Annotated in this window: 104 protein-coding genes and 1 tRNA gene (2 of these 105 cut by a window edge); 31 read left to right on the plus strand and 74 right to left on the minus strand. The window is 66.3% G+C overall.

Annotation, left to right across the window (positions count from 1 at the left end):
* The 3 genes from U9J39_RS19020 to U9J39_RS19030 form a co-directional block, all read right to left on the minus strand.
* On the minus strand, positions 1–1,369 hold the start of the coding sequence (locus tag U9J39_RS19020; RefSeq protein ID WP_116313158.1) for an efflux RND transporter permease subunit. It extends 1,820 nt beyond the left edge of the window; 1,369 of the gene's 3,189 nt are visible here — the first part of the coding sequence; the start codon lies at positions 1,367–1,369; the stop codon falls past the left edge of the window.
* Positions 1,366–2,589 (minus strand): efflux RND transporter periplasmic adaptor subunit, encoded by a 1,224-nt coding sequence (locus U9J39_RS19025; protein ID WP_326347769.1) that lies wholly within the window; start codon positions 2,587–2,589, stop codon positions 1,366–1,368. Before U9J39_RS19025 ends, U9J39_RS19020 begins: the two co-directional genes overlap by 4 nt.
* A 250-nt stretch (positions 2,590–2,839) precedes the next feature.
* Complete coding sequence (locus tag U9J39_RS19030; RefSeq protein ID WP_326347770.1) at positions 2,840–5,254, minus strand: carbohydrate-binding family V/XII; 2,415 nt, start codon at positions 5,252–5,254, stop codon at positions 2,840–2,842.
* A gap of 270 nt (positions 5,255–5,524) precedes the next feature.
* Here U9J39_RS19030 and U9J39_RS19035 point away from each other — a divergent pair, with 270 nt between their 5' ends.
* Positions 5,525–6,670, plus strand: a complete 1,146-nt coding sequence (locus U9J39_RS19035; RefSeq protein WP_326347771.1) for a metallophosphoesterase — start codon at positions 5,525–5,527, stop codon at positions 6,668–6,670.
* A gap of 34 nt (positions 6,671–6,704) precedes the next feature.
* Here U9J39_RS19035 and U9J39_RS19040 read toward each other — a convergent pair whose 3' ends face one another.
* Both U9J39_RS19040 and ettA read right to left on the minus strand, forming a co-directional pair.
* Positions 6,705–7,619: a phosphoribosyltransferase gene (locus tag U9J39_RS19040; protein ID WP_326347772.1), complete on the minus strand. Its 915-nt coding sequence runs from the start codon at positions 7,617–7,619 to the stop codon at positions 6,705–6,707.
* Positions 7,620–7,753: 134 nt separating this feature from the next.
* Positions 7,754–9,421, minus strand: a complete 1,668-nt coding sequence (ettA, locus tag U9J39_RS19045) for an energy-dependent translational throttle protein EttA (RefSeq protein WP_018005229.1) — start codon at positions 9,419–9,421, stop codon at positions 7,754–7,756.
* A 149-nt stretch (positions 9,422–9,570) separates the two neighbouring features.
* On the opposite strand from ettA, the gene U9J39_RS19050 reads away from it, so the two are divergent.
* Together U9J39_RS19050 and U9J39_RS19055 are read left to right on the plus strand one after the other, a co-directional pair.
* Entirely contained in the window at positions 9,571–9,795 is a 225-nt protein-coding gene (locus U9J39_RS19050; RefSeq protein ID WP_010812270.1) for a hypothetical protein, read from the plus strand.
* A 49-nt stretch (positions 9,796–9,844) separates the two neighbouring features.
* Positions 9,845–10,378, plus strand: coding sequence for a M48 family metallopeptidase (locus U9J39_RS19055; RefSeq protein ID WP_326347828.1), 534 nt, complete (start codon positions 9,845–9,847; stop codon positions 10,376–10,378).
* On the opposite strand, the gene U9J39_RS19060 is transcribed toward U9J39_RS19055, so the two are convergent.
* Entirely contained in the window at positions 10,360–11,244 is an 885-nt protein-coding gene (locus tag U9J39_RS19060) for an endo alpha-1,4 polygalactosaminidase (RefSeq protein WP_115711030.1), read from the minus strand. The genes U9J39_RS19055 and U9J39_RS19060 overlap by 19 nt on opposite strands.
* A 417-nt stretch (positions 11,245–11,661) precedes the next feature.
* Between U9J39_RS19060 and U9J39_RS19065 the strand changes: the two genes are divergently transcribed.
* The 4 genes from U9J39_RS19065 (at position 11,662) to U9J39_RS19080 (ending at position 16,696) form a co-directional block, all read left to right on the plus strand.
* On the plus strand, positions 11,662–12,564 hold the full coding sequence (locus tag U9J39_RS19065) for an amidohydrolase family protein (RefSeq protein ID WP_115711032.1): 903 nt from the start codon (positions 11,662–11,664) through the stop codon (positions 12,562–12,564).
* A 43-nt stretch (positions 12,565–12,607) separates the two neighbouring features.
* The gene (locus U9J39_RS19070; RefSeq protein WP_326347775.1) at positions 12,608–13,522 is read left to right on the plus strand and encodes an amidohydrolase family protein; all 915 of its coding nucleotides are present in this window, start codon (positions 12,608–12,610) and stop codon (positions 13,520–13,522) included.
* Between the two features lie 102 nt (positions 13,523–13,624).
* Positions 13,625–15,067 carry a UbiD family decarboxylase gene (locus U9J39_RS19075; protein WP_115711034.1) on the plus strand — a complete coding sequence of 481 codons (1,443 nt, stop codon included), beginning with the start codon at positions 13,625–13,627 and terminating at the stop codon, positions 15,065–15,067.
* Between the two features lie 237 nt (positions 15,068–15,304).
* Entirely contained in the window at positions 15,305–16,696 is a 1,392-nt protein-coding gene (locus U9J39_RS19080) for a nucleobase:cation symporter-2 family protein (protein ID WP_115711035.1), read from the plus strand.
* A gap of 16 nt (positions 16,697–16,712) precedes the next feature.
* On the opposite strand, the gene U9J39_RS19085 is transcribed toward U9J39_RS19080, so the two are convergent.
* A complete protein-coding gene (locus tag U9J39_RS19085; protein ID WP_115711037.1) occupies positions 16,713–17,618 on the minus strand; it encodes a LysR family transcriptional regulator in 906 nt (301 codons plus the stop codon).
* A gap of 227 nt (positions 17,619–17,845) precedes the next feature.
* Between U9J39_RS19085 and U9J39_RS19090 the strand changes: the two genes are divergently transcribed.
* Genes U9J39_RS19090 through U9J39_RS19110 form a run of 5 tightly spaced genes read left to right on the plus strand, consistent with a single transcriptional unit; the run spans position 17,846 to position 23,303 of the window.
* Positions 17,846–18,730 (plus strand): FAD binding domain-containing protein, encoded by an 885-nt coding sequence (locus tag U9J39_RS19090; protein ID WP_116313165.1) that lies wholly within the window; start codon positions 17,846–17,848, stop codon positions 18,728–18,730.
* Entirely contained in the window at positions 18,718–19,230 is a 513-nt protein-coding gene (locus U9J39_RS19095; RefSeq protein ID WP_326347777.1) for a (2Fe-2S)-binding protein, read from the plus strand. Before U9J39_RS19090 ends, U9J39_RS19095 begins: the two co-directional genes overlap by 13 nt.
* On the plus strand, positions 19,230–21,518 hold the full coding sequence (locus U9J39_RS19100; protein WP_326347829.1) for a xanthine dehydrogenase family protein molybdopterin-binding subunit: 2,289 nt from the start codon (positions 19,230–19,232) through the stop codon (positions 21,516–21,518). Before U9J39_RS19095 ends, U9J39_RS19100 begins: the two co-directional genes overlap by 1 nt.
* Positions 21,515–22,111 (plus strand): UbiX family flavin prenyltransferase, encoded by a 597-nt coding sequence (locus tag U9J39_RS19105; protein ID WP_240072803.1) that lies wholly within the window; start codon positions 21,515–21,517, stop codon positions 22,109–22,111. Before U9J39_RS19100 ends, U9J39_RS19105 begins: the two co-directional genes overlap by 4 nt.
* 55 nt (positions 22,112–22,166) lie before the next feature.
* Positions 22,167–23,303: a CobW family GTP-binding protein gene (locus U9J39_RS19110; RefSeq protein ID WP_326347778.1), complete on the plus strand. Its 1,137-nt coding sequence runs from the start codon at positions 22,167–22,169 to the stop codon at positions 23,301–23,303.
* Between the two features lie 31 nt (positions 23,304–23,334).
* On the opposite strand, the gene U9J39_RS19115 is transcribed toward U9J39_RS19110, so the two are convergent.
* A complete protein-coding gene (locus U9J39_RS19115) occupies positions 23,335–24,339 on the minus strand; it encodes an AraC family transcriptional regulator (RefSeq protein ID WP_116313303.1) in 1,005 nt (334 codons plus the stop codon).
* Between the two features lie 369 nt (positions 24,340–24,708).
* Between U9J39_RS19115 and U9J39_RS19120 the strand changes: the two genes are divergently transcribed.
* Complete coding sequence (locus tag U9J39_RS19120; protein ID WP_116313169.1) at positions 24,709–26,058, plus strand: nucleobase:cation symporter-2 family protein; 1,350 nt, start codon at positions 24,709–24,711, stop codon at positions 26,056–26,058.
* A 4-nt stretch (positions 26,059–26,062) separates the two neighbouring features.
* Positions 26,063–27,475 carry an amidohydrolase family protein gene (locus tag U9J39_RS19125; protein WP_326347779.1) on the plus strand — a complete coding sequence of 471 codons (1,413 nt, stop codon included), beginning with the start codon at positions 26,063–26,065 and terminating at the stop codon, positions 27,473–27,475.
* 3 nt (positions 27,476–27,478) lie between these two features.
* Here U9J39_RS19125 and U9J39_RS19130 read toward each other — a convergent pair whose 3' ends face one another.
* Genes U9J39_RS19130 through U9J39_RS19140 form a run of 3 tightly spaced genes read right to left on the minus strand, consistent with a single transcriptional unit; the run spans position 27,479 to position 33,283 of the window.
* Positions 27,479–28,144 carry a hypothetical protein gene (locus U9J39_RS19130; RefSeq protein ID WP_326347780.1) on the minus strand — a complete coding sequence of 222 codons (666 nt, stop codon included), beginning with the start codon at positions 28,142–28,144 and terminating at the stop codon, positions 27,479–27,481.
* Positions 28,132–30,384, minus strand: a complete 2,253-nt coding sequence (locus tag U9J39_RS19135; RefSeq protein ID WP_326347781.1) for a M23 family metallopeptidase — start codon at positions 30,382–30,384, stop codon at positions 28,132–28,134. Before U9J39_RS19135 ends, U9J39_RS19130 begins: the two co-directional genes overlap by 13 nt.
* Before the next feature lie 13 nt (positions 30,385–30,397).
* On the minus strand, positions 30,398–33,283 hold the full coding sequence (locus tag U9J39_RS19140) for a type VI secretion system Vgr family protein (protein WP_326347782.1): 2,886 nt from the start codon (positions 33,281–33,283) through the stop codon (positions 30,398–30,400).
* 530 nt (positions 33,284–33,813) lie between these two features.
* Between U9J39_RS19140 and U9J39_RS19145 the strand changes: the two genes are divergently transcribed.
* The 3 genes from U9J39_RS19145 (at position 33,814) to U9J39_RS19155 (ending at position 35,002) form a co-directional block, all read left to right on the plus strand.
* Entirely contained in the window at positions 33,814–34,002 is a 189-nt protein-coding gene (locus U9J39_RS19145; protein WP_326347784.1) for a hypothetical protein, read from the plus strand.
* A gap of 267 nt (positions 34,003–34,269) precedes the next feature.
* Positions 34,270–34,527 (plus strand): DUF4258 domain-containing protein, encoded by a 258-nt coding sequence (locus U9J39_RS19150; RefSeq protein WP_115681279.1) that lies wholly within the window; start codon positions 34,270–34,272, stop codon positions 34,525–34,527.
* Between the two features lie 4 nt (positions 34,528–34,531).
* Positions 34,532–35,002, plus strand: a complete 471-nt coding sequence (locus U9J39_RS19155) for a hypothetical protein (protein ID WP_115681280.1) — start codon at positions 34,532–34,534, stop codon at positions 35,000–35,002.
* A gap of 312 nt (positions 35,003–35,314) precedes the next feature.
* Here the strand turns inward: U9J39_RS19155 and U9J39_RS19160 are convergent, their stop codons facing one another.
* Genes U9J39_RS19160 through U9J39_RS19170 form a run of 3 tightly spaced genes read right to left on the minus strand, consistent with a single transcriptional unit; the run spans position 35,315 to position 39,729 of the window.
* Positions 35,315–37,189: a TRAP transporter large permease gene (locus U9J39_RS19160; RefSeq protein WP_326347786.1), complete on the minus strand. Its 1,875-nt coding sequence runs from the start codon at positions 37,187–37,189 to the stop codon at positions 35,315–35,317.
* A 38-nt stretch (positions 37,190–37,227) separates the two neighbouring features.
* Positions 37,228–38,247, minus strand: a complete 1,020-nt coding sequence (locus U9J39_RS19165) for a TRAP transporter substrate-binding protein (protein WP_326347787.1) — start codon at positions 38,245–38,247, stop codon at positions 37,228–37,230.
* A gap of 36 nt (positions 38,248–38,283) precedes the next feature.
* Positions 38,284–39,729 carry a mannitol dehydrogenase family protein gene (locus U9J39_RS19170; RefSeq protein ID WP_326347788.1) on the minus strand — a complete coding sequence of 482 codons (1,446 nt, stop codon included), beginning with the start codon at positions 39,727–39,729 and terminating at the stop codon, positions 38,284–38,286.
* A gap of 269 nt (positions 39,730–39,998) precedes the next feature.
* Here U9J39_RS19170 and manD point away from each other — a divergent pair, with 269 nt between their 5' ends.
* The 3 genes from manD to U9J39_RS19185 are packed head-to-tail and all read left to right on the plus strand — an operon-like array spanning position 39,999 to position 43,231.
* Complete coding sequence (manD, locus tag U9J39_RS19175; RefSeq protein WP_326347791.1) at positions 39,999–41,207, plus strand: D-mannonate dehydratase ManD; 1,209 nt, start codon at positions 39,999–40,001, stop codon at positions 41,205–41,207.
* A gap of 34 nt (positions 41,208–41,241) precedes the next feature.
* The gene (locus tag U9J39_RS19180; protein WP_115711067.1) at positions 41,242–42,276 is read left to right on the plus strand and encodes a Zn-dependent oxidoreductase; all 1,035 of its coding nucleotides are present in this window, start codon (positions 41,242–41,244) and stop codon (positions 42,274–42,276) included.
* A gap of 1 nt (position 42,277) precedes the next feature.
* Positions 42,278–43,231: a sugar kinase gene (locus tag U9J39_RS19185; RefSeq protein ID WP_116313176.1), complete on the plus strand. Its 954-nt coding sequence runs from the start codon at positions 42,278–42,280 to the stop codon at positions 43,229–43,231.
* A 58-nt stretch (positions 43,232–43,289) separates the two neighbouring features.
* Here the strand turns inward: U9J39_RS19185 and U9J39_RS19190 are convergent, their stop codons facing one another.
* From U9J39_RS19190 to U9J39_RS19200, 3 genes are all read right to left on the minus strand, one after another.
* On the minus strand, positions 43,290–44,294 hold the full coding sequence (locus tag U9J39_RS19190; RefSeq protein WP_116313177.1) for a Bug family tripartite tricarboxylate transporter substrate binding protein: 1,005 nt from the start codon (positions 44,292–44,294) through the stop codon (positions 43,290–43,292).
* A gap of 15 nt (positions 44,295–44,309) precedes the next feature.
* On the minus strand, positions 44,310–45,731 hold the full coding sequence (locus tag U9J39_RS19195) for an amidase family protein (protein ID WP_326347792.1): 1,422 nt from the start codon (positions 45,729–45,731) through the stop codon (positions 44,310–44,312).
* Between the two features lie 108 nt (positions 45,732–45,839).
* Positions 45,840–46,574 (minus strand): FadR/GntR family transcriptional regulator, encoded by a 735-nt coding sequence (locus U9J39_RS19200; RefSeq protein WP_240987694.1) that lies wholly within the window; start codon positions 46,572–46,574, stop codon positions 45,840–45,842.
* Positions 46,575–46,878: 304 nt separating this feature from the next.
* Here U9J39_RS19200 and U9J39_RS19205 point away from each other — a divergent pair, with 304 nt between their 5' ends.
* Entirely contained in the window at positions 46,879–47,199 is a 321-nt protein-coding gene (locus U9J39_RS19205) for a 2TM domain-containing protein (protein ID WP_111521372.1), read from the plus strand.
* A gap of 37 nt (positions 47,200–47,236) precedes the next feature.
* Here U9J39_RS19205 and U9J39_RS19210 read toward each other — a convergent pair whose 3' ends face one another.
* Both U9J39_RS19210 and U9J39_RS19215 read right to left on the minus strand, forming a co-directional pair.
* Positions 47,237–47,998, minus strand: coding sequence for a LytR/AlgR family response regulator transcription factor (locus U9J39_RS19210; RefSeq protein ID WP_115711077.1), 762 nt, complete (start codon positions 47,996–47,998; stop codon positions 47,237–47,239).
* A 14-nt stretch (positions 47,999–48,012) separates the two neighbouring features.
* Positions 48,013–48,927: a sensor histidine kinase gene (locus U9J39_RS19215; protein ID WP_115711079.1), complete on the minus strand. Its 915-nt coding sequence runs from the start codon at positions 48,925–48,927 to the stop codon at positions 48,013–48,015.
* 322 nt (positions 48,928–49,249) lie between these two features.
* Here U9J39_RS19215 and U9J39_RS19220 point away from each other — a divergent pair, with 322 nt between their 5' ends.
* Complete coding sequence (locus tag U9J39_RS19220) at positions 49,250–51,085, plus strand: DEAD/DEAH box helicase (protein ID WP_326347794.1); 1,836 nt, start codon at positions 49,250–49,252, stop codon at positions 51,083–51,085.
* Between the two features lie 61 nt (positions 51,086–51,146).
* Here the strand turns inward: U9J39_RS19220 and U9J39_RS19225 are convergent.
* The 6 genes from U9J39_RS19225 to petA all read right to left on the minus strand — a co-directional run bounded on the left by U9J39_RS19225 (position 51,147) and on the right by petA (position 55,450).
* Positions 51,147–51,222: transfer RNA gene (locus U9J39_RS19225), tRNA-Thr, on the minus strand.
* A 51-nt stretch (positions 51,223–51,273) separates the two neighbouring features.
* The gene (locus tag U9J39_RS19230; protein ID WP_111521356.1) at positions 51,274–51,762 is read right to left on the minus strand and encodes a ClpXP protease specificity-enhancing factor; all 489 of its coding nucleotides are present in this window, start codon (positions 51,760–51,762) and stop codon (positions 51,274–51,276) included.
* Between the two features lie 58 nt (positions 51,763–51,820).
* A complete protein-coding gene (locus U9J39_RS19235) occupies positions 51,821–52,432 on the minus strand; it encodes a glutathione S-transferase N-terminal domain-containing protein (protein ID WP_010812311.1) in 612 nt (203 codons plus the stop codon).
* Between the two features lie 214 nt (positions 52,433–52,646).
* Complete coding sequence (locus tag U9J39_RS19240) at positions 52,647–53,390, minus strand: cytochrome c1 (RefSeq protein WP_012354072.1); 744 nt, start codon at positions 53,388–53,390, stop codon at positions 52,647–52,649.
* A gap of 36 nt (positions 53,391–53,426) precedes the next feature.
* The gene (locus U9J39_RS19245) at positions 53,427–54,830 is read right to left on the minus strand and encodes a cytochrome b (RefSeq protein WP_115711082.1); all 1,404 of its coding nucleotides are present in this window, start codon (positions 54,828–54,830) and stop codon (positions 53,427–53,429) included.
* 2 nt (positions 54,831–54,832) lie between these two features.
* Positions 54,833–55,450, minus strand: coding sequence for a ubiquinol-cytochrome c reductase iron-sulfur subunit (gene petA / locus U9J39_RS19250; protein WP_018004948.1), 618 nt, complete (start codon positions 55,448–55,450; stop codon positions 54,833–54,835).
* Positions 55,451–55,664: 214 nt separating this feature from the next.
* On the opposite strand from petA, the gene mscL reads away from it, so the two are divergent.
* Positions 55,665–56,090, plus strand: coding sequence for a large conductance mechanosensitive channel protein MscL (gene mscL, locus U9J39_RS19255; protein WP_111521354.1), 426 nt, complete (start codon positions 55,665–55,667; stop codon positions 56,088–56,090).
* Positions 56,091–56,146: 56 nt separating this feature from the next.
* Here mscL and U9J39_RS19260 read toward each other — a convergent pair whose 3' ends face one another.
* Positions 56,147–56,893, minus strand: a complete 747-nt coding sequence (locus tag U9J39_RS19260) for a Nif3-like dinuclear metal center hexameric protein (protein ID WP_115681294.1) — start codon at positions 56,891–56,893, stop codon at positions 56,147–56,149.
* A 20-nt stretch (positions 56,894–56,913) separates the two neighbouring features.
* Between U9J39_RS19260 and U9J39_RS19265 the strand changes: the two genes are divergently transcribed.
* Complete coding sequence (locus tag U9J39_RS19265; RefSeq protein ID WP_018004945.1) at positions 56,914–58,107, plus strand: Do family serine endopeptidase; 1,194 nt, start codon at positions 56,914–56,916, stop codon at positions 58,105–58,107.
* Between the two features lie 417 nt (positions 58,108–58,524).
* On the opposite strand, the gene U9J39_RS19270 is transcribed toward U9J39_RS19265, so the two are convergent.
* From U9J39_RS19270 to U9J39_RS19400, 27 genes are all read right to left on the minus strand, one after another.
* Positions 58,525–59,619, minus strand: coding sequence for a porin (locus U9J39_RS19270; protein ID WP_115711084.1), 1,095 nt, complete (start codon positions 59,617–59,619; stop codon positions 58,525–58,527).
* 233 nt (positions 59,620–59,852) lie between these two features.
* Positions 59,853–60,659: a twin-arginine translocase subunit TatC gene (gene tatC, locus U9J39_RS19275; RefSeq protein ID WP_115681296.1), complete on the minus strand. Its 807-nt coding sequence runs from the start codon at positions 60,657–60,659 to the stop codon at positions 59,853–59,855.
* A 124-nt stretch (positions 60,660–60,783) separates the two neighbouring features.
* Complete coding sequence (gene tatB, locus U9J39_RS19280; protein ID WP_115711086.1) at positions 60,784–61,305, minus strand: Sec-independent protein translocase protein TatB; 522 nt, start codon at positions 61,303–61,305, stop codon at positions 60,784–60,786.
* 93 nt (positions 61,306–61,398) lie between these two features.
* Entirely contained in the window at positions 61,399–61,629 is a 231-nt protein-coding gene (gene tatA / locus U9J39_RS19285) for a Sec-independent protein translocase subunit TatA (protein ID WP_018004941.1), read from the minus strand.
* Positions 61,630–61,776: 147 nt separating this feature from the next.
* A complete protein-coding gene (locus U9J39_RS19290) occupies positions 61,777–62,133 on the minus strand; it encodes a histidine triad nucleotide-binding protein (protein WP_018004940.1) in 357 nt (118 codons plus the stop codon).
* Between the two features lie 62 nt (positions 62,134–62,195).
* Positions 62,196–62,585: a DUF4870 family protein gene (locus U9J39_RS19295; protein WP_326347795.1), complete on the minus strand. Its 390-nt coding sequence runs from the start codon at positions 62,583–62,585 to the stop codon at positions 62,196–62,198.
* 61 nt (positions 62,586–62,646) lie between these two features.
* The gene (locus U9J39_RS19300) at positions 62,647–63,018 is read right to left on the minus strand and encodes a phosphoribosyl-ATP diphosphatase (protein WP_012354084.1); all 372 of its coding nucleotides are present in this window, start codon (positions 63,016–63,018) and stop codon (positions 62,647–62,649) included.
* Positions 63,015–63,419, minus strand: a complete 405-nt coding sequence (hisI, locus tag U9J39_RS19305) for a phosphoribosyl-AMP cyclohydrolase (protein WP_092317504.1) — start codon at positions 63,417–63,419, stop codon at positions 63,015–63,017. The genes U9J39_RS19300 and hisI overlap by 4 nt, the downstream gene beginning before the upstream one ends.
* Before the next feature lie 2 nt (positions 63,420–63,421).
* Positions 63,422–64,192, minus strand: coding sequence for an imidazole glycerol phosphate synthase subunit HisF (gene hisF / locus U9J39_RS19310; protein ID WP_115711087.1), 771 nt, complete (start codon positions 64,190–64,192; stop codon positions 63,422–63,424).
* A gap of 70 nt (positions 64,193–64,262) precedes the next feature.
* Entirely contained in the window at positions 64,263–65,009 is a 747-nt protein-coding gene (gene hisA, locus U9J39_RS19315) for a 1-(5-phosphoribosyl)-5-[(5-phosphoribosylamino)methylideneamino]imidazole-4-carboxamide isomerase (protein WP_092317507.1), read from the minus strand.
* Positions 65,010–65,175: 166 nt separating this feature from the next.
* A complete protein-coding gene (gene hisH, locus U9J39_RS19320) occupies positions 65,176–65,829 on the minus strand; it encodes an imidazole glycerol phosphate synthase subunit HisH (protein WP_172581761.1) in 654 nt (217 codons plus the stop codon).
* Positions 65,826–66,449 carry a YchE family NAAT transporter gene (locus U9J39_RS19325; RefSeq protein WP_115681300.1) on the minus strand — a complete coding sequence of 208 codons (624 nt, stop codon included), beginning with the start codon at positions 66,447–66,449 and terminating at the stop codon, positions 65,826–65,828. The genes hisH and U9J39_RS19325 overlap by 4 nt, the downstream gene beginning before the upstream one ends.
* Before the next feature lie 89 nt (positions 66,450–66,538).
* Positions 66,539–67,126, minus strand: a complete 588-nt coding sequence (gene hisB / locus U9J39_RS19330; protein ID WP_010812330.1) for an imidazoleglycerol-phosphate dehydratase HisB — start codon at positions 67,124–67,126, stop codon at positions 66,539–66,541.
* A 4-nt stretch (positions 67,127–67,130) separates the two neighbouring features.
* A complete protein-coding gene (hisC, locus tag U9J39_RS19335; RefSeq protein WP_116313182.1) occupies positions 67,131–68,231 on the minus strand; it encodes a histidinol-phosphate transaminase in 1,101 nt (366 codons plus the stop codon).
* Between the two features lie 29 nt (positions 68,232–68,260).
* Positions 68,261–69,598, minus strand: coding sequence for a histidinol dehydrogenase (hisD, locus tag U9J39_RS19340; protein WP_116313183.1), 1,338 nt, complete (start codon positions 69,596–69,598; stop codon positions 68,261–68,263).
* A gap of 32 nt (positions 69,599–69,630) precedes the next feature.
* Positions 69,631–70,305 carry an ATP phosphoribosyltransferase gene (gene hisG / locus U9J39_RS19345; protein ID WP_062801929.1) on the minus strand — a complete coding sequence of 225 codons (675 nt, stop codon included), beginning with the start codon at positions 70,303–70,305 and terminating at the stop codon, positions 69,631–69,633.
* A 20-nt stretch (positions 70,306–70,325) separates the two neighbouring features.
* Entirely contained in the window at positions 70,326–71,576 is a 1,251-nt protein-coding gene (gene murA, locus U9J39_RS19350) for a UDP-N-acetylglucosamine 1-carboxyvinyltransferase (RefSeq protein WP_115711093.1), read from the minus strand.
* Between the two features lie 85 nt (positions 71,577–71,661).
* Positions 71,662–71,910 (minus strand): BolA family protein, encoded by a 249-nt coding sequence (locus U9J39_RS19355; RefSeq protein WP_018004929.1) that lies wholly within the window; start codon positions 71,908–71,910, stop codon positions 71,662–71,664.
* Positions 71,911–71,960: 50 nt separating this feature from the next.
* Positions 71,961–72,782: an ABC transporter permease gene (locus U9J39_RS19360; RefSeq protein ID WP_111521342.1), complete on the minus strand. Its 822-nt coding sequence runs from the start codon at positions 72,780–72,782 to the stop codon at positions 71,961–71,963.
* Positions 72,779–73,729 carry an ABC transporter ATP-binding protein gene (locus U9J39_RS19365; RefSeq protein WP_116313184.1) on the minus strand — a complete coding sequence of 317 codons (951 nt, stop codon included), beginning with the start codon at positions 73,727–73,729 and terminating at the stop codon, positions 72,779–72,781. Before U9J39_RS19365 ends, U9J39_RS19360 begins: the two co-directional genes overlap by 4 nt.
* 260 nt (positions 73,730–73,989) lie before the next feature.
* Positions 73,990–74,298 carry an STAS domain-containing protein gene (locus U9J39_RS19370; protein ID WP_326347797.1) on the minus strand — a complete coding sequence of 103 codons (309 nt, stop codon included), beginning with the start codon at positions 74,296–74,298 and terminating at the stop codon, positions 73,990–73,992.
* A 148-nt stretch (positions 74,299–74,446) separates the two neighbouring features.
* Positions 74,447–75,076, minus strand: coding sequence for an MlaC/ttg2D family ABC transporter substrate-binding protein (locus U9J39_RS19375; RefSeq protein ID WP_115711097.1), 630 nt, complete (start codon positions 75,074–75,076; stop codon positions 74,447–74,449).
* A 198-nt stretch (positions 75,077–75,274) separates the two neighbouring features.
* Positions 75,275–76,186, minus strand: a complete 912-nt coding sequence (locus tag U9J39_RS19380) for an MlaA family lipoprotein (protein ID WP_442784908.1) — start codon at positions 76,184–76,186, stop codon at positions 75,275–75,277.
* Positions 76,183–76,695 carry an outer membrane lipid asymmetry maintenance protein MlaD gene (gene mlaD / locus U9J39_RS19385; protein ID WP_092317537.1) on the minus strand — a complete coding sequence of 171 codons (513 nt, stop codon included), beginning with the start codon at positions 76,693–76,695 and terminating at the stop codon, positions 76,183–76,185. Before mlaD ends, U9J39_RS19380 begins: the two co-directional genes overlap by 4 nt.
* A gap of 84 nt (positions 76,696–76,779) precedes the next feature.
* Entirely contained in the window at positions 76,780–77,559 is a 780-nt protein-coding gene (gene mlaE / locus U9J39_RS19390; protein ID WP_326347832.1) for a lipid asymmetry maintenance ABC transporter permease subunit MlaE, read from the minus strand.
* Positions 77,560–77,567: 8 nt separating this feature from the next.
* A complete protein-coding gene (locus tag U9J39_RS19395; protein ID WP_326347799.1) occupies positions 77,568–78,386 on the minus strand; it encodes an ABC transporter ATP-binding protein in 819 nt (272 codons plus the stop codon).
* A 176-nt stretch (positions 78,387–78,562) separates the two neighbouring features.
* A complete protein-coding gene (locus U9J39_RS19400; protein ID WP_115711101.1) occupies positions 78,563–79,654 on the minus strand; it encodes a tripartite tricarboxylate transporter substrate binding protein in 1,092 nt (363 codons plus the stop codon).
* Between the two features lie 221 nt (positions 79,655–79,875).
* On the opposite strand from U9J39_RS19400, the gene U9J39_RS19405 reads away from it, so the two are divergent.
* On the plus strand, positions 79,876–80,415 hold the full coding sequence (locus U9J39_RS19405; protein ID WP_115711103.1) for a GNAT family N-acetyltransferase: 540 nt from the start codon (positions 79,876–79,878) through the stop codon (positions 80,413–80,415).
* A 76-nt stretch (positions 80,416–80,491) separates the two neighbouring features.
* Here the strand turns inward: U9J39_RS19405 and U9J39_RS19410 are convergent, their stop codons facing one another.
* The 11 genes from U9J39_RS19410 to pilM all read right to left on the minus strand — a co-directional run bounded on the left by U9J39_RS19410 (position 80,492) and on the right by pilM (position 96,259).
* Complete coding sequence (locus U9J39_RS19410) at positions 80,492–81,955, minus strand: glutamate synthase subunit beta (protein WP_115711104.1); 1,464 nt, start codon at positions 81,953–81,955, stop codon at positions 80,492–80,494.
* A 128-nt stretch (positions 81,956–82,083) separates the two neighbouring features.
* Positions 82,084–86,880, minus strand: a complete 4,797-nt coding sequence (locus U9J39_RS19415) for a glutamate synthase-related protein (protein WP_442784909.1) — start codon at positions 86,878–86,880, stop codon at positions 82,084–82,086.
* A gap of 291 nt (positions 86,881–87,171) precedes the next feature.
* Positions 87,172–87,891, minus strand: a complete 720-nt coding sequence (locus U9J39_RS19420) for a transposase (RefSeq protein ID WP_326347800.1) — start codon at positions 87,889–87,891, stop codon at positions 87,172–87,174.
* 55 nt (positions 87,892–87,946) lie between these two features.
* The gene (locus U9J39_RS19425; protein WP_092317552.1) at positions 87,947–89,089 is read right to left on the minus strand and encodes a deoxyguanosinetriphosphate triphosphohydrolase; all 1,143 of its coding nucleotides are present in this window, start codon (positions 89,087–89,089) and stop codon (positions 87,947–87,949) included.
* Between the two features lie 48 nt (positions 89,090–89,137).
* The gene (aroB, locus tag U9J39_RS19430; protein ID WP_326347801.1) at positions 89,138–90,244 is read right to left on the minus strand and encodes a 3-dehydroquinate synthase; all 1,107 of its coding nucleotides are present in this window, start codon (positions 90,242–90,244) and stop codon (positions 89,138–89,140) included.
* Positions 90,241–90,921: a shikimate kinase gene (locus U9J39_RS19435; RefSeq protein WP_373429525.1), complete on the minus strand. Its 681-nt coding sequence runs from the start codon at positions 90,919–90,921 to the stop codon at positions 90,241–90,243. Before U9J39_RS19435 ends, aroB begins: the two co-directional genes overlap by 4 nt.
* 233 nt (positions 90,922–91,154) lie before the next feature.
* Positions 91,155–93,290 carry a type IV pilus secretin PilQ gene (gene pilQ, locus U9J39_RS19440; RefSeq protein WP_326347802.1) on the minus strand — a complete coding sequence of 712 codons (2,136 nt, stop codon included), beginning with the start codon at positions 93,288–93,290 and terminating at the stop codon, positions 91,155–91,157.
* Positions 93,287–93,835: a pilus assembly protein PilP gene (locus tag U9J39_RS19445; protein WP_115681313.1), complete on the minus strand. Its 549-nt coding sequence runs from the start codon at positions 93,833–93,835 to the stop codon at positions 93,287–93,289. The genes pilQ and U9J39_RS19445 overlap by 4 nt, the downstream gene beginning before the upstream one ends.
* Entirely contained in the window at positions 93,832–94,503 is a 672-nt protein-coding gene (locus U9J39_RS19450; protein ID WP_115711115.1) for a type 4a pilus biogenesis protein PilO, read from the minus strand. The genes U9J39_RS19445 and U9J39_RS19450 overlap by 4 nt, the downstream gene beginning before the upstream one ends.
* Positions 94,504–94,505: 2 nt before the next feature.
* Positions 94,506–95,171 carry a PilN domain-containing protein gene (locus U9J39_RS19455; protein WP_115711117.1) on the minus strand — a complete coding sequence of 222 codons (666 nt, stop codon included), beginning with the start codon at positions 95,169–95,171 and terminating at the stop codon, positions 94,506–94,508.
* 17 nt (positions 95,172–95,188) lie between these two features.
* Entirely contained in the window at positions 95,189–96,259 is a 1,071-nt protein-coding gene (gene pilM, locus U9J39_RS19460) for a type IV pilus assembly protein PilM (RefSeq protein ID WP_172581788.1), read from the minus strand.
* A gap of 399 nt (positions 96,260–96,658) precedes the next feature.
* Between pilM and U9J39_RS19465 the strand changes: the two genes are divergently transcribed.
* Positions 96,659–99,034 (plus strand): penicillin-binding protein 1A, encoded by a 2,376-nt coding sequence (locus U9J39_RS19465; RefSeq protein ID WP_116313188.1) that lies wholly within the window; start codon positions 96,659–96,661, stop codon positions 99,032–99,034.
* Positions 99,035–99,118: 84 nt separating this feature from the next.
* On the opposite strand, the gene cyaY is transcribed toward U9J39_RS19465, so the two are convergent.
* Positions 99,119–99,454, minus strand: coding sequence for an iron donor protein CyaY (cyaY, locus tag U9J39_RS19470; protein WP_062801950.1), 336 nt, complete (start codon positions 99,452–99,454; stop codon positions 99,119–99,121).
* A gap of 145 nt (positions 99,455–99,599) precedes the next feature.
* Here cyaY and U9J39_RS19475 point away from each other — a divergent pair, with 145 nt between their 5' ends.
* On the plus strand, positions 99,600–99,821 hold the full coding sequence (locus U9J39_RS19475; RefSeq protein WP_115681510.1) for a hypothetical protein: 222 nt from the start codon (positions 99,600–99,602) through the stop codon (positions 99,819–99,821).
* Between the two features lie 2 nt (positions 99,822–99,823).
* The gene (gene lysA / locus U9J39_RS19480) at positions 99,824–101,083 is read left to right on the plus strand and encodes a diaminopimelate decarboxylase (RefSeq protein WP_326347803.1); all 1,260 of its coding nucleotides are present in this window, start codon (positions 99,824–99,826) and stop codon (positions 101,081–101,083) included.
* 26 nt (positions 101,084–101,109) lie between these two features.
* Here lysA and msrQ read toward each other — a convergent pair whose 3' ends face one another.
* The 8 genes from msrQ to U9J39_RS19520 all read right to left on the minus strand — a co-directional run bounded on the left by msrQ (position 101,110) and on the right by U9J39_RS19520 (position 109,307).
* Positions 101,110–101,808, minus strand: a complete 699-nt coding sequence (gene msrQ, locus U9J39_RS19485) for a protein-methionine-sulfoxide reductase heme-binding subunit MsrQ (protein WP_326347804.1) — start codon at positions 101,806–101,808, stop codon at positions 101,110–101,112.
* Positions 101,808–102,809 (minus strand): protein-methionine-sulfoxide reductase catalytic subunit MsrP, encoded by a 1,002-nt coding sequence (gene msrP, locus U9J39_RS19490; RefSeq protein WP_326347805.1) that lies wholly within the window; start codon positions 102,807–102,809, stop codon positions 101,808–101,810. Before msrP ends, msrQ begins: the two co-directional genes overlap by 1 nt.
* A gap of 171 nt (positions 102,810–102,980) precedes the next feature.
* Complete coding sequence (locus U9J39_RS19495; protein ID WP_326347806.1) at positions 102,981–103,844, minus strand: anti-sigma factor family protein; 864 nt, start codon at positions 103,842–103,844, stop codon at positions 102,981–102,983.
* Positions 103,841–104,380, minus strand: coding sequence for an RNA polymerase sigma factor (locus U9J39_RS19500; protein ID WP_111521322.1), 540 nt, complete (start codon positions 104,378–104,380; stop codon positions 103,841–103,843). The genes U9J39_RS19495 and U9J39_RS19500 overlap by 4 nt, the downstream gene beginning before the upstream one ends.
* A 48-nt stretch (positions 104,381–104,428) precedes the next feature.
* Entirely contained in the window at positions 104,429–104,866 is a 438-nt protein-coding gene (locus U9J39_RS19505) for a COG4315 family predicted lipoprotein (protein ID WP_115681511.1), read from the minus strand.
* Between the two features lie 158 nt (positions 104,867–105,024).
* Positions 105,025–106,191 (minus strand): c-type cytochrome biogenesis protein CcsB, encoded by a 1,167-nt coding sequence (gene ccsB, locus U9J39_RS19510; protein ID WP_326347835.1) that lies wholly within the window; start codon positions 106,189–106,191, stop codon positions 105,025–105,027.
* A gap of 48 nt (positions 106,192–106,239) precedes the next feature.
* Positions 106,240–108,459: a cytochrome c biogenesis protein ResB gene (locus U9J39_RS19515; RefSeq protein ID WP_326347808.1), complete on the minus strand. Its 2,220-nt coding sequence runs from the start codon at positions 108,457–108,459 to the stop codon at positions 106,240–106,242.
* A 188-nt stretch (positions 108,460–108,647) separates the two neighbouring features.
* Entirely contained in the window at positions 108,648–109,307 is a 660-nt protein-coding gene (locus U9J39_RS19520; RefSeq protein ID WP_092317600.1) for a c-type cytochrome, read from the minus strand.
* Positions 109,308–109,807: 500 nt separating this feature from the next.
* On the opposite strand from U9J39_RS19520, the gene yihA reads away from it, so the two are divergent.
* The 3 genes from yihA to U9J39_RS19535 all read left to right on the plus strand — a co-directional run bounded on the left by yihA (position 109,808) and on the right by U9J39_RS19535 (position 113,001).
* A complete protein-coding gene (gene yihA / locus U9J39_RS19525) occupies positions 109,808–110,521 on the plus strand; it encodes a ribosome biogenesis GTP-binding protein YihA/YsxC (RefSeq protein WP_116313193.1) in 714 nt (237 codons plus the stop codon).
* Positions 110,522–110,770: 249 nt separating this feature from the next.
* Positions 110,771–111,763: a porphobilinogen synthase gene (gene hemB, locus U9J39_RS19530; protein WP_165835224.1), complete on the plus strand. Its 993-nt coding sequence runs from the start codon at positions 110,771–110,773 to the stop codon at positions 111,761–111,763.
* 17 nt (positions 111,764–111,780) lie between these two features.
* Positions 111,781–113,001, plus strand: a complete 1,221-nt coding sequence (locus U9J39_RS19535; protein WP_326347809.1) for a magnesium transporter CorA family protein — start codon at positions 111,781–111,783, stop codon at positions 112,999–113,001.
* A 30-nt stretch (positions 113,002–113,031) separates the two neighbouring features.
* Here the strand turns inward: U9J39_RS19535 and dsbD are convergent, their stop codons facing one another.
* A protein-coding gene (dsbD, locus tag U9J39_RS19540) for a protein-disulfide reductase DsbD (RefSeq protein WP_326347810.1) crosses the window boundary here: on the minus strand, positions 113,032–113,651 show its final stretch. It continues 1,297 nt past the right edge of the window; the window shows 620 of its 1,917 coding nt (coding positions 1,298–1,917); the start codon falls outside the window, past its right edge; it ends in the stop codon at positions 113,032–113,034.

Genomic DNA, 113,651 nt, shown 5'->3' on the forward strand with positions numbered 1-113,651 from the left:
ACACGGCCAGCAGCACCAGCACGATGGCGACCACCGGGCCGCTGACTTCGTCCATGGCCTTCTTGGCAGCCTCCTTGGGTGGCAGCTTGAACTCGACCATGTTGCGCTCGACGTTCTCGATCACCACGATGGCATCGTCCACGACGATGCCGATCGCTAACACCATGCCGAACAAAGTGAGCATGTTCACCGAGAAGCCGAATGCGCTCATGCCGACAAAGGCGCCGATAATCGACACCGGCACCGCAAGGATCGGTACCAGGGTGGCGCGAAAACTCTGCAGGAACAGGTAGACCACCAGGATCACCAGGATCACGGCGTCGCGCAGCGTATGCACCACCTCGTCGATCGACTCCTGCACGAAGGTGGTGGTGTCCAGCGCGATGTCGTATTCCAGCCCGGGCGGGAAACTCTTCTTCAGTTCCGCCAGCGTGGCGCGCACCTGCTTGGAAACATCCAGCGCGTTGGCGCCCGGCTGCTGGTAGACCGCCATCAGCGTGGCCGTCTTGCCCTTGTAGCGGCTGCGCAGCGAGTAATCCTTGGAGCCAAGTTCGGCGTGCCCGATGTCCTTGAGGCGCACCAGCGCGACGTCGCCGGACTGCGCGCGCAGGATCATGTTGTCGAACTCGGCCGGCTCCGTCATGCGGCCCTTGGTGGCAATCGGAAAGGTCAGCTGGACCGCGCCGTCGGTGGGCGACTGGCCGATGCGGCCGGCCGAGAACTGCTGGTTCTGGTTGGCCACCGCGTTCTTCACATCCTCGGTGGTGATGCCCAGCGACGCCATGCGGTCCGGCTTCAGCCAGATGCGCATGGCGTAGTCCGGGCTGCCGAAGATGGAGGACTGGTTGGCGCCCGGAATGCGCTTGAGCGCGTCCAGCACGTAGATGTTGGCGTAGTTACCGACGAAAGTCTGGTCATAGCTGGCGTCCGGCGAATAGATGGCGATCACCATCATGAACGCCGACGAACGCTTCTGCACCGATACGCCCTGCGAGGTCACGGCCTCCGGCAGCGTGGGCAGCGCCAGGTTGACGCGGTTCTGCACGTCGACCTGGGCCAGTTCCGGATCGGTGCCGATCTCGAAGTACGTGGTCAGCGTCAGGTCACCCGTCGATGAACTGGTCGAGTTCATGTACATCATCCGGTCCGCGCCGTTGACCTGCTGCTCGATCGGCGCGGCGACGTTCTGCGCCACCACTTCCGCGCTGGCGCCCGGGTACCTGGTGGTGACGGTGATCGACGGCGGCGTGATGTCCGGGAACTGGGCGATCGGCAGCTTGGTCAGCGCCACCAGCCCGCCCACGGTGATGACAATGGAGACGACCGACGCAAAGATCGGCCGGTCAATAAAAAAATGGGCAAGCTTCATGGCTTGCCTCCCGCCGTGGCGACGCCGGACGCCGGCGTCGGCGCCGGTGCGGGTGCGGCCGCCACGCCGCTGGCCGCGGCGGGCGCGGCAGCTGGCCCGGCCTGCACCGCCTTGACAGGCGCCCCTGGCGCCAGCCGCAGCGTGCCGCTCACCGCGACCCGTTCACCCGGTTTCAGCCCGGATCGCACCACCCAGTTGTCGCCGGTCCACTCGCCCACGTCCACCACCCGCTGCTGCGCCTTGTTGTCAGGACCGATCACCCAGACCGCCTGGCCGCGCTGGGTCTGCACGATCGCGTCCTGGGGCACGGCGATGGCCTTGGCGCGCTTGGCGCCATGCACCTTCACGCGCACGAACTGGCCGGGCCGCAGGACGCCTTCCGGGTTGGACACCTCGGCGCGGACCAGGTAGGTGCCGGTATCCGCGCTGAACGACGCGTCGGCAAAGGCGATGCGCCCGTGGTTGGGGAATGACTTGCCGTCCGCCAGCACGATCACGACATCGAACGCATCCTGCTCCGGGAACTTGATGGCGCCCGATTCGCGCTCGGTGCGCATCTTCAGGACTTCGTTCTCGGACAGGCTGAAATTGACCCACATCGGATCCAGCTTGGCCACATAGGTAAGCAGGCTGTTGGTGGCGTCGATATAGGAGCCGGCCTGCCGCTTGGCAAAGCTGGACAGCCCCGCCACCGGCGACTTGATCGTCGTATAGCTCAGGTTGAGCCTCGCACTGATCACGTTGGCACGTGCCCCTTCCACGGCGGCGGCCGCGGCCTGGGCCTTGCCGGTGGCGTCATCGAGGTCGCGCTGGCTGAGGGCGTTGCGCTCGGCCAGCGGGCGCACGCGCTTGAGGTCGGCCTGGGCCGTCACCAGGCGCGCCTGCTGCTGCGCCAGCTCTGCCTCAGCGGCCTGCAGGGTCGCCTCGAACGGCTTGCGATCCATCAGAAACAGGGTCTCGCCGGCCTTGACCAGTGCGCCTTCGGTATAGACGCGCTTGTCCAGGAAGCCATTCACCCGGGCCCGGATTTCCACCTGCTGCGAGCTCTGCGTCTGCCCGACAAAGTCGAACACGATCGGCACATCGCGCAGCGCCACTGTCATGACTCCGACCTCGGCTGCGGGCGGCGCGGCCGGCGCGGCTTTCTCCTTGCCGCATCCGGCCAGTGCCAGGACAGGAAGCAGCCATAGCGCGCCGCGCCAGTTGAACACGCTTTTCACAGGACCCCCCAACCAGAAATTTGTTGCGTTGCCGTAGCGCGGCCGAAGCGACCGGCGTTGCAGTTGCCCGGCCCACCGGGTGCACCTTTGCCCACCCCTTTCCTCCGGCAGAGTAAGGCCGGGCCCAGTCAGCGCCAATTCAATCTTTCTTGCGCACGTATTAAGTCCTTTCGAGCCGCGTCACGCGCGCGCCATCCCTTTGTTCTGCGCCCGCCGTGCCGTGTCCGGACAACTATCGCCGCCGCGGCGATCAGCGCCGGAACCCGCCATGAAAGCCACCACCGCGCAAACCCCGGCCGCCGAATCCGCCCCCCATGCCGCCACCCATGCCGCCGCGCCCTTGCCACTGCTGCGCGGCTGCGCTGAAGCGCCGCTGCCCCAGCTCGCGCGCCTGGCGCTGCTGGTCCAGCCGGCCGGTGACATCGTTGCCGGGCTGTACCGGCTCCCAGCCGCCGGGGGTGTGCTTTTGCCAGCCGTTGTCGGTGTGCTGGTACACGGAGCCGTCGTGGCCGGCATATACGTTGCCGTTGTTCCACACCACCGCGTTGTTCTTGTCCGGGTTGGCGACGAAGCCGCGGCTGCCGGCTGTGTGCTGGCCGGTCTGCGTATTGCCGGCAATGCCCGCCTCGGCGGCGCCGACGCGGCCGGTCTGGGCGTTGTAGCCCGCCGCCTGCCGCCCCGCCGCATAGTCGCCGGTGTAGGTGTTGCCGGCCACGCCGCCGCGCGCCGCGCCTTCGCGCCCGGTCGACGGGTTGGCGAAGGCGCCCTGGCGGCCGGCCGCATAGTTGCCGGAATAGGGATTGAACGCGGCGCCGCGGCTGCCCTGGTAGCGCGCGCCGGTGGCGGGGTTGTAGCCGGCGCCCGCGGTGCCGCGCCATTCGGTGCCGGTCCAGGCGTTCCAGCCCTGCGCGTGCGTCACCGTACCCTGGCCCCAGCGGCCGTAGAAGTTGGCCTGGTTCACGTTGACGTAGTTCCAGTTGTACGGGCCGCCCCACCAGTATGGGCCCCAGTACGGCGAGGCCGCGCCCCAGAACGCGCCCGCGGTGAAGCCGAAGGCAAAGCCCTCGGCCAGGCCGATGCCGAAGCCGGCGCCGTAGCCATAGGTAACCGGATAGCCGTAGTAGACCGCGCCCACGTAGGGGGGATAGACATAGCCCGTGCCGTAGACCACGGTGCCGTCGGCACTCACCACCACCCCCATGTAGCCGGGCGTGTAGCCCACCACCACGGTCTGCGGCGTGACGGCATAGATACGCACGTAGGTGACGTAGTACACCGGCGAGGTCGGCGGGATGGTATAGATCGCCGACGGCACCTCGGTGGCCACCTGCCACGGGCCGGCGGGCGCCGGCGCCGTGAACCAGACGCCGTTGGCCACCGCGTAGTAGTGGCTGCCATCGACCTCGATCACCGGCGTGCCGGTATTGACTGCGTAGCTGAGCGAAGTGCCGGTGATCGGCACGAAACGCGGCGCGCCGTCATACGCCACCGTCAGGCTGGCCTTGCTGCGCGACACCGTGGCGGTCTGCGGGATGGTGGCGGCGATCTCGGCCTCGCGCGCCTGCGGCGTGCCGGGCACGGAGACCAGCACATTGGCCTTGGGATCGGTGGGCGGGATGCGGGCAAAGTCGGGCGGCAGCCGGCTGCCCGGCACGTACTGCCACGGCCCGGTCAGCATCGGCGCGCGGAACCAGCGCCCCGAGACCAGCACGTAATACTGGTTGGCGGCCGGATCGACGAAGACCGCGTGGTCGGCGTTGGCCATGGTCAGCAGGCTGACGCCGCTGACCGGCGCCATCTGCGGCGCGCCGCTGGTCACCACCAGCTCGGTCGGCTGGGTGGCAAAGAGGATGGCCGGGGCGCGAGCGGGGCGCTTGCCGTCGGCGGGCAGCATCGTGTCGGGCTTCATGCTGGCGGCCGCCTTGCCGGCCGCGCTCTCCAGCGCCTTGGGCACGGTCGTCATCACTTCCCAGGCGCCGCCGGCGGATTCCGAGCGATACCAGTAGCCGGCCACCTTCAGCCATAGCTCGCCGTCAGCCGCGCGCAGCAGCAGCGCGCGGCTGTTCAGCGCGCGCTCGTACGAGGTTCCCGGCACGGTACGCCAGGCGGGCTCGCCATCGACCAGCACCAGCAGCGTCGGCGTGGTGGCGAACAGGATCTGCGGCGCGTCATTGCGCACCGCGACGCGGCCGGCTTTCGCGATTTGCTGCGACACCGCGTAGCTGGCCTGCAGCTGGTCCAGCGGCACCGTCAGCCCGTTGGCCGGCAGACGCGACACCAGCGACTGGCGCACGCGGTCGGCGGCGTCGGGCTGCGTGGGCACTTCGACGCTGTCGACCGTGATGCGGCTCAGCTGCACCAGCCCGGAGGGCTTGTCGATATCGCCGGTGGCCGAGAAATGGACCACGCCGTAGGCCGGCGAGCCCGTCTTGTCGCCCACCGCCACCGCGGCGCGTCCGGACAGGCGGTTGCCGTCCCAGGTCTCGATCTGGGGCTGGTACAGCTCGACATGGTCGGGGGCCGCATCAAAGTTGCGCGGCCAGGTCAGGGGTGCCGTGGCCACCGCCGACGACTTGGCCGGCGTGGCGGCCTGCGCGGCGAGCGGGGCCAGCGCCAGCCAGGCCGCCGCAACCAGCGCGCTGGTCTGGTTTATCCGAAACGACATGGGGTTTCTCCGGGAGGGCGCCGCCTGCCGGCTGCCGGCACGCGCGGGCAGGATGCTGCACAACAGGCGGCCCATTGCGCGAATCTAGAGTAGCCTGCCAGCGCGAACAATCCGATTTGAAAACATTCAGGATCCGCCAGAAAAAAGACAGATCAGCGGCGGGCGTCGGCCCAGCGGGTGCGCATCTTGCATCGCCTGCGCCCTCCGCCGCGGCCCTTGAAGCGGTCCGTCGCGGCCTCATCTCTTAGCACTCCACCCCGGCCCACGCCCATGCCTCCACGCACCACCATCCTCACCGCTGCGTTCGTCACGGCCCTGCTGCACGGCTATATCGGGCTGCGCCTGCTGCCGGCGATGCCGGTACCGATGGCGGTCAAGGCGCTGGCGGTAGCCTGGCTGGCCCTATCCTGCGCACTGCTGCCGGCCGGACTGCTGGCGCGGCGCGTCAGCCAGCCCTGGTCGGACCTGGTGTCCTGGATCGGCATGCTCGCCATGGGATTCTTCTCATCGCTGCTGGTGCTGACGCTGGTACGCGACGTGGCCCTCGCCGCCGCCTGGCTGGCGGGGCAACTGCTGGGGTGGCGCGCGCCCGGCCTGGCCGCCGGCAGCGCCGTGGCAGTGCCGCTGCTGGCATTGCTGGTCACGCTGGCCGGTTATGTCAATGCGCGCCGCCTGGCGCGCGTGGTCGAGGTCGACGTGCCGGTGCAGGGCCTGCCCGATGCGCTGCACGGCTTCACCATCGCCCAGATCAGCGACATCCATGTCGGCCCCACGATCAAGCGGCCCTACCTGGACCGCATCGTCGACCGCGTCAACAGCCTGCAAGCGGACGCCGTCGCCATCACGGGCGACCTGGTCGACGGCACCGTGCGCGAACTGTCGGCCCACACCGCGCCGCTGGCCCGGCTGCAGGCGCGTCATGGCACCTACTTCGTCACCGGCAACCACGAGTACTATTCCGGCGCACAGCCGTGGATCGACGAGCTGCGCCGCCTGGGCGTGCGCGTGCTGATGAACGAGCACGTGGTGCTGCACCATGACGGCGACGCGCTGGTGCTGGGCGGCGTGACCGACTACTCCGCCGGCCGCTTCCACGAAAGCCACCGCAGCGACCCGCAGCGCGCCATCGCCGGCGCCCCCGCCGATGCCGGCGTACGCGTGCTGCTGGCCCACCAGCCACGCACCGCGCCCGCGGCGGCGCAAGCGGGTTTCGACCTGCAGCTGTCGGGACATACCCACGGCGGCCAGTTCTGGCCGTGGAACCTGTTCGTGCCGATGCAGCAGCCCTACACCGCGGGCCTGGTGCGGCATGGCTCGCTGTGGATCTATATCAGCCGTGGTACTGGATATTGGGGCCCGCCGAAGCGGTTCGGGGCGCCGTCGGAGATTACGCGGGTGAGGTTGGTGCGGGGCTAGGCCATTGCTGCTTCACGCAACCCAATGTCCTTGCTCACTTGTGAAGACGAGGCTTTGGTTTAAGTCGCGAAATCCACTTGCGGACCTTATGGCGCTGTTGTCTGCCGTCGCGATGTCGGTCTATTTGTTCTTGCGGCTCAACGAGGAAAATGCCTTTTGACCCAAGTCTGTGAGTCGTCTCTTCCCTTGCCTTAGCGAGGCGACCTCGGATTTCGTCAACCGAGCGGAAACCGATGAGGTACCCCGCTTCATCAGCGGTGAGGGCGTGGGTGGCAATGCCGAAGATCTCCCGGATTTCATTACCGTACCTCCTTTCCAGTTCCAGAATCGTCCTGCTGGGCGCAACCAGTCTACCAGAGCGGCCGGCGTTCACCAGTACGACTGCGCCAACCACCTCGGCGCGGCGGCCTCGGATGTAGTTGGCCAATTCCGCAAGGGTGCCTCCCATTGTCGTAACGTCGTCTACCAGCACATAGTGCCCGCCGGGTTCTACATATCCGGTGAATTCAGCCCGCGAGTTCATCCGTTCCATAGGATCCGCGCCTGTGTGAAAGACCCGGGTTATCTGCACGATCGACTTGTCGATCATCCCGCCGAGTTCACTGTGCAGATACACGGCCAACATATGCGGAATGGCATTGTCACCCGTTGCCTCTCGTGCGTGAGGTGCCACAAAGATGCGTGGACGGGGAGAACATCTGACTCGCAGCTCAGCGAGCAAGGACGGCGCAAGGTCTGCCACCAGCTGAACCGCGGCCTTGCCGTTGCCCGCCTTGGCAGCCTTATAGCTCGGATGAGCCTTTAGCTCGCGATCGGTACGGTAGAGAAAATGTACCGTCTCAACCGATTTTGGAAAGGCATGCTCGCGAACGCTCGGAGACGGCAGCGCAGGCTTGTGCCGCCGCCAGAATCGTTGACTTTTGCGAGCTGGACGCTTTGACTTTCGCATCCACCAAACCTATCCGGCATCACACTAATGCCAAAGGTCTGGCGACGTGTTTCAGAATTTTCGACAGCGCATACAGCCAGCACCATAAAAAACCAGGCCCACAGGCCTGGCTCTCTTGCTTGTTCGGCAGTGCCTCACCGCACAATCGGCTTGTACCGGATCCGCTTCGGCTTGGCCCCTTCTTCACCCAGCCGCTTCTTCTTGTCCGCCTCGTACTCCTGGTAGTTGCCGGGGAAGAACTCCACATGCGAGTCGCCCTCGAACGCCAGGATGTGCGTGGCGATCCGGTCCAGGAACCAGCGGTCGTGCGAGATCACCATCACGCAGCCGGCGAACTCCAGCAGCGCGTCTTCCAGCGCGCGCAGCGTTTCCACGTCGAGGTCGTTGGACGGTTCGTCCAGCAGCAGCACGTTGCCGCCGGCGATCAGCGTCTTGGCCATGTGCAGGCGGCCGCGTTCGCCGCCCGACAGCGTGCCGACCTGCTTCTGCTGGTCGCCGCCCTTGAAGTTGAAGCGGCCGATATAGGCGCGCGACGGGGTTTCGTAGCGGCCCACGGTCAGCACGTCGGCGCCGCCCGAGATCTCCTCGAACACGGTCTTGGTGCCGTCCAGCGCGTCGCGGCTCTGGTCGACAAAGGCCATCTTCACGGTCGGCCCGATCTTGATCTCGCCGCTGTCCGGCTGTTCCTTGCCCGTGAGCATCTTGAAGAAGGTCGACTTGCCGGCGCCGTTCGGGCCGATGATGCCGACGATGGCGCCCGGCGGCACCTTGAAGCTCAGGTTCTCGATCAGCATGCGGTCGCCGAAGCCCTTGCTGACGTTGTCGAACTCGATCACTTCGTTGCCCAGGCGCTCGCCCACCGGGATGAAGATTTCCTGGGTTTCGTTGCGCTTCTGGTATTCCTGGCTGTTCAGTTCATCGAAGCGGGCCAGGCGCGCCTTGGACTTGGCCTGGCGGCCCTTGGGGTTCTGGCGCACCCACTCCAGTTCCTTGTGCAGCGCCTTCTGGCGCGCCGATTCGCTGGCCTCTTCCTGCTTCAGGCGCGCTTCCTTCTGGTCCAGCCACGAGCTGTAGTTGCCCTTCCAGGGGATGCCGTGGCCGCGGTCGAGTTCCAGGATCCACTCGGCGGCGTTGTCGAGGAAGTAGCGGTCATGGGTCACGGCCACCACGGTGCCGGGGAAGCGCGTCAGGAACTGCTCCAGCCAGTCCACCGACTCGGCATCCAGGTGGTTGGTCGGCTCGTCGAGCAGCAGCATGTCGGGGCGCGACAGCAGCAGGCGGCACAGCGCCACGCGGCGCTTTTCACCGCCGGAAAGATGTTCGATCTTTGCATCCCACGGCGGCAGGCGCAGCGCGTCGGCAGCGATTTCCAGCTGCAGTTCGACGTTGTTACCGTCGCTGGCGGCGAGGATGGCTTCGTACTTGGCCTGGTCGGCGGCGAGCGCGTCGAAGTCGGCGTCCGGCTCGGCATACGCGGCGTAGATTTCATCGAGCTTCTTGCGCGCCTCGAACACGCCGCCCAGCGCTTCCTCGACTGACTCGCGCACGGTCTGCTCGGGGTTGAGTTGCGGCTCCTGCGGCAGGTAGCCGATGTTCAGGTTCGGCATCGGCGTGGCCTCGCCCTCGATTTCCTTGTCGAGGCCGGCCATGATCTTGAGCAGCGTGGACTTGCCCGAGCCGTTCAGGCCGAGCACGCCGATCTTGGCGCCCGGGAAGAACGACAGCGAGATGTCCTTCAGGATGTGACGCTTGGGCGGAACGATCTTGCCCACGCGGTTCATGGTGAAAACGTACTGTGCCATGGGTGCGTGTTGGTGATGGTGCTGGAGTAGGTGCGGGAATGGCGGAGTGTATCAGGCACGCCGCTGCGCGCAGCCCGGGCCCGGCCAGCTTTGGCCTGCGCCGGTACAATCACAGGTTCGTCTTTCCGCTGATTTTTCAAGCCATCGCCATGAGCAAACCCGCCCTGACCCTGAAGTTCAAGTGCAAGAAGTGCACCAAACCCGTCACGCTGTACCTGCAGAAGACGTCGGCGTGCTCGCACATCACCCCGTACCAGGGTTTCTGCAAGTGCGGCGAAATGATGCGCCACGCCACCGGCGACAAGGACGCGGTCGAGTCCTTCGTCAATTCGCTGGACAACAGCTGGATGCACCACCATCACCACCACCACTGAGCCGGCCACCGTGGTGAACCAGACCTGGCGTCCCGCCGGCAAGGACCCGATGCGCTTCCTGGGCGGCTATCCGCCCGGCGTGCTGGAGCAGGTGCGCGAGGTGGTCGCCGCCGGCCGGCTCGGGGACCATCTGGCCCGCCGCTACCCGGGGCGCCACACCGTGCAGACCGACCGCGCGCTGTACGAATACACCACCGACCTCAAGCAGGAATACCTGCGCAGCGCGCCGCCGCTGCACAAGGTGGGATTCGATGCGCGCCTGGATTCCGCCCAGCGCGCGCTCGGCCTGCATACCGCGATCTCGCGCGTGCAGGGCGGCAAGCTCAAGGCCAAGAAAGAAATCCGCGTGGCTTCGCTGTTCAAGGAGGCACCGCCGGAGTTCCTGCGCATGATCGTCGTGCACGAGCTTGCCCACCTGAAGGAAAGCGAGCACGACAAGGCCTTCTACCGGCTCTGCGAATACATGGAGCCGCGCTACCACCAGCTCGAGTTCGATACGCGGCTCTACCTGGCGTGGCGGGAGCTGGAACGCGCCGCCCCCGCCGCCAGCATCGACCCGCCCCCTCAGGCGTCGCAGGCGTAGCGGAACGACCCGTTCAGCGTCCTGGGCAGCACCAGCGTGCGCAGGTTGGCCGCCTGGGCCTTGGCGCACAGCCCGGCGCGCGTGGCGGCGTCCCGGTACTTGGTGGCGTATTCGATCTGGAATACCGGCTTGCCCTGCCCCGTGAACGCGGTATAGGCACCGCACTCGCGGTACTGGAAGCACTGTTCGTTGATGGCGAAGTCAAAGCTCGCGGCCAGCTCGGCCACCTGTCCCACGTCGTTCTTCAAGCCCACCGCCAGCCCGCGCGCATGCGCCTGCGCCGCCAGGAAGCGGTTGTAGTCGAGCTGGGTCTCGGCCGTCAGCGGCAGGCCGGGGCTGTTGGTATAGCCATCGACATTGTCCGGATCGACCGCATCGCAGCCTTTGCTGACCGCCAGGTCCATGCGCGCCTGCATGATGCGACGCACGTTGGCCGAGCGCGTATCCAGCCAGCGCTCGCCGGCCCAGCCCGACAGCGGGGCGCCCTGGTCCGCCTCGGTGAACTGGTTGAAGTCGGGACGCCAGTCCTCGGAACTGCCCGCCGAGAAGTAGCAGATCACGCGCCGGCCCTGCGCCTTGAGCGCGTCGATGGTGGCCTGCGGCGTATCGAACAGGTCGAAGTCATAGGCGGTCACCGCATAGCTGGTATTGAGCCTGCCGGTCAGCTGGATCTGCCAGGTGTCGGTAAGCGCCGGGGCCCAGCGCGTGGTGGCGCTGGTGGTAGTTTCGGCGATGGACCGCGTCGTGGCCGCGGCCGTGGGCGACACCATCTCGGTCTGTCCGCCGTCGCCACCGCAGCCCCCCAGTGCCAGGCTCAGCGCAACCGACAGCATCGCCGCGGCCTTCTTCGCATCGTTGCCGTGCATATTCTTCCCCCTTCCCTGTGATGAACCCCGTTCGAAGCGAGCGGCCCTGTTGTCGATATGCCGCGGCGGCCGGGCCTGCCGCTGCGGTCCCCACAATGTAGCGGATTCAGGGCCTGGTCCGGAATGCAGGCCGGCCCCACTGTTCGTGCGGCGCAACACATGATGCGCTTGACCCATGCCGAGGCGCTATGTATAAAGAGCGCGTGGGTAGAAGCGGTCGATTGGACAGCAGCGGTGCAATGCCGCGACGTCCAACTGGAGATTGCTCACTGACGGAGTGTTTCGTCGGTGGCGCAGTGGTCCAGACGCTCCCCTGACAAAGACTCCCGATCGCAGCATGCAAGGCCGGCCCCGCGGCGTTGTTCGCGCGCGCCCGCCGCATGCGTGTCCAACCTAGTCATTGTTAGGGGATCTCCCATGATCATCGACACCAGCTGTTATCCGACGAACCTGGTGGACCTGGCCTGGCGCCACGACGGCGACCCGTTCACCGGCGAGCGCCTGATCCAGATGATGGACGGCCCATTCACCATCAACGGCAAGCCGCGCCGCATCGACAAGGCCTTTATCCAGCCGCCGCAGGGCAACACCATCTACACCTACACCGACGGCGTGAAATCGGGCAGCGAATCGATCGACGCGTACATGGCCTATACCGTCGAGATGGTGAAGAAGTATCCCGACCGCTTTATCGGCTGCTTCGTCTACAACCCGCGCTGCGGCGTGCAGAACGGCGTCAACGCGATCGAGCACTACGTGAAGAAGCTGGGCTTCAAGATGGTCCAGTTCCAGGCCAACATGCACGCCTACCGCCCCGACCGCGCGCTCGACTGGCTGCGCCCGGCGCTGCAGAAATGCGCCGAGCTGGGCGTGCTGGTCAAGCTGCATACCGGCGACGGCCCCTACAGCATCCCCACCGAATGGGTGCCGATGATGAAGGAATTCCCGACGGTGAACTTCATCATGGCCCACTTCGGCGTGCAGACCGGCGGCGTGTACTGCTTCGAGCCGTTCCAGATGGCGATGGACATGCCCAACGTCTACTGCGAATCGGGCTGGTGCCTGCAGTCGCGCATCGTCGAGTTCGCCAAGGTGCTGCCCAAGCACAAGATACTGTTCGGTTCCGACACCCCGCCCAACGAGCCCGGCATGTGGCTGCGCCTGCTGGAAGTGCTGTGCTTCGAGCCGCCCCAGGGCCTGAACCTGGATGAAGACACGCTCGAGGACTACCTCGGCAACAACGTCGCCCGGATGATCGGCCTGGCGCCGACGCCGGTGCCGCGCACGCTGGAAGAAGCGAAAGCGCGCCTGGCCGCCTGAGCGCAATGCCCGCGCCAATGACAACGGACTCCGGAGCACCCACATGATTATCGACACCCATCTGCACCCGACCAACCTGGTCGACGAAGCCTGGCGCCACACCGGCGAGCCTTTCAACGGCGAGCGCATGCTCAAGATGATGGACGGCCCCTACATGATCAACGGCAAGCCGCGCCGCATCGACATGGGCTTTATCCAGCCGCCGCCGGGCAACACCGGCTACCGCGACGGCAACCGCCGCGGCCGCGAAGGCATCCGCGACTACATGGCGTATATCGCCGAGCTGTGCCAGAAGTACCCTGACCGCTTTATCGGCAACTTCACCTTCAACCCGCGCTGGGGCCCGGAGGAAGGCGCGCTGGAGCTGGAATTCCACGTCAAGGAGTACGGCTTCAAGATGCTGAAGCTGCATGCCAACATGCACGGCTACCGTCCCGACCGCGCGCTCGACTGGCTGCGCCCGGCGATGAAGGTCTGCGCCAAGTACAACGTGGTGGTGCTGATCCACACCGGCGACGGCCCGTACACGATCCCGACCATGTTCTATCCGATCATCCGCGAATTCCCGATGGTCAATTTCATCATCGGGCATTTCGGCATCCAGACCGGCGGCAACTATTCGTTCGAGGCGTTCTGGATGGCGATGGACACGCCCAACGTGTATTGCGAATCGGGCTGGTGCTTCCAGTCGCGCATCGTCGAGTTCGCGCGCCAGCTGCCGCGCGACAAGATCGTGTTCGGCACCGACACGCCGCCCAACGAGCCCGGCATGTGGCTGCGCGAGCTGGAAATGCTGTGCGGCCCCGCGCCGCAGGGCATGGACCTGGACGAGGACGGGCTCGAGAACTACATGGGCAACAACATCGCCCGGCTGGTCGGCATCGAGCCGACCGCGCCGCCCAGGACGCAGCAAGAGGCCCTGGCGCGGCTGAAGGATACCTACGCCAGCACCCGGTAGTCGCTAGCTGTTCGGCAGGCAGGCACGGCACGGCGGCCGGGACCATTCCCGGCCGCCGGGGCAGCCTTCGCCCTGGCCCACCCTGACCCCAGGAGCCGATCCATGAACTCACCCTCAGCGCCCTTCGCCACCGCGACGCCGGCGCGCCAGCCTTTCCACGATACCTCGCAGGACTTCCACCAGTTCCTGGCCGCCTACCGCGAGGCCTTTCCCGACGACGTGCTGCATATCCGCGCGCCGGTCGGCGCCGACCAGGACCCCACCGCGCTGGTGTGGGCACTGGCCGCGCAGGGCCGCCATCCGGCCCTGCTGTTCGACCATGTCGAAGGCCTGGGCACGTCGCTGGCCACCAACCTGTTTGCCTCGCGCGAGCGCGTCGGGCGCATGCTTGGCGGCGTGCCGCCCGCCGGCATCCATGCCGAATACCAGGCCCGCAGCCGCCGCATGGTGGCGCCGCGCGTGCTGGACAGCGGCGCCGTCACCGGCCACGTCGAGACGCAACACATCGACCTGCGCACGATTCCGGCGATCCGGCATTTCGCCACCGACCGCGGCCCCTATATCACCAACGCCATCCTGATCGCGGAAGATCCCGACAGCGGCATCGGCAACGCCAGCTACCACCGCTCGATGCTGCATTCGCCCACCGAGATCGCCACCAGCCTGCATTCGCGCGGCCACCTGTGGCGCATGCAGCAGCGCGCGGCCGAACTGGGCCGCCCGTTGCCGGTGGCGATGGTGATCGGGGCGCATCCGCTGTTCATGCTGGCCGGCGCCGCGCGGCTGCCGTTCGGCGTGGACGAGCGCCATGTGGCCGGCGGCCTGTTCGGCGCGCCGCTGGAAGTGGTACGCACGCCGCGTCACGGCATCCTGGTGCCGGCGCATGCCGAGATCGTGCTGGAAGGCGTGATCGATCCCGAGGCCCGCGTCGACGAAGGCCCGTTCGGCGAGTTCACCGGCTACTCGTCGGACCGCTCGACCAACAACCTGCTGCGCGTGCAGAGCGTGATGCGGCGCACGGACGCGTGGCTGGTCGACGTGGTCGGCGGCAATTCGGCCGAGCACCTGAACCTGGGCCGGATCCCGCGCGAGTCCGAGATGGTGGAGAAGCTGCGCGAGCGCTTTCCCGGCGTCACCGCGGTGCACTACCCCAGCTCCGGCACGCATTTCCACGCCTACGTGGCGCTGCGCCAGAGCCGCCCCGGCGAGGCCCGCCAGGTGATGCTGGGCCTGCTCGGCTGGGACCCGTACCTGAAGACGGTGGTGGCGGTGGACGAGGACGTCGACATCACCCGCGACGAGGAAGTGCTGTGGGCCATGGCCACGCACCTGCAGCCGCACCTGGACGTGGTGGTGGTGGACGGCCTGCCCGGCAGCGCGCTCGATCCGTCCGCCTCCGGCGTCGGCACCACTTCACGCATGGGGCTGGATGCGACGCGCGGGCCGGGCTTCGACGGCATCCGCGCGCGCATCGATCCTGCCGCGATGGCGCGCGCGGCCGCGCTGCTGGCGCGGCTGGAGCGTGCGGCATCGCACGTGCCGTGAGGCGCGGCTCAGGGATAACCCGTTGAAAACGGCGGATTCATCGTTTCACCCGATCGATAAATCCGCCGCGAACGTTGTACCTTCCCTGCGCCGCTGTCATGCTGGATTGACAAGACAGGACAGGCGCGGGCTTCGCACGAGAGGATGGCAGCACCATCCCGCAAGAGGAAGCGCCGGCACCTTGGCGACACGTTAGCGCAATGCGCAACCGGCGTGATACCGACCAAAGGAGACAGCATGAACCCCACCCTGCCTACGCAAGGGAATGCCGCCGTGCATCCCGTCGACGAGGTCCTGCCCCCGCCGCGCCTGCTGGCCCTGGGCCTGCAGCATGTGCTGGTGATGTATGCCGGCGCCATCGCCGTGCCGATGATCATCGGCGGCGCCCTCAAGCTGCCCAAGGACCAGGTCGCCTTCCTGATCGCCGCCGACCTGTTCTGCTGCGGCCTGGTGACGATGATCCAGAGCATCGGCATCTGGAAGGTCGGCATCCGCCTGCCGGTGATGATGGGCGTCACCTTCACCGCGATCGCGCCGATCATCGCCACCGGCTCCAATCCGTCGCTGGGGCTGCCGGCGGTGTTCGGCGCGGTGATGGTGGCGGGCGTCTTCACTTACTTTGCCGCGCCTTATGTCGGCAAGATGGTGCGCTGGTTCCCGCCGGTGGTGACCGGCACCGTGGTGCTGGTGATCGGGATCTCGCTGATGCGGGTGGGGATCAACTGGGCGGCGGGCGGCAATCCCACCCTCAATACCGCGGCAGGCCCGGTGCCCAATCCCAATTTCGGCCTGCCGGTGAACATTGCCATCGCCACCGCGGTGCTGTGCACGGTGCTGGCGCTGGTGGCGTTCGCGCGCGGCTTCCTGTGCAATGTGGCGGTGCTGATCGGCATTGCGGTGGGCTTCGGCATCGCGCTGGCGCTGGGCAAGGTCAGCTTTGACGGCCTGCGCGGCGCGCACTGGGTCGAGTTCATCACGCCCTTCCACTTCGGCTGGCCGACCTTCGACGCCATGACCTCGGTCACGCTGTGCGTGGTCATGATCGTGATCATGATCGAAGGCGTGGGGCAGTTCCTGGCGCTGGGCGAGATCGTCGGGCGCCCGGTCGACTCCGAAGACCTGGCGCGCGGCCTGCGTGCCGACGGTGTCGGCGCGCTGGTGGGGGCGGTGTTCAACACCTTCACCTACACCTCCTACGCGCAGAACGTGGGGCTGGTGCAGGTCACCGGCGTGCGCAGCCGCTGGGTCTGCGCCACCGCCGGCGGCATCCTGATCGTGCTGGGCTGCCTGCCCAAGCTGGCCTTCTTCGCGGCCTCGATCCCGCAATACGTGCTGGGCGGCGCGGCGCTGGTGATGTTCGGCATGGTGGCGGCCACGGGCATACGCATCCTCGGCCATGTCGACTTTGTCGACAACAAGAAGAACGCCTACATCGTCGCCGTCAGCGTGGCGCTGGGCATGATCCCGCTGGTGTCCGACAAGTTCTTCGCGCAGATGCCGGAGCTGCTGGCCAAGTTCTGCCAGAACGGCATCCTGCTGGGCACGCTTGCCGCGGTGCTGCTGAACCTGCTGTTCAACGCGCGTTCGCCGGCCCCCCAGCCCCACGGCCTGGCCAAGGAACCGGCATGACGAAGTTGGCCGGCAGTCAGCTGGCCTCGGCCAGCCTGGCGCGGTAGCGCATCAGCAGGTCGCGGAAGGCCTGCGCCGGCGGCGACAGCGACCGGTCCGCGTGCCCCAGCAGCGAGATCTCGCGGTGGATCACCGGATCGGTCGGCATCACCGTGGCCAGCCCCAGCGCGCCGGTAAGACGCGTGACTGCCGCGCTCATCACGGCGATGCCCAGCCCGGCGTCGACCATGCCGACCATGGTCAGCGGCAGGAACACCTCGTGCACCCGCTGCAGCGTGATGCCGCGCGCGGCCAGCGCGGTATCGAGGCAGTCGCGGATCGGGTTGCCCTTGTGCGGCCCGATCACCGGCAGCCCGGCCACATCCTCCCAGCGCAGCGTCTTGCGCCGGCGCAGCGGATGGTGCGCGGGCATCACGATCACGAAGGCGTCGTCCAGCAGCCGGTGCGCGCTCAGGTCGGGCTGGCCCGCGGGAATGGTGCCGATGCCGAAGTCGACCTCGCCCGAACTGACCATCCTGGTCACTTCATGCTCGGACACATCGTGCAGCTCCACCTTCACGCCCGGATGGCTGACGCAGAACTCGCGGATCACGCGCGGCAGCATCAGCGCCGCCTGGATCGACGATGCCGCGATCGACACGCGCCCGCGTCCCAGCGTGCGCAGCTCGCTGGAGTTCTCGATCACGCTGTCGATATCGGCCACGGCCTTCTTCACCAGGGGCAGCAGTTCCGCGCCCGCCTGCGTGATATGCAGCTGGCGCGTGTGCCGGTCGAACAGCTTCAGGCCGAGGTTGGCCTCCAGCTCGTGGATCAGCGCGCTGACCGACGACTGCGACAGGTCCAGCTTTTCTGCCGCGCGGGTGAAGTGGCGCTCTTGCGCCACGGCGATGAACGCGCGCAGCTGGCGCAGCGACACGTTCATGTTGCTGAGGTTGGGCACGTTGTCTACCTCCGGAGGTTCGGGGTGCGCGCTTGCTGTGGCCTGGGTCCGGCTGGCGCGTCTGATTCAGAGGGTAACACGATCAATTAATCCGTTTCCGGGTCTTTACCGATGAAGACCGGCCGCCCATGATGGATTCGACGGCGCGCGCCCCGCATGACCTCGGCAGGACCGGCAGCCGCCGCCGATGGCACAGACCAGGAGGAGCAATGAGAGCGTTTGAGTATTTCGAACCGGCGACGCTGGCCGAAGCCTCGGCCATGCTGCACCGGTGCGGCGGCAAGGCCAGCGTGCTGGCCGGCGGCACCGATCTGCTGGTGCAGATCAAGGAGTCCGTGCGCAAGCCCGAGCAAGTCATCAACATCAAGAGAATCCCGGGCATGGACGTACTGACCTTCGATCCGGTCAACGGCCTGCGCATCGGTGCGCTGGTGACCACGCGCGCGGTCGAGACTTCCGGCTTCGTGCAGCGCCATTACGCCGGCCTGGCAAAGGCGGTGACGGATTTCGCCTCGATCCAGGTGCGCCATCGCGCCACCGTGGTCGGCAATGTCTGCCGCGCGTCGCCGTCGGCGGATTCGATCGCGCCGCTGGTCGCCGACGGCGCCTCGGTGCACCTGTACGGCATGTCCGGCTCGCGCGAGCTACGCGTCGAGGACTTTGTCACCGGCGTCGGCAAGACCGCCATCGCGCCGGACGAGATCGTCACCCGCATCACCGTGCCGGCGCCTCGCGCCAACACCGGCAAGGTCTACCTGAAGCATGGCCGCCGCGTGCAGATGGAGCTGGCCACGGTCGGCGTGGCGGTATCGCTGACGGTGGAGGGCGGCCACTGCGCCGATGCGGCGATCGTGCTGGCGGCGGTCGGCCCCACGCCCGTGCGCGCGCTGCGCGCCGAGCACGTGCTGCGCGGCCAGCGCGTGACCGACGCCCTGATCCTGCAAGCCGCGCACGCCGCCATGGATGAAGCCCGTCCGATCAGCGACGTGCGCGCCAGCGAAGCCTACCGGCGGCAGATGGTCAGCGTGCTGACCCGCCGCGCCCTCGAACAAGCCCTGGAGGCCGCCCTGCGCGGAGCATCATGCGAAAAATGATCGAACTCGTCATCAACGGCGAGCCGCGCGAACTGGCGGTGGCACCGCACAGCACGCTGCTCGACGCCCTGCGCCACGACGCCGGCCTGACCGGCACCAAGAAGGGCTGCGACGTGGGCGAATGCGGCTCGTGCACCGTCATCATCGACGGCCGGCCGATGAACAGCTGCCTGGTGCTGGCGCCCGAGGCGCACGGCTGCCACATCACCACCATCGAAGGCGTCCAGCCCGCGCCCGACACCGTGCATCCGCTGCAGGAGCAGTTCATGCGCTGCGGCGCCGCGCAGTGCGGCTTCTGCACGCCGGGCTTCGTGGTGATGGCCAAGGCGCTGCTGGACGAGAACCCGCATCCCACGCGCGACGAGATCCGCTTTGCCATTGCCGGCAACATCTGCCGCTGCACCGGCTACACCAAGATCATCGAGGCCATCGAGCAGACCGCCGCGGCCATGGACCCCGCCGGGTGCGCACACCGTACCCGCGCCAGCGAGGAGGCATGATGACCCACGCCGTGATCGGACACAGCGTCAAGCGCACCGACCTGCTCGACAAGGTCACCGGCAACGCCAAGTACGTTGCCGACATGCCCTTCCCCGGCCTGCTGTACGGCAAGATCAAGCGCAGCAATGTCGCCCACGCCCGCATCCGCCGCATCGACACCTCGCGCGCGCTGGCGTTGCCCGGGGTCAAGGCCGTGCTGACGCACGAGAACGTGCCGCGCGTGCTGCACGCCGGCTCGCCGCATCCGCGCTCGGCGTCGGTGACCTGCGACCAGTACATCCTGGACGACAAGGTGCGCTACTGGGGCGAGGGTGTGGCCGCGGTGGCGGCGGTCAGCGAAGAGATCGCCGAGCGCGCGCTCGAGCTGATCGAGGTCGAGTACGACACGCTGCCCGCGGTCTTCACCACCGAAGACGCGGAGCGCTCCGACGCACCGCGCATCCATGAGCGCGAGCCCGGCGGCAACCTGGTGCTGCCGCCGGTGATCGTCAGGCGCGGCGACGTGGAAGCCGGCTTTGCCGAGGCTGACTTCATCCTCGAAGGCGTCTACGAGGGCGGCCGCCCCACCCCCGCCTACATGGAGCCCAACGTGCTCACCTGCAGCTGGGACGGCAACGGCAACCTGACGGTGTGGATCTCGACCCAGACCGCCTTCATGGTGCGCGGCATCATGGCCGAGGTGCTGGGGCTGCCGCTGCACAAGGTGCGCGTGCTGGTCGACCACATGGGCGGCGGCTTCGGCGCCAAGCAGGACCTGTTCCAGCATGAGTTCCTGTGCGCGCTGCTGGCGCGCGAGACGCGCCGGCCGGTGCGCATGGAATACACGCGCGAGGAGACTTTCGTTGGCGGCCGCACGCGCCATCCGGCCAGGATCTGGCTGAAGCAGGGCTTTCGCAACGACGGCACCATCACCGCGCGCCAGGCCAGGGTGGTGTTCAATTCCGGCGCGTACGGCTCGCACGGTCCGGGCGTGACCAATGTCGGCACCGCCGCGCTGGTATCGCTGTACCGCTGCGACAACGTGCTGCTCGAAGGCCGCTGCGTCTACACCAACAGCCCCATCGCCGGCGCCTTTCGCGGCTACGGCGTGGTGCAGACCTACTATGCGCTCGACGTGCAGATGGACGAGGCGGCCGCGCACCTGGGGATGGATCCCGCCGAACTCAAGCTCAAAAACGCCGTGCGCGAAGGCGATATCGCGCCGTCGAACCATCCGCTGATCGGGCACGGCCTGGAGGCCTGCATCGAGCAAGGCATGGCACTGCTCGACTGGCCCGCGCTGCGCCGCCGCCCGCGCGACACCACCGGCCCGGTCCGCACCGGCTGGGGCCTCGGTTGCGAGATGCACGGCAGCAGCGCCTATCCCGGCATCAAGGAGCAGGGCAACGCGATCATCAAGATGAACGAGGACGGCACCGTGGTGCTGCTGACCGGCGCGGCCGGACTGGGTACCGGTGCGCATACCGCGCTTGCGCAGATCGTTGCCGAGGAACTGACGTTGCCGTTCGAGGCGGTATCGGTCGTGCACGGCGACACCGACGTGGTGCCCTGGGACATCGGCGCCTTTGCCAGCCACACCACCTACATGGTCGGCAAGGCCGCGCAGATGGCGGCCGGCGAAATCAAGCGGCAGCTGTTCGAGCGCGTCGCGAAGCTGATGGAGTGCGAGCCCGAGGCCCTGACGCTGGCCGGCGGCATCATCGCCGTGCGCGACCGCGACGGCCCCACGCTGACGGTGCGCGAGGCGGTGATGCCGCGCAAGGGCATTCCCGCCGCGCAGCTGGTGGGCACTGCCACCTACCACCCGACCAAGTCTTATTCGTTTGCCGCGCATTTTGTCGAAGTCGCGGTCGATACCGAGACCGGATTCATCACCGTGCGCCAGGTAGTGCCGGTGCACGACGTCGGCAAGGTGATCCACCCCGTCGCGGCCGCGGGCCAGATCGAAGGCGGCATCCAGCAGGGCATCGGCCATACGCTGTACGAGGACTACCAGATCGACGTGCGCACCGGCCGCTCGCTCAACGCCAACTTCGTCGACTACAAGATGCCGCTGGCGATGGATATGCCCGAGATCCGCACCGTGATCCTAGAAGCCGCGCCGGATCCCGGCGGCCCGTTCGGCGCCAAGGGCGTCGGCGAAGACCCGATCGTCGCGATCGGGCCGGCGATTGCCAACGCGGTGTTCGATGCCATCGGCGTGCGCTTCCGCCACTACCCGATCAAGCCCGAGCAGGTGCTGCAGGCGCTGGCGGAGAAGGCGGCGCGGGAAGGCGGGCGCGCATGAGCCGCAAGCAACGCCTGGTGGTCGCCATCACCGGCGCCAGCGGCGCGGTGTACGGCGTGCGCATGCTGCAGGCGCTGGCGGCGCTGGACGGCTGGGAGACCCACCTGGTCTGCTCGCCGTCCGGCCTGCTGACCGCGCATCATGAGCTGGGCCTGCAGCGCCCGCAGATCGAGGCCATGGCCGACGTGGTGCACAACGTGCGCGATATCGGCGCCACCATCGCCAGCGGCTCGTTCCGCTGCGACGGCATGGTGGTGGCGCCCTGCTCCATGCGCACGCTGGCGGCCATCGCCACCGGGCTGGCCGACAACCTCGTCACCCGCGCCGCCGACGTGATGCTCAAGGAGCGCCGCCGGCTGGTGCTGCTGGCGCGCGAGACCCCCTTCCATCTGGTGCACCTGCGCAACATGACCACGGTGACCGAGATGGGCGCCATCGTGCTGCCGCCGGTGCCGGCCTTCTACGCGCATCCGCAATCGGTGGACGACATCGTCGACCACACCGTGGGGCGCGTGCTGGACTTGTTCGACGTGCCGCACGACGGACTGGTGGCGCGCTGGCAAGGCCTGCGCCCCAGCGTCGCCACCGCTTGAAGAGACTTTCCGCCTCGCGCTCGCGGGGAACGCAGCACCTTAATCAGGAGACAACATGAATGCACCTGCCGTCGCACAACAGCCGCCCGTCCCGGTCACCATCCTTACCGGCTTCCTCGGCTCGGGCAAGACGACGCTGCTCAACCATATCCTGACGCAGAAGCACGGCCACCGCATCGCCGTGATCGAGAACGAGTTCGGCGAGGTCGACGTCGACTCCGACCTCGTGATGACCTCGGACGAGGAGATCTACCAGATGACCAACGGCTGCATCTGCTGCGTGGTCGATGTGCGCACGGACCTGGTGCGCATCCTGCAGAAGCTGCTGGAGCGCCCCGAGCGCTTCGACCATATCCTGGTCGAGACCAGCGGCCTGGCCGACCCGACCCCGGTGGCCGCCACCTTCTTCATGGATAACGAAGTCGCCAGGCAGGTCACGCTCGACGGCATCCTGACGCTGGTCGACGCGGTGCATATCGAAAGCCATCTCGACGACCCCCTGCTGACCGGCTTCGACAACCAGGCCGTCGACCAGATCGTCGCCGCCGACCGGGTGATCCTCAACAAGACCGACCTGGCCGACGCCGCGCAGCTCGACCGGCTGGAAGCCCGCATCCACCGCCTGAACGAGGGCGCGCAGATCCTGCGTTCCAACTTCGCGCAGGTGGACCTGGGCAAGATCCTGGGCATCGGCGGATTCACGCCGGGCACGATCCAGGCGCAGGCGCACGACGATCACGATGCGCGCGATGCGCGCGATGCGCACGATGCGCACGGGCACGCCGGCCACGCGCACGATCGGCACGACGCGCAGCACGACCACGTATGCGACGAGCACTGCGACCACGCGCACGATGACGACAGCCACGGCCACCGCCACGATCCGTCGGTGACCTCGGTTTCGCTGGTGTTCGACCAGCCGTTCGACCGCCAGCGCCTCGAGCATGGCCTGAAGGCACTGCTGGCCGCACAGGGCGACGATGTGTTCCGCATGAAGGGTATCGTCGCGGTGGAGGGCGATGAGCGCCGCTACGTGCTGCAGGCGGTGCACCGGCTGATGGACCTGCACCCCGCCGAGGCGTGGGGTACGGAACCGGCGCAAAGCAAGTTCGTGTTCATCGGCCGCCATCTCGACAAGCTGCGGCTGCAGACGCTGCTGAAGGTGTGCCTGCCGGTGGCGCACGCGGCCTGACTGCCCTGGCGGCAGCGGGACTGGCTTGGCGTCAGTCCCGCTGCAGCGCTGCCGTGCGCAAGGTCTGCGACGGCAGCTCGCCGAACTCGCGCCGGTACTCGCGCGAGAACAGGCTCAGGTGGCTAAAGCCGTGCCGCAGCGCGATCGCGCCGACCATGCCCTTCTCGGGCCGTGCGCGCTGCAGGTCGGCGCGCGCGCCATGCAGGCGCAGCAGCCGCAGGTACTCCATCGGCGTGGTGTCCTTGCTCTTGCGAAAGCCCAGCTGCAGCGTGCGCGCCGACACGCCGCAATGCGCGGCGATCTGCTCCAGCGTCAGCGGCTGGTCCAGGTTGGCGCGCAGATAGGCAATGGCGTGGCGCACGTAGTCAGGCAGCACCGCTTCGAAGCGGCGCGGCAGCATATTGCCGTCGGCGGCAAAGCGGTCGAGCAGCAGCGTCGACAGCACGATGCGCTCGATGCTGGCATCGACCGCCGGCACGCCGCCGCCTTCGCGCCGCACCCGGGTTTCCGCGCGCAGGTAGCCCACCAGCGCCTGCCAGCGCTCGGCACGCCCATCGTCCGCCACTGGCTGCATGTCGAATTCGATCGGCGCCGGCGGCTCGAAGCTGAACTGGTGGCGAAACGCCTCTTCGATCAGCTGGCGGCGGATCACCACGCTGAAGCGCTCGCAGCCCGGATCCAGCGACAGCGTGGTCGGCACGGTGGGCGAGAACACAAAGGTCGCCCCGGGCGGCATCAGCATCGCGCCACGCGGCGTTTCCACGCGGCAGGTGCCGGCCAGCACGGTCTGGATCACGAACTCGTCCTTGTTCGGCTGCGGCTCGATCTGCACCGCCTGGTTGTAGGCGATGGTCACCAGCGTGAGCCGGCCGATGGTGCTGGTATCGATGCGCGCATCGAGCGCCGCATCGTCCTGCGCCGCGCGCAGCCGCGTGGGGCCGAATACGCGGCCGGACAGCGACTGGATGCGATCGAGGTCCCCGTGGCTGAACGGCGAGCGGCAGGCTGCGGCAGACCATGCGGCGGTGGGTGACATGGCATCGAATAAGGAAGGGAACGGGATCACGACGACCGACGCCCCAACGTCCGACGTCTTTTTCCCTCTCCCGCCACGCGGAAGAGGGAGCAAACCAGCGCATCCATCCTATGGCCACCCCCGCCCTCGCGCAACCCAAGGGAAACCCCTGATCCCCCCGGCGCGCATTTTGCAAGCCCGCTTGCGGCCCCGTGCCACGGCCTTCGCAATAACGCTATGACGGCATGCGGCGCATCACTACTGTGCAAGGCATGCGTGGGCCATGCGCCGCGCATGGCACCGTGACGGACCGAGCCCGGCAACCACAGACCGGGCCAGCCGCCGCCGGCATGGCGCACTTTTCCCCAGTACGCGGCAGGAGACCACATCATGCAAGCAGCGGTTCACCCCGTCGACCAGATCCTGCCGGCACGCGCCATGGCGTCGCTCGGTTTCCAGCACATGCTGGTCAGCTACCTCGGTGCCATCGCGGTGCCGATGATCGTCGCCGGCGCGCTCAAGATGACGCCGGCGCAGACCACCATGCTGATCAGCACCGCGCTGTTCACCTCCGGCATCGCCACGCTGCTGCAGACCGTGGGCTTCTGGAAGTTCGGCGTGCGCCTGCCGCTGATGCAGGGCGTGGCGTTCAGTTCCGTGGGCCCGGTCATCGCCATCGGCACCGATCCGACGCTCGGCTTCAACGGCGTTTGCGGCGCCATCATCGCCGCCGGCGTGATCGCGATGTTGCTGGCGCCGGTGATCGGCAAGCTCAAGCGCTTCTTCCCGCCGGTGGTGAGCGGCTGCACCATCACCGCGGTCGGCCTGTCGCTGTTCCCGGTTTCGTTTCACTGGTTTGGAGGCGGAAGGGGCGCGCCGGATTTCGGCGCGCCCATCTTTTTCCTGGTCGCCTTCGGCGTGGTGGCACTGATCCTGCTGATCAACCGGCACGGCGGCGAACTGGTGCGCAACCTGTCGGTGGTGATCGGCCTGCTGGCCGGCGGCGCAGTGGCGTGGATGCTGGGCATGGGCAGCTTCGATGAGGTCGCGCGCGCGCCGTGGTTCACCATGGTGACGCCGTTCGCGTTCGGCATGCCCACCTTCAACATCGGCGCCATCACCACCATGGTGATCGTGATGGTGGTGCAGATGGTCGAGTCGATGGGCCTGTTCGTTGCCGTCGGCGACATCGTCAAGCGCCCGCTGACCGAGCGCGACGCCACCCGCGGCCTGCGCGCCAACGGCCTGGCCAGCGCCATCGGCGGCATGTTCGCGGCGTTCCCGTACATCGCCTTCATGGAGAACGTGGGGCTGGTGATCGTCACCGGCGTGCGCAGCCGCTGGGTTGTCGCCACCTGCGGCGCGATGCTGTGCGCGGTGGCGCTGGTGCCCAAGATCGGCGCGCTGTTTGCATCGATTCCGGCCGCGGCGCTGGGCGGGGCCACCATGGTGATGTTCGGCGTGGTCGTCGCCGCCGGCATCAAGACGCTGGGCGAGGTGGAGTACGAGCGCAATCCCAACAACCTCTCCATCGTCTCCATCACGCTGGGCTGCGCAATGATGCCGGTGATGCTGCCCGGCATGCTGGAGAAGCTGCCCGGCTTCCTGCAGCCCTTCGTCCATAGCAGCGTGATCATCGCCTGCGTGGTTTCCGTGGTCCTCAACCTGATTCTCAACGGCCTGCCAGCCCGTGAAGCCGACGAGCTGCCCGCCAGTGCCGACAACGTCCAAGGGGTCTGACAACATGGTGCACAACACCAACGCCACCACCGCCACCAACGCGCCGGCCGGCGCGCTGCTGATCCGCAACGCCGCCGCCGTGATGACCGGCCGCGCGGGCGCCGCCGCGCGCGCCGGCGCCGCCGACATCCGCATCCGCGACGGCCGCATCGCCGAGATAGGCACCGGCCTGCCCCGCCACGACGGGGAAGCCCTGCTCGACGCCAGCGGCTGCGTGGTCTACCCCGGCTGGGTCAACACCCACCATCATTTGTTCCAGAACCTGCTCAAGGCCGTGCCCAGCGGCATGAACGCCGGACTCGAGCAATGGCTCGCGGCCGTCGCCTACCCGCGCCTGGCGCGCTTCAGCCCGGAGATCTTCCGCACCGCGGTGCGCCTGGGCATGGCGGAGCTGCTGCTGTCCGGCACCACCACGTGCGCCGACCACCACTACCTGTATCACCACGGCCACGGCGCGGAGACCGGCGACGTGCTGTTCGAGGTAGCCGAAGAACTCGGCATGCGCCTGGTGCTGTGCCGCGGCGGCGCGATCCAGTCCGCCTCCGATCATCCCGGCATGCGCGCCACCGCGCTGGTGCCCGAGACGTTGGACGAAATGCTGACCGATATCGAACGGCTGAAATCACGCTACCACGACCCCGCCGCCGACGGCCTGCGCCGCGTGGTGGTGGCCCCGACCACACCGACCTTCTCCCTGCCGCCCGCCCTGCTGCGCGAACTGGCCGCCTTTGGCCGCGGCATGGACCTGCGCCTGCATTCGCACCTGTCCGAGACCGACAACTACGTCAGGTTCTGCCGCGAGAAATACCAGTGCACGCCGGTCCAGTTCGTCGCCGACCACGACTGGCTGGGACCCGACGTCTGGTTCGCGCACCTCGTCACCGTCAACCCGGAAGAAATCCGCATGCTGGCCGTGACCAACACCGGCATGGCGCACTGCCCCGTCAGCAATGCGCGGCTCGGCAGCGGTATCGCGCCGGTGCGGGCGATGGCGGATGCGGGGGTGCCGATTTCACTGGGCGTCGATGGGGTCGCGTCCAATGAATCGGGCAGCATGGTGCATGAGGCCAACTTCGCCTGGCTGGTGCATCGCGCCCTCGGCGGCGCCGCACAAACGCGTGTGGAGGAGGTAATTCATTGGGGCACTGCCGGTGGCGCGCAGGTTCTGGGGCTGCCCGGTATCGGCACGCTTGCGCCGGGGCAATCGGCGGACCTGGCGATTTATGACGTCAGCGGATTGCGGTTCCATGGGTTCCATGACATCGGTACCGCGCCGGTCGCGGCTGGGGAGCCGACGCCTGTGCGTGATGTGCTGGTGCGGGGACGGCAGGTGGTGCGGGATGGGGCGGTGGTGGGGCTGGATTTGGAGAAGTTGAGGCGGGAGGCGCGGGAGGCGTTGGTGTCGCTTGTGGATTAAGGCCTACCGACTGTCTTGTCTGGGTGCCGGATCAGGTACGAACCGCATCGATCGGATGATGGCTAGGACGTCGGGCAGTGCATGCTCCGACTGCTTCAAGACAGGCTTGCCCCGCGTTTCTACAATTTCCCGTGGGTCATAGCCCACGTTGATGCCGCCGTTCTCGGTAAGAATCGCCTTCGTTTCATTTCCGATACAGAGATCCAGGTCGCGCCTGCGTGGAGTCGGAACACCGCTATCTGATGCTATATACGCCTCCCCATAGTACCTGGGGTTCAAGCTTGTCAAATGGCGAAGCTGGATATCACGTGCTTGTAGTTGATCGAGATTGCGATAATCAGCCAGTAATTGTGGGCATAGGTCTCTCGCATTGCCGGCATGGCAGCTGAACGAGAATGACAGCGACCTCGAGTAGCGGTCCGTCGGATAGTAATTCTCGTGGTGAAACCAGCCAGCCGGAACCGAAGCGGTCTTGTCCGCGGCCGTCCAGCCTCCTGCCTTCGCCACGAACTCCACTGCACAGCCCTCAATTGGAATAACGTAGCGCTGCATCCCCTTGATCACATGCGCATCGGCGTCCGCGTACGCACTCAAGCTGAGCCCGAGTAACGCAAGTGCCGTCCAACGACCGGCCAGTGCTGACCGTCTTTGTTGGCCTACTTCTTCCATTCGTAGTCCTCTGGTTTGAATTGCAGCACCCCGGTCGCGTTGGGAAAAGTTGGGTGATCGAACAGCAGCACCTGTGCATACCCATACGCATGGTATCGATCCACAAGGCCATTTAGCGAAGGCGTTTTCCTCTCCAGGTGCCCAGGCAGGTTCACGATGCAGGCCACGCGTCGGAATGGAACGTTCTCATAAAATGTGAACAGGGCTCCTCTCTTTAGCTGACTGCTATGGTGAATATTGAACGCTTGGCGTGTACTTTGTGCGATCTCGTCGGCTTCCTTGTGGGCCTGGTTCTTGAGCCAATAGTAGCCGGCGCTGTCTGCCGCATCGTAAGTCATACTGGCAACGTCCAGGCGCCATTGGCGTATGACGGACGGCAGCGATTCTTCAATGCTAAGCAAGGGCACGTTACTACGCAGTTCATCTGCTCTTGCATGGGCCCTTACAAGCTTTGCGCTCACAGTGGAATCGATGCTGCGCCCCCGAAACTTCCAATAGTTGAGGTAGTTGCCCGGATGGGTTAATTGAAGGAAGCCACGCCCGTACCAAGGGGCATACCATTTGCCATCCGGCTCATCCTCAGACGTGCTCCGCAGCCAGCCGGTTTCTTGCACCGAATTTCCCAAAAATGCTGCGAGCCGCGCGCGGTTTGTTATCCCGTACTTGCGCCAGGAGGCATTCAAAGTGTTCTTATTAGCCATGACCAAGCGAGCGGCAGATGGTCGAGCGTTTTCATAAACGATCTTCTTCGGAATGCCGGCCCCAACGCCCCGCAAGGCCCTCGCCGGCACTGCTTGCTTTAACTCGTTAACACTGAGCCACAGCGCCCGACGCATATGATGGATGAACTGCAGCGGGTGAAAATGCCATACCGCACGAGGCAGTCCCGTGTTCTGCCAGAATGCGAGCTTCCGCGCCTGGTCCTTAAATCGCTGCCAACTGTCCTCCGACACCAACGACATGCCCGGCTTGCGCAGCCGCGCAAACCTGGCGTCCAAGTCCGAGATATCCCATTCGGTCGGATGCTTGACTACCAGATGACGCAGCGCCGCCTTAGCCGCGTCGCCGTTGCCGCTCAGCATCTGTAGCGTCGCCGGGTCGTCGACGATGGCATCGGCCGGACTCAGCATCGCGCCTTCTTCGACCTTCCTCCAGCCAAGCCAATGCGGGAAGTCCGCGTCAGATAGCCGCACGATGCCAGCTTGCGACAGGTCTATATAGCCAACCGAGCCGGGCGCATACGGCACCAATTGCCAATTGTCGGTGTGGCGGCTGCGCTCTTCGCTCAGCACACGCCCGAAGGTAAGCCACTCCAGGCCGGCGCTTGGGTTGTCTGGATACAGCGACTCCGCGAGAGCCAGCATGGCGTAGCCATAACCCGGCTGTTCGACCCGGCCGAGTTCGCGGTACTGCCCCTGCGCGGTACGTATGCGTGTGATCGTTATACGCTTGTCCTTGTCGAGGCGGACGCTGACGTAGAGCTGTTGCCCCGTATTGCTCCCGGCTGTGCCAGCCGGAAACATCAGGTTGCCATCCTTGTCCGCTGTCCGCCATACCCCGTTGCCATTGGGCAAGCGCGGATGCGCCGCTACAAATGACTTGCCTTCCGGGATCACGAAGTGAACATCGCCGTAGACATCGGCGCTGCCCTTTTCCGTGATGCGGCTGCTGTCGCGGAAGAAGCCCGCCAGTGCCTCGTCGGTGCAGAAGATCTCGAAATGGAAGCCACTGCGCCCTGTCTGGTGCTGGCTTCCCGGATAGCCCAATATGTCGCGCCGGTAGACTTTGGCCTGCTTGGGATCGTCCGGCACCCGCGCCTCCGGGCTGGTACGGGTTCGACAGCACGCCGGCAGCGTGTCGATGCGGCCCTGCAAATGCTCGGCGGCGGCAAGGTTCATGTACAGCGAATAGAACACCACTGGAGTGGCGGCGCCTGTCTCGGTCTCATGGCGCAGCAGTACGAAACTGGTGTCATAGGGCTGGCCTTCATAGGTTTCTGTCTTCGGCGCCAGCCGGTAGGCCGCGACGGTGCCATCTGCAATAGCGCGAACCGGCGTGGCCGAATTGGCGCCGACATGCAGTCCACCGTGCCAGCAGTACGTGTTGCCCACCATGCGCGCCGGATACGCGCCCTTCGGGTCGTCTGACTCGGCCAGCAGCCGCGCCAACCAGGCGTCCTCCGATTCCTCCATGGCGTTGCCTGCCGGCGGCATTGTAAGAACGGGATAGCTGATGATCATGGCGCGATTCGGCTCAGGAGTATGGGAAGGAACCGGGTATCTCCCATGGAGTCGCCGGGGCCATTGGGAGTGGATAGTCATGGCGGACGCCTGCCTCGAACTTCCTCTGCTCCGCCTTATAGGTAATCGGCCCCGGACATTCGAAGGTGATATTGCCGCCCTCGATTGTGATGGCCGCCCCACCAGCCGTCGCAATGCGAATGCGCTTGGCCGCAGCAAAGTCCACATTCATATTCGCCGACACAATGGTCAGGTCCTCCCGCGCTGCCAGCTTCAGCAGATCATGCTGCGCCTGGATATCGACATCACCCTGACCTGCCGTCAGTTGCAGACCGACGTTGCCGTCGCCGGCCGAAGACAATCCGGCCGCCACGCCAATCGCCTGTCCCGCATGCACGCGCGCCTGCCCAGCGACGGCGACATTGTTGTCCTGGCCGCTGGCGAGCACGACGCTTTCCCCGCTGGCGATTTGCAGGTCCTGGCCCGCCACCATCGCCACGCCAGCCCTGCCGTTGAGGTGGGCCATCGGCTCGCCCTGGTGCGGCACCTTGTCCGGCGTGCTGGTATTGCCGCCGGCCGCATCCGCCTTTGCCGCTTCGAGCGAATGCCCATCGACCATGCCCGCTGCGGCCTTGGCTTGCTTCGCCAGCGGCGACCCGTCATCCTTTGCGGTCGACAGGGCTCGAGTCTGGTGCGTAGTCGCGCCCTCGCTCAGCGTCCGGACCAGATCGCCCGCCTGCCGCAGCAGCGCGATGCCGGCAGCGTTGTCACCGGTCGGCAGTACGTGGCCGGTGACGGCATCGCGATAGGTCGTCACCAGCAGCCCGGCTTGGCCGCGCACCGCGGCGTAGCCATCGGTGCGCAACTCGAACCCCTGGCCGCGGAAGCTGCCCCGGCGGTTGTCCTGCTGGTGAATCACATGGCCGAGATTTAGCTGCGTAGCCTGTTCCGTCGTGGCGAGTTGGGCGCGCAGCTGATCATCGGAGTCGTCGAACACCAGTTGGTTGTAGCCCTTGCCGCCGTGTTCCTGACTCTTGAAGCCGGTCAGCGCGGCGTCGTTGCGATGGCCGTCCGGGTCCGCACCCATGCCGTGCCACGCCGGGCTGTTGCCGCCTGCCAGGTTGCCCTGTGCGCTCGGGTGGCTGTCGGAGCCCAATGCGTAGATGCCACTGGCGTCATAAGGCTGGGAGAAGGTGGCCGCGGCCATCGACTTGCCGCCTGGCGTGGGAGCGATGCCGGCTTCGCCCTGGCCGTTGTACAGCGCGCCGATCACGAATGGCTGGTCGATATCGTTGTCCGTGAACTTGACCAGTACCTCCTGGCCGATACGTGGCAGCCATTGCCAGCCCACGCCGGCGCCGGCTTGCCGTTGCGCGACGCGGATCCAGCGGCTGCTGCGGTCGTCGGCGCGCTCGCCGCGCTGCCATGGGAAGCGCACGCGGATCTGACCGCGCGGGCTGGCGTGGTGTTCGGCATGGCCGTCCGGCTGCGTCTGACCGTTGGGGCCGACCACGATCGCGGTATGGACGCCAAGAGGGATAGATTGGCTATAGAGCCGCGGACAATCGCCCTCCAGCACGGCGGCGCGCCATGGGCGGCGCACATCGAAGGCACGAAAGAGCGCCGCATGGCCATGTTCCCGTGCGGCTGTCCGCAGGGATTCGGTCGGAATCAGGCGCTTGGCTGCGTCGTCGAAGACGCTGCTCATCAGGCCGGCGGTGATGGTCACGGCATCTGGAGCCGCCGGCGGCGTGTCGAAGCACAATGCCGCTTCCAACGGTCCGATCCGGTCCGCGAGCGCGGCACGTGTTTCTACAGCGAGGTTGTTGACGCCACAGTACTCCACCGCATCGAGCAGCAGCGGATACCCCGCCGTATCGTCCGGTTGGGGCGGCAGGTGTGGGCAATCGGTAACGACCAAGCGAGTGCCGCTGCGCAGCGTGCGTACAGATGCACTGCCGGTGAATACCAGCGCGCGGGCTTCGATGGCTTCCATTACCTGCTCGGCGACGCGCTGCGCGCTGGCCCTGTCCGGCGCCAGCGACAGGCTGACCGACAAGTAAGGATCGGGACTGACGGCACGGCCTGAAAATACGCCGAAGCGCGCCGGCGCATGGCCACGGATCGCGCGCTTGGCTTCGGGGTCCCAGGCGCTCACTGCCACGCCGCCGACCGCGGCACGCGTCTCACAGATCAACTTCTGGATGGCGTCAGCCGATGCCTGGCTATGGGCGCGGTGGTAGCGGATACCGCCGCCGGCCGCAGATTCAGGGTCTTCCGGTAGTTTCTCGCTGTCGGCAAAGATCACCACGGCATGGCCGAAGGCCGCTTCGTCGTCTTCCACCACGGTATATCCGAGACCGGCTTCGGCCAGCAGGCGCGACAGGAACTGGTAGTCGGTCTCGCGGAATTGCGCGATGTAGTCGCGTTCGCCGAACGCGGCGATGCGGGCTTCGGCTCCAGCCGCATAGCGCCAGTGCGCATACGGCGCGTAATCCTGCAGAACGGTTTCGATGATGCGGTCGAGCGTGCAGTTCTGGAACACCTGGCTATGACGCTGCTGCGTGGTCAGCCACAGCCAAGGCACCACGGTCAGGCGGTAGCGCGCGAGGCTGCCGTCGGCACCAAGCTTCTCGGCCTGGCGGACCAGGCCGGTGCGGCGTGACTGGCCACCGCCGGCGAGCGTGGTCAGCAGCGTGACACGCTGGCCCAGCAAACTGTCCAGCGCGATCTCGGCATTGGCGCTGACCGTAACGATGCGCCATTCGAACAGCGCCGAGATGGCCTCGCGGCCGATCCAGGCTTCGACGGCCAATTCGCCCAGTGCGCCATCACCCTCCACGGCATACAGGCGATGGGTAGAGGAAAGGAGATGTTGGTAGAGGCGTGCAGGATCCATTTACCGATGCGTCAAACCGCCTTGTTGTTCAGACGTGCCATGTCGATCTCGCGCATAGGAATCGGCTATTTGTGCGCCTGCGTCTAACGGAAATCAACGGAGAAATGCCGATTCGAAGCGCGACCTTCATCTCGATCAAATACCCCGGAGTTTTTCCCTTCAACGGGACGAGCTTTCGCTTCGGATGCACTCTTAGGCATTCGGCTATTTGCTGACGGGCGAGGCTCGGGCAGCATGCGGCGTCCGTATCGGAATGCGAACTGTCTTATCGCGCCGCGTGCCGTGGCGCGAGAGACTGGGGCTGTCATCGAACAACGGTGACCGAGTGTGGAAACTCGATGTCTCAACCGAACGGTCGTCCATGACGACCGTTCTCGCCTATACGTGCAAGCCATCCATGGCGGGCCGGACGAGGCAGCCGCAAGGCTGACCGGGCAATGGTTGTGACACCGGTTTCCACCCTCGTCGTCAGGCCCGCCGCCCTCCTCTTGCGTCGCGCGGCGGACCTTCATGCAACGATTGGAGGTCCTATGTCGGAAATCGATCTATCTACGGCGCGGTACGGTCTCTTGGCGGTGGCAGCAAGCATTGATGGGGTACTTGCCTTGCTGGAGCAGCAGAGTGAATGGTGGGAAGGCGGCTTTGCGGCGTTTTGCCTGTTGGGATTGGTGAAGGCGCAGTTGGAGCGGGTGCTGGAGGACGATCTGCCGGCCTCTTGATGCAGACCGCTTGCCGGCACGAATAGTTGGCATTGCGGTTAAGCACGTCCCCTTGCGCTTGTTTGCCCCCCTCTTCCGACTGACTACGGGAGAGGGGCGGACTAGCTGATCAGGCTTACACGAAGTCAGGCCGAATGCGAAGTGTCCTATCGCTTTGAGCGCCGGGAAGCGTGAAACTGGGATACACTTCAACCTATCAAAATAATAGGTGACCCAGTGAGGCACCCGTCGACACGTCAGTTGGAAAAGCACATTCACGCATGTGCTATGGAAACGTCGAACATTGTGTTCGCGGCTCATGCGCGAGACCGAATGCGGCTGCGGATGATCAACGACCCGATGGTTCTCGAAGCGCTTCGTAAAGGCCTGATTTCGCGCGAACCGGAGCCTGACATGCGGACACCCGGCCTTCGCTGCGTGATGGAGCGTTATGTTTCGGGGATCAACGTTGGCGTCGTTGTCCTGGTCGATTACCCAGCGTCCGACTTGACTGTCATTACGGTGATGGATGTGACCAAGAGGTAAGAAGATGTACCACTACACAGACGGCGGCCTCAAGAACGTGTGGCTGGTCAATGGCTACAAGGTTCATAACACGCCCTATGGCGAAGGCGTGTCTATCGAGAATCTGGATGGTCTCTGCGTCGCCATTTGCCTGGCCCTGGCCAAAAAACCCTCCCCTCTCACCGGTACGGAATTCCGCTATATCCGCAGCGCAGGCTTGATGCAGTCGCAAGCCGGTCTGGCGAAATTGCTCGGCAACAATGAGCAGGCCGTAGCGCGTTGGGAGAAGACCGGCAAGTTGCCTAGCTGGGCCGACAAACTGGTGCGCCTGCTTTACCTGGCCCGCGCGGAAGGCAATGCACCGATTGCCTCAGTGATTGAGCGCATCAACGCAATCGAGCGCGCGGAGAAGCAGAAGATCGTGCTACGCACTGTAAAGTCAGGATGGGCATCCAAGTTGGAGCCGCAAAGCAGTGGCGGAAGCGTTGCTGCATAAGACTCCTGCATGCCCCACTACCGGACAGCGGTCGATGCAGACCGTAGAGCGCCTTAGGATTTCGTACCATCGTCGTGCCGTCGGTCCCTGAGGCCGCTATCCAGATAGTGGTACACCTTCGATGTTCGTTGCGTTGGTGACTTCGTTGATGCGCCGGCCTTCTCCCCCGCCCCTCTCCCTCAAGCGGAGAGGGGCGCAAGCAAGCGGGAGGGAAAAATTCTATGTGCTCCTCCGCTACAGCGGCGCGCTCACCGATGCCCCCTGCGGGGCGCTAAGGCCCGCCCCCTGAGTGCCCAGCCAAGTAAAGCGCAATTACAAAAACCCAATCGAAAACCAAGGCACCAACGTCAACAAAACCAGCGCCACAAACAGCGCCGCCATATGCGGCCACACCTTTGGCATCGCCACGTCCGGCGACACGCGCCCGATCGCGCAGGCAGCATAGAACCCCACGCCGAACGGCGGCGCGAACAACCCCAGCCCCATCGCAAAGATCACCACCATGGCGTAATGCACCTCATGCACGCCGACCAGCTTCGCAATCGGGAACAGCAAGGGCCCGAACAGCACGATGGCGGGGATGCCTTCGAGCAGGCTGCCCAGGATCACGAACGCCAGCGCCGACACCAGCAGAAAGCCGGTCTTGCCGCCGGGAACGGCCGACAGAATTTCCACCAGGTCTTGCGCGAAGCCGGACTGCGTCAGCGCCCAGGCCATCGCGGTGGCACAGCCCACGATCAGCAGGATCGCCCCCGACAGTGTCGCCGTGTCCAACAGCATCGGGTAAATCCGGCGCCAGTTGAACTGGCGGTACACCAGGACCCCTGCCACCACCGCATAGAAGATGCCGATGGTGGATACCTCGGTGGCAGTGGCCACGCCCTCCACCACGGCCGTGCGAATGATGACGGGCAGCGCCAGCGCCGGCAGCGCAACCAGCAGCGCCTTCACGATCGCCGGGCGCGCCGGCCGCGGTACGCGGCTCATGTCTTCCTTGCGGGTCTGGAACCAGACCACTAGGGACATCATCACCAACCCCACCGCCGCTGGCATCAGGCCACCGATGAACAGCGAGGTGATCGACACCCCCGTTACCGACCCAACCGTGATCAGCACGATGCTGGGCGGGATGGTTTCGGACATCGCGCCCGAGGCCGACAGCAGCCCGATCAGGTCGCCGTCCTTGGCACCGCGCCGCTTCATTTCGGGAAACAGGCTTGGCGCCACGGCGGCCATGTCGGCGGCCTTTGCGCCCGAGATGCCGGAGACGATATACATCGCGCCGAGCAGCACATACTGCAAGCCACCGCGTAGATGGCCGATCAGGCTGACCAGGAAGTGGATCATCGCTCGCGCCAGGCCGGTCATCTCGATCAGCGCGCCCAGGAAGACAAAGAGCGGCACCGCCAGCAGGATCAGGTGCGACATGCCCTCCTGCATGCGGTTCGGAATGATGGACAGCGGCGTGGCGGTCGACAGCGACAGGTAGCACAGCGTGGCCAGGCCGAAGGCGAAGGCGATCGGTACGCCGATTGCGACGCATGCGACCAGCATCAGCAGGAAGAAGATCACCAGGTTGATATTGCCCAGCGTCATCAGGGTGGGCGACAGCAGCCACAGCAGGCCGCCGCACAATGCCACCATCAGGCCGGTCGTCGCCACCGGCTTCCAGTGCGCCGCAAGCAGGCGCAAGATTGCCGCCACCAGCATCAGCACGACGCCGGCCAGCACCGCGGCGGCGCGGTAGCCTTCACTGATCTCCAGCGTCGGCGTCGACACCTCGAGGTGCTCGGTCAGATGCTCCCACGCCGGCCGCAGCAACAGCGACAGGAATGCCACCACGAGCCACATGCCGAGCGCATCCACCCAGGCGCGCCTGGCCGGCGGCAGGGCCTTGATAAAGGTGGTCAGCTGCATGTGCGAGCCGCGGTCCAGCGCGATGATGGCGCCGAGCATTGCCAGCCACAGGAACAGGATGCTGGCCAGTTCATCCGTCCAGGGCACCGGCTGGTGCAGGGCGTAGCGCGCGAACGCGCCGCCGCCCAGCAACAGGATCTCTGCCAGCACGATCAGCGCAGCCGGCACCTCCACCACGCAGGCCATCAGGCGGCGCCAGCACGCCGCGGCGGCTGACGGCGTTGACCGCGCCAATGGCGCCGGCGCAATGGCTTCAGCGGTGTGCTCCATCGATGTCTCCTTTCCTTCTTTATCGTTAGTGCCAGCCGTCATGCGAGACGGCCCGCGTATTTCTCCAGCCGGGACCACGCTTCGTCGCCGTACTTCTTCTTCCATTCGGCATAGAAGCCGGCGCCTTGCAGCAAGGCACGGAACGGCGCGGGATCGGGCTGGTTGAAGACGATGCCGAGGCGGCTCAGCTCGGCTTGCGCATCGGTATTCAGCCGCGCGATGTCCTCGCGCTGCTTCAGCGCCGCCGCGGTGAAGTGTGTCGTGATGGCGGTCTGCACTTCCGCCGGCAGCGCCCGAAATTTCTTCGCGTTGCCGAAGATGAAGTGACCATCCCAGGTGTGTCCGGTGAGCGCGCAGAACTTCTGCACTTCATAGAGCTTGGCGCTGCGGATCAGCGCCAGCGGATTCTCCTGTCCGTCGACGACACGGGTCTGCAGCGCCGAATAGAGCTCGCCGAACGGGATGGCCGTGGGCGACGCGCCGAGTGCCTTGAACATCGAAATCCACAGCGGGATGCCCGGCACGCGCACCTTGAAGCCCTTCAGGTCCGCCGGCGAGTTGATCGGCCGGCTTGCCGAGGTGATGTTGCGATAACCGTTGTCCAGGCATTTGTCGAAGACGTGCAGATTCACCTTGCCCAGGGCAGCACGCACATAGGCGCCGACGTCGCCGTCCATCGCGGCCCAGACCGTGGCGTAGTCCTTGAAGGCAAAGGCCACGCCGTTGATGCCGGCGGTCGGCACCAGGGTCTGCAGGTTGGTGCCGGCCGTCGACATGAAATCCATTGCACCGGTTCGCACCTGCGCGATCATGTCGGGCTCGCTGCCCAGCTGGCTGTTGGGATAGACCTGCAGGTCGACCTTGCCGCCGGTGTCCTGGCGGATCGCCACCGCCGCCTGCTGGATCCGCAGCGTGCCCGGATGGTCGGCGGGAAAGGCGGTACCGTACTTGAGGCGGATGGGGGCGGCCTGCGCCAGTACATGTGCGGCCGGCAGTGTCATTGCCAGCGTGCCGGCGGCAAGCGCGCCAAAGCGGCGGCGGGTTAGCGGAACAGCCATGGTGCGGTGGTCTCCTTGTTGTCGGGTGGGGATGGTTCAGGACGACAGCAGTGCGGCGGCGCCGCCAAGGCGCAGAACCGACAGATGCGATGCCAGGCGGTCCGCAAGCGGCGCCGGCCACGGCTCGCTGCCAAATACTGGCGTGTGCGCGAGCGCCCTGCCAACGGCGTCGGCATCGCTGTGCGCGCCCCGCAGGCACGCTGCCAGCGCAGGCGCACCCGGGTCGTCGAACGCAAGCGCCTGGCCGCTATCGCTGCGTCCACTGCGCAGGCAATGCAGCCAGGCGGAGAGCGCGCGTTCCAGCCACGGCCGCTCGGTCCCGGCGCTGGCGCGCAAGGCGGGCAGCCAGCGCATCGGCACCTTCTGCGTGCCGTCGGCCGCAATCTGCGCGGTGCGATGGTCGAGCGCGGCATTGCGCAAGCGCTGCAGCAAGGCCTCGCTGTAAGCGGCGACGTCATACCCCGGCGGCGCTTGTACGGTGGCGCGCAGATCAGCCATCACACCGCGGGCGAAGGCGCCGACCAGCGGATCGTCCACGGCCTCGGCAACGGTCGGCAACCCGCGCAGTTGCCCGGCATAGGCGATGGCGGAATGCGTGCCGTTGAGCAGCTGCAGCTTCATCGCCTGGAACGGCCGGACATCGCCGGTCATCAGCGCGCCGCCCGCCTCCCATGCCGGCCTGGGCCCGGCAAAGCTATCCTCGATCACCCACTGCGTGAAGGCTTCGCAGACGATCGCGGCCTCGTCGCGCAAACCCAGGCGGCGCTGCGCGTCGCGGCGAGATGCCGGCGTGGCGGCGGGCACGATGCGGTCCACCATGGTGTTGGGGAACGCCACGTCGTCGCGCACGCGGCGGGCCAGCGCGGGCTGCGTCAGCGCTGCGTACTGCGCCAGCAGCTTGCGCAGCGTGTCGCCGTTGGTTGGCATGTTGTCGCAGCAGACGATGCTCAGCGGCGCCCCGGCGGGCCGACGGCGCAGTCCGGCAGCCAGTACGCCGAGCGTGCTTCTGGGCGCGTTGGGATGCGCCAGGTCGTGTCGAATATCGGGGTGTTGCGTGTCCAGGTCGGCGCTGGACGGATGCTGGCAGTAGCCCTTTTCTGTCACGGTGCAGGTCACCACGGCGATGCCGGGATCAGCCAGCGCGCCGAGCACCTCCTCCAGCGCATGCGGGGCATACCACGCCTGCACCACGGCGCCGACGATGCGCGTCGTGACCGCCGCGCCTTCGCACTCGGTCACCGAATACAGGAAGTCCTGTGCCGCCAGCGTGCGCGGTGTGCGGGGCTCGCGCAGGCTGACGCCGACAATGCCCCAGCGGCGGTCCCCGGCGCGGATCGCGGCCTCGGTGTACAGCGCCTGGTGCGCGCGATGGAACGCACCGAGGCCCACATGCAGCACGCCGCGCGACAAGCCGCTGCGATCGTAGCCGGGCTGTTGCACTTCAGGGTTGGCGCGGCAACAGTTGCGTTGCGTGAGCCTCATCGGCGGTACCTCGGCAAGTCAGTTGTCAGCAGCATCGTGCGTGCATCCGGCGTTGTCTTCGATGCGAGGAAGTTTGCACGCAGCCGTGGTGTCCAACGTGCGGTGCTTTCGCGATTCACTACGGCAAAGGCTGCATTTGATTGCGGAATCGGCCGTACTCCGCCGCATTCGGCCCGAAGTACTCTGGCCGCATCCACACCGATGCTGGCGTTCCGCAAACAGGCGGCGCCATCGGGCTAAGACAACGACGACCCGGCCGGAGACACCCTTTGAAAATCGAACAGATAAAGACCATCGTCACCTGCCCGGGGCGCAACTTCGTGACGGTCAAGGTGGTCACCGATGCAGGCGTGTACGGACTGGGCGACGCCACGCTCAACGGCCGCGAGCTGGCCGTACGGGCGTACCTGGACGAGCATGTGATTCCGTGCCTGATCGGCCGCGATCCGCGCAGGATCGAGGACATCTGGCAGTACCTCTACCGCGGCGCTTACTGGCGGCGCGGTCCGGTCACGATGACCGCCATCGCGGCCATCGACATGGCGCTGTGGGACATCCTGGGCAAGGTGGCCGGCATGCCGGTGTACCAGTTGCTGGGCGGGCGCAGCCGCCATGGCTTGATGGTGTACGGCCACGCCACCGGGCGCGACCACGCCGAGGCTATCGACGCGGTGCACCGCCATATCGAACAGGGCTACAAGGCGATTCGCGTGCAGTCGGGCGTGCCGGGCTTGTCCAAGGTGTATGGCGTCGGCACCCAACCCGGCCACTATGAACCGGCGCAGAAGGGCCTGCCGCCGGAGGAACCCTGGGACACCTCGCTGTACCTGCGCCACACGCCTGAACTGTTTCGCAAGGTGCGCGAGGCCGTCGGCTTCGGCCCGCATCTGCTGCACGATGCGCACCACCGTCTGACGCCGATCGAAGCGGCCAGCCTCGGCAAGGCGCTGGAGCCTTTCAGCCTGTTCTGGCTGGAAGATCCAACGCCAGCGGAAAACCAGGAGGCATTCCGGCTGATCCGCCAGCACACCACCACGCCGCTGGCGGCCGGCGAGATCTTCAATTCCCTGTGGGACTGCAAGGAGCTGATCGGCCATCAGCTGATCGACTACATCCGCACCACCATCGTCCACGCCGGCGGCATCACGCATGTGCGCCGCATCGCGGACTTCGCCGCAATCCACCAGGTGCGCACCGGCTTCCACGGCGCCACCGACTTGTCACCGGTATGCCTGGCGGCGGCGGTCAACTTCGGGCTGTGGGCGCCGAACTTCGGCATCCAGGAACTGATGCCGCACGGCGCGCTGATCGACGAGGTGTTTCCGCACAACTACCGGCTGGAGGACGGCTACCTGGTGATGGACGACGTGCCCGGCCTTGGCGTCGATATCGACGAGGCGCTGGCGGCCCGCTATCCGTACGAGCGCGCCTACCTGCCGGTGGCGCGGCTGCGCGACGGTGCGATGTGGAACTGGTAGCCGCCGCATCAGTTGACCGGAACAAGGAGCAAGCATGTTGAGCATCGTCGTCGAGCAACCGCATCGCATGGCCGTGCGCGAGCGGCCCAACCCATGCCCTGCCGAAGGCGAGGTGCGCGTGCGCGTCCGCCTCGCCGGCATCTGCGGTTCGGACCTGCACATCTTCCATGGCAAGAATCCGTTCGCGACGTATCCGCGCGTGATCGGTCATGAGTTCGTCGGTCATATCGATGCGGTCGGCGCTGGCGTCGGCAACAACCGCATCGGCGAGCGGGTGGTGGTGGATCCGGTGGTCAGTTGCGGCCAGTGCCATGCCTGCCGCATCGGTCGGCACAATGTCTGCCAGCGGCTCCAGGTGATCGGCGTGCACCGCGATGGCGGCTTCAGCCAGTTCGCATGCGTGCCGGCACGTAACGCCTACACGGTACCCGACAGCATGCCCACCGCCAGTGCCGCGGTGATCGAGCCGTTTGCCGTGGCGGCCAACGCCACCCACCGCACCGGCGTGCTGCCCTCCGACGTAGCGCTGATCTACGGTGCCGGGCCGGTCGGCCTTAACCTGCTGCAGGTGTTGAAGCGCGTATATGGCGTCCGCACCTTCATCACCGACCATGTCGATGAACGGCTGGCCCTGGCGCGCGGCTGCGGCGCGGAAGAGGACGAAATCATTAACACCGCGCGCGAGCCGCTTGCCCGCGCCCTCGAACTGCGCGGCGTGGCGGGGGGGCCGACACTGATCTACGACGCGGTCTGCCATCCCGCCATCCTCGAGGAAGCCGTGGCCCTGGTCGCGCCGGCGGGCCGCATCGGCGTGCTTGGGTTTTCCGCCACGCCGTCGGCCGTGCCGCAGCAGGCGCTGACCAGCAAGGAACTGACCTTGTACGCCTCGCGCCTGAACTGCGCGATGTTTCCCACGGTGATCGACTGGATCACGCGGGGGTTGGTAGATCCGGGCCGGATCGTCACACACCAGATCAACTTCCGCGACGTGGCCGGCGCCTTCGACCTCGCCGAAAGCCACCCGCGTGCCTGCTGCAAGGTGCTGCTCGACCTGGGCGAGGACGCCTGAGATGCGGGCGACCTTCGACATCGTCGCGCTCGGCGAGCCCATGGTGGAGTTCAATCACGCCGGCCCGCGCGATTCGCGCACCTATGTGCAGGGCTTTGGCGGCGATACCTCCAACGCCATCATCGCCGCGGCACGCCAGGGGGCGCGGTGCGCCTACCTGACCAGGCTGGGCGACGATGAATTCGGCCGCATGTGCCTGTACCTGTTGCGCACCGAGCGCGTCGACACCAGCGCCGTCGTCATCGACGCTTCGGCACCTACCGGCCTCTACTTCGTCCATCACGGGCCTGAAGGCCACGCCTTCACCTATCGGCGCGCGGGTTCCGCCGCGAGCCGGCTGCAGCCCTCGGACCTGCCGGTCGCAATGATTGAAAGGGCCACGTGGTTCCATGTCTCGGGAATCAGCCAGGCCATCAGCAACTCCGCCGCGCGTACCGTGCGCGAGGCCGTCCGCATTGCGCGCCAGGCTGGCACCAAGGTGTCCTACGACCCCAACCTGCGGCTGGCGCTCTGGACCCTGGAGCGCGCCCGGGAAGTGATCGTCGCCACTCTTCCCCTGTGCGACCTGTTCCTGCCAAGCCTTGACGACGTGCGTCTGCTTGCAGGCATCGACGATCCCGCCGGCATCGTGGCGTGGTGCCACCGGATGGGCGCACGGCAGGTGGTGCTAAAGCTGGGCAAACAGGGCTGCCTGGTATCCGACGGCGTGCAGCTGACCGTCGTGGCGCCGTACCGCGTCGACGCGGTCGATGCCACCGGTGCAGGCGATTGCTTCGACGGGACTTATCTCGCGCGTCTGGTGGCCGGCGATGACCCTGTGTCCGCCGCGCGATGGGCCGGCGTGGCGGCGGCGCTGGCCACCACGGGCTACGGCGCCGTGGCACCGCTGCCGCGGGGGCAAGCGGTCCGGCGTGCGCTGTCAGGGCAAGACCGGGCAGCCAGCCCGGCTGCCTGAGCGGCTGCCTGAGCGGCTGCGGCTGCGCCTGCTGCCTGCCACATGCCGTGCGCGCCGATCAATCCCCCTTGAAGCCAGACGCCTTGATCACCGGCGTCCAGCGTGCGGACAGTGCGCCGGCATACCTGGCGACTTCTTCGGTGGTGCCGCCGGGCAGGATGTCATAGCCGGCGCGCGCCAGCTTGTCGCGCACGTCCGGCATTGCTAGGACCTTGCGCACGGCCTGATACCACTGCGTCGCCACCTCGGGCGGCGTGCCGGCGCGGACATAGAGCAGGTAGCGCGACGAGGTCACGAGGTTGGGAAAGCCGGATTCCGCAAAGGTCGGCACATCGGGCAAGGCATCGGCACGCTTTTCGCCTGCCACGGCTAGCACGCGCAGCTTGCCGCCGCGATGCAGTTCGGTAAAGGTGGTGATGGCGTCCATGCCTGCCGCGATCTGGTTGCCCATCATTTCCGTCGCCATCGCCGCGCCACCGCGATATGGCACCAGCGTGCTGCCGGTGCGGGACTGGCTGACAAACTCGACGGCAAGGAAGTGCAGCAGGGTGCCGACCGTGCTGATGCCGATCGCATACTCGGCCGGTCTGGCCCGGGCGGCCTTGACGAAGTCCGCCAGCGTCCTGATCGAAGAGCTGGCGCTGACCGCTATGCCGAACTGGACGCCGGTCACATCGGTGATCGCCGTGAAATCGGTGGCGGGGTTGAAACGCATATTGCTGTAGATCAGCGGCCCGATGAACATCGGATCGACCGGTGCGAGCAGAACGGTGTTGCCGTCGGCGGGCGCGTTCTTCAGGAATTCCGCCGCCACGCGCGTGCCGGCACCGGGGCGGTTTTCAACGATGACAGTACGGCCCATGGCGTCTCTCAGCTTCTCGGACAGCAGGCGGCCCATGTAGTCGGCCGGCCCGCCCGGCGGAAACGGCACGATGATGCGCGATACGGTCTGCCCCCATGCGGCCCTGGAAAGCAAGCCACCGGTGCAAAGTGCTGCAGCGGTGGCCGCCAGCATGGCGCGGCGGGAAAGCTGTGGGGCGTAAGCACGACTGCGATCGTTCATGGCAAGCTCCTGGGTCTAGATGCCGGGTTGCACGTCGGTGAAAGGGGTAAAGCGCGCCGCGTGTTCCACTATCTCGCCGGCGTGCAGCAACAGGTCCTCCCGGTAGCGCCATGCCATCAGCTGCACGCCGACGGGCACGCCACCGGCCATGCCTGTCGGCACGGACAGTCCCGGCATGCCCAGCATCGCCGTTGCCAGCAGTGGGCTCTGGGCGTCGAGCAAGGCCCGGCTTTCTTCGGGCGTGCGGATATCCGCGTCCTGCACGCTGGGGCGCTGCCACGACACCGGCATCAACACCAGCGGATACGTTTGCATGAACATCGACCAGTTTCGGGCGATCGCCTGGCGCCGTGCCAGCGCATCGAGAAAGCCATCGCGATCGGTTTGCTGCATCCCGTCCAGCATATTGCGCTGGCTTTGCCGCATCGCTGCATCGCCATGCTGGTCCACACCTGCGATGATGTTGCGGCGGCTGTCGTCGACCGTAAGCGTGCGCCACAGCGCCGCCGCTTCCAGGAAGTCGGGCAGGCGGGCTTCCTCGACGGCGTAGCCCGCTTGCTGCAGCCAGTGCGCGGCACGGTCCAGCGCTGCGCTGACCGCGGGATCGATGGGGATGCCCGGACAGCGGCTGAACAACGCCACGCGGATCGGCCCTTGTGGGAGCGGCAATTCCAGCGGCACCGGCACCCAGGCAGGGTCGCGCGCGTCGTATCGGGCCATGGCGTGGTAGCCGAGCCGCAGGTCGGCAATGCTGCGCGCAAGCGGGCCCTGCACGGACATCAGTTGTGGCGTGATGCTGCGCTCGGCGGTGGCCGACGGGTTGTACGCCGGCACCCGCCCTGCCGTTGGCCGCAGGCCGTGCACGCCGCAGGCATAGGCCGGATAGCGAATCGAGCCACCGATGTCATTGCCATGCGCCAGCGCCCCCATGCCGGCGGCGACGGCGGACGCGGCCCCGCCGCTGGAGCCACCCGGGGTGATATCCGCATTCCACGGGTTCAGCGTGCGCCCATGCAGGCCGTTTTCCGTAAACCACCGCGATGAATAGGTTGCCGTATTGCTGCGCCCGACGATGATGGCCCCGGCACTGCGCCAGTTCGCCACCACGGGTGCGTCCTCGCGCGCGACGTTGTGCTTCAGCGGAATCACGCCATTGGTGGTGGCATGGCCGGCCTGGTCGACATTGATCTTGATCGTGACTGGCACGCCATGGAGCGGCCCCAGTTCGGCGCCCTCGGCCACCTTTCGGTCAGCGGCATCGGCACTGGCCAGCGCCTCTTCCGCCAGCACTTCCGGCAGCGCGTTGAGTCTTGGGTTAAGGGCTTCGATGCGCTCCAGCACGCTGGACGTGACCTCGCGGCAGGAGATCTCGCGCCGCCGCACGGCATCGGCAATGTCGACAGCGCTCCAGCGCCAAAGCGATTCAACAGGTTTCACGTCAGGGCTCCCAGGATTCAGGCAATAGGAATCCCACCCGCCGTGTCGGCTGCGACGCTGGCGGTCGGGTGTGCAGAAAAAGGGGGGGGACGCTGGCGCGTCAGGGAATCAGTCGCCCGGGCTCATCAGCAAGCTCCCGCGATCCACCCGGGATTCGGCTTCCAGGGCCAGCGCTTCCGCATGCGCCATGTGCTCTTGCATCAGGGCACGCGCACGTTCCGGGTCGCGCGACCGGAAGGCTTCGATCAGCGCGCTGTGGCTGTGGAAGATCTCTTCATCGAAGTCGCCGAAATCGTCTTGCGCGTTTCGTACCACGATGACACGGCGGATGATGTCATTGAGCAGGCGGCAGAATAGCGCCAGCATCGGACTGCTGCAGGCGTCGGCGAGGCGATCGTGAAACAGCAGGTCGGCCTCGCGCCGCTCGTTCCAGTCCGCGCTGCCGCCATGTTCCGGGTGGCTCAATCCGACCAGGGCTTCGAGATCGTCGATGTCGGCATCGGTCAGGCGCAAGGCGGCGTTGGCGGCCAGTTCCGGTTCCACCGCGCGGCGCAGCGCATAGAGCGTGACAATGTCGACGGACTGGAAGTACAGGAAGTTGGAAACCGCCTCCAGGCATCGCTCATACGGCGGCTGCGTCAGCGTGGCGCCGCCGTTCGGCCCCGTACTGACCTTGACCAGCCCCTGCGCTTGCAACGAGGCAAGCGCCTCGCGCACCGTGCCGCGCGCCACGCCCATCTGTTCGATCAGGGCCGCTTCCTGCGGCAGCTTGTTTCCGACCTTCTGGTGCGTCTGCACGATCCAGCGCTTGATATCGCTGACCACCTGGTCCGAACGCTTCACGCGTTTGCTGCCCTCTATCTGTGGCGCAGGCTTGGAACTCATGGTTGCCTATTTATGATCATAATTATCATGATTATGAGCGACGAGTCAGCTTTTCCTATGCGGGTATTCCCCGGCAGCAGGCGGGGAGGGCTGGACCCAAGCACAGGAAGTCGGGGCAAGGCAGGGCCAAAGCGGCCGACATTCACGCAGTCCGCGTGCCCGATTACGAACGAAATCCGTCGATTCAGCCCATGGGCCTGGAACGGCGCCTGGCGGTGGCCTATACCTGTCGCATCCAACCTTCCTGACGACGAGGTATCCGATGCACCACGCCTTCCCTCCGAACGACCCCAATGCCATGGCCTACTGGCGCGCGCGCCGCATGGTGCGCGCCCTGCGCGGCTGGTATATCCACCTGCTGGTCTACGCCGTGGTCAATGCGTGGTTGTGGTTCCGCTTCTTCTACTTCCCGTCGCCGCCCTGGTCGCATTACGCCACCACCGGCTGGCCCTGGCCGCTGACCACCACGCTGGCCTGGGGCCTGGGGCTGGCCTTGCACGGCTTGCTGGTCTGGAGCCGGCTGTCGCGCCGCGGCCGAGACTGGGAACAGCGCAAGATCCAGGAATTCATGGATCGGCACTAGCCGGCCCTGTGGCCGGCGCCCCACGACACCGGCCGGCTTACATCTGCCGGAACCGATGCATGTAGGCGCGCGACACCGGCAGTTCGGCATCGCTGGCGCGCATCCTGACAAAGAGCCGGCCCGACTCGTCGCGCCGCGTGCCGGCCACGTATTCCATATTGACGATGGACGAGCGGTGGATCTGCCAGAACACCTCCGGGTCCAGGCCGGCCATCAGTTCCGCCAGCGGCGTGCGGATCAGGTGCTCGCCATCCCGGGTATGCACCACCACATACTTGTCGTCGCTCTGGAAGTACATCACCTCCTGGATCGGCACGTGGCTGGTGGTATTGCCGCGGCTGGCCCGGACCCACCGCAGTTGGCCGCCACCTTCCGCGCGCGGCTGGGCGCGTGTCAGCTGGTTCAGCAGCTGCGCCAGTTCGGGCAGGGGCGCCGCCTCCTGCAACGCCTTGCGCAAGCGCTCGATGGTGCGGCCGAGCCGTTCCTCGCTGACCGGCTTGACCAGATAGTCCACCGCCGCGCGCTCGAACGCATCGAGCGCAAATTCGTCATAGGCCGTGACGAACACCAGCCGCGTATCGGATTCGATGCCCTGCGCCACTTCCAGCCCGGACAGGCCGGGCATCTTGATATCGAGGAAGGCCACGCTCGGCGACAACCGTGCAATGGCGTCGGCGGCCTCGATGCCGTTGATCGCCTCGGCAACGATCTGCAACTCCGGCCACAGGCGCTGCAGCTTGCCACGCAGGTACGCACGCAGGTGCTCTTCGTCATCGGCAATCAGGGCGGTTGGCGTCATCGGGCGTCTCCGGTTCAGGATGCAGTCGGCAGCGGGAGATCGATCAGTACGGCAGTGCCGGGCGAGCGCTCTTCAATCCTGACGTGCGCGTCGCCGTCATACAGCACTGCCAGCCGTTCGCGCAGGTTCGACAGCCCAACGCCTGCACCAGCCGATGGCCGAAAACCCATGCCATCGTCCTCGATCGTCGCCAGCATGCGCGCGCCGCGCCGCTCCAGCCGGACCAGCAGCCGCCCGCCTTCGATCTTCGGCTCCAGGCCATGCTTGATCGCATTCTCGACCACCGGCTGCAGCAACATCGGCGCCAGCGGCATCGGTTCGAGTTGCGGGTCGACATCGACCGTGTAATGCAGCCGCTCACCCATGCGAATGCGGATCAGCGCCAGATAGTCGCGCAGCAGCTTCGCCTCCTGCGCCACCGTGCCTTGCGTCGCGCGGCTGGCGGCAAGCGACGCGCGCAGGTAGGCGATGAAATGCTCCAGCATCATCGTCGCCTTCTGCGGCGCGGGCTCGATCAGGCTGACCACGTTGGCCAGCGTGTTGAACAGGAAGTGCGGCTCGATCTGCGCCTGCAGCAGCTTCATGCGCGCCTCGACCAACTGCTTCTCCGTCGACAGCGTGCGCACCTGTTCCTGCGCCATGTATTCGGCAATCTTGCGCTCTTCCCACCGCCGCCCCAGCAGGCCCACACGTCCCCAGGTCATGATCCCGTGCACTGCCAGGCCGATCCCCCACCCCATCAGCGGACCACCGGCCCAGGGCCGATGCGACGATCCCATCAGATGGAAGCCGATCAGCATCGCGTTCACCACCACGTAGACCAGGGCGTGCAGATAGAAGAAGCGCAACGCGCGCACGCGGTGGCGGGCTTCTTCATAGGCACGTTGCTCGGGGGCTGCGCGCCAGAGGCGGTAGTGGGGGAAAGGCACGGGTGGGTGGTTGGGGCGGCGATTGGGCGCAGGTTACCACTGGCTTCAGCGTTCTGACATGACGGTGCCGCAAACCGACAGGTTGACGGTGTGAATCGACGGAGAACAGGTGCCGATGGCCGGCCGTCTTGCTACCCCGCTAGGCGGGTCCGTCGATACAAAGCCAAGAGCGAATCACCAAATTTGCCGAAATGACCACTGCCCTGGTTTTGTGCATACAATGGCCGCATAACAAGCCTGCCTGACCGCCGTCGCACTGGGTCCGCGACAACAAGCGGCGGCCAGCGCAGTTCCTAACGGGCAATAAGAAGAGCAACAAGACATGGCCACGCTGATTCCCGCGCTGAGTTCGGTCACTTCACGCATGACCAGTGGAGAGAGACGCTTCGCCGAGCGTCTGGAGACCAAGCTGGAGGACGATTACCTGTGTTGGTATGACGTCGCCATCGGCGAGAAGACCAGACATCCCGATTTCATCGTCTTCCATCCGAGCCGCGGCTTACTGGTGCTGGAGGTCAAGGACTGGCGGCTGGATACCATCCGGGAGATCGACAAGCGCGGGGTCGCGCTGCTGACGGATCGTGGCCTGGTACGAGAGTCGAATCCACTCGAGCAGGCCAGGCAGTACATGTTCTATGTTACCGACCTGCTGCAGCGCGATCCACTTCTGGTCTGGCCCAGCGGTTCACTGAAGGGCAAACCCTTTTTCCCGTACGGCTGCGGCGCCGTGCTCTCCAACATCACGCGAGCCCAGTTCGACAAGACCAACCTCGGCGACGTCCTGCCACCGCATTTGGTGATCTGCCAGGATGAAATGTACGAGACGGTCGATGCAGAGCGCTTCCAGCAGCGCTTGTGGGAAATGTTCCCGGTCAAGTTCACCTTCAAGCTTTCTCTGCCGCAAATCGAACGGATCCGCTGGCACCTGTTCCCGCAAATCCGCATGCCGGAACAGCGCACGCTGTTTCCCGAAAACGCTGCCGCGCCGCTGGAAATGCCCGACATACTGCGCGTCATGGATCTCCAGCAGGAGCAACTCGCGCGCAGTCTCGGCGAGGGGCACCGGGTCATTCATGGTGTCGCCGGCTCCGGCAAGACCATGATTCTTGGCTACCGGGCTGAACATTTGGCCAAAATTGTCACCCGGCCTGTCCTCGTGCTCTGTTACAACAAGACCCTGGCGGCCAATCTGGCTGCGACCATGGCCGAAAAAGGCATCGAAGGGAAGATCCACGTCTACAACTTCCACGCTTGGTGCGCCCGGCAGCTCGAAACCTACAACATTGACCGGCCAAAGGGACGCCCAAGCGATGCGCTGTTTGAGGAAATGGTGAATCGGGTTATCCAAGGCGTAGACCGCAAGGCCATCCCGGCAGGCCAGTACGACGCGGTATTGATCGACGAAGGCCATGACTTCAGGCCGGAGTGGTTCAAGCTCGTCGTCCAGATGGTCAATCCGGAGAGCAATTCGCTGCTGGTGCTGTATGACGATGCCCAGTCCATTTACGGCGGCGCTACGAAGCGGGGGATGACCTTCGCCAGCGTAGGCATTCAGGCGCGCGGGCGCACCACCGTTCTTAAGCTTAACTATCGCAATACCCAGGAAATATTGGCCGTTGCGCGCAGTTTTGCGGACGACTTGCTGCGGCCGACAGAGGCTGCGGAAGACGAAGCACCAACGGTTCAGCCGGTCGGCGCTGGCCGGCGCGGGCACAAGCCGCTGTTGATCGAATTGCCAACTGTCGAGGCCGAAGCGGAACGCATTGCACAGATTCTGGCTGACGAAAATCGGGCCGGCACGCCGTGGTCAGACATGGCGGTGCTCTATCGTCATCGCGACACTGAAAGCCACGTCGTCGACGCGCTGACCCGCAAAGGTATTCCTTTCGATTCTCCACAGGTCAGCAACAAGCGATTTAAGCCCGGCGCGGACAGCGTCAAGGTCATCACCATGCATAGCAGCAAGGGACTAGAGTTTCCGCTGGTGTGTATTCCGGCCATCGGCATGCCGCATAAGCATGACGAGGCGGAAGTAGATGAGGCGCGACTGATGTACGTCGCCATGACGCGGGCTACCCGACAACTGGTACTGACCCATGGCGCAACGTCCCGGTTTTCGGGGAAGCTCCGGGCTGCCGTGGCCCTGTTGTCCTCGTGACAACGCTCGGACACCGCCAAAGCAAAACGGGCTACGCAATGCGTAGCCCGTCTTTCAATTCTGGTGCCGGCTGCAGGACTCGAACCCGCCACCTGATGATTACAAATCAACTGCTCTACCTGATGAGCTAAGCCGGCATATTGATGCAGACCGCGATTCTACTGCATTGCGGTCGGCTTTGGGATGGCTTACTTCACCACTTTCAGTGCGGGCTTCTTGCCGCCGATGCGGGGCACCGGGGGCGGCGTGTCGTCGTCGCCCGGGCCGGTGTCGCTGGTGGTTGCCGGGGTCTCGGCTTCGACCGGGGCGAGCTTGGGCGGCGGGTTGTTTTCACGCTCGGTGGCGGCCTGGGTTTCCGGCACGCTGCGTTCGACCGGGAAGGCCATGCCCTGTCCGTTCTCTCGGGCGTAGATCGCCAGCACGTTCTCGACGGGCACGTCGATCTTGCGCGAGACACCGCCGAAGCGTGCGCTGAAGGTGATCCACTCGTTGCCCATGTCCAGGCCGCTGGTGGCGTCGAAGCTGACGTTCAGCACGATCTCGTTGTTCTTGACGAACTCGCGCGGCACGTTGGTGTTGGCGTCGACGAAGACGGCGATGTACGGCGTGAAGCCGTTGTCCGTGCACCATTCGTAGATGGCGCGGATCAGGTAGGGCTTGGTGGAGGTTTCAGGCATTGTGCTTCCAATGGCGCCGGCAATGGCCCGAGGGCGGTTGCCGTCGGGCCGGTGCCGGTTAGCGGCGCATCACCTTTTCGGACGGGGTCAGCGCTTCGATGTACGCGGGACGGCTGAAAATGCGTTCAGCATACTTCAGCAGCGGCGCGGCGTTCTTCGACAGCTCGATGCCGTAGTGGTCCAGGCGCCACAGCAGCGGGGCGATGGCGACGTCGAGCATCGAGAACTCTTCGCCCAGCATGTACTTGTTCTTGACGAAGATCGGCGCCAGCTGCGTCAGCCGGTCGCGGATCGCGGCGCGGGCGCGTTCGTGGTTCTTTTCCGCGGCCTTGCCCTTTTCGTTCTCCAGCGTGTAGACGTGGGTGAACAGTTCCTTTTCGAAGTTGAACAGGAACAGGCGGGCGCGGGCGCGCTGCACCGGGTCGGCCGGCATCAGCTGCGGGTGCGGGAAGCGCTCGTCGATGTATTCGTTGATGATGTTCGACTCATACAGGATGAGGTCGCGCTCGACCAGGATGGGCACCTGGCCGTACGGGTTCATCACCGAAATATCTTCGGGCTTGTTGAACAGGTCGACGTCGCGGATTTCAAAATCCATGCCTTTTTCGAACAGGACAAGGCGGCAACGTTGGGAAAACGGGCAAGTCGTACCCGAATACAACACCATCATGGTTGGATTCCTTGGGCTTAGCCGGAGCTGGGTCGGACAGTAAGGTCTGCCATTCTGCCAAAGTCGGCTAGCGAAAAGCAAATAAGTGGCAAATGCGGCGCTTTTTCTCGGACTTCTAACTGCTGCAAGTTAGAAAGGCCAGGGGCGGCGCTGCTTTCGCAGCAACCGCCCCTGGCCTGTCTGGATCAGGGCCTGAAGCAGACCCTGGCACAACTTACTTCACATCTTTCCAGTACGCCGCGTTCAGGCGCCAGGCGAACACGGTGAACACGCCCAGGAACAGCAGCACCCAGACGCCCAGGCGCTTGCGGTGGTTCTGCGCAGGCTCGGCCATCCAGTCGAGGAAGCTGACGAGGTCGGCGGTCATCTGGTCGTACTCGACCTTGCTCAGCTTGCCCGGGCTCAGTTGCTCGAAGCCGGCGAACTTGTGCACCTTCTCGCCATGCTCTTCCACTTCAGTGAACTTGGCGGCGCGCTGGCCCTGCAGTTCCCACAGCACGTGCGGCATGCCGACGCTCGGGAACACCAGGTTGTTCCAGCCGGTGGCGCGGCTGTCGTCGCGGTAGAACGTGCGCAGGTAGGTGTAGAGCCAGTCGTCGCCACGGGCGCGCGCGATCACCGACAGGTCCGGCGGCTGCGCGCCGAAGAACGCCTTGGCTTCCTTCGGCTGCATGGCGATGTTCATGGTCTCGCCCACCTTGTCCGCGGTGAACAGCAGGTTCTCGCGGATCTGGTCGTCGGTCAGGCCGATGTCCTTGAGCCGGTTGTAGCGCATCATCGATGCGCCGTGGCAGTTCAGGCAGTAGTTGACGAACACCTTGGCGCCGCGCTGCAGCGACGACAGGTCGGCGGTGTTCACCGGCGCCGGCTCGAGGGGGAAGCCCCCCTCGGATGCCATGGCGGGCGCGCCGGCAATGCAGGCGCCGGCCAGCGCGAGGATCGAAAGCAGCTTTTTCATCTTGTGTCCTTGTGCTCTTGTCGGGGTTCGCTTCGCTCAGTGCGGGTGGAACGTGACACGCTCCGGGACCGGCTTGAACTCGCCGACACGGCTCCACAGCGGCATGGTCAGGAAGAAGGCGAAGTACAGCAGCGTACCCAGCTGCGACACCTTCTCACCAACCGGCGACGGCGGTTGCACGCCGAGATAGCCGAGCACCAGGAACACCACCACGAAGACGATCAGGATGGTCTTGTGGAAAGCGGGACGATAGCGGATGGACTTGACCGGCGAGCAGTCGAGCCACGGCAGGAAGAACAGGATCACCACCGAGCCGCCCATCACCAGCACGCCCCAGAACTTGGCGTCGATGAAGTAGAAGCCCACGGCCAGGATCACCGCGACGGCGACGGCACCGATCTTCACGCGCGCATCCTTGCTGCGCAGGAACAACATGCCGAGCAGCAGCGCGAAGAACACCCACAGGATCGGCAGGAAGTTCGACGTGGTGGCGCGCAGCATCGAGTAGTACGGCGTGAAGTACCAGACCGGCGCGATATGCGGCGGGGTCTTCAGCGGATCGGCCGGGAAGAAGTTGTTATGTTCCAGGAAATAGCCGCCCACTTCCGGGAAGAAGAAGATCACGGCCGAGAACAGGATCAGGAATCCGGCCACGCCCAGGGTGTCATGCACCGAGTAGTACGGGTGGAACGGGATGCCGTCCAGGGGGACGCCATTCTCATCCTTCTTGGCCTTGATCTCGACGCCGTCCGGGTTGTTCGAACCCACTTCGTGCAGCGCAATGATGTGGGCAATGACCAGGGCCAGCAGCACCAGCGGCACGGCGATGACGTGGAACGAGAAGAAGCGGTTCAGCGTGGCATCGCTCACCACGTAGTCGCCGCGGATGAACAGCGACAGGTCCTGGCCGATCACGGGGATCGCCGAGAACAGGTTCACGATCACCTGGGCACCCCAGTACGACATCTGGCCCCACGGCAGCAGGTAGCCCATGAAGGCTTCGGCCATCAGGCACAGGAAGATCAGGCAGCCGAAGATCCAGACCAGCTCGCGCGGCTTGCGGTACGAACCGTACAGCAGCCCGCGGAACATATGCAGGTAGACCACGACAAAGAAGGCCGAGGCGCCGGTCGAGTGCATGTAGCGCACCAGCCAGCCCCAGGGGACTTCGCGCATGATGTATTCCACGCTGGCGAAGGCCACGGGAATGCCGGCGGCATTCAGCGTGGCGTCCGGCTTGTAGTTCATCACCAGGAAGATGCCGGTGACGATCTGGATCACCAGCACCAGCAGCGCCAGCGAACCGAAGAAGTACCAGAAGTTGAAGTTCTTCGGCGCGTAGTAGCGGGACAGGTGGTCTTCCCACAGCTGGGTCGCGGGAAAGCGGGCGTCGATCCAGCCCAGCAGGCCGGTCGTCTTGACTTGTTTTTCGGCCGCCATGATCAGGCTTCTCCTTTCTCGTCCTTGCCGATCACGATCTTGCTTTCGGACAGGAACTGGTAGGGGGGAACATCGAGATTCTGCGGAGCCGGCTTGTTCTTGAAGACGCGCCCGGCCAGATCGAAGGTCGATCCGTGGCAGGGGCAGAGGAAACCGGGATCAGTGCCGAGCTGAGGATTGGCACCCGGGGCGAAGGGGCCCGAGGGGGAACAGCCGAGATGGGAACAGATGCCCACTACCACCAGTACGTCCTTGTGTTCCGGACGCGAACGGGTTTCGTTCTTGCAGTACTCGGGCGTCTGCATGGTGAACGGGATATCGGAATTGGGATCGGCCACTTCGCCGTCCGTCTTCTTCAGCGACGCCAGTTGCTCCTCCGTGCGCCGCATGATCCAGACCGGTTTGCCGCGCCACTCGACGGTCATCATCTCGCCCGGCTTCAGGGCGCCGATATCCGCCTCGACTGGGGCACCCGCGGCCTTGGCCTTCTCCGATGGTGCAAAGGTACTGACGAAAGGAACCGCTACCGCTACGCCTCCGACGCCGCCAGCGACGGATGTCGCGATCAACCAATTGCGGCGACCTTTATCCACGCTCTTCACGTCTTGCTGGTCACTCATTCCAAACCCCAGGGGAAGTCAATTTAGATTTTGCGTCAACCATAAAGTGTACCTTAGACACCTGCGCACTAGATAGGCAGAAAATGCCACGGCCTCGCGCGATTATCGGACATGCATCCCGGAAATCCGCCTGCGTGCTTGATTTCCGGTGAGTGATGCGGCAGGCTTCCAGCTTGTAACCGTTCACCCATCGCCACAAGAAGGAGAACCCCCCATGGGCATGATCTCGGAATTCAGAACCTTCGCCGTACGCGGCAACGTCATCGACCTGGCTGTCGGTGTGATCATTGGCGCGGCGTTCGGCAAGATCGTGGATTCGGTGGTCAACGACCTGATCATGCCGTTGGTAGGACGTGTGGTGGGCAAGCTGGATTTCTCCAGCATGTTCATTGTTCTGGCCGATCCCCCTCCCGGGACCCCGCTCACGCTCGATGCCCTGAAGAAGGCCGGCGTACCGGTGTTTGCCTATGGCAATTTCCTGACCATCGTTGTCAATTTCATCATCCTCGCCTTCATCATCTTCCTGATGGTGCGCGCCTTCAACCGGATGCGCGCGGCAGAACCGGCGCCGCCGCCCGCTGCCCCGCCCGAGGAAGTGGCGCTGCTGCGTGAAATCCGTGACAGCCTGAAGGCCCGCTGATTTCGAAGCCAGAACGATAAAACGGCCCCGCTGGGGCCGTTTTGTTTTTTGTCAGATCAGACCGGATTCGGAATATCGATAAAGGTATGGCGCAGGCCGAAGCGTTCGGCCACATGCTGGCCCAGCGAGCGGATGCCATAGCGCTCGGTCGCGTGATGGCCCGCCGCCAGATACGCCACGCCGCTCTCGCGCGCCAGGTGCGTGGTCTGTTCCGAGACTTCGCCGCTCAGATAGGCGTCGACGCCGGCGGCCACCGCGGCATCGAAATACCCTTGCGCCCCACCCGTGCACCAGCCAACGGTGCGGATCATCTGCTCCGGCGCGCCGATCGCCAGCGGTTCCCGCCCCAGCACGCCGCCGACATGCGCAGCCAGCGCGGCAAGCGGCATCGGCGCGGGTAGCGTGCCGGTCCAGCCCAGCTGGTCGTCACTGAAGCGGCCGGTGGGCGTGAAACCGAGCTGCAGGCCAAGTTGCGCGTTATTGCCGAATTCCGGGTGATTATCCAGCGGCAGGTGGTAGGCGAACAGATTGATATCGGCGCCGAGTAGGCGCTTCAGGCGCGCATGCTTCTGCCCCACCACGCGCGCATCCTCGTTTTTCCAGAAATAGCCGTGGTGCACGAGGATGGCGTCGGCGCCCGCCTCGACCGCGGCATCGACCAGCGCCAGGCTTGCCGTCACCCCGGTCACCACGTGTGTGATCTCCGAGCGACCTTGCACTTGCAGCCCATTGGGACAATAGTCCTTGTAGCGGGAAACTTCCAACAGGTCGTTCAAGTACAATTCAAGCTCTTTTGTTTTCATTTTCTGCTCAAAACTCCAATATGTTGCGGCGCTTTTGGCTGTTCTTTGCCCAGGCTGTCACCGTCGTGCTGGCGGTCTGGTTCGTCGTGGCAACGCTCAAGCCTGAATGGCTGCAGAGGGGGCGCGTCGCGGTCCAATCCGGCTCGCCCATCGTGGCGCTCAAGGAGGTCGTGCCCAACGTGTCCGGTCCTGCGGCCGAAGGGTCATACAGCGAAGCCGCCCAGCTGGCCATGCCGGCGGTGGTCAATATCTTTACCAGCAAGAACGGCAACAAGCGCTCGCCCAACCCGCAGGCCGAGGATCCGTGGTTCCGCTTCTTCTTCGGCGACCGCCTGCCGGAGCGGCAGGAGCCGGTTTCCAGCCTGGGGTCGGGCGTCATTGTCAGCGCCGAGGGTTACATTCTAACCAACCACCACGTGGTCGACGGCGCCGACGAGATCGAGATCGCGCTGACCGATGGCCGCAAGGCCAACGCCAAGGTGGTCGGCTCCGATCCGGAAACCGACCTGGCCGTGCTGAAGGTGACGCTCAAGGATCTGCCCGCGATCACGCTGGGCCGGCTCGAGAACGTGAAGGTCGGCGATGTGGTGCTGGCCATCGGCAACCCGTTCGGCGTGGGCCAGACCGTGACCATGGGCATCGTGTCCGCGCTGGGCCGCAGCCACCTGGGTATCAACACCTTCGAGAACTTCATCCAGACCGATGCCGCGATCAACCCCGGCAACTCGGGCGGCGCGCTGGTCGACGCGCAGGGCAACCTGCTGGGCATCAATACGGCGATCTATTCGCGCTCGGGCGGCTCGCTGGGCATCGGCTTCGCCATTCCGGTATCGACGGCCAAGCAGGTAATGGAGTCGATTATCTCGACCGGCAGCGTGACGCGCGGCTGGATCGGCGTCGAGCCGCAGGACATGACGCCGGAGATTGCCGAATCGTTCGGACTCGATGCCAAGGAAGGCGCACTGATTGCCGCCGTGGTCCAGGGCGGTCCGGCCGACAAGGCGGGCGTGCGGCCAGGCGATGTGCTGACCAAGGTGGATGGCTTGTCGATCACGGACACCACGGCGCTTCTCAATGCCATTGCGCAGCTCAAGCCAGGCGTGGACATCAAGATGACCGTGATCCGGCGCGGCAAGCCGACGGACCTGACGGTGACCATCGGCAAGCGGCCACCGCCGCCGCGCCGCTCGCTGCCGTTCGAAGAGGAAGAATAAGCCGGGCCGTGCCTTTGCCGGAGTCAGCAAACCCGCCAGCGATGGCGGGTTTTTTCATGCCCGCATCGATTCCGGGATGGGGCGGTAGCGGGGAGACGGGTCGGCCTGTGTCCGATTTTGGCAGAGCCGCAGCGTCCTGCCTTACAACGCCAGTTGTCCTGGCGATGACAGCCCGTCTGACTGGGTCTGCCACCGTGCCTTGCCTGGCCGCCACTATCCGCGTGGTTTGAATGGGCAAATGCAGACCGGCCCGTCCCAATGGGAATTCGCACGGTCTGACGGCAAGCGGACGCAGTACAAGGCGCCAGCCATTCTATCGATTGCCTCGCCTTGGATTGCGCAAAAGAAAACGCCGGCATCCTTGCGGATGCCGGCGTTTTTCAAGTCAACCGTCAGCGGGCGGAGGCCCGCGTCAGATTAGAACTTGTGGCGCAGGCCGACCACAGCACCGAACTGGTCCTTGCCAGCTTGGACGGTGTTGAAGCCGTTCACGCCCAGCAGCGAACCGTTGTCGTTCAGAGCGTACGACAGCGAGGTGTACACGTCGGTACGCTTCGACAGCGCGTAGTCGGCGGTCACGACGAATTGCCACGGATCGGCGTCGGTCTTGCGGAAGTCTTGGTAGTAAGCAGCGCCCGACAGCGAGAACGCCGGGGTCAGCTGGTAGCCCAGACCCAGCCAGTACAGGTTGGAGGTACCGTTGATGCCCAGCGGGTTAGCGGCAGTCGCGACTTGGCCCGGCAGGGCGGCGCCGTCAGCAGCCTTGGCCCAACGGTAGCCAGCGTACACCTTGGCCGGGCCGAAGGCGTAGTTGGCACCAACGGTGGCGCGGCGGATACGTTGACCGCTTGCGTCGACCGGAGCAGTGGCGGGACCGGTGGTCGTGCCGTGCACTTCGTCATACGCAGCACCAACCGAGAACGGGCCAGCTGCGTAGTTCAGCATGGCGCCGTACTCTTGGCCGCGGCGGAAGGCGCCGGCGGTTTCCTGGCCGTTGTTGTTGAAGCTGTAGAAGGCCGAAGCGGTCAGGCCACCGAACTTGCCGATGTACTTGACGGTGTTGTCAGCGCGCGAAGCGAAAGCGGCGTCCTGAGCCAGGATACCGTAGCGCGACGAGATGGCCATCGGGTCATAGATCAGACCGAAGTCGTAGAAGGCGGTCTGTTGACGGCCCAGCAGCAGCGAACCGAAGTTGCTTTGCAGACCGACGTAGGCTTGACGACCGAACAGACGACCGCCTTGGGCCGAACGACCGTCATCCAGGTCGAAGCCGCTTTCCAGGACGAACACGCCCTTCAGACCGCCACCCAGGTCTTCCACGCCACGCAGGCCCCAGCGCGAACCGGACTGGTTACCCGACGACATGCGGAACAGATCGTCGCCGGCAGCGTTGGCCTTGCTGACGTATTCGAGGCCGACGTCAGCCACGCCGTACAGGGTCACGCTCGACTGGGCATACGCGCCACCAGCGGCCAGAGCGGCGACGGCAGCAGCAAACAGTTTCATCTTCATATCGACACTTTCCTTGTCAACTGATTGGGAAATCTTGGTTGCCCAAGTGCTTGGGCGACGCATTTACATTCACGTCTGCTGCGTATTATGTGCCAGCCCCCCCGGCCGTCAGAAGGCTTTTTCGGCGTAAACCATGCTTACCGGCGGTTTTTGTTGTCGGAGAGCAACAGGAATGCGGGCAAAAATCCCCATTTTGGTGCAAACGAACAACACAGCCGGCGAAAAAGCCTGCCTCAGCGCGATTCGTCCGGCTGCGTTTCTGCGGAAGTGGCCTCCTCGGCTGCCGGGCGGCCGATGAAACGGGCCAGGATCAGGCCAAGTTCATAGAGGGCCACGAGAGGAACCGCCAGCAGCAGTTGCGACAGCACGTCCGGCGGCGTGACGATGGCGGCGATGATGAAGGCCCCGACGATCACATAGGGGCGGATCTGCTTGAGCTTTTCCAGTTCGACCACGCCGAACCGCACCAGCACGATCACCACCACCGGCACTTCGAAGGTAATGCCGAAGGCCAGGAACGTGGTCATGGCGAAGCTGAGGTATTTGTCGATGTCGGTGGACATCTCCGCCCCCAGCGGCGCGTTGTAGTGCGCCATGAAATGGAACACCGTGGGGAACACCAGAAAATACGCAAACGCCACGCCGCACAGGAACAGGAAATAACTGCTCGAAACCAGCGGCAGGATCAGGCGCTTCTCATGCTGGTACAGGCCGGGCGCGACAAACTGCCAGACCTGGTACAGCACCCATGGCAGCGCGATCAGGAATGCCACCAGCAAGGTCACCTTCATCGGCACGAAGAACGAGCCGGTCACGTCCGTGACGATCATCTTGCCGCCCTTGGGCAGCGATTCCATCAGCGGCGCGGAGAACAGGTTGAAGATGACCGGCGCCCAGTAGACCAGCGAGACGAACACCAGGATGATGCCGGCCACCGCCTTGACCAGTCGCTGGCGCAACTCGATCAGGTGGGAGATGAAGGTTTCCTGCTGCGACTCGTCTTGCGGGTCTTGGGGATCGGAGGACCGGGTGTCGCTCATGGCGTGAACCGCTCAGCCGCGAGGGCTGGCAAGTGGATCGATGAAACCGCAACGTGGCGGCGTGGGGAGGCGGACACAACGACAGCGGCCACGGCGGCCGGCAGGAGTTCGCCGCGCGCCATGCTTATTCGAAGAAGGACCGGGAGGGCCGGCTCACCGGCCGGTGCCGCTTGACGCGCGCCGCGCCGGACTGCACCCAGACGCGGACATTGTGCTGGCGCTTGAACCACAACGGCCGCGCGCCCTGCTTGACACGCCAGCTCTTGCGCCCGTTGTGCGCCTTGTGCGCCGCGTCCCAGCTGGGCACGAAGCCGCCACCGGCGTCGCTGCTGCCGCCGGCGCCGCTGGCTGCGCCGGTTTCGGCGCCGCCCAGCGCTTCGTTGAGCGCCTGGGTCTGCTCGCTGACTTCCTTATGGATGGTGCGCTCGACATCGCGCGCGGCGTCCTCGAATTCCGTGCGCATCTTGCGCAGTTCTTCCAGTTCCACCTCGCGGCTGACTTCGGCCTTGACGTCGTTGATGTAGCGCTGCGCACGGCCCACCAGCGCGCCTACCGTGCGCGCGACCTTGGGCAGCCGTTCGGGACCGATCACGATCAGTGCCACGGCGCCGATCAGCGCCAGCTTGGAAATGCCGAGATCAATCATGCGGACACATCATGCGGACAACATGCGGAATAGCGCAGGCGTGCAACGACACGCGCAGCGAGGTTTGCGTGGAAGGGAGGGCACACCGCCGGCTTATTGCTGGCGGGACTTTTCCTTGGCGTCGACGTCGATGGTGGTGGAATCGCGCAGTTCCTTGGACGCGCCCGGCTGGGCGCCCTTGTCCTCGCCGTCCTTCATGCCGTCCTTGAAGCCCTTGACCGCGCCGCCCAGGTCCTGGCCGATATTGCGCAGCTTCTTGGTGCCGAATACCAGCATGACGATCACCAGCACGATCAGCCAGTGCCAAATGCTAAACGAACCCATCTCTTGCTCCTGATGCAGCCGCGGGCGCAATCATAGATGCCCGGACCCGTTGTTCCGTCCCGTGATGGCCGCGCCGGGCGACGGTTGCCGGCACAGCTTCTGCCCGGGCGTTGCCGCCGCGGACACTCCCCTGCCAAGGCTGCCCGGTCAGGGCAGCGGTCCCTTCCAGGCGTGGCGCGGTCCACCGAGCACATGCAGGTGCAGGTGGTAGACCTCCTGTCCGCCGTCCGGGCCGGTGTTGATCACCGTCCGGAAGCCGTTGGAACAGCCGGCCGCGCGCGCCAGTTCTGGCACCTTCAGCATCATTCTAGCAAGCACCTCTCCTTCGCCGGCGCCGCAATCGGCCAGCGAGTCGACATGTGCCTTGGGAATGACCAGCAAGTGTACCGGGGCCTTGGGATGGATATCGTGGAAAGCCAGCATGTCGTCGTCTTCATAGACTTTGTTCGACGGCAGCTGGCCGGCCACGATCTTGCAGAAGATGCAATTATCCTGAGCGTTCATGAAAATTTCATTGCGACGGCCACGACGCCGGTGACCACCTCGTGCATCGGTCTGCCCGACCCTCAGAATTGCTGATCCGGGTACATCGGCTTGCTGTCGTTCAGATACAGCCAGCCCTTGACGATACGATACAGCATCCACAGCGACAGCACGCCCCAGACGGCAAAGGCCAGCGGCATCAGCACAACTGTCGCGAACAGCACCCCGCCCAGCACGCCCCAGGCCACCGACCACCAGAACGAGCGGATCTGCCAGGCGAAGTGCGAGGCATACAGCGAGCCGCGCGCGTCATCGCGCTTGACATAGCCGATCACGATGGCGATCAGCGCGGTGATGCCGCCGGTGAGCCAGAAGATGGCATACAGCGCGTAAAGGATGTGCAGCAGCTTGCGCAGGCTGCCAAGCTGTTCGCCGCTGGGAGTAGTGACCTGCCCGGTGTAGTCGTTCGCCATATTCGCCCTCGGTTGGAAGCCTGCCTGCGGCAGGCGGGAGACCGGCCGGCACCCGCGCCGGCTAGTCCTTGCGCCGGGCCTTCTCTTCCAGGCCGGACAGCCCTTCGCGCCGCGCCAGCTCGTTGACCACATCCGCCGGCGTCAGGCCGAAGTTTGCCAGCAGCACCATGCTGTGGAACCACAGGTCGGCCACTTCATAGACTACCTTGCCGGCCGCGGCGCCGCTTTCACCGGCGGCGCGCGCATCCTTGGCGGCCATCACGGTCTCGGTGGCTTCCTCGCCGATCTTCTTCAGGATGGCGTCGTCGCCCTTGCTAAAAAGGCGCGCCACGTAGGACTTGTCGGGGTCGCCGCCGTTGGCGGGCTTGCGCGATTCCAGCACCTCGGCCAGGCGCGCCAGGACATCGTTGCTGCTGAGTGCGTTGTCGCTCATGGCTTGGTGTAGATCTGGGCAGGGTCCTTCAGCACCGGCTCGACCGTCTGCCAGTCGCCGGCGTCCGCATCGCCCTCGAATTTCTGGAAGAAGCAGGAATGGCGCCCGGTATGGCAGGCGATGCTGTCGATTTGCGTCACCTTCAGCAGCACCACGTCTTCATCGCAGTCCAGACGGATCTCGTGCACCTTCTGCACGTGGCCCGACTCTTCGCCCTTGTGCCACAGGCGCTTGCGCGAGCGCGACCAGAACACGGCCTCGCCGAGCTCCACGGTGCGCAGCAGCGCCTCGCGGTTCATGAACGCGAACATCAGCACGTCGTTCGAGCCGACTTCCTGCACGATCACCGGCACCAGGCCGTTGTCGTCCCATTTCACCTTGTTGAGCCACTTCTTCGGCATGATCAGATCCGCACGGGTATGCCCTCGCGGGCCATGAATGCCTTGGCTTCGCCCACGGTATGCTGGCCGTAGTGGAAGATGCTGGCGGCCAGCACCGCGTCGGCGCGGCCCTTGGTTATGCCGTCGGCCAGGTCCTGCAGGCCGCCGACGCCGCCCGAGGCGATCACCGGCACGGGCACCGCATCGCTGACCGCGCGGGTCAGCTCCAGGTCGAAGCCGCTCTTGGTGCCGTCTCGGTCCATGCTGGTGAGCAGGATTTCGCCGGCGCCGCGGGTCGCCATCTCACGCGCCCATTGCACCGCGTCCAGCCCGGTTGCCTTGCGCCCGCCGTGGGTAAAGACTTCCCAACGCGGCGCTTCGCCCGGGGCGGAGCTGCGCTTGGCGTCGATCGCCACCACGATGCACTGCGAGCCATAGCGCGCGGTGGCGTCCGACACCAGTTGCGGGTTGGCGATCGCCGACGAATTGACGCTGATCTTGTCGGCGCCGGCATTGAGCAGCCGGCGCACGTCTTCGACGGTGCGCACGCCGCCGCCCACCGTCAGCGGGATGAATACCTGCGAGGCGACGTCCTCGATGATATGCAGCATCAGGTCGCGCCCGTCGCTGGTCGCGGTGATGTCCAGGAATGTGATTTCGTCGGCGCCCTGCTCGTCATAGCGGCGGGCGATTTCGACGGGATCGCCCGCGTCGCGCAGCTCGACAAAGTTGACGCCCTTGACCACCCGCCCGTTGGTCACGTCCAGGCAGGGGATGATACGTTTGGCTAGCATGAGATTCCTTGTCCGCCACCGCTGCCGTGCCGGCAGCGGCCGGGCGGCCGCGCCCCGCGGCGCCGTTGCCTTATTGCCCGTTGCGCAACTTGTCGGCGCGCGCCTGCGCGTCGGCAAAGTTGAGGTCGCCGGAGTAGATCGCGCGGCCGCAGATGACCCCTTCCACGCCCTCGCCCTCCACCGCGCACAGGTTGTCGATATCGGCCAGGTTGGACAGCCCGCCGCTGGCGATCACCGGGATCGACATCGACTGCGCCAGCTTGACGGTGGCATCGATATTGATCCCCTGCAGCATGCCGTCGCGGCCGATGTCGGTATAGATGATGGCCTCGACGCCGTAGTCTTCGTACTTGCGCGCCAGGTCCGCCACCTCGTGGCCGGTCAGCTTGCTCCAGCCGTCGGTGGCGACCTTGCCGTCCTTGGCATCGAGCCCGACGATGATATGGCCGCCGAAGGCCGAGCAGGCGTCTTTCAGGAAGCCGGGGTTCTTCACCGCCGCGGTGCCGATGATGACGTACGAGAGCCCGTCGTCCAGCCAGCGCTCGATGGTGTTGAGGTCGCGGATGCCGCCGCCCAGCTGCACCGGGATCTCGTCGCCGACCTCGGCGATGATGGCCTTGATGGCGGCCTCGTTGCGGGGCTTGCCCACGAACGCGCCGTTCAGGTCCACCAGGTGCAGGCGGCGGGCGCCCTGCTCCACCCAGTGGCGTGCCATGGCGGCGGGATCTTCGGAAAAGACGGTGGCCTGGTCCATGTCGCCTTGTTTGAGGCGTACACACTGACCGTCCTTCAGGTCGATGGCCGGAATGAGCAACATATGCGTGACGAGCGTGGTTGAGTGAGTGAGATTGAGCGAGACCGGCGCATGCCGGTCAGGTCGGGTCGATAGTCGATCGGATACGGGTCAGGTGCCGGGTCGGTCAGCGGTCGAGCATCGGGTCAACAAGCGAAAACAAGCGAATCGCGAATCGGCAAGCTGCGCTTCAGGGATTCCAGTGGACGAAGTTCCGGTACAGCTGCAGGCCCATGGCCGCGCTTTTCTCGGGGTGGAACTGCGTCGCGAAAATATTATCGCGCGCTACCGCGCTGGTAAACACGACTCCGTATTCCGTTTCGCCGGCAATATGGGCCGGATCCTGCGCCTGCACATAGTAGCTGTGGACGAAATAGAACCAGCTGTCGTCCGGGATACCGTCCCACAGCGGGTGCGGCCTGGCCTGGCGCACCCGGTTCCAGCCCATCTGCGGCACCTTGAAGCGCGAGCCGTCGGGTTGCGTCATGCCATCCAGCGCAAACCGTACGACCTGCCCTGGCATCAGCCCCAGCGCCGGGGTGCGATCCGTGCCGGCGCGGCTTTCAGTGCTGAATTCGAACAGCATCTGCTCGCCCACGCACACGCCCAGCATCGGCTTGCTCGCGGCGGCCTCGACCACCGCTTGCTGCAGCCCGGACGCGCCCAGCGCCGACATGCAGTCGGGCATCGCGCCCTGGCCCGGCAGCACCACGCGGTCCGCCGAGCGGATGCCTTCGGGCGCATCCACCACCCGGACATCGGCTTCCGGTGCCGCGGCGCGCAGCGCCTGCGCCACCGAGCGCAGGTTGCCCATGCCGTAATCCACAATTGCTATGGTAGTCATGATTTCAAAACAGGCAACAATGTCTTCAGCCCGTCCACGATGAATTCAACGGCCAGCGCCGACAGGATCAAGCCCATCAGGCGCGTGCCGATATTGATGCCGGTGCGCCCGATCACCCGGGCGATCGGGTCCGCCGCGCGGAATACCAGGTACACCACCGAGCCCAGCAGCGCACCGATGCCGACCAGGATGAGCAGCTGGTACCAGTGCTGGGTCTTGCCGGCATAGACGATCACCGTGCTGATCGAACCCGGCCCGGTCAGCAGCGGCAGCGCCAGCGGCACCACCGCAATGCTGGACTTTACCTCGGCCTCGTCCTCTTCTTCCGGGGTGGCCTTGGTGCGGCTGGTTTGCGCATTCAGCATGTTCATGGCCATCATGATCATGATGAGCCCGCCGCCCACCTGCAGCGATGCCACCGAGATATTGAAGAACTCGATGATCTGCTGGCCCAGCAGCGCGGACACCGCCACCACGATCGCCACCGAGATCGATGCGATCTTGATGGTACGCAGCTTTTCCGCTTCGGTCTGCAGGCTGGTCAGGCTGATGAAGAACGGGATCGCCCCGATCGGGTTGATCAGCGCCAGCAGCGAGATAAACGACTTGAGCGTATCCATCGGTTGCGGTTGCCAGCAGCGCTGGCCGTATTGGCTAGAGAGGTGGGCGGGCGCCGCAACCAGCCGGCACGCCTACGGATTCAGGATGCTCAGAGCGTACCCTTGGTCGACGGGATCGTGTTGGCCGCGCGCGGATCGAGTTCCACCGCCATGCGCAGTGCCCGGCCAAAGGCCTTGAACACGGTTTCGCACTGGTGATGGGCGTTGATGCCGCGCAGGTTGTCGATATGCAGGGTGACGCCCGCATGGTTGACGAAGCCGCGGAAGAACTCGATGGTCAGGTCCACGTCGAAGCTGCCCACGCGCGCACGCGTGAAGGGAACATGGAACTCCAGGCCCGGGCGGCCGGAGAAATCGATCACCACGCGCGACAGGCATTCATCCAGCGGCACGTAGCTGTGCCCGTAACGGGTGATGCCCTTCTTGTCGCCGATGGCCCTGGCCACCGCCTGCCCGAGCGTGATGCCCACGTCTTCGACCGTATGGTGGTCGTCGATATGCGTGTCGCCGGTGGCTTCGACCTCCAGGTCGAACATGCCATGCCGGGCGATCTGGTCCAGCATGTGGTCGAGGAACGGCACGCCCGACGCCAGTTTCTGGCGGCCGCTGCCGTCGAGATTCAGGGAAACGCGAATCTGCGTTTCCGAAGTATTGCGGGTGACCTCTGCAACACGCATGGTGTTAATCCTGCAGCGACGCTGCGAATGCCTCAAGGAACTGCGCGTTTTCTTCGGGCGTGCTGACCGTGACGCGCAGACAATTGGCCAGCAACGGGTGCATTTTACTCACGTTCTTGATCAATACCTTCCGCGCGAGCAGGCGCTCGAAGGTCTGTGCGGCATCCGGCACGCGCACCAGCAGGAAATTGGCGGCGCTGGGGAACACGGTGACCCGGGGCTGCGCCGCCATGCCGTCGGCCACGCGCGTGCGCTCGGCACGCAGTTGCGCGGCCTGTTCGTCCAGCACCGCCACATGCTCGAGCGCGAACAGCGCGGCGGCCTCGGTCAGCACGTTGACGTTGTAGGGCGGGCGCACCTTGTCCAGCTGCGCCAGCCATTCCGGCGCGCCGGCGAGGTAGCCCAGGCGGATGCCGGCCAGGCCCAGCTTCGATACGGTGCGCATCACCAGCAGGTTGCCGAAGTCGGTCAGGCGCGGCATCCAGCTGTGCTGGGCGAACGGCTGGTAGGCCTCGTCGACCACCACCAGGCTGTTGCAGACCTCGCCCTGCGCGGCGCGGATGATGGCCTCCATGTCGGCGGCATCGAACAGGTTGCCGGTGGGGTTGTTCGGGTAGGCCAGGTAGATGATGGCGGGCTGCTGCGCGGCCATTGCCGTCAGCATGGCGGCGCGGTCGAGCGTGAAGTCGTCGCGCAGCGGCACGCCGACGAACTGCAGGCCGGCAAACTGCGCCGACATCGCGTACATGACGAAGCCGGGCACCGGCGCCATTACCTTCGCGCCCGGCCTGGCCGCGGCCAGCGCCAGCATGCTGATGAGCTCGTCCGAGCCGTTGCCCAGCAGCACGTCCATGCCGGCCGGCACCTGCATCACGCGCTTGAGCGCGGCGCGCAGCGCTTCGCTGCTCGGCACCGGGTAGCGGTTCAGCGCCACCTCGCCCAGGCGCTCGGCCAGTTGCTGGCGCAGCGCGGGCGGCAGGCGGTACGGGTTTTCCATCGCGTCGAGCTTGACCAGACCGTGCGAATCCGGCACGTGGTAGGCGCCCATGGCGCGCACGTCGTCACGGATGATGCGTTCGATCAGGGAGGGCTCTACGGCTGACATGGAAGCTCCAGGTGGGTTGGGTCAGGGGTTCAGCTACGCTTGAAACGGTATTCCGCGCTGCGGGCGTGGGCCTGCAGCCCTTCGCCGTAGGCCAGTTCGGCGGCGATCTGGCCCAGCATCTGCGCGCCGCCCTCGCTTACCTCGATCAGGCTCGAGCGCTTCTGGAAGTCATAGACGCCGAGCGGCGACGAGAAGCGCGCGGTGCGCGAGGTCGGCAGCACGTGGTTGGGGCCGGCGCAGTAGTCGCCCAGCGACTCGCTGGTATAGCGGCCCAGGAAGATGGCGCCGGCGTGGCGGATCTTCTCGCTCCATTGGCGCGGGTTCTCGGCCGAGATCTCCAGGTGTTCCGGCGCGATCGCGTTGGCGATCTCGCAGGCCTCTTCCATGTCGCGCACCTTGACCAGCGCGCCACGGCCGGAGATGGAGGCGGCAATCACGTCGCGGCGCGGCATGGTGCCAAGCTGGCGCTGGATGCTGGCCTCCACGCGGGCGATATAGTCCGCGTCCGGGCACAGCAGGATCGACTGCGCCAGTTCATCGTGCTCGGCCTGCGAGAACAGGTCCATCGCCACCCAGTCGGGGTCGGTGGTGCCGTCGCAGATCACCAGGATCTCGGAAGGGCCGGCGATCATGTCGATGCCGACGGTGCCGAACACGCGGCGCTTGGCCGCGGCAACGTAGGCGTTGCCCGGGCCGACGATCTTGTCGACCTGCGGCAGCATCGCGGTGCCGTAGGCGAGCGCACCGACCGCCTGGGCGCCACCGATGGTGAACACGCGATCCACGCCGGCAATCTGCGCCGCGGCCAGCACCAGTTCATTGCGCACGCCGCCGGGCGTGGGCACGACCATGATGATTTCCTTGACGCCCGCCACGCGCGCCGGGATCGCATTCATCAGCACCGACGACGGGTAAGCGGCCTTGCCGCCCGGCACGTAGATGCCGACGCGGTCCAGCGGCGTCACCTTCTGGCCCAGCATGGTGCCGTCGGCCTCGGTGTATTCCCAGCTGTGGCTGCCGCATTCGATCTTCTGCTTCTCGTGATAGGCGCGCACGCGCGCGGCCGCCGCCTCCAGCGCGGCGCGGCGCTTGGGCTCGAGGTCTTCGAGCGCGGCTTCCAGCTGCTGCTGCGATACCTCCAGCGCGCCCATCGACGACGCTTCGACGCGGTCGAAGCGGCGGGTGTATTCCAGCACCGCGGCATCGCCGCGCGACTTCACGTCGGCCAGGATCTGCGCGGCGGCGCGATCGATGGCCTCATCCTCGCCGGCCTCGAAGGCCAGCACCTGACGCAGTGCCTCGGCAAAGCCCGGCTCGCTGGAATCGAGCCGGCGGATCGGCAGGCTTTCCATTTCGGTTGGGTTCATGACTTCTGTTCCTGTCAGGCGGCGACCCGGCCTCAGGCCAGCGCCGCTGAAGCGCGTTCGAAGGCGTCGAGGATCGGTGCCAGCCGCTCGCGCTTGAGTTTGAGCGCGGCCTGGTTCACCACCAGCCGCGACGAAATCTGCACGATCTCTTCCACTTCCACCAGATTGTTGGCGCGCAGCGTGCTGCCGGTGCTGACCAGGTCGACGATGGCATCGGACAGGCCCACCAGCGGGCCCAGCTCCATCGAACCGTACAGCTTGATCAGGTCGACGTGAACGCCCTTTTTCGCAAAATGCTCGCGCGCGGTCTGCACGTACTTGGTGGCCACGGCAAGGCGCGCGCCCTGGCGCACGGCCTTGGCGTAGTCAAACCCGGCCGGCACTGCCACCGACATGCGGCAGCGCGCGATGTTCAGGTCGATCGGCGCGTACAGGCCGGCCATGCCGCTTTCCATCAGCACGTCCTTGCCGGCCACGCCGAAGTCGGCCGCGCCGTACTGCACGTAGGTCGGCACGTCCGAGGCGCGCACGATCACCACGCGCACCGCCGGATCCGAGGTCGGCAGGATCAGCTTGCGCGAGGTCTCGGGATCCTCGGTGACGCGGATGCCGGCAGCTTCCAGCAGCGGCAGCGTCTCGGTGAAGATGCGGCCCTTGGACAGCGCCAGCGTCAGCTGGTTGGGCGATGCGTTGAAAGCGGGGCTCATCGGGCTTCAGTCCTTGGTGCTCAGGCAATGCGGCGGATCTTCGCGCCCACTGCCGACAGCTTGTCTTCCATGCGGTCGTAGCCGCGGTCCAGGTGGTAGATGCGGTCGATCACGGTCTCGCCGTCGGCCACCAGACCGGCGATCACCAGGCTGGCCGAGGCGCGCAGGTCGGTCGCCATCACGTTGGCGCCGGACAGGCGCGGCACGCCGTTGACCACCGCGGTGTTGCCTTCGACGGTGATGTCGGCGCCCAGGCGGTTCAGCTCCTGCACGTGCATGAAGCGGTTTTCGAAGATGGTCTCGGTCACGCGCGCGGTGCCCTCGGCGACGGCGTTCAGCGCCATGAACTGGGCCTGCATGTCGGTCGGGAAGGCGGGGTATTCCGAGGTGCGGAAGCTTACCGCGCGGGCGCGGTGCGGCATCGCCAGGCGGATCCAGTCGGCGCCGGTCTCGAGGCTGGCACCGGCTTCGCGCAGCTTGTCGAGCACGGTGTCGAGGATCTCGGGCTGCACGCCGCGCAGCACCAGGTCGCCCAGCGTCGCGGCCGCCGCGCACAGGAAGGTGCCGGCCTCGATGCGGTCGGCGATGACGCTGTGGCTGGCGCCGTGCAGGCGCTCGACGCCGTGCACCACCAGGCGGTCGGTGCCGATGCCGTCGATCTTCGCGCCCATCTTCACCAGAAGCTGGGCCAGGTCGGTCACCTCGGGCTCGCGCGCGGCGTTTTCCAGCACGGTCTCGCCTTCGGCCAGCGTCGCCGCCATCAGCAGGTTCTCGGTGCCGGTCACGGTGATCATGTCGGTGACCACGCGCGCGCCCTTCAGGCGCTTGGCGCGCGCATGGATAAAGCCGTGCTCGATGGTGATCTCGGCGCCCATCGCCTGCAGGCCCTTGATGTGCTGGTCGACCGGCCGTGCGCCGATGCCGCAGCCGCCCGGCAGCGACACGCGGGCCTCGCCAAAGCGCGCCACCAGCGGGCCCAGCACCAGGATCGAGGCGCGCATGGTCTTGACCAGCTCGTACGGAGCCTCGAGCACATTGACGTCGGCGCCGTTCAGGGTCACGCGCGCGCCGTCGAACTCGGCCTGCATCCCCATCAGGCGCAGCAGCTTGAGCGTGGTGCGCACGTCCTGCAGGTTGGGCACGTTGTCCAGCGCGACGGTGTCGGCCGTCAGCAGGCCCGCGCACAGGATCGGCAGGGCGGCGTTCTTGGCGCCCGAGACGCGGATTTCACCCTTGAGCGGGCCGTTGCCGTGAATCTGGAATTTGTCCATGTTCTATGGTTTGTTCCGGGCACGCGCCCGGCATCATTGTTCTGGAGCCGCGCAGGCGCGCGGCGCATGGTGCGTTCTTGATGCTCTACTTGCCTGCGTCCGCCTGCCACTCCGCGGGCGTCAGGGTCTTCATCGACAGCGCATGGATCTCGGCGCGCATGCGATCGCCCAGCGCCGCGTAGACACGCTGGTGGCGCTGGATCAGCCGCTTGCCTTCGAATTCGTTGCTGACGATGGTGGCAAAGAAATGCTGGCCATCGCCCTCGACTTGCAGATGTTCGCAGGGCAGTCCTTGGGCAATGTAGTCCCTGACTTGTTCCGGTGTAGGCAGCATGGGGTTCTCTTCAGCGTGATTCAGCTTGATTCAACAGGGCCGGCCGCCGCTCAGTGGCGCAGCTTGTATCCGGACTTCAACAGGCGCAGCGCCAGCGCCGCCAGCACCACGAACGCCGATCCGACCACCGCCAGGCTGAACAGCGGCGATACGTCCGAGACGCCGAAGAAGCCATAGCGGAAGCCGTCGATCATGTAGAAGAACGGATTGGCATGGGACACCGCCTGCCAGAAGGCCGGCAGCGAATGGATCGAATAGAACACGCCCGACAGGAAGGTCGCCGGCATGATCAGGAAGTTCTGGAACGCGGCCAGCTGGTCGAACTTCTCGGCCCAGATGCCGGCGATCAGGCCGAGCGTGCCCAGGATGCCCGCGCCCAGCAGCGCGAACACCAGGATCCAGCCGACGTTGGCGAAATGGAGGTTGGCGAACCACGCCGTCACCAGCAGCACGCCCAGCCCGACGGTCAGCCCGCGGATCACCGAGGCCACCACGTAGGCACCGAACATCTCCCAGTGCGACAGCGGCGGCAGCAGCACGAACACCAGGTTGCCGGTGATCTTCGACTGGATCAGTGATGAAGAACTGTTGGCGAACGCGTTCTGCAGCACGCTCATCATCACCAGCCCCGGCACCAGGAAGGCGGTGTAGCTGATCTGGTCGTAGACCTTGACCCGGTCTTCCAGCACATGGCCGAAGATCAGCAGGTACAGCACCGCGGTCAGGACCGGCGCGGCCACGGTCTGGAAGCTCACCTTCCAGAAGCGCAGCACTTCCTTGTACAGCAGCGTGCGGAAGCCCACCAGGCCGCCGACGGCCATCGGGCCGAGGCGGGTGTCGTCCAGGATTTCGATGTCGCCAGGCTGCTTCATGCCGCGGCCTCCATCGCCGGGTCGGGCAGCGCGCCGGGCATATGCCCTTCGCGGCGCATGATCTGCACGAATACGTCCTCGAGGTCGGCCTTGTTGATTTCCATGTCTTCGATCTCACACCCCGCTTCGCGGCAGGCGGCCAGGATCGGCTCCACCGCCTGGTAGCCCGACAGCCGCAGCCGCACCGCGCGCTCGCCGGGGTTGGCCGGCATGCGCAGCGGCTCCAGCGACGGCGGCAGGCCGCCGCGCGCAAAGGTCAGCACCAGCTGCAGGCCGGCAAATTGCGTCAGCAGGTTGCTGGTGCGGTCCAGCGCCACCACTTCGCCGAACTTGAGCATGGCGATGCGGTCGCACAGGGCCTCGGCCTCTTCGAGGTAATGCGTGGTCAGGATGATGGTGTGCCCTTCGCGGTTCAGGCGCGAGATGAACTTCCACAGCGTTTGCCGCAACTCAACATCGACGCCGGCAGTGGGCTCGTCGAGCACGATCACCGGCGGGCGGTGCACCAGCGCCTGCGCCACCAGCACGCGCCGCTTCATGCCGCCGGACAGCTGGCGCATATTGGCATCGGCTTTCCCGGTCAGGTCCAGGTTGGCCATGATTTCGTCGATCCAGTCGTCGTTGCGGGTCAGGCCGAAATAGCCTGACTGCAGCCGCAGCGTCTCGCGCACCGTGAAGAACGGATCGAACACCAGCTCCTGCGGCACCACGCCCAGCATACGCCGCGCCATCCGGTAATCGGCGACGACATCGTGCCCCAGCACACTGACGCGGCCGGAATCGGCCCGGTTCAGGCCGGCGAGGATCGAGATCAGCGTGGTCTTGCCGGCGCCGTTGGGCCCGAGCAGGCCGAAGAATTCGCCGCGTTCGACGGTGAAGCTGACGCCCTTGAGCGCCTGCAGGTTGCGGTAGCGCTTGCGAACGTCGTGGATTTCAATGGCTTTCATGGCCGATTGTTTGTGGCGAGTCCGGCTCTTTCAGGGGCCGGCCGCCAGGAAATGGGGAGCAAAGCGTGCCCGGATGTCCTGCTCCGGCATGGATCGGGCCGGCAACAGGCGGGGGGATGGGCGAACAACCCGGAATTATAGGGGATGCGGGGTCGGTCCCGCTTGATCCCCGCCGGATCCGCCCCGGGGGCTCGGCGGCCGCGCCAGCGGTCGCCGCGGCATCGCGTGCGGCCGCCTGGATGGCGACCGGCGATGCCGGATCAATGTCGGTGATGGAGTGCCGGTGGGATGGCGGCGGGCGCTGCCGCGCTCGCCAGGCCGAGCAGGCCGTCGACGCCGTACAGGCTGGCCAGTTGCGCCAGCTGCGCCGGCACGCCGCGCAGCACCAGCGCCTGGCCGCGCGCCACCGCGGCCCGATGCCATGCCAGCAGCACGGCGACGGCCGAGGAGTCCACCCGCGCCAGGCCGGCGCAGTCCACTTCGACGTCGCCCTGCGCCACGCGTGCCAGCCCGTCGCGCAGCACCGCGGCGGCATTCTGGTTGGTCAGCGAGTTACCCGGCGAAAGCATGGCGTCAGTGGCCTGGATGCGGAAAGAAGAAAGGGATCTGAAAACGAAGGCTCCCGCGCGGAGCGGGAGCCTGTGTCGCGAACGGCCATTGTAGTGCAACTTCGGCGCGCCGTGCTGCATTGCAGCGGCGCACCGCGGGCATGCCCCGTCAGCTCTTGGCGTTGGCGAGCTGGCGGTTGCGGTCCTGCAGCGTCTTGATCACGCCCTCGACGCCCTGCTGGCCGACGATGGTGTTGAAGCTGCCCTTGTAGGCTTCGGTCAGCCATGCGCCCAGCACGTTGATGTCATAGACCTTCCAGCCTTGCGCGGTCTTTTCCAGGCGGTAATCCATCTGGATCGGCTCGCCCTTGTTGATGACCTGGGTGCGGATGGTGGCATCGGTATCGTCGGCGGTGCCCCGGTACGGACGGTATTGCACGGTCTGGTCGCGGATCTGCGCGATGGCTCCGGCGTAGGTGCGGATCAGCAGGGTCTTGAATTCCTCGGTGATCTGCTTCTGCTGCTCCGGCGTGGCCTTGGACCAGTTGCGGCCCATGGCGATCTGCGTGGTCTTCTGGAAGTTGGCGTTGGGAATGATCTTCTGTTCGACCAGCGCGGTGATCTTGCCGATATTGCCGGCCTGCATGTCCTTGTCGGCCTTCACGGTCGACATCACGTCATTGACCACGGCCTTGACCAGCCCGTCCGGGGTGGCCGTTTCCTGGGCCGATACCTGGGCCTGCGCGGTCCCCGCGAAGGCAACCGCCGTCAGGAGGGGGAGCAACAGTCGCTTGAGCATGTGAGATTTCCTTCTTTATCAAAGAGGTCGTGACCCGCGCCTGCGCGTCGATACGCGGCCGGAAGGCCACGGGTCCTTGCAGATTGGAACATAGCGGCGTCACGCGCGTTGCCATCAAAAGCGCACCAGACGCCACCTACAAACAATTTGTTTCAGCGGTCACAGCGCATTCACAGCGCCAGTGTCGCCTTCGCCGCTTCAGCGGAAGCGCACTCCCGGCATACCCGGCAGCACCGGCGGCAACGGCATGCTCTGGCCTTCCGGCTGGGTCTCGCCGGCGGCGCCGGGCTTGGGCGGCTCCGCGGCCGGGGCCGAAGCGCCATCCGCCGCCGGAGCCGGTGCCGGAGCCGGTGCGGCGTCGGCCGCGGCGGGCGCCGGCGCCGCGTCGTCGGCCTCGGCCTCGTCGTCGCCACCCGGTGGATTGCCGTCGTAGATCAGGTACTGGCGCCGCTGCAGGTAGGAGTCACGCAGGAACGAGTACTTGTCCAGCGCCGCCTGCTCCAGCAGGTTGCTGGCACCCAGCAGCTGGGCCCGGCCGGCGACGATGCGCACCCCGACCAGCGAATTGCGCAGCGAAACCGGATAGAAGTACGCCGACGGATCGGCCTGGCGGTCGACCAGCATGCCGGCGGTGTCGCGGAAGGTGCTCGGGCCGAACAGCGGCAGCACCAGGTACGGGCCGGCCGGCACGCCCCACACGCCCAGCGTCTGGCCAAAGTCTTCCTTGTACTTGGGCAGGCCGGCCGGGGTGGCGATGTCGATCAGGCCGCCGATGCCCAGCACGGTGTTCATCGCCACGCGCATGGTGTCTTCGGCCGCGCGCGTCGGCTTGCCCTGCAGCAGGTTGTTCACCGCCGAATAGACGTCGCTGACATTGGAGAAGAAGTTCTCCACCGCGCGCTGCACCGGCGTCGGCGTGTAGTCGGCATAGAGTTCGGCCACCGGGCGCATGATGCCCTTGTCGAAGTCCTCGTTGATCTTCGAGACCTCGCGGTTGAACGGCTCGAGCGGGTCTTTCGGGTTGGCGGTGGGGCCAGTGGCGCAACCGGCAAGCGCCGCGGCGGTCGCGGCCGTAGCCATGAGGTTGCGGATGTGGCGGGGGGCGTTCACTTGAGGTCTCCAGCCGGGGCCGGCGCGCTGGCGCCGGGGGACGAGCCGCCGCCCGCATCGGCGGCCTTGTTGTACAGGAACTGCCCGATCAGGTTTTCGAGCACCACCGCGGACTGCGTCATGGTGATGCGCGCGCCGTTGGCCAGCATGGCGGTGTCGCCGCCGGCTTCGAGGCCGATGTACTGCTCGCCCAGCAGGCCCGAGGTCAGGATCTTGGCCGAGGTGTCCTTCGGGAACTGGTAGCGCGTCTCCAGGCTCATCTCGACGGTAGCCTGGTAGGTCTTGTCGTCGAATCGGATCGCCGCGACCCGGCCGACCACCACGCCCGCGCTCTTGACCGGCGCGCGCGGCTTGAGCCCGCCGATATTGTCGAAGCGGGCCTGCACGCTATAGGTGTCCTGGAAGCTGAAGGCGCTCATGTTTCCTGCCTTGAGGGCCAGGAAGAGCAAGGCGACGAACCCTGCCGCCACAAACAGTCCCACCCAGAAATCGAGTGTGTTCTTTTTCATTGGAATCTCTTTCTTCAACCCCGTAGTGTCTGTCGCTGCCGCCTTGTTATCGTAGCGGCCGCATCGTTGCGGCGGCCATCCGCCTCAATTGCTGAACATCAGCGCCGTCAGCAGGAAATCCAGTCCCAGCACCGCGAGCGACGCGATCACCACGGTGCGGGTGGTCGCGCGCGAGACGCCTTCCGGCGTGGGCTTGGCCTCGAACCCCTGGTACAGCGCAATGAACGTCACCGCGATGCCAAAGATAAAGCTCTTGATCACGCCGTTGAGCACGTCGGCGCGCACGTCCACGCCGCCCTGCATCTGCGACCAGAAGGCACCTGCGTCGACGCCGATCAGTTGCACCCCGACTACGTAACCGCCCAGGATGCCCACCGCGCTGAAGATCGCGGCCAGCACCGGCATGGCGATCACGCCCGCCCAGAAGCGCGGCGCGACCACCCGCTGCAGCGGGTTCACCGCCATCATTTCCATCGCCGTGAGCTGCTCGCCCGCCTTCATCAGCCCAATTTCGGCAGTCAGCGAGGTGCCGGCGCGGCCGGCGAACAGCAACGCCGTCACCACCGGGCCCAGTTCCCGCACCAGCGACAGCGCCACCAGCAGCCCCAGCGCCTGCTCGGAGCCGTAGCGGTTGAGCGTGTAGTAGCCCTGCAGCCCGAGCACGAAGCCGACGAACAGGCCCGACACCGCGATGATCACCAGCGACAGGTTGCCGACAAAAAAGACCTGGTCAGTCACCAGCCGGAAGCGGCGCAGCAGCGCCGGCGACATTGCCAGCACGGCCAGGAACATGCGCGTGGCATGGCCCAGCCCGGAAATGCTGCGGCGCACGGCCGCGCCGATGGTGCTGAAGAAGCCCGTCAGGAAGCCGGTCATCGCGCCCCTCCGGCGAAATCCTCGGCCAGCGATGGTCCGGCATAGTGGAACGGCACCGGGCCGTCGGCCTCGGCGTGGACGAACTGGTGCACGAACGGATCGGTGGAGGCGCGCAGGACCTCGGGCGTGCCTTCGGCGGCGATGCGCCCGTCGGCAATGAAATAGACGTAGTCGGCGATCTGGAAGGTCTCGTGCACGTCGTGCGAGACGATGATGGTGGTGGCGCCGAGCGCGTCGTTGAGGCTGCGGATCAGCCGCGCGGTCAGTCCCAGCGAGATCGGATCCAGGCCGGCGAAGGGCTCGTCATACATCAGCAGCGCCGGATCCAGCGCGATCGCTCGCGCCAGCGCCACGCGCCGCGCCATGCCGCCGGAGATCTGCGACGGCATCAGGTCGCGCGCGCCGCGCAGGCCGACCGCGTTGAGCTTCATCAGCACCAGGTCGCGGATCATCGACTCGGGCAGGTCGGTGTGCTCGCGCAGCGGGAAGGCGACGTTGTCGAACACCGACAGGTCGGTAAACAGCGCGCCGAACTGGAACAGCATCCCCATCTGGCGGCGCACGGCGTACAGGCCGGCGGTATCAAGCTGGTGAATGTCGGTGCCGGCAAAGCGCACCGCGCCCGCCTGCGGCCGCACCTGGCCGCCGATCAGCCGCAGCACCGTGGTCTTGCCGCAGCCCGATCCGCCCATCACCGCGATCACCTTGCCGCGCGGGAATTGCATGGTCAGGCCGGACAGGATCGGCTTGCCGTGGTCCGCGTAGGCGAAATCCACCGCAGTCAGTTCGACAAGGTTTTGAGCAGAATCGGTCACGTTGGCACCGGTCGGGACAGGGGCGCATTATAAGGTGTACTACCTAGCCCTGCTGGTACCCGTGTGTCTCGCGCCACATGAAGCGCGGCTGTGGTGCCTCAGAATTCTCCTGCCGGGCGGCAACTGGCCGATTTCCCCTGGAAACCGGCCACTGTCCCACCGCGCCGCGGTGCCGCTCAAGGCTCCTGCGCGATCGGCACGTCCCTGAGGATGACCTGCCACTGGATCGATTCCGAGCGGATCGCGGTGGCAAACGCCTCCGGCGAGTCGCGCAGCGGCGTCAGGCCGGCGGCCTGCAGGCGCGAGCGCACCTCGCGTTCGGCCATCACGCCGTCCAGCTCACCGGCCAGCCGCGCCACGATGGCGCGCGGCGTCTTGGCCGGCGCCATCACGCCGAACCAGGCCGCCGCGGCGTAGCCGTCCTGCCCGGATTCCTGCAGCGTCGGCACCAGCGGCGCCAGCGGGGAACGCGCCACGCCGGTCACGCCGACCAGCCGCAGCCCGCCGCTCTTGACCTGGCTCTGGACTGCCGCGAACGAACAGAAGCAGGCGCTGATGCGGCCGGCCAGCATCTCCTGCACCACCGCGGCCTCGCCCTTGGCCGTGACCAGCGGCACGCCGCCGCGCAGGCCGCGCACCGCGTACTCGGCGTACAGGTGGGAAGGGCTGCCGGGCTGGCCGTAGCCGTAGCTGTAGGAACCGGGACTCGACTTCACCGCGGTCATCCATTGTTCCGGGGTGCGCATCGGCAGCCGGGCGTCGATCACCAGGAACAGCGGCGTGGTGGCGACGCGCGCCACCGGCGTGAAATCGCGCACGACGTCGTAGGGCACCGGCTCCAGCCCCGGCTGGATCAGCATGTTGGCCTGGTGGAACAGCAGCGTATGGCCATCGGAGCTGGCCTTGGCGACGACATCGCCGGCAATGGTCCCGGCGCTGCCGGGACGGTTGTCGACCTCGACCGGCACGCCGAGCCTCGCCGACAGGCGCTCGGCCAGCATCCGCGCCACGGCGTCGGCGACGCCGCCGGCAGGGAACGGCACGATCAGACGCATCGGGCGATCAGGGAAGGACATGCTGCGCGCAAGCGGCTGGGTGCCGGCATGCGCGGGCCTGGCTGGCACGGCGAACGCCAGCGTGGCACAGCCCATGGCGACCAGGCACAGCACGCGCGGCAGCCAGCGCCGGGCGGCGGTGGCCGCGGGCAGGCGCGGCGCGAACTTCGCTTTACCTCGCCAAAGTCGCGACAGATTGCGCACTTCGGACATCGTTTTCCTCCGGCCCGTCTCCTGAGGAGGCGGCAAACAGGTTCTGGGGAAAATGGATAGGCGAGGCAGTTTCCGTTAGTTGTTTTTGAAAATTGTAAGGACAATGTCGGGGCCGCCACAGGCACGTAAACCATAGCCGGGAGAACCCTGAAGGCCTTGCTGCGCCTTGCCAAATGCGCCCTCGCGCCTGGCCACGCAAAGCGCGCCGCTATAATCCGCCGATGACGAATTTCACCGTGCGGCGCATGGTCTTGGCCGACCTGCCGGCCGTGCTGGCGGTGCAGGCCAGCTGCTATACCGAGGTACTGCTCGAAGGCGAGTCAGCGCTGGCCAGCCGGCTGGCGCTGTCGCCGGCCACCTGCTGGGTCGCGCACGATGCCGCGCAGCACGGCACCCTCGCCGCCTACCTGTTTACCCACGCCTGGCCCGAAGACAGCCTGCCGCCGCTGGACGGCGTGCTCGACGATGGCTGGCGCCTGCATGCCGCCCCGGACACCCTGACCTGGTTCGTGCACGACATGGCCGTGGCCCCGGCCGGCCGCGGTGCCGGGCTGGCGCCGCGCCTGTACGCAGCGGCGCAGGCGGCCGCGCACGCCGCCGGGCTGCGGCGCTCGCGGCTGATCGCGGTGCAGTCCGCGGCGCAGTGGTGGCGCAGGCTCGGCTACGCCCCGGTGCCGGCGCAACTAGCCGCGCGGCATGCCGGCAAACTGGCGGCATACGGTGCCAGCGCGGTACTGATGGAGCGGACGCTGGCCGGCTGACGCCGCCATCGCGCAGACAACAAAAAGCCCGCCGGCTTGCGCCAGGCGGGCTTTTTGTTGCGGCGCTGACGCCGGATCAGCGCGGCAGGTCGCTATGCCCCATCAGGAACGCATCGACCGAGCGCGCGGCCTGGCGGCCTTCGCGGATCGCCCACACCACCAGCGACTGGCCGCGGCGCACATCGCCGGCGGCGAACACCTTGGGCACGTTGGTGTGGTAGGCGCGCTCGCCTTCGGTCGAGGCCTTGGCGTTCTTGCGCGCATCGGTGTCGACGCCAAACGCTTCCAGCATCGAGCCCACCGGGTTGGTGAAGCCCATCGCCAGCAGCACCAGGTCGGCCGGCAGGATGAACTCGCTGCCTTCGACTTCCTGCATGCGGCCGTCCTTCCATTCGACGCGGCAGGCCTTCAGCGCGGTGACCTTGCCGTTCTCGCCGATGAATTCCTTGGTGGCAACCGACCAGTCGCGCTCGCAGCCTTCGTCGTGCGACGACGAGGTGCGCAGCTTGATCGGCCAGTACGGCCACACCAGCGGCTTGTTTTCTTCTTCCGGCGGCTGCGGCAGCAGCTCGAACTGGGTCACCGAGGTGGCGCCGTGGCGGTTGGACGTGCCGACGCAGTCAGAGCCGGTATCGCCGCCGCCGATTACGATCACGTTCTTGCCTTCGGCGCGGATCTCGTTGGCGCCGTCGCCGGCCACTTCCTTGTTCTGCGGAATCAGGAATTCCAGCGCGAAGTGGATGCCGGCCAGGTCACGGCCCGGCACCGGCAGGTCGCGCGGCACTTCGGAGCCGCCCGCCAGCACCACGGCGTCGAACTGTTCCATCAGGGCCTGGGCCGAGATGGTTTCGCGCGCATAGTTCTTGATGCCGGCCGGCAGTTCGCCGTCGGTCACCATCACGCCGGGGCGGAAGGTCACGCCTTCGGCCTGCATCTGTTCGATGCGGCGGTCGATCAGCGACTTCTCCATCTTGAAGTCGGGGATGCCGTAGCGCAGCAGGCCGCCGATGCGGTCGTTCTTCTCGAACACGGTCACGTCATGGCCGGCGCGTGCCAGCTGCTGCGCGGCAGCCATGCCGGCGGGGCCGGAGCCGACCACGGCGACGGTCTTGCCGGTCTTGTGGCGCGGCAGTTGCGGCCTGACCCAGCCTTCTTCCCAGGCCTTGTCGATGATGGCGTGCTCGAGCGACTTGATGCCCACCGGCAGCTCGTTGATGCCCAGCGTGCAGGCGGCCTCGCACGGGGCCGGGCAGATGCGGCCGGTAAATTCAGGGAAGTTGTTGGTCTGGTGCAGCACCTCGATCGCCGACTTCCAGTCCTGGCGGTACACCAGGTCGTTGAAGTCAGGGATGATGTTGTTGACCGGGCAGCCGTTGTTGCAGAACGGGATGCCGCAGTCCATGCAGCGCGCACCCTGGAGCTTCGCTTCGCTGTCGGACAGCGCGAACACGAATTCCTTGTAGTGCTTCACGCGCTTGACTACCGGTTCGTAGCCTTCATTCTGGCGCGGAAATTCGAGAAAGCCAGTCGCCTTACCCATGTTGCGTCCTTGGTCATGCTGCGCGGGACCGGCGGCGTCGCCGGCCCTGCGGTGGGGTCAGTATCTTGTCGGGACCGCGGCGGCTTGCCGCGGCCCTTCGCTACGTTGGTTTGCTGCGCTCGTCTCGCTCAGGCCGCGATGGCTTCGCGGTCGCTGTCACGGGCGGCCTGTTCCTTGGCGTACATCTCGCCCAGCGCGCGCTTGTACTCGGTCGGGAAGACCTTGACGAACTTGCGGCGTGCCGTGGTCCAGTCCGCCAGCAGCGCCTTGGCGCGCTCGGAACCGGTGTAGCGGAAGTGCTGCTCGATCAGGCTGCGCAGGATGGTTTCATCGAGCACGCGCTTGCCGTCGACCTTGTGCCACGAAGCCTGGGGCTGGCCCTTCTCCTGGTCGGCCGAGGCCAGCACCGCTTCCAGCGCCACCATCGAGGTGTTGCAGCGCTTGTCGAACAGGCCGTCCTCGTCGTAGATATAGGCCACACCGCCCGACATGCCGGCCGCGAAGTTGCGGCCGGTGCCGCCCAGCACCACCACCGTGCCGCCGGTCATGTACTCGCAACCGTGGTCGCCGGTGCCTTCCACCACTGCCACGGCGCCCGAGTTGCGCACCGCGAAGCGCTCGCCGGCGACGCCGTTGAAGAACGCTTCACCGGCGATGGCACCGTACAGCACGGTATTGCCGACGATGATGTTGCGGGTCGGATCGCCGCGGAACTCGTGCGGGGCGCGCACGATCACGCGTCCGCCCGACAGGCCCTTGCCAACGTAGTCGTTGCCGTCGCCCACCAGGTCCAGCGTGATGCCGTGCGCCAGGAACGCGCCGAACGACTGGCCGGCGGTGCCTTGCAGCTGGATGTGGATGGTGTCGTCAGGCAGGCCCTCATGGCCGTACTGCTTGGCGACCACGCCGGACAGCATCGCGCCCACCGTACGGTTGACGTTCTTGACCGGCTGGATGAACGACACGCGTTCGCCCTTCTCGATCGCCGGACGAGCCTTGGCGATCAGCACGTGGTCCAGCGCCTTGCCGGCCTCGGCCGACAGGCCGTGGTCCTGCACGTCGGTGTGGTACAGCGGCACGTCCGCGCCCAGCTGCACCTGGTGGAAGATGCGGCTGAAGTCCAGGCCGCGCGCCTTCCAGTGCTCGATGCCAGCCTTGGTGTCGAGCAGGTCGGCGCGGCCGATCAGCTCGTCGAAGGTGCGGATGCCCAGCTGGGCCATGATCTCGCGGGCCTCTTCCGCAACGAAGAAGAAGAAGTTGACCACGTGTTCCGGCTTGCCCTGGAACTTCTTGCGCAGCTGCGGATCCTGCGTGGCCACGCCCACCGGGCAGGTGTTCAGGTGGCACTTGCGCATCATGATGCAGCCCTCGGCAACCAGCGGTGCCGTGGCGAAGCCGAATTCGTCGGCGCCCAGCAGCGCGCCGATGACGACGTCGCGGCCGGTCTTCATCTGGCCGTCGGCCTGCACGCGGATGCGGTTGCGCAGGCCGTTGAGCAGCAGCGTCTGCTGCGTTTCGGCCAGGCCCAGCTCCCACGGCGTGCCGGCGTGCTTGATCGACGACCACGGCGAGGCACCGGTGCCGCCGTCATGGCCGGCGATCACGACGTGGTCGGCCTTGGCCTTGGACACGCCCGCGGCCACCGTGCCGACGCCCACTTCGGACACCAGCTTGACCGAGATATCCGACGACGGGTTGACGTTCTTCAGGTCGTGGATCAGCTGTGCCAGATCCTCGATCGAGTAGATGTCGTGGTGCGGAGGCGGCGAGATCAGGCCCACGCCCGGCACCGAGTAACGCAGCTTGCCGATGTAGTCCGAGACCTTGTGGCCCGGCAGCTGGCCGCCTTCGCCCGGCTTGGCGCCCTGCGCCATCTTGATCTGGATCTGGTCGGCCGAGGCCAGGTATTCGGCGGTCACGCCGAAACGGCCCGACGCCACCTGCTTGATCTTCGAGCGCAGCGAGTCGCCGGCCTGCAGCTCCAGGTCCTTCTCGATCACGCCGTCGCCGAGCACGCCCTTGAGCGTATCGCCCTGCTTGATGGGGATGCCGCGCAGTTCGTTGCGGTAGCGCTTCTCGTCCTCGCCGCCTTCGCCGGTGTTGGACTTGCCGCCGATGCGGTTCATCGCCAGCGCCAGCGTGGTGTGGGCCTCGGTCGAGATCGAGCCGAGCGACATCGCGCCGGTGGCGAAGCGCTTGACGATTTCCTTGGCGGGCTCGACTTCTTCCAGCGGAATCGCCTTGGCCGGATCGACCTTGAACTCGAACAGGCCGCGCAGCGTCATGTGGCGCTTGCTCTGGTCGTTGATGATGTTGGCGTATTCCTTGTACGTCTGGTAGGCGCCCTTGCCGTCGTCGGCGCGCACCGAGTGCTGCAGCTTGGCGATCGAGTCCGGAGTCCACATGTGCTCTTCGCCGCGGATGCGGAAGGCGTACTCGCCGCCGGCGTCCAGCATGTTCTCGAGCACCGGGTTGTTGCCGAAGGCGTCCTTGTGCAGGCGCAGCGCTTCCTCGGCGACCTCGAAGATGCCGATGCCCTCGACGTTCGACGGCGTGCCGTGGAAGTACTTCTGCACCAGCTCGCGCGACAGGCCGATGGCTTCGAAGATCTGCGCGCCGGTGTACGACATGTAGGTCGAGATGCCCATCTTGGACATCACCTTGAACAGGCCCTTGCCGACCGCCTTGACGAAGTTCTTGACCGCCTTTTCCGGCGACAGGTCGCCCGACAGGCCGCTGGCCATGTCGGCCAGGGTTTCCATCGCCAGGTACGGGTGCACGGCTTCGGCGCCGTAGCCGGCCAGCAGCGCGAAGTGGTGCACTTCACGCGCGGTGCCGGTCTCGACCACCAGGCCGGTGGAGGTGCGCAGGCCCTTCTCCACCAGGTGGTGGTGGATCGCGGAGGTGGCCAGCAGCGCCGGGATGGCGACATGGTCGGCATCCACCGGGCGGTCGGTCACGATCAGGATGTTGTAGCCCGAACGCACCGCATCCACGGCTTCGGCGCACAGCGAGGCCAGGCGCGCTTCGATGCCTTCCTTGCCCCACGCGGTCGGGTAGCAGATGTTCAGTTCGTACGAACGGAACTTGCCGCCGGTGTAGTGCTCGATGTTGCGGATCTTGGCGATGTCCTTGAAGTCCAGCACCGGCTGGGACACTTCAAGACGCATCGGCGGGTTGATGTTGTTCAGCTCGAGCAGGTTCGGCTTCGGGCCGATGAACGACACCAGCGACATCACCATGTTCTCGCGGATCGGGTCGATCGGCGGGTTGGTGACCTGGGCGAACAGCTGCTTGAAGTAGTGGTACAGCGTCTTGTTCTTGGACGACAGGATCGCCAGCGGCGAGTCGTTGCCCATCGAGCCGGTGGCTTCCTCGCCGGCCAGCGCCATCGGCGCCATCAGGAACTTGACGTCTTCCTGGGTGTAGCCGAAGGCCTGCTGGCGGTCCAGCAGCTTGGCCACCGGCTTCTTCTCGGCGGCGACGTCTTCCGGCTTGGCGTCGATCTCGTCGAGCTTGATGCGGACAGCGTCGATCCAGCTCTTGTACGGCTTGGCGTTGGCCAGGTTGTCCTTCAGTTCCTTGTCGTCGATGATGCGACCCTGCTCCATGTCGATCAGGAACATCTTGCCCGGCTGCAGGCGCCACTTCTCAACGATGCGCGACTCGGGGAACGGCAGCACGCCGGCTTCCGAAGCCAGCACCACGACGTCGTCCTCGGTCACGTAGAAGCGTGCCGGGCGCAGGCCGTTGCGGTCCAGCGTGGCGCCGATCTGGCGGCCATCGGTGAAGCAGATCGCAGCCGGGCCGTCCCACGGCTCCATCATCGCGGCGTGGTATTCGTAGAAGGCGCGACGGTTGTCGTCCATCAGCGTGTGCTGCTCCCACGCTTCCGGGATCATCATCATCATCGCGTGGACCAGCGGGTAGCCGGCCATCGTCAGCAGTTCGAGGCAGTTGTCGAACGATGCCGTATCGGACTGGCCCGGGTAGATCAGCGGCCACAGCTTGGGCAGGTCGTCGCCCAGCACCGGCGACGAGATCGCGCCGGTACGCGCGTTGATCCAGTTGACGTTGCCCTTGACCGTGTTGATTTCGCCGTTGTGGGCGACCATGCGGTACGGGTGGGCCAGTTCCCAGGCCGGGAAGGTGTTGGTCGAGAAGCGCTGGTGCACCAGGGCCAGGGCCGACACGGCGCGCTGGTCCTGCAGGTCCAGGTAGTACTCGCCGACCTGGTTGGCCAGCAGCAGGCCCTTGTACACGACGGTACGGGCCGACATCGACGGCACGAAGTATTCCTTGCCGTGCTTGAGCTTGAGCGCCTGGATGGCGTGGCTGGCGGTCTTGCGGATGACGTAGAGCTTACGTTCCAGCGCGTCGGTGGTCATGATGTCGCGGCCGCGACCGATGAAGATCTGGCGGATCACCGGCTCGGTCTTGCGCACCGTCGGGGACATCGGCATGGCGGCGTCGACCGGCACGTCGCGCCAGCCCAGCACGACCTGGCCTTCCAGGCGGACCGTGCGCTCCAGCTCCTGCTCGCAGGCCAGGCGCGAGGCGTGTTCCTTCGGCAGGAAGATCATGCCCACGCCATATTCGCCCGCGGGCGGCAGGCTGACGCCCTGCGCCGCCATTTCTTCACGGTAGAACTGGTCCGGGATCTGGATCAGGATGCCGGCGCCGTCGCCCATCAGCGGGTCGGCCCCGACCGCGCCGCGGTGGTCCAGGTTCTCCAGGATCTTCAGGCCCTGGGAAATGATCTCGTGCGACTTCTTGCCCTTGATATGCGCGACCATGCCGACGCCGCAGGCGTCATGCTCGTTGCTCGGGTCGTACATGCCTTGCGCCTGCGGACGCAGGTCGAGGGCGGAGGAAGACTCGCTGATTGACTCGCTGGTCTGCGCTTGGGCCGAAAGGTTCTTCATTTGGTCCACGGGCTGAATTCCGGTGAAGGCTGCGCGAACTGCTGGACTACCGGAACGGGGACCGCGCGCTTTCTGAAATCCACCCAGACCGGTGGACCGGCGGGAAGGGAAATGGGGACGAAGCTGTCAGCGGGCCGCAGCGGCGTACACGAGCGTGACGCGCCGCACAATGACTGTGGGTGGAGCAACTATATGGGAATCGCCTGCGCCTCGCAAAAAAATTAAATGGGGTCGGATTACATTAAATAACGCACCGTTTCGGTGAATCAATTAAATGGGGACACATAAGCTTTATGGCGTTTTTGCCGCATTTCCAGGCGCCGGATGCACCTTTTTGGGGCGACCTTTCGGCAAAGGCTGGACCCGTCGTGGACCATGTCTCTCCAGCTGCGCCAAGAATGCGTCGCCGCCGAGCGGCCAGCCGCTATGCGCATGGGCGCGCAACGTCTCCAGGGTCTTGCCGGACAGGCCTTCGGCGCTGAGCGTCCGGTAGTTCGATTGCCGTTCGAACGGGGTATTGCCCAGCTCCCAGTAGGCGGCGTGGTCGCTGACAAAGGGACTGGCCTCGATGCCGGCGTGGTGGCGGTAGCTGCTCCAGCGGTCGGCGTCTGGACTGTTGACCTCCCCCGCGCGCACCGCGTTGCCCTCGACATAGAGCATGGCCGGCAGCAGCCACTGGGCCGGATCGAACACGGCGGAACGGAAGCGACCCTCCCACAAGGTGCCGGTGCGGCCCGCGACGCGGTTGAAGTAGCGCGCGTAGCGGCGTCCGACCGCCTGCATGGTCAGGCTAAGCGCGTCCTCACTTTTCGGCGTTGCCACCAGGTGTACGTGATTGGGCCGCAGCGCATAGGCGTGGATAGCGAGGTCGTGCTCGCGCGCGGCCATGCGCAGGCAGTCGAGGTAATGCACGTAGTCGTTGGCGCCCAGAAAGACGGGCTGGCGGTTGTTGCCGCGCTGCAACACCAATGCGGGCAATCCGGTGGGGGAAAATCGGGGAAGACGGGCCATGACAGGGTCGTGCGGGCTGCGATGCCCGCATCATAGCCTGATCCGTCCCTAATTTTCAGGGCGCAGTGCCCTCGCTGACCGCGAAGATGCGGCGATGTTCGCGGATGGCGTAGCGGTCGGTCATGCCGGCAATGTAATGGGCAATCAGCCGCGACTGGTCGCCGCCATGGCTGGCCTGGTACTGGGGCGGCAGCAGGCGCGGATCGGACATGAAGGCCTGGAACAGGTCGCCGACGATGCGCTGCGCCTTGGCCGACATCCGCATCACCAGGTAATGCCGGTACAGGTGCCGGAACAGGAAGCGCTTGAGCGCCGCGGCTTCCTCGTGGATCTGCGCACTGAAGCCGACCAGCGGCCCGGCGGCCCGCACCGCGTCGATATTGCGCGGGTTGGTGTCGGCGATATTGCGGCTGGTGGTTTCGATCAGGTCGACGATCAGCGTGTTGATCATGCGCCGGACCGTCTCGTTGATGGCGCGCCGGCCATTGATGCCGGGGAAGGCCTCGGCCACCTCGGCCCGGTGGCGGCCCCACATCGGCACCTCGTCGAGCTGCTCCAGCGTCAGCAGCCCGGAGCGCAGGCCGTCGTCGATATCGTGGTTGTTGTAGGCGATCTCGTCGGCAAGGTTGGCCAGCTGGGCCTCCAGCGACGGTTGCGTGCCTTCCAGGAAGCGCCGGCCCAGCTCGCCCAGCGCCGACGCATTGACGCGCGAGCAATGCTTGAGGATGCCCTCGCGCGTCTCGAAGGTCAGGTTCAGGCCGTTGAAGCCGCCGTAGCGCTCTTCCAGCTCGTCCACCACCAGCAGGCTCTGCAGGTTGTGCTCGAAGCCGCCGTGGTTCTTCATGCACTGGTTCAGCGCATCCTGCCCGGCGTGGCCAAACGGGGTGTGCCCCAGGTCGTGCGCCAGCGAGATCGCCTCGACCAGGTCCTCGTTCAGGCGCAGGTTGCGCGCGATCGAGCGGGCGATCTGCGCCACTTCCAGGCTGTGGGTGAGCCTGGTGCGGAACAGGTCGCCCTCGTGGTTGACGAAGACCTGGGTCTTGTACTCGAGCCGCCGGAACGCCGTGCTGTGGATCACGCGGTCGCGGTCGCGCTGGAATTCACTGCGCGACAGCGACGCGGGTTCGGCGTGCACGCGCCCGCGCGTCTGCGCGGAGCGGGCGGCGTACGGGGCGAGGTGGCTTTCAAAGTCGGTCATGCAGCGCGTCCGGTGGCTGGGTCGGGGTGGCGAGGCATAACCGATCGGTCAGGCGACCGGTGCCTCGGTGGGAGGTTTCAGGACGGCGTGGGCCAGCGTCGCGCGCAGATCCGCGTCCGGCACGCTGGTAATGAACGCCTCGCCGAGCTTCTTCAGCAAAATGAACTTGATGCTGCCGGCCTCGGCCTTCTTGTCGACCTTCATCAGTTCGATATAGCGGTCGGCGCCCAGTTCCGGCGCCACCACCGGCAGCATCGCCGCCTGCGTCAGCGTGCGCACGCGCGCCAGCGTCTCGATATCGATAAAGCCCAGCCGGTGCGACAGGTCGGCGGCCATCACCATGCCACAGCCCACGGCTTCCCCGTGCAGCCAGGCGCCGTAGCCCATGCCGGCCTCGATCGCGTGGCCGAAGGTATGGCCGAAATTGAGGATGGCACGCAGTCCGCCCTCGCGCTCGTCCTGCGCCACCACGCCCGCCTTGATCTCGCACGAGCGCTGCACGGCAACCGCCATCAGCTCCGGGTCGCAGGCATTCAGCGCCTGGATGTTGCGCTCGATCCAGCCGAAGTAATCGGCATCGGCAATGGCACCGTGCTTGATGACTTCGGCCATGCCCGCGGCCAGTTCGCGCGGCGGCAGCGTGCGCAGCGTGTCAATGTCGGCGATCACCGCGTTGGGCTGGTGGAACGCGCCGATCATGTTTTTGCCCAGCGGGTGGTTGATGCCGGTCTTGCCGCCCACCGACGAATCCACCTGCGCCAGCAGCGTGGTCGGCATCTGGATGAACGGCACGCCGCGCATGTAGCAGGCGGCGGCAAACCCGGTCATGTCGCCCACCACGCCGCCGCCCAGCGCCACCAGCGTGGTCTTGCGGTCTGCGCTTGCCTGCAGCAAGGCATCGAAGATGCGGTTCAGCGTTTCCCAGTGCTTGAAGGCCTCGCCGTCGGGCAGCGTGACGGTGCGCACGGTCTTGCCCAGCGCGGCCAGGGTTGCCTCGACGCGCGCCGCATAGAGCGGGCCGACGGTTTCATTGGTGACGATGACGGCGTGCTGGCCGCGCACGTGCGGGCGCAGCAGCTCGGCGTTGTCGAGCAGGCCGGTGCCGATATGGATGGGGTAGCTGCGCTCGCCCAGGTCGACTTCAAGGGTAATCATGGATTGGGGTCCTGCGCCGGCGGCTCGACATCGCCCGCGGGCGGGGACGCCGGCTGCGGGGGATCGATCCGGAAACCGGCCATTTCAAGTTGCATCAACACCATATTAGCAAGCTGCGCCACCGAGGGCTTGCCAGTTTCGATGATGAAGTCGGCGACTTCGCGGTACAGCGGATCGCGCTCGGCGTACAGCGCCTCGAGCTTGCCCTTGGGATCTTCGGTCTGCAGCAGCGGGCGGTTGCGGTCGTGCCGGGTACGCAGCCACAGGTCGTGCGGGCTGGCGCGCAGGTATACGACCGTGCCGCGGGACTTCAGCACCTCGCGGTTCTCGGCGCGCAGCACCGCGCCACCGCCGGTGGCCAGCACGATGCCCTGGCGCTGCGCCAGTTCGCGGATCATCGCGGCCTCGCGGTCGCGGAAGCCGGCCTCGCCCTCGAGTTCGAAGATCACCGGGATGCGCACGCCGCAGTGCGCCTCCAGTTCGTGGTCGGAATCGAAGAACGGATAGTGCAGGCGCCGCGCCACCGTGCGGCCCACGGTGGTCTTGCCGGCGCCCATCAGGCCGACGAAAAAGAGGTTGGGTCGATCGGATTCCGGGCGGTCGGCATCGGATCGTTCGGCTTCGCGCCGATCCGGCGCCTGGCGCTGCGCCGCCGGCCCTGTCGCTGAGGCTGTCACGGGACTGTGGTTCGGGAGCGCGGCATGCGGGCCGTCCTCCCCGGTTGGGAACTGCATCATCTTCTTATGTTGTGGCGCGGCCGGCAAGTGCCGAATGCGGCATAGGCCGCATTTCTCGCCGTCGCGCATGCATTCCGGGCCGAGCCCGGGCCCGGCTGTTTGCGGCGCGCGGCGCAAAAAAAGGCCGCATCGGTCGATGCGGCCTGCCAGTCTACTGTATCCGGCGCCCGGCGCTACCTGAGCGACACGCTTTCGTTGAGGATGCGCGGGGTCAGGAACACCAGCAGCTCGGTCCGGTTGCGGACCTTGGCGTTGTTCTTGAACAGGTAGCCGAGCACCGGGATATCGCCCAGCAGCGGCACCTTGTCGACGTCGGTGGACTCGGTCTGGGTGTAGATGCCGCCGATCACCACGGTGCCGCCGTTCTCGACCAGCACCTGGGTCTGCACGTGCTTGGTGTCGATGGCAAAGCCCGAGGTGGTCTGGATCCCCACGCTGTCCTTGTTCACGTCCACGTCGAGCAGCACGTTGCCTTCGGGCGTGATCTGCGGCGTCACCTCGAGCTTCAGGTTGGCCTTGCGGAACTGCACCGAGGTGGCACCGCTGGACGTGGCGGCCTGGTACGGCAGTTCAGTACCCTGCTCGATCAGCGCCTTGATGTTGTTGGCCGTCACCACGCGCGGGCTGGAAATGATCTTGCCCTTGCCGTCCGCCTCCAGCGCCGACAATTCCAGCGCCAGGAAGCGCGTGGCGGCGCTGTTGAACAGGCTCACCGCGATATTGGCCGGGTTGGTGCCGTTGATGGATCCCGCCGGCAGGCTCAGGAACGGGCCGTTGTCGGAGGTCGCCCCCGGCAGCACGTTGTTGTAGGTGTTGCCGACGCGGGCATTGTTGTACTGCCCGGCAAAGCCCAGCTTGACGCCCAGGTTGCGGCTGAAGGTATCGGTGGCCTCGACGATGCGCGCCTCGATGATGACCTGGCGCACCGGGATGTCGATCTTGCCGATAAAGCTCTGCACCTCTTCCAGCTTGGAGGCGATATCCGACACAAAGAGCTGGTTGGTGCGCGCATCGGCCGTCAGCGAACCGCGCTTGGACAGCATGCGCGTGCTGGCGCCCGCCGCCCCTGCGGAACCGATGGGCGCGGCCGCGCCGCCACCGGCCCCCATGCCCAGCAGCATCCTGCGCACATCCTCGGCGCGCTGGTAATTGAGCTGGAACACCTGGCTGCGGATCGGCTCGAGGTCGTTGATCTGCTGCTGCGACTCGAGCTCCAGCTTCTCCTTGGTCTGCAGCTCCGCCTTGGGCGCCACCCACAGCACATTGCCGTTGCGGCGCGAGGCCAGCCCCTTCGCATCCATCACGATCTGCAGCGCCTGGTCCCACGGCACGTCCTTGAGCCGCAGCGTGATGTTGCCCTGCACGCTTTCGCTGGTGATGATGTTCAGGTTGGTAAAGTCGGCAAACACCTGCAGCAGCGAGCGGATGTCGATGTTCTGGAAGTTCAGCGACAGGCGCTCTCCCCGGTAGCCCGGGCCGCTGATCAGCTTGGTGGGGTCTTCCTTGACCGGCCGGACCTCGACCACGAACTGGGTGTCGGTCTGGTACGAGCTGTATTCCCAGTTGCCGCGCGGCTCGATGGTCAGGCGCGCATTGCCGTTGGCGTCGGAGGCGCGCATGCCCTGCACCGGCGAGCCATAGTCGCTGACGTCGAAGTGCCGCCGCAGGTTCTCCGGCAGCGTGGTGCCGAGGAAATCGACCACCACGTTCTTGCCCTGTTGCGCGATATTGATGCCCGACTCGCGCGAGGACAGGTCCACCACCACGCGCCCGGCGCCGTCCGCGCCCCGGCGGAAGTCGATAGCACGCACCGACGGCCGCCCCGCCGCGGCGCCAGGCGCCGTCGCGGCCGGCGCGAAGGTCGGCGCAGCGCTCTTGGCCGCCGGCGCCACGTTGTCCAGCGACACCACGAAGACATTGCCGCGCTGGTCGGTGCGATACGTGGCGCTGCGCGTCAGGTCGAGGATCACCCGCGTGCGGTCGCCGATCTGCATCACATTGGCAGACTTGACCAGCTTGCCGCCGTATTCATATTGCGCGCGCCGCTCGGCAAAGCCGGTATCGAAGAAGTCGATCGCGAGCCGTGCCGGATTCTGCGTGGTGAAGTCCGCCGGCTTCTGCGCCAGCGGCCGATCCAGTTCGACCACCAGCACGGTCTGTTCCCCGGTCGTGCTGACGTCCACCGACTTGATCCGGTTGCCTTGCGCCAGCGCAGCCGGTGCGGCGAGCGCAAGCCATAGCGCCAGCGCGGTGGCCATGGTCCTCATCACGGCGCCCGCGCGCGCACGATACCAGCGCGCGGGGGTCATGCCGCCGCGTCCAGCTTCAGGCTGGTCATTTTCTCTTTCCACTCGGATACCCCCTCCCGGACCAATTCGCGCAACACGATCTCCTGATCGGTGATGCGGACCACCCGGCCATAGCTCTGGCCGAGATACTGACCCACCTTCACATGGTGGATCTTGTTATCAACACGGACGATGCCGAAGGTTTCCCCCTGCTTCTTCATCATCCCGAGCATCTTGAAGTTTTCGAGCGGGTAGTCCTCGAGCGGCTCGCGGCGCCGGCCGGCTTCGGGCGAATCCGCCAGGGTCTTGTTCAGTTCGCCGATCTTGGCCTGCGCGAACGGCTCGGGCGCACTGGCCGCGGCGTATTCGCGCGGCACGTAGGGGCGGGCGTCGGGCACGGGCTCGGGCGGCTTGGTGCGGGCGCTGCGGGTCGCTTCCATCCACTGGCGCAGCGCATCCTCATCGCTGGCGCCGCAGGCGCCCAGCAAGCCGAGCGCCAGCGCCGCCGCCAGCGTGCGCCGCGACGCGGTCCAGGCCAGGGCGCGGGTTCGAACGGCACGGCTCATTTCGGACCTCCCGCCTTGGCGGCCGCCGCGGCCGCGGCGGCCTTGCGTTGCGCCGCCTGTTCTTCCGCGTCGAGGGCGCGGTAGGCCATCGCCACCGCCTCCATCGACAGCCCGCCATCCTTGGTATTGGCCAGCTGCAGGTTCTGCATCGACACGATCCGCGACAGCGCCGCGACGTCGGCATTGAACTGCGCCACCTCGTGATAGCGCCCGGTCACGCGCAGGTTCACCGGAATCTCGGCAAAGTAGGGCTTGATCACAGCCGCCTGCGGCTTGAACAGCTCGAATTGCAGCCCCCGCGCGACGCCGGCATGGTTGACATCGGCCAGCAGCGCATCCATTTCCGTCTTGTTGGGCAGCTGCCGCTCCAGCAGCGCCACGCGCTGCTCGACCTGCTTCTTCTGCTCGCGCAGCGCGTCGAGATTGGCCACCTGCGCCACCTTGGACTGGTACGCCTGCTTCAGGCTTTCCTGCTCCTGGCGCTGGCGCTCGAGTTCTTCGAACTTTGCGCTCCAGTAGAACTGCCAGCCCAGCAGCAGCACCACCGCCGCGGCCAGGACCGCGAATAGCACGCGCGGCGCGGCCGGCCAGGTCTCCGGCTCGTTCAGGTTGAGTCCGCGGAACTGGCTGGTCAGGTCAGCCAGGTTGATTTCGGTATTGAGCGCCATGGTCAGGCCTTTCCGCCCGCGGGTGCGGGGGCGGGGACAGGTACGGCGGCAGGGGCCGAAGCGCCCGCGGCAGCCTTCTTGCCGTCGGCCGGGGCCTCCGGCGCGCGGTACGCGAAGCGCATCGAGAAATCGAACAGCCGGCGCTGCTCGCGCAGGTTGTTGGTCATGGTGACCGCCTTGGACTCGACCAGCTCGGCCTTGTCGAGCCAGGCCACCCCGCCCAGGTTGCGCAGCAGCTCGGAAATGCGTTCGTTGGACTGCGCCACGCCGGCAATGGTGAAGGCCTCGCCGGCCTGCTTCAGGCTGGTCAGGTAGACGCCTTCCGGCACCTGCCGCACCAGTTCCTCGAGCAGCTGCACCGGGCGGTTGCGCTCGGTCTGCAGGCTTTCGACGGCCTTCTGGCGCTGCAGCAGCGCGTCGATGTCCTTTTTAAGACTGTTGACCTCGCGGATCTGACCGTCGAGCCTGGCGTTTTCCGCGCTCAGCACCTGGTTGAGCGCCACCACGGACGCGATGCGCCCGTCGATATAGACGCCGCCCAGCAGCACCACCGCCGCGCCCGCCGCGGCCGCTGCGCCCAGCATGGTGTAGACCTTCTTGCGCCGCGCCGCCTTGCGGGCTTCATGGTAGGGCAGCAGGTTGACCGAAGGCAGTGTGTTCGTTGACATCTCATGCCTCCGGTACGTTATTGCAGGCCGCGCAGGGCCAGGCCGGCACTGACGATATACGCCGGCAGGTCGCGCTGCAGGTAGCGCTCGTTGACCTTGGCGTTGGTCGCCATGTTGGCGAACGGATTCGCCAGCGTGGTGGTGATCTTGGTCTGGTGCTGGATTGCCGCCTGCACGCCGAACAGCGATGCGTGCCCGCCGGACAGCAGGATCTCGTCGACCCGGCCCAGGCTGGAACTGGCGATGAAGTTGCCGATCGCGGACTGCACCTCCATTGCCAGGGCATCGAGCGATGGCTTGAGCAACTGGGCGCGCCAGGCCTCGGGCAGCGTGTTCTTGCGCTTCTTGATCTCGGCCTTGAGCGCGTCGAGCGTGAACATGCGCGCCGCGCTTTGGGTAAGCTGGTCGCCGTAGCTGTTCAGCGGCTGCTCGTAGAGTTCTTTCCAGCCCTGGTAGAAGATGGCCTTGGAGCGGCTGCCGCCCAGATGGACTACCGCCACCACCGGCAGCGCGCGCGCGTCGGCCTCGGACATCTCTTGCGGCACGCCCAGCATCTGCACGATCGAGCGCTGCACCGCGTATTCCTCGACGTCCATCACCTGCGGCTTGAGGCCGGCCATTTCCGCCGCGGTCACGCGCTCCTGCACGCGATCGCTGTTGGCCGCGGTAACGCGCACGCCGATGCCACCCTCGGTCTCGCTGGGGCCGATCACGGCGAAATCGAAGTTGACGGCCTGCGACGGCGGATAGAGCCGGTGCGCCTCGGATTCGACCTGGGAATAGAGTTCGTCTTCGGACAGGTTGTCCGGCAGGCTGACCGTCTGCGATTCGGTCAGCATGGAGGGCACGCCCAGCACCACGTCCTTGGAGCGGATGCCGGCCTTGCCGAGCGCGCGCCTGAGCGCGATCCCGACTGCCTCGATATTGATGACGTTGCCATCGGCAACGGCATTGCGGTCCAGCAGTTCGCTGGCGCATTTTTCCAGCCGGTAGTCTTGCCTGCTGCCCCCCACGGAGAGCTCGACTACCTTGACACTGGACGACCCGATATCCACGCCGACCGTAGTCCGGCGCAGAAGCCCCGACAAAATGCCCCGACGCAAGGTGACCCCCTGACTTTTGAACTCGCCCCTGGCTTGAACGCTCTAATCGGGCGAGCCTAGTTTCTTGAATGAAACGTGTGCTTTTTATGTTGGCCGATTCTCACAAAATCCAGCATTGGTGGCAACGTGCCGAACTGGGCCGAACTTGTTTTTGAGAAGGCCCTCATCAATCCGTTGCCAAAACCCCACGGTCGTCGGGTTCCCTTCCATGCCTGCCTGTGCCGCGCGCTTCCCCCGTAGTCGCCCCCAACGTCGCCCTGCACGCCGGCATCCGTGGCCTTACATCTTGTAACAGCGCGATAGCGGCGCCCCCGCCACTGTGCGCCCGGGCGGGCCGATGCCGGAAGATATAATCGCGGGCACCCCTGACTAGGTATTTCCCTTATGGCCACAGCACAACACAAGCCGCCCCACCCTGCCCGCAGTTCGATCTGGACGCGGCTCATGTTCTGGGCGGTGGGACTGGTTGTCGCCGGTGCCGTCGTGATTGCGCTGCTGCTTGGCTACGCGCTGCTGGTGGCCGCGCCCAACCTGCCTTCGCTCGACACCATCACTGACTACCGGCCCAAGATTCCACTGCGGATCTACACCGCGGACAATGTGCTGATCGGTGAATTCGGCGAGGAGCGACGCAACTTCGTGCCCATCGCCGAGATTCCGGACGTGATGAAAAAGGCAGTGCTGGCGATCGAAGACGACCGCTTCTACGAGCACGGGGGTGTCGACTTCGTCGGCGTGATGCGTGCCGGCCTGGCCAACCTGCGCGGCGGGCTGTCGCAGGGCGCCTCGACCATCACCATGCAGGTGGCGCGCAATTTCTTCCTGTCCAGCGAGAAGACCTACACCCGCAAGATCTACGAGATGCTGCTCGCGTACAAGATCGAGGCCAACCTGAGCAAGGACCAGATCCTCGAGCTGTACATGAACCAGATCTACCTGGGCCAGCGCGCCTACGGCTTCGACAGCGCCGCGCGCGTGTACTTCGGCAAGTCGGTGCGCGATGTGACGCCGGCCGAGGCGGCGATGCTGGCCGGGCTGCCGAAGGCGCCGTCGGCGTACAACCCGGTGGTCAACCCGCGCCGCGCCAAGGTGCGCCAGGAATACATCCTGCAGCGCATGCGCGACCTGCGCTACATCACGCCCGAGCAGTACGACGAGGCCGTGCAGGCCGAGCTGAAAGTGCGCACCGAAGGCAACGAGTTTTCGACCCACGCCGAATACGTGGCCGAGATCGTGCGCCAGCTGATGTACGCGCAGTACCGCGAGGAGACCTACACGCGCGGCCTGACGGTCTACACCACGCTGACCAAGACCGACCAGGACGCCGCCTATGAAGCCGTGCGCACCGGCATCATGAACTACGAGCGCAAGCACGGCTACCGCGGTCCCGAGGCCTTTATCGACCTGCCCTCCGACCCGGCCGAGCGCGAGCAGGCCATCGACGATGCGCTGGTCGAGCATCCGGGCAGCGGCGACCTGCGCTCGGCCGTGGTCACCAGCGTGTCGCCCAAGCAGGTCAAGGCGACGCTGCTGTCCGGCGAAGTCGCGACCATCGAAGGCGCGGCGCTGCGCTTTATCTCGCCGTCGCTGTCGGCCAACGCGCAGCCCAAGATGAAGATGCGCCCGGGCGCGGTGATCCGCGTGACGCAGGACGAGAAAAACAACTGGTCGGTGACGCAGCTGCCGGAAGTGGCCGCGGCGTTCGTGTCGATCAACCCGCAGGATGGCGAGATCCGCTCGATGGTGGGCGGCTTCGATTTCAACCGCAACAAGTTCAACCGCGTGACCCAGGCCTGGCGCCAGCCCGGCTCGAGCTTCAAGCCGTTCATCTACTCGGCGGCGCTGGAAAAGGGCTTCTCGCCGGCCACGGTGATCAACGACGCGCCGCTGACGATCGGTCCCGATACCGGTGGCCAGGTGTGGGAACCGAAGAACTACGACGGCCGCTTCGAGGGCCCGATGACCATGCGCCGTGCGCTGGCCAAGTCCAAGAACCTGGTCTCGGTGCGGATCCTGCGAGCGATCGGCACGCAGTACGCGCAGGACTACATCACCCGCTTCGGCTTCGAGGCCGACAAGCACCCCGCCTACCTGCCCATGGCGCTGGGCTCCGGCGCGGTGACGCCGCTGCAGATGGCGGGCGCCTACTCGGTGTTCGCCAACGGCGGCTACCGCGTCAACCCGTACCTGATCCAGAAGGTGGTCGACGCGCGCGGCAACGTGATCTCCGAAACCCATCCGCAGCGCGCCGGCACCGATGCCGTGCGCGTGCTCGACGCCCGCACCGCCTTTATCGCCGACACCATGCTGCGCGACGTGGTGCGCTACGGCACCGCCAACAGCGCCAAGCAACGCCTGGGACGCAATGACCTGGCCGGCAAGACCGGCACCACCAACGACGCGGTCGATGCCTGGTTCGCCGGCTACACCCCCAACCTGGTGGCGATCGCCTGGATGGGCTACGACCAGCCCAAGAGCCTGGGCGTGCGCGAGACCGGCGGCGGCCTGGCGCTGCCGATCTGGGTCGGCTACATGAGCAAGGCGCTCAAGGGCGTGCCGGAGTCTCCGGAACGGCCAGCGCCCGAAGGCGTGCTGATGGTGGGCGGCGACTGGACCTTCGAAGAGAACGCCGGCGGCGCCGGCGTGGCGTCGGTGGGCCTGGGCGATCCGTGGCCGGGCAAGCCGGAAGAATCCACCACCCCGTCGGTCGATACCGAGTCCGAGAAACGCAAGATCCTGGAGATGTTCGGCGGCGCCTGAGCGCGCTCGCCAGACAGCAGAAAGCCGGCCGCGAGGCCGGCTTTTCTTTTTTGCGCTCCGGGGTCCGCCCCGGAGATGCCGGGGTCAGTGCAGGCTGAGACTGGCGCCCGCCTGCTCGCTGACGTAGCCCGACAGCGCCGCGTACAGTTCGCCGCCGTTGCGGGTATCGACCCAGCGCTCGCCCTCGCGGCGGAAGTGGAAGCCGCCCGCGCGCGCGGCCACCCACAGTTCCTGCATCGGCGCCTGGCTGTTGATGATGATCTTGGAACCGTTCTCGAATTCCAGTTCCATCACGTTGCCGGTGCGGCTGATTTCAATGTCAGCGTCGGCCGCGTCGGCGGCCGCCTCGACCGCGGCTTCGATGCGGTCCAGCTCGCGCGTGGCCAGGGCCAGGAACTCGCTTTCGCTCAAGGGGGGCATGCTAAACTCCGAGACCGCCGTTGCCGCCGCTGCCCGGACCGGGCGTACGTGGCGCGAACGGCTTTTTTTGTTAAGAATCCTCCGGATGACCGGCCATCGCGCCGGGTCATCCAACGCCTTGCCAACAAGCCAAAAGGACGACCCGATGCTGCGTCGTGTTGCGATTGTATCGGCGTTTGCCGCCGCCCTTGCGATGCCCCTGCTGGGCGGATGCGGTATCCGCGGGCCGCTGACCCTGCCCAAGGTGCCGCCAGAGCCGGCCCCGCCGACCGTGCCGGATCCGGGCCTGGGCCGTGCCGATGCCGTGCCGCCTGCAGCGACCACGCCGGCACCGGCATCGTCCCCCGCCGCCCCCACCACCCGATAACCATGACCGCATTTTTCCATCGCCAGGACGGCGCGCTCACCGTCGAGCAGGTGCCGCTGGCGCGTATCGCCGCCGAGTTCGGCACGCCGACCTACATCTATTCGCGCGCGGCGCTGACCGCCGCGTACCAGGCCTACGCCACCGCCTGCGCGGGCCGCAAGGCACAGGTCCAGTACGCGATGAAGGCCAACTCCAACCTGGCGGTGCTGCAGGTGTTCGCCCGCCTCGGCGCGGGTTTCGACATCGTCTCGGGCGGCGAACTCAAGCGCGTGCTGGCCGCCGGCGGCGATCCGCGCAAGGTGGTGTTCTCGGGCGTGGGCAAGAGCGCGGCCGAAATGGAACTGGCGCTGGCGCAGGACGTGCGCTGCTTCAACGTCGAGTCGATCCCCGAGCTGGACCGCCTGAACGAAGTGGCCGGCCGCGTCGGCAAGCGGGCGCGCGTGTCGCTGCGCATCAACCCCGACGTCGACGCCAAGACCCATCCCTATATCTCCACCGGCCTGAAGGGCAACAAGTTCGGCATCGCCTTCGAAGACGTGCTGCCGACCTACCGCGCCGCCGCCGCGCTGCCGCACCTGGCGGTGACCGGCATCGACTGCCATATCGGTTCGCAGATCACCGAGGTCGAGCCCTACCTGGAGGCGCTGGACAAGGTGCTGGACGTGGTCGAGGCGCTCGAGCGCGAAGGCATCAGCCTGGAGCACATCGACGTGGGCGGCGGCCTGGGCATCACCTACACCGACGAGACCCCGCCGGACATCACCGGCTTCGCCACCACGCTGCTGGAGCGCGTCGCCGCGCGCGGCCATGGCCACCGCGAGGTGCTGTTCGAGCCGGGCCGCTCGCTGGTGGGCAACGCGGGCGTGCTGCTGACCCAGGTGGAATTCCTCAAGCCGGGCGCGGCCAAGAACTTCTGCATCGTCGACGCGGCCATGAACGACCTGGCGCGCCCGGCCATGTACGAGGCCTACCACCGCATCGAGCCGGTGGCGCTGCGCGATGGCGCGGCGGTGACCTACGACATCGTCGGCCCGGTGTGCGAATCGGGCGACTGGCTCGGCCGCGACCGCACGCTGGCGGTGCAACCGGGTGACCTGCTGGCCGTGATGTCGGCCGGCGCCTACGGCTTCACCATGAGTTCCAACTACAACACCCGCCCGCGCGCCGCCGAAGTGATGGTCGACGGCGGCAAGGTGCACCTGGTGCGCGAGCGCGAGCTGGTCGAAGACCTGTTCCGCGACGAGCGCCTGCTGCAAGACTGATTCCCGCCGGCCCGGCCCGCCGCTGCTTATGCGGCGGGCTGGCGCGTCCCCGCGGCCGGCTTGCGCAGCCGCCACCACAGCCGCATCCCCAGCAGCACGAACACCACCGCGGCATAGATCGACACCTCGCCGAAGTCGTTCTTGCCCGCCTTGTGCCACCAGTAGTGCAGGATCGCCAGCACGGCGATGGCATAGACCAGCCGGTGCAGCGCCTGCCAGCGCTTGCCGCCGAGGCGGCGCACCATGCCGTTGGTCGAGGTCAGCGCCAGCGGCACCATCAGCATGAAGGCGGTAAAGCCGACCGTGATGAAGGGCCGCTTGTACACGTCCTTGATCATGTAGGCCAGATCGAAGCCGCGATCGACCCCGATCCATAGCAGGAAGTGCTGCAGGCCATAGAAAAACGCGAACAAACCCAGCATGCGCCGCATCCGGATCAGCCAGTTCCAGCCGGTCAGGCGGCGCAGCGGCGTGATCGCAAGCGTCAGGCACAGCATCACCAGGGTCCAGGTGCCGGTCGAACGCGTGACGAATTCGAGCGGGTTGGCGCCGTACTGTTCGGTCGCGCCCAGGTACAGCAGCCGCACGAACGGCAGCAGCGCCAGCAGCCACAGCACGAGCTTGAGCGCGCGCACCCGCTGCGGCGACAGCGTTGCCAGGCCTGCCGGCTTGCGCACGGCGGCCGCGGCGGTGGGGGAAGAGGTTGCCATGCGCTCGCCTTGCATCAGAAGAACTTCTTCAGGTCCATGCCCTGGTACAGCGCCGCCACCTGCTGGCCATAGCCATTGAACGGCAGGGTCTTGCGCTTGGGCGCGAACAGCGCGCCGAAGCCGCTGCCGCGCTCTTCGCCGATGCGGCGCTCGGTGGCCTGGCTCCAGCGCGGATGGTCGACGTCCGGGTTCACGTTCGAGTAGAAGCCGTATTCCTGCGGCGCGGCCAGGTTCCAGCTGGTCGGCGGCTGCTTGTCGACAAAGCGGATCTTCACGATCGACTTGGCACTCTTGAAGCCGTACTTCCACGGCAGCACCATGCGCACCGGCGCGCCGTTCTGGTTGGGCAGCACCTCGCCGTACAGGCCGAAGGTCAGCAACGCCAGCGGGTGCATGGCCTCGTCCATGCGCAGGCCCTCGCTGTACGGCCAGTCGAGCACGCCACTGCTGAGGCCGGGCATCTGCTTCTTGTCGGCCAGCGTGATGAACTGCACGTACTTCGCCCCCGGCTGCGGCTCGACGCGGCGGATCAGCTCGGCCAGCGGATAGCCGATCCAGGGGATCACCATCGACCAGCCCTCGACGCAGCGCAGCCGGTAGACGCGCTCCTCCATCGGCGCCAGTTTGGCCAGCTCGTCCAGGTCATAGACCTTAGGCTTCTTCACCAGCCCCTCGACCGCCACCTGCCACGGACGCGGACGCAGCGTGCCGGCGTGGCGCGCCGGGTCGGACTTGTCGGTGCCGAACTCGTAGAAATTGTTGTAGGTGGTCACCTCTTCGTACGGCGTGCGCTTCTCGGTGATGACGTAGGCGCTGTTGGGCGTGGCGGGCAGCCGGGCGCCATGCTGCCCTTGGGCGAAGGCCTGGCGCGCGAACCACGGCGCCAGCGTGCTGCCGGCGGCACCGGCGGCAGCGAGCGCCAGCATGCGGCGGCGCGCTTCGAAGACATGGCGCGGCGTGATCTCGCTGGCGGCAATGTCGCCGCCGCGCAGCCATTTGGGGGAAGGAATCAGCATGGTTTTCCTCGATTGCCTGGTCGTGCCGGCGCCGGCGGCGCCGCGTGCTTGCAGGGTTGGACTCCGGACTTGGTCGTGGAGTGCGGGCCAGTCCTGACAGTTTTTGTGATGGCGTCGAAATGACGCGTGCCTGGTGCGCCGGCCATGTGCCGCAAGCGCGGTGCCGGTGCGTTATCCGCCCTGGTATTGCTGGTACACCACCTGCGCCAGGGTCAGCAACCGGGCGCGTTCCAGCGGCCCCGCCAGCGCAAAGCCCAGGTCGCGGTCGATCCAGTAGAACGCCATCATCGGGGCGCGGCCCGGCGTTCGCCGCCGCGCGCCCTCGCCTGTCATGCGCTCGACGCGGAAGCCGGTATCGGGCGTCCCCTGCGCCATGCGCCGCAGCTGCAGCGACAGGCGCGTGCCGTCGTCGGCTTCATACATCAGGATCGCCGACGGGCCGCCCTCGGCCACGCCCAACCGGCCGCCGATCAGGTGGAAGCCCTGCGCGCGCAGGTCGGGCACCTGCAGCGCCGTGCCCAGGCGCCGGGACAGCCAGGCGACCAGGTGGGCCTCTTCGGTCGCGGCGACTTCCACCGGGTGGCGCATCTCCGGGGCGTAGACCGCGTGCGTGGCGAGCGCCTCGCGCGCAAAGCGCTCGCCCGGTGCCAGCACCAGCGTGCTGCCGCCAAGGCGGTCGTGCGCCAGCCAGCCCAGCGTACCACCGACGGCCAGCAGCGCGACCGACGCGCATGCGGCCGCCACGGCCATGGTCCAGCGCGGCCAGGGGCGGGCGCCATCGCGCCGGGCATCGCGGGCGCGGGTGCGCCCCTGGTCGCCGTGCAAACCCGGCGGCAAGGCCGCCAGGGGCACCGGTTCGTTGAGTACCGGGTCGAGCGCGCGGTGCAGCGCCTCGGCCTGCCGGCGCCAGGCGGCAACCTGTGCCGCCGCGTCCGGGTGCTGAGCCAGGTAGGCCTCGACGGCTGCGCGGCGCGCGCCGGCCAGCTGCCCATCGGCATAGGCGTGGAGATCGGCTTCGTGGATGCCCGCCATCATTTCACCCGTTGCAGCGCATTGGCGGCCGTGGGGGTTCGGGTCGGCGCCGCGCCGTCAAGCAGCCGCCGCATCTGTTCGCGTGCCCGCGCCAGCCGCGACATCACCGTGCCTGGCGGGATGTCGAGCACGCGCGCGGCCTCGGCGTAGGTCAATTGTTCCAGGCTGACCAGCAGCAGCACCGCGCGCTGCGGCTCGGGCAGCTGCGCCAGCGCCTGCGACAGGTCACGCCGCAGTCCCGGGTCTTCGGCGGGGCCGCTGACCTCGGGCAGGGTGTCGGTGGCCACCACCAGGTCCTTGCGGCGCAACGCGTTCAGGCGCAGCCGGTGCATCAGCGTCAGCAGCCACGGCAGCAGGCCATCGGCGCCGTCGCCCCACCACGCGCCGGGGCGCAGGCGGAAGCGCCAGCGGTAGCGCAGCGCGCGCTCGAGCGTGTCCTGCACCAGGTCGTCGGCCAGCGCCGCGTCGCCAGTGAGGCCGCGCGCATGGCGCCGCAGCCGCGGCGCCAGCGCAACGAGTTGGCCGTCAAACCCTTCCATGCCGTGATGGCTGCAGTGACCGGGGTGGCTCAGGTGGTGGCTGCCGCGTCAGGGCTTGGCCACGTGCCAGACGTTGTTGACGTTGTCGCCGGTGCGGTCGCCCGGCTTGGCGTCCTTGGCGAAGCGGTACAGCGGCAGGCCGCGGTAGGCCCACTGCTTGCTGCCGTCATCGCGCGTGATGATGGTGTACTGGCCCGAACCGCTGGTGCCCGGGGCCGCCATCAGCGGCGGCCAGTTTGTGGCACAGGGCCCGTTGCAGGCGCTCTTGCCGCTGCCGGCGGTGTCGCGGTCAAAGGTGTACAGCGTCAGGCCCTGCGGATCGGTCAGCACGCCATCGGTCACCTTCACCGTGGGCGGCAGATTGCCGGCGCTGCCACCGCCCATGCCCATGCCGGCACAACCGGCGAGCAGGACGGCCGCGCAGCCGAGCGCGAGCGCGCCGGGACGAACCAGGGATGCAGCAGCGTTACGACGCAGACTTGCCATGATCTTGTTCTCCATGCAATTCGGTGCCGCCAGCCGGCCCCGTCCCTCCAGTAAACACTGGATGTGATCCCTTTATTCCCGCAGCGGCCAAAAAAATTGAAAAAAGTCGAAAAAAAACCTGCCCGAAGGCAGGTCTTTTGCATTGCAGCATGCGCGGGTCAGAGCTCGCCGTAGCTGTGCAGCCCAGACAGGAACATGTTGACGCCGAGAAAGGCAAAGGTCGTCACCAGCAGGCCGACCAGCGCCCACCAGGCCGCCACCGTGCCGCGCAGCCCCTTCATCAGCCGCATATGCAGCCAGGCCGCGTAGTTCAGCCAGACGATCAGCGCCCAGGTTTCCTTCGGGTCCCAGCTCCAGTAGCCGCCCCAGGCTTCGGCCGCCCACAGCGCGCCGAGGATGGTGGCGATGGTGAAGAAGGCAAAGCCGACGGCGATCGCTTTGTACATCACGTCGTCGAGCAGCTCCAGCGACGGCAGGCGCTCCGCCAGGACGCCGCGCTGCTTGAGCAGGTAGGCCACCGCGACCATCGCCGCCAGCGCAAAGGTGCCGTAGCCAATAAAGTTGGCCGGCACATGGATCTTCATCCACCAGCTTTGCAGCGCCGGCACCAGCGGCTGGATCTCCTGCGCATTGCGGCTGACCGTGTACCACAGCAGGAAGCCCACCGCGGCCGACACCACCAGCATCACGAACGGGCCCAGCGCGCGCGTGGCGTAACGGCCTTCGTAGTACAGGTAGAACAGCGAGGTGATCAGCGTGAACAGCACGAAGACTTCGTACAGGTTCGAGATCGGGATGTGGCCGATGTCGGCGCCGAGCAGGTAGGACTCGTACCAGCGCACCAGCATGCCGGTAAAGCCCAGCACCACTGCGCCCCAGCACAGCTTGCTGCCGAGGCTGTAGCCGGTGCCGGAGCGCGTGGCCAGCCCGACCCAGTAGAACAGCGTCGACAGGAACACCAGCGCGCTCATCCACAGGATGGCCGACTGGCTCGACAGGAAGTACTTGAGAAAGAAGGCCTGTTCGGCGCGCGCGAGCTGGCCCTGGTAGAGCTGGATCGCGAACAGCGACAGCACCGCCAGCGCTACCATCAGCGGCCGCACCGGCTTCCAGTGCCAGCCGAGCAGCGCGAAGGTGGGCACGGCGCCGATCAGCACGGCCTTGTCGTAACCGTCCATCCATTGCCCGTATTGCGCCAGCGCCACGCCGGCGCCAGCGGCCAACGCCAGTGCGAACAGCCAGTCCACCCAGCTCAGGCGACGCAGGAAGGAAGGTTCGAGGTAGGCCTCGTCGGCGCCGGTGTCGGCGCGCGGGGTACCGCGCATGGCGCGATCGGCCTGGTTCACATTAGAGGACATAACGTACCTGCTCATTCAGTGGGGTGTGCCGGCGGGCTCCGCGGTGGCGCTGCGGCCCCCTGCGGCGCGGCCGATGTCGTCGCGCAGTGCGGTGAATTCCTTCTCGAAATCCATGGTGCGGCGCTGGGTCGACATCGCCATCAGCACATGGCTGCCGGCATCGCCGTCGGCGGCGTTGCCCGCGGCGGGCTGGCCGGCAGACTGGTCGCTGGACTTGTCCTTCACCCAGACCCAGACCCGGCGCTCGCGGATATAGAACATCGCGAACACGCCCAGCACCAGCAGCAGACACCCAAGATACACGATGTTCTTGCCCGGCGCACGGGTCAGCTGGAACACGCTGGCCTTGATTTCCTGGAAGTCGTCGAGCTGCAGGAACACCGGTGCGCCATAGAAGAAACTATCCGACAGCGCATTGATGGCCTGCTGCAGGAAGGCGCCGCTCTGGGCACTGTTGGCCACCACCGGCAGCCGGTCCTGCGCGCGCGCGAGCTGCCACAGCTCCCACATCGAACCGTTCAGGATCTTCAGCAGCACGTCGGCGGCCTTCTGCTGCTCGGCCGGCGGCACCGACTTTTCCAGGAAGGCCGCGATGGCGGTGAAGCCGCCCGGCGGCGAGTCCGGCGTGGGGCGCGTCGCCCCCGCGAACAGGTCGAGCGCGCGCAGCGCGCTTTCGGCCAGCTGCCGGCGCAGCTCGGCCTTGTCGTCGCCGGGCATCGATGCCAGCGCAAAGCGGCGCGCGGCCTCGCCGCGCAGCGCGCGGTCCTGCAGCGCGGCACGCAGGCGCATCCAGTCGGCCACGCTGCCCTGGTCGTCGGCGGGAATGCGCAGGTAGCGGAACTGCTCGCTGGGCGACTCGCGCATGCCGGCCAGGAACACCGACTGGCCGTCCATCTGCACCGGCACCATGTAGTTGTTGTACTCGCGCGCCTGTCCGGTGCGGTCGCGCAACTTGTACTGCACCGACGGGCCGACATTGCGCAGGGTCTTGGCGCGGTCGGTGCTGGCCGCGGCGCCGAGATGCTTGTCCAGCGTTTCGTTGAAGGACTTGCGCGCCACGCCGCGCGCGTCGGGCTTGCCCGAGGCATCGGTGACGTTCTCGATATTCATCAGCCGGAAGTCGCTGAACTCCACCGTCAGTCCGTCGCTGTCCGCGCTGGTGCCGGTGCCGGCCAGCGGCTTGTTGGCGCCCACCGCGCCGTCGATGGTGAAGGTGGCATGGCCGCTGCCCTGCATCGGGTAGCCGACGAACTTCAGGCGCGAACCGCCGTCCTCGAAGCTGGACTGGTAGATGGCGATGCCGTCGACGATCAGCGGCTCGTTCACCTTGATGGTGGCCTCGGTGCGCTTGCCGGTGGCGCGGTCGGTCACGATCACGTCCGAGGCAAACAGCTTGGGCATGCCGGTCTCGTAGAAGTCGACCTTGAACTTCTTGAGCGTGATCGCGAACGGCAGGTCCTGCACCAGCGCTCCATCGGCAATATTGAGAATTGCCGTGGAGACGGTCGAGCCCTCGGGCACGTAGGCGTTGCCGCGGAAGCCCGGGTTGTTCACCGACAGCCGGTGCTGCGGCGGGATCTCGCTGATCACCGCGTTGCCGCGGATCGGGGTCTTGTCGCCCAGCCACATCTGCGCGCGGATCAGCAGGTCGCCGTCGAGCAGGCCGCCGATGCAGATCACCACGATGGCGGTGTGCGCCAGGATATAGCCGACCTTGTTGGCGGCGCCGGCCTTGGCCGCCAGCAGCGTGGCGCCGTCATGCTCGACCGCCTTGACGCGGTAGCCGCGGTTGCGCAGCAACGCCGTGAGCCGGCCAACGGCCTCGGTGCGCGGACGGGCGCCGTCGAACTCGCCGCGATGGTGGAAGGCCCGAAGGCTGCGCTCGCGCACATGGTCCTTCCACGAGCGCATATCCGCGATCATCTTGGGCGCGTTGCGCACCAGGCACAGGCTGGTGGACACCACCAGGAAGGCCAGGATCAGCAGGAACCACCACGACCCGTAAACCTTCTGCAGCGACAGCGTGTGGAACACGTCGGCCCAGAACGGGCCGAACTGGTTGACGTAGTTGGGATACGGCTCGTTCTGCTTGAGCACGGTGCCGATCACGCTGGCGATGGAGATCACCGTCAGCAGCGCGATCGCAAAGCGCATCGAGGACAACAATTCGACCGCGTCGCGCAGCACGCGGTGAGAGGTCTTCAGGTGCAGCCCTGAAGTGGAAGCGGTCGACATGTGCAGTGAAACCTAAAACAGCGTACGGCCTGGAAATGAATAAAGGGTGGACATGCTTTGGCAAGCAGGCCACCCTTTTCGATTGTGACAAGCGCGTTCGGTTGCATGGCTGGCCGCGCCATCCGGCGGCGGCCGCTCAACCGATGCGCCGGCGCGCGTGGGCGCCAGCGTCGCGGAATCCCGGATCGTCAGCGAACCCCGGCGACGTAGTCCGCCACCGCCTTGATCTCGGCATCCGACATCTTGGCGGCGATGGTCGTCATGACCGGATTGTTCTTGCGGGTGCCCTGGCGGAATGCCACCAGTTGTGCCTCGGTATAGTCGGCCCACTGGCCGCCGATGCGCGGATACTGCGCCGGCATGCCTGCGCCGGCGGGGCCATGGCAGGCGGCGCAGGCCGGCACGCCCTTGGCGGCGATGCCGGCGCGATAGATCTTCTGGCCGGCTTCAATGCTGTCCTTGTTCTTGGCGGTGGCCGGCTTGAGCGACTGCTTGGCGAGGTAGGCGCCAACGTTGCGCATTTCCTCGTCGGTCAGCACCGACGCCATCGGCACCATGATCGCGTTGCTGCGGGTCTTGGCCTTGAAGTCGGCCAGCTGCTTGTGGACGTACTCGGGATGCTGCGCGGCCAGCTTGGGATTGGCGGCGGCCGCGCTGTTGCCGGCGGCACCGTGGCAGCTCAGGCAGGCGGGCACATTGCGATCGGGGGCACCTTGCGTGTACAGCGTTTCACCCTTGGCCGGGTCCGCCTTCGCGGCGGCCTGCTCTGCGGCAGATGCCAGACCGGAAAGGGCGGCGGCAGGAACGGCCAGAGCCAGGACACCCAGAATCTTCGCAATGCGGTTCATTCGCACACCTTCTCTGAATTGTTTTGGATACCGTGATGCGTGTCGGTCCGGCGCTTTGCCGGCGGTGAGGACGCGCCGGTGCAAAAGGCTGGGAATCGTGGCGACCCGCGAGCGGCTGACCGATCCGCGCAACGCTGGCCGTGGCGGCAGACCCCGCCAGCCCGCTCCCGCCGCCGCCACACCGTCCGGTGCAACGCGCAATGCGGGGCAAAGGCCCTGCCCACGATGGAACGACACACTAGGCTTCCCGCCCGGACGACGGCAGCCGAGGCACGCGGCATGGATGCCACGCGTCACCCGCTCAGGAGACCGTAAACCGGCGTATTGTACAATAAGTTATGTGCCGGATTGATGCCTTGCGCCTTGTCGTGCCCGCTTCGGGCTGCGCCAGATCAACCCCCGGCGGGCGGCCAGCGGCCGCAGCCATCCCACCCTGGCGGAACCCCGGCCCTGGCGCGCGCTGCGCGTGGCCTGCGCGGCCCGCCCCACTGCTCTAGCGCATGTCCCTTCTTCACCAGGCCCGCTTCTTCATCACCGTGAACCACCTGCGCGACCTGCCCGCCACGGCCGTGCCCGAGGTGGCGTTCGCCGGGCGCTCCAATGCGGGCAAGTCCACCGCCATCAACATCCTGTGCAACCAGAAGCGGCTGGCCTTTTCGTCGCGCACGCCCGGGCGCACCCAGCACATCAACTATTTCTCGGTGGCGCCGGTCAAGGCGCCCGATCCGCTGGCGTTCCTGGTCGACCTGCCCGGCTACGGCTATGCCGAGGTCTCGGGCTCGGCCAAATACCACTGGCAGGGCCTGCTGAGCGATTACGTGCAGACGCGCCAGCAACTGGCCGGCCTGATCCTGATGATGGACGCGCGCCGGCCGTTCACGGACCTCGATTGCCAGATGGTCGAGTGGTTCCTGCCCACCGGGCGGCCCATCCACGTGCTGCTGACCAAGGCCGACAAGCTCACCAACAGCGAAAACGCCAAGGCGCTGCGCGAAACCCGCAAGATGCTGCAAGGCTATGCCGAGCAGCTGGAAACGCCGGTGCCGATGACGGCGCAGCTGTTCTCCAGTCTCAAGCGCCGCGGCATCGAAGAGGCGCAGGGCGTGATCGCCGGCTGGCTCAACCTGCCCGAAGCGCGCAAGGCGGAACGCGAGCCCACCGCCGCGAACAGCGTGCCCCCCGCCGTGCCCCCTGCGTCCGATCCAGCCGCGTGATCCGGCAGCAGGCGCGCAAAAAAAAGCCCCGTCGCAAGCAACGGGGACAAACTTTCCCGCCGGTGGGGCGGGTACCCGCTCAGGGAGGAGTAGCGGGGAACACCGCGCCACGCAGCGCGCAACGCAAAGTGTCCGCGAGTATGATGGCGGGCACGCACAAAAGTTTAGTTTTTCTTCGGCCAGCCGCACGACGCTGCGCGCGCCGCGCTTGCCGGCCTGCATTCCGTCCTCTTCCGCCAAGAAGCCGCTATGTCCACCTTCCCCGAGTTCCGCCCGCGCCGCATGCGCCGCGATGATTTCTCCCGCCGCATGATGCGCGAGCATCGCCTGTCCCCGGACAACCTGATCTACCCGGTCTTCATCCTCGACGGCCAGAACCAGCGCCAGGCCGTCGCGTCGATGCCCGGCGTGGAGCGCGTGTCGGTCGACCTGCTGATGCCGGTGGCCGAAGACTGCGTCAAGCTCGGCATCCCGGTGCTCGCGCTGTTCCCGGTGATCGACCCGTCGCTGAAGACGCCCGACGGCATCGAGGCCACCAACCCGGACGGACTGGTGCCGCGCGCCGTGCGCGCGTTGAAGGACCGCTTCCCCGAGCTTGGCGTGCTGTGCGACGTGGCGCTCGACCCGTATACCAGCCACGGCCAGGATGGCGTGCTCGACGACAACGGCTACGTGATCAACGATGCGACGGTGGAGATCCTGGTGCGCCAGGCGCTGGCGCAGGCCGAGGCCGGGGTCGACATCGTGGCCCCGTCCGACATGATGGATGGCCGCATCGGCGCGGTGCGCACCGCGCTGGAAGACAACGGCCATATCCATACCCGCATCATGGCGTACTCGGCCAAGTACGCGTCGGCGTTCTACGGCCCGTTCCGCGACGCGGTGGGCTCGGCCGCCAACCTGGGCAAGGGCAACAAGATGACCTACCAGATGGACCCGGCCAACACCGACGAGGCCCTGCGCGAAGTGGCGCAGGACATCCTGGAAGGCGCCGACATGGTGATGGTCAAGCCCGGCATGCCTTACCTGGACATCGTGCGCCGGGTCAAGGACGAGTTCCGCTTCCCGACCTACGTGTACCAGGTCAGCGGCGAGTACGCGATGCTCAAGGCCGCCGCGCAGAATGGCTGGCTGGACCACGACAAGGTGATGATGGAATCGCTGCTGGCGTTCCGCCGCGCCGGCGCCGACGGCATCCTGACCTATTTCGCGCGCGACGCCGCGCGGCTGCTGAAGGCCTGACGCCGAACCGACTGCGCATGGAGTTGCTAGGGTTTTCAGCGAGCCAGGTTCACCCGCTCGCCTCTCTCACCGAGGCGAGCAACTTTCTGTCGGACAATGCGGCGTCGCTGTTCGTGTGGGCGGATTTTTCCACCGAAGAGGTAACCGCGGCGCCCGACGCCTGGCGCGAGCAGGTGCGCCAGCTTGCCGGCGCGCCCATCCTCGACCTGCACCTCGCCGACGCCATCAACGCGGCGCATCCGTCGTACTTCGATACGACCCATGCGTACGACATGGTGATCTTCCGCAAGCTCACCTTCGAAACCAGCCGCGCCATCGCCGAGGCCGAGCCGCAAGACGCCGCCGGCACCGCTAGCACCACCAAGCCGCCCGCGGCCGAGGCAGCGGCCCGGCAGAAGCGTTATGCGCCCGGCTTCCTGCCGGCACTGGCCAAGATCGATACCCAGCCGGTCACGTTCTTCATGTTCGACACCGTGCTGGTCACGGTGCGCTCCGGGCCGTCGCGCACCATCGATCAGGTGCGCCAGCGCCTGCTCGAGCTGTGCCAGGCGCCGCGTCCGCAAGCCGTGCCCGCGCGTGGCAACGGCCAGTCGCTGCTGCACGGCATCCGTCCGCCGAGCCGGCCCGAGGACCTGATGCTGCGGCTGCTCAACGCCATGGTCGACCGCTACCTGGAACTGCGCGCGCCGCTGACGCGCCAGCTCGACCGCTGGCAGCGCGCGCTGCTGAACTCACGTCGCAGCTTCTCCAGCTGGGAGGGCCTGCTGGATGCGCGCATCCAGCTGCGCAAGCTGGAACACCTGAGCGAGGAGCAGCGCGACGCGCTGCAGGAGTTCCGCGACAGCCTGCTGGACAACCGCTACAGCAGCGACCAGCCGGGCGGCGCGGCCAATGCGCCAGGGCGCGACGAGGTGCTGCTGGTGCGCATCAACGACGTGATGGAGCATATCCAGCGGGTGCTGGCGCATGCGCGCCGGCTTGAGGATTCGATCGAATCGGCGGTGCAGATCCACTTCTCGGCGGTGGCGCACCGCACCAACCGCACCATGCGGGCACTGACATTGATCACGGCGCTGTTCATGCCGCTGACGCTGATCACCGGCGTGTTCGGCATGAACTTCGAGCGCATGCCCTGGCTGCAGGAGCCGCAGGGCTTCTGGTGGTCGATCGGCCTGATGGGCGCGGTGGCGGTGGTACTGGCGGCGTTGTGGGGCGTGGCGCGGCAGCTCGAGCGCTAGCCGCAGGCCTGGGTACGCCCTGCGTACGCTTCAGGTACGCGTGCGCGTACCGAACGCGCGCTCCAGGCTTTCCAGGAAACGGTTGGCCGACTGGTAGCCGATCACGCGCACCGGGCGCTCGCGCCCGTCCGGGCCGAACAGGATGATGCCGGGCGGCCCGAACAGCCCGAAGCGCTTGAGCAAGGCCTTGTCGTCGGCATTGTTGGCGGTCACGTCCGCCTGCAGCAGCACGATCTCCGACAGCCGCGCGCGCACGCGCGGATCGACGAAGGTCATGCGCTCCATTTCCTTGCAGCTGACGCACCAGTCGGCATAGAAATCCAGCAGCACCGGCTTGCCCGCGGCGGCGGCCTGCGCCACCCGGGCGTCGAGTTCGGCCGCGCTGCGTACGCGCTCGAAACGCACCGCCTCCGCAGCGCCGGCGTTTTCGCCGCCACTGCGTGCCACGCTCAGGTGCGACAGCGGCTGCAGGGGATCGCGTCCGCCCGAGGCCACGCCGATCAGCACGATCGCGGCGGCAATGGCAAACAGCACGCCCACGCCCTTGCCCACCCGCACCAGGTTGCGCGGATCCGGCCCCAGCCCGTCGAAGGCGCCGAGAAACACCGCCGCCACCAGCAGCAGCGCCGCCAGCAGCAGCATCGTGGCCC

The organism is Cupriavidus sp. SS-3, assembly GCF_035818815.1.
Taxonomy (GTDB): domain Bacteria; phylum Pseudomonadota; class Gammaproteobacteria; order Burkholderiales; family Burkholderiaceae; genus Cupriavidus; species Cupriavidus taiwanensis_C.

Coding starts and splice junctions, on each gene's coding strand:
- cyaY (WP_062801950.1), bottom strand. CDS start 99,454: ATGCCCCCCTTGAGCGAAAGCGAGTTCCTGGCCCTGGCCACGCGCGAG.
- U9J39_RS19295 (WP_326347795.1), bottom strand. CDS start 62,585: ATGGCGAACGACTACACCGGGCAGGTCACTACTCCCAGCGGCGAACAG.
- murA (WP_115711093.1), bottom strand. CDS start 71,576: ATGGACAAATTCCAGATTCACGGCAACGGCCCGCTCAAGGGTGAAATC.
- U9J39_RS19400 (WP_115711101.1), bottom strand. CDS start 79,654: ATGTCCGAAGTGCGCAATCTGTCGCGACTTTGGCGAGGTAAAGCGAAG.
- U9J39_RS19410 (WP_115711104.1), bottom strand. CDS start 81,955: ATGGGTAAGGCGACTGGCTTTCTCGAATTTCCGCGCCAGAATGAAGGC.
- U9J39_RS19445 (WP_115681313.1), bottom strand. CDS start 93,835: ATGAGCCGTGCCGTTCGAACCCGCGCCCTGGCCTGGACCGCGTCGCGG.
- U9J39_RS19165 (WP_326347787.1), bottom strand. CDS start 38,247: ATGGCTGTTCCGCTAACCCGCCGCCGCTTTGGCGCGCTTGCCGCCGGC.
- tatA (WP_018004941.1), bottom strand. CDS start 61,629: ATGGGTTCGTTTAGCATTTGGCACTGGCTGATCGTGCTGGTGATCGTC.
- ccsB (WP_326347835.1), bottom strand. CDS start 106,191: ATGCGCGGTACCCCGCGCGCCGACACCGGCGCCGACGAGGCCTACCTC.
- hisB (WP_010812330.1), bottom strand. CDS start 67,126: ATGCGTGTTGCAGAGGTCACCCGCAATACTTCGGAAACGCAGATTCGC.
- hisG (WP_062801929.1), bottom strand. CDS start 70,305: ATGAGCCCCGCTTTCAACGCATCGCCCAACCAGCTGACGCTGGCGCTG.
- U9J39_RS19085 (WP_115711037.1), bottom strand. CDS start 17,618: ATGAACGTGTCGCTGCGCCAGCTGCGCGCGTTCATCGCCGTGGCGCAA.
- U9J39_RS19185 (WP_116313176.1), top strand. CDS start 42,278: ATGCGGGCGACCTTCGACATCGTCGCGCTCGGCGAGCCCATGGTGGAG.
- U9J39_RS19155 (WP_115681280.1), top strand. CDS start 34,532: ATGTACCACTACACAGACGGCGGCCTCAAGAACGTGTGGCTGGTCAAT.
- U9J39_RS19240 (WP_012354072.1), bottom strand. CDS start 53,390: ATGAAAAAGCTGCTTTCGATCCTCGCGCTGGCCGGCGCCTGCATTGCC.
- hisA (WP_092317507.1), bottom strand. CDS start 65,009: ATGTTGCTCATTCCGGCCATCGACCTGAAGGACGGTCAGTGTGTACGC.
- U9J39_RS19075 (WP_115711034.1), top strand. CDS start 13,625: ATGAACTCACCCTCAGCGCCCTTCGCCACCGCGACGCCGGCGCGCCAG.
- ettA (WP_018005229.1), bottom strand. CDS start 9,421: ATGGCACAGTACGTTTTCACCATGAACCGCGTGGGCAAGATCGTTCCG.
- hemB (WP_165835224.1), top strand. CDS start 110,771: ATGTCCACCTTCCCCGAGTTCCGCCCGCGCCGCATGCGCCGCGATGAT.
- U9J39_RS19535 (WP_326347809.1), top strand. CDS start 111,781: ATGGAGTTGCTAGGGTTTTCAGCGAGCCAGGTTCACCCGCTCGCCTCT.
- U9J39_RS19300 (WP_012354084.1), bottom strand. CDS start 63,018: ATGAGCGACAACGCACTCAGCAGCAACGATGTCCTGGCGCGCCTGGCC.
- U9J39_RS19080 (WP_115711035.1), top strand. CDS start 15,305: ATGAACCCCACCCTGCCTACGCAAGGGAATGCCGCCGTGCATCCCGTC.
- U9J39_RS19030 (WP_326347770.1), bottom strand. CDS start 5,254: ATGTCGTTTCGGATAAACCAGACCAGCGCGCTGGTTGCGGCGGCCTGG.
- msrP (WP_326347805.1), bottom strand. CDS start 102,809: ATGCTGATTCCTTCCCCCAAATGGCTGCGCGGCGGCGACATTGCCGCC.
- U9J39_RS19070 (WP_326347775.1), top strand. CDS start 12,608: ATGATTATCGACACCCATCTGCACCCGACCAACCTGGTCGACGAAGCC.
- U9J39_RS19290 (WP_018004940.1), bottom strand. CDS start 62,133: ATGAACGCTCAGGATAATTGCATCTTCTGCAAGATCGTGGCCGGCCAG.
- U9J39_RS19100 (WP_326347829.1), top strand. CDS start 19,230: ATGACCCACGCCGTGATCGGACACAGCGTCAAGCGCACCGACCTGCTC.
- msrQ (WP_326347804.1), bottom strand. CDS start 101,808: ATGCAAGGCGAGCGCATGGCAACCTCTTCCCCCACCGCCGCGGCCGCC.
- U9J39_RS19205 (WP_111521372.1), top strand. CDS start 46,879: ATGCACCACGCCTTCCCTCCGAACGACCCCAATGCCATGGCCTACTGG.
- U9J39_RS19465 (WP_116313188.1), top strand. CDS start 96,659: ATGGCCACAGCACAACACAAGCCGCCCCACCCTGCCCGCAGTTCGATC.
- U9J39_RS19120 (WP_116313169.1), top strand. CDS start 24,709: ATGCAAGCAGCGGTTCACCCCGTCGACCAGATCCTGCCGGCACGCGCC.
- U9J39_RS19115 (WP_116313303.1), bottom strand. CDS start 24,339: ATGTCACCCACCGCCGCATGGTCTGCCGCAGCCTGCCGCTCGCCGTTC.
- mscL (WP_111521354.1), top strand. CDS start 55,665: ATGGGCATGATCTCGGAATTCAGAACCTTCGCCGTACGCGGCAACGTC.
- U9J39_RS19050 (WP_010812270.1), top strand. CDS start 9,571: ATGAGCAAACCCGCCCTGACCCTGAAGTTCAAGTGCAAGAAGTGCACC.
- yihA (WP_116313193.1), top strand. CDS start 109,808: ATGTCCCTTCTTCACCAGGCCCGCTTCTTCATCACCGTGAACCACCTG.
- U9J39_RS19160 (WP_326347786.1), bottom strand. CDS start 37,189: ATGGAGCACACCGCTGAAGCCATTGCGCCGGCGCCATTGGCGCGGTCA.
- U9J39_RS19180 (WP_115711067.1), top strand. CDS start 41,242: ATGTTGAGCATCGTCGTCGAGCAACCGCATCGCATGGCCGTGCGCGAG.
- tatB (WP_115711086.1), bottom strand. CDS start 61,305: ATGATTGATCTCGGCATTTCCAAGCTGGCGCTGATCGGCGCCGTGGCA.
- U9J39_RS19065 (WP_115711032.1), top strand. CDS start 11,662: ATGATCATCGACACCAGCTGTTATCCGACGAACCTGGTGGACCTGGCC.
- U9J39_RS19495 (WP_326347806.1), bottom strand. CDS start 103,844: ATGATGGCGGGCATCCACGAAGCCGATCTCCACGCCTATGCCGATGGG.
- U9J39_RS19270 (WP_115711084.1), bottom strand. CDS start 59,619: ATGAAGATGAAACTGTTTGCTGCTGCCGTCGCCGCTCTGGCCGCTGGT.
- U9J39_RS19325 (WP_115681300.1), bottom strand. CDS start 66,449: ATGGATACGCTCAAGTCGTTTATCTCGCTGCTGGCGCTGATCAACCCG.
- aroB (WP_326347801.1), bottom strand. CDS start 90,244: ATGATTACCCTTGAAGTCGACCTGGGCGAGCGCAGCTACCCCATCCAT.
- hisC (WP_116313182.1), bottom strand. CDS start 68,231: ATGTCAGCCGTAGAGCCCTCCCTGATCGAACGCATCATCCGTGACGAC.
- U9J39_RS19055 (WP_326347828.1), top strand. CDS start 9,845: ATGCGCTTCCTGGGCGGCTATCCGCCCGGCGTGCTGGAGCAGGTGCGC.
- U9J39_RS19170 (WP_326347788.1), bottom strand. CDS start 39,729: ATGAGGCTCACGCAACGCAACTGTTGCCGCGCCAACCCTGAAGTGCAA.
- U9J39_RS19355 (WP_018004929.1), bottom strand. CDS start 71,910: ATGCTGCCTACACCGGAACAAGTCAGGGACTACATTGCCCAAGGACTG.
- mlaD (WP_092317537.1), bottom strand. CDS start 76,695: ATGAAAAAGAACACACTCGATTTCTGGGTGGGACTGTTTGTGGCGGCA.
- U9J39_RS19135 (WP_326347781.1), bottom strand. CDS start 30,384: ATGATCATCAGCTATCCCGTTCTTACAATGCCGCCGGCAGGCAACGCC.
- U9J39_RS19190 (WP_116313177.1), bottom strand. CDS start 44,294: ATGAACGATCGCAGTCGTGCTTACGCCCCACAGCTTTCCCGCCGCGCC.
- U9J39_RS19220 (WP_326347794.1), top strand. CDS start 49,250: ATGGCCACGCTGATTCCCGCGCTGAGTTCGGTCACTTCACGCATGACC.
- U9J39_RS19245 (WP_115711082.1), bottom strand. CDS start 54,830: ATGGCGGCCGAAAAACAAGTCAAGACGACCGGCCTGCTGGGCTGGATC.
- U9J39_RS19420 (WP_326347800.1), bottom strand. CDS start 87,891: ATGGCCCGTCTTCCCCGATTTTCCCCCACCGGATTGCCCGCATTGGTG.
- U9J39_RS19515 (WP_326347808.1), bottom strand. CDS start 108,459: ATGTCGACCGCTTCCACTTCAGGGCTGCACCTGAAGACCTCTCACCGC.
- U9J39_RS19090 (WP_116313165.1), top strand. CDS start 17,846: ATGAGAGCGTTTGAGTATTTCGAACCGGCGACGCTGGCCGAAGCCTCG.
- U9J39_RS19415 (WP_442784909.1), bottom strand. CDS start 86,880: ATGAAGAACCTTTCGGCCCAAGCGCAGACCAGCGAGTCAATCAGCGAG.
- U9J39_RS19365 (WP_116313184.1), bottom strand. CDS start 73,729: ATGAAAGCCATTGAAATCCACGACGTTCGCAAGCGCTACCGCAACCTG.
- U9J39_RS19475 (WP_115681510.1), top strand. CDS start 99,600: ATGCTGCGTCGTGTTGCGATTGTATCGGCGTTTGCCGCCGCCCTTGCG.
- U9J39_RS19265 (WP_018004945.1), top strand. CDS start 56,914: ATGTTGCGGCGCTTTTGGCTGTTCTTTGCCCAGGCTGTCACCGTCGTG.
- U9J39_RS19405 (WP_115711103.1), top strand. CDS start 79,876: ATGACGAATTTCACCGTGCGGCGCATGGTCTTGGCCGACCTGCCGGCC.
- U9J39_RS19060 (WP_115711030.1), bottom strand. CDS start 11,244: ATGCACGGCAACGATGCGAAGAAGGCCGCGGCGATGCTGTCGGTTGCG.
- U9J39_RS19105 (WP_240072803.1), top strand. CDS start 21,515: ATGAGCCGCAAGCAACGCCTGGTGGTCGCCATCACCGGCGCCAGCGGC.
- U9J39_RS19130 (WP_326347780.1), bottom strand. CDS start 28,144: ATGGAAGAAGTAGGCCAACAAAGACGGTCAGCACTGGCCGGTCGTTGG.
- tatC (WP_115681296.1), bottom strand. CDS start 60,659: ATGAGCGACACCCGGTCCTCCGATCCCCAAGACCCGCAAGACGAGTCG.
- U9J39_RS19360 (WP_111521342.1), bottom strand. CDS start 72,782: ATGAAGCAGCCTGGCGACATCGAAATCCTGGACGACACCCGCCTCGGC.
- petA (WP_018004948.1), bottom strand. CDS start 55,450: ATGAGTGACCAGCAAGACGTGAAGAGCGTGGATAAAGGTCGCCGCAAT.
- hisF (WP_115711087.1), bottom strand. CDS start 64,192: ATGCTAGCCAAACGTATCATCCCCTGCCTGGACGTGACCAACGGGCGG.
- U9J39_RS19370 (WP_326347797.1), bottom strand. CDS start 74,298: ATGCTTTCGCCGGGTAACTCGCTGACCAACCAGAATGCCGCCGCGGTG.
- hisD (WP_116313183.1), bottom strand. CDS start 69,598: ATGAACCCAACCGAAATGGAAAGCCTGCCGATCCGCCGGCTCGATTCC.
- U9J39_RS19035 (WP_326347771.1), top strand. CDS start 5,525: ATGCCTCCACGCACCACCATCCTCACCGCTGCGTTCGTCACGGCCCTG.
- U9J39_RS19450 (WP_115711115.1), bottom strand. CDS start 94,503: ATGGCGCTCAATACCGAAATCAACCTGGCTGACCTGACCAGCCAGTTC.
- U9J39_RS19095 (WP_326347777.1), top strand. CDS start 18,718: ATGCGAAAAATGATCGAACTCGTCATCAACGGCGAGCCGCGCGAACTG.
- U9J39_RS19425 (WP_092317552.1), bottom strand. CDS start 89,089: ATGACCGACTTTGAAAGCCACCTCGCCCCGTACGCCGCCCGCTCCGCG.
- U9J39_RS19260 (WP_115681294.1), bottom strand. CDS start 56,893: ATGAAAACAAAAGAGCTTGAATTGTACTTGAACGACCTGTTGGAAGTT.
- U9J39_RS19500 (WP_111521322.1), bottom strand. CDS start 104,380: ATGGAAGGGTTTGACGGCCAACTCGTTGCGCTGGCGCCGCGGCTGCGG.
- U9J39_RS19210 (WP_115711077.1), bottom strand. CDS start 47,998: ATGACGCCAACCGCCCTGATTGCCGATGACGAAGAGCACCTGCGTGCG.
- U9J39_RS19125 (WP_326347779.1), top strand. CDS start 26,063: ATGGTGCACAACACCAACGCCACCACCGCCACCAACGCGCCGGCCGGC.
- U9J39_RS19455 (WP_115711117.1), bottom strand. CDS start 95,171: ATGTCAACGAACACACTGCCTTCGGTCAACCTGCTGCCCTACCATGAA.
- hisH (WP_172581761.1), bottom strand. CDS start 65,829: ATGACTACCATAGCAATTGTGGATTACGGCATGGGCAACCTGCGCTCG.
- U9J39_RS19520 (WP_092317600.1), bottom strand. CDS start 109,307: ATGAACCGCATTGCGAAGATTCTGGGTGTCCTGGCTCTGGCCGTTCCT.
- U9J39_RS19145 (WP_326347784.1), top strand. CDS start 33,814: ATGTCGGAAATCGATCTATCTACGGCGCGGTACGGTCTCTTGGCGGTG.
- U9J39_RS19505 (WP_115681511.1), bottom strand. CDS start 104,866: ATGGCAAGTCTGCGTCGTAACGCTGCTGCATCCCTGGTTCGTCCCGGC.
- hisI (WP_092317504.1), bottom strand. CDS start 63,419: ATGCCGAAGAAGTGGCTCAACAAGGTGAAATGGGACGACAACGGCCTG.
- U9J39_RS19140 (WP_326347782.1), bottom strand. CDS start 33,283: ATGGATCCTGCACGCCTCTACCAACATCTCCTTTCCTCTACCCATCGC.
- U9J39_RS19375 (WP_115711097.1), bottom strand. CDS start 75,076: ATGCTCAAGCGACTGTTGCTCCCCCTCCTGACGGCGGTTGCCTTCGCG.
- U9J39_RS19230 (WP_111521356.1), bottom strand. CDS start 51,762: ATGCCTGAAACCTCCACCAAGCCCTACCTGATCCGCGCCATCTACGAA.
- U9J39_RS19150 (WP_115681279.1), top strand. CDS start 34,270: ATGGAAACGTCGAACATTGTGTTCGCGGCTCATGCGCGAGACCGAATG.
- U9J39_RS19040 (WP_326347772.1), bottom strand. CDS start 7,619: ATGCGAAAGTCAAAGCGTCCAGCTCGCAAAAGTCAACGATTCTGGCGG.
- U9J39_RS19110 (WP_326347778.1), top strand. CDS start 22,167: ATGAATGCACCTGCCGTCGCACAACAGCCGCCCGTCCCGGTCACCATC.
- pilQ (WP_326347802.1), bottom strand. CDS start 93,290: ATGACCCCCGCGCGCTGGTATCGTGCGCGCGCGGGCGCCGTGATGAGG.
- lysA (WP_326347803.1), top strand. CDS start 99,824: ATGACCGCATTTTTCCATCGCCAGGACGGCGCGCTCACCGTCGAGCAG.
- U9J39_RS19235 (WP_010812311.1), bottom strand. CDS start 52,432: ATGATGGTGTTGTATTCGGGTACGACTTGCCCGTTTTCCCAACGTTGC.